Here is a 114,002-nt window from a genome sequence, read left to right as displayed (position 1 = left end):
GGCAATTGTCGGCTTAAAAACCGCCAGTGATCGTCATGACCAACGCTGCCACGTCGCATCTGCTCCCCGTCTTCGCCAGGGTCGATCTCGGTTTCGAGCGCGGTGAGGGCGCCTGGCTGATCGCAACCAACGGCGACCGCTATCTCGATTTCACCTCGGGCGTCGCGGTCAACGCGCTCGGGCACGCGCATCCGCATCTCGTCAAGGCGCTGCAGGAACAGGCGACCAAGCTCTGGCACATGTCGAACCTGTTCAAGAGCCCGGACGGCGAGGTGCTTGCCGCGCGGCTGTGCGAGCAGAGCTTTGCCGACTTCGTGTTCTTCTGCAATTCCGGCGCGGAAGCGATGGAGGGCGTGATCAAGCTGGTCCGCCACTATCACTTCTCCAAGGGCCATGGCGAGCGCTACCGCATCATCACCTTCGAGGGCGCCTTCCACGGCCGCACGCTGGGCACGCTGGCGGCGACCGGCTCGGCGAAATATCTCGAGGGCTTCGGCCCGCCGATGGACGGCTTCGACCAGGTGCCGCATGGCGACATCGACGCGGTGAAGAAGGCGATCGGTCCGCACACCGCCGGCATCCTGATCGAGCCGGTGCAGGGCGAGGGCGGCGTGCGCTCGGCGCCACAGGCGTTCTTCAAGGCACTGCGCGCGCTGTGCGACGAGCACGGCCTGCTGCTCGCCTTCGACGAGGTGCAGACCGGCATGGGCCGAACCGGCGAGCTGTTCGCCTACAAGCGCACCGGCGTCACGCCGGACGTGATGTCGCTGGCCAAGGCGCTCGGGGGCGGTTTCCCGATCGGCGCGGTGCTGGCGACCGCGCAGGCCGCGGCCGGCATGGCGCCCGGCTCGCACGGCTCGACCTTCGGCGGCAATCCGCTCGCGGTCGCCGCCGCCAATGCCGTGCTCGACGTCATGCTGAAACCCGGCTTCTTCGAGTATGTGCAGAAGATGTCGCTGCTGCTCAAGCAGAAGCTCGCCTCCGTCGTCGACCGCTATCCCGGCGTGCTGTCGGAGGTACGCGGCGAGGGGCTGTTGATCGGCGTCAAGGCCGTGGTGCCGTCGGGCGACCTGATCGCAGCGCTGCGCAGCGAGAAGCTGCTCACCGTCGGCGCAGGCGACAATGTGGTGCGGTTCCTGGCGCCGCTGATCGTGACCGAGTCCGAGATCGACCAGTCGATCACCGCGCTCGAGCGCGCCTGCGCGACATTGTCGGTGGCGCAGCCGAAGAAGGCGGCTGGATAATGAGCAAGCCGGTCCGTCACTTCCTCGATATCAACGAGCTGCCGCTCGGCGAACTGCGCAACATGCTGTCCGCCGGAGCCGCCATGAAGGCGAAGCTGAAGGCGCATGAGAAGGGCAGGAAGCCGCTCGAAGGCAAGACGCTGGCGATGATCTTCGAGCGCCCGTCGACCCGCACAAGGGTGTCGTTCGACGTGGGCATGCGCCAGCTCGGCGGTGAATCCATCATGCTGACCGGCGCCGAGATGCAGCTCGGCCGCGGCGAGACCATCGCCGACACCGCGCGCGTGCTGTCGCGCTATGTCGATGCGATCATGATCCGCATCCTCAACCATGACGCGCTGCTCGAGCTCGCGGCTCACGCCACCGTTCCCGTCATCAACGGCCTGACCCGGCGTTCGCATCCCTGCCAGGTGATGGCCGACCTCATGACCTATGAGGAAAACCGCGGCTCGATCGAGGGCAAGACCGTGGCCTGGACCGGCGACGACAACAACGTGCTGGCCTCCTGGGCGCATGCCGCCGAGCGGTTCAAGTTCCAGCTCAATGTTGCGACCCCGCCGGAGCTGTCGCCGAAGAAGCCGATGCGCGACTGGATCAAGGCGACCGGCGCGCCGATCATGCTCGGCACCGATCCGGAAGCCGCCGTGCGCGGCGCCGACTGCGTCGTCACCGACACCTGGGTGTCGATGGGCGACAAGGAGGGCGAGCACCGCCACAACGTGCTGCGGCCCTATCAGGTCAATGCCAAGCTGATGTCGCTCGCCAAGCCGGACGCACTGTTCATGCACTGCCTGCCCGCGCATCGCGGCGAGGAGGTCACCGACGAGGTGATCGACGGGCCGCAATCCGTGGTGTTCGACGAGGCGGAAAACCGCCTGCATGCGCAGAAGGGCATTCTGGCCTGGTGTTTCGACGCGGTCGCGTAGTCGGAGATCAGTAAGCGTTGTCGTCCCGGGCAAGCGAAGCGCGACCCCGGACCCATAACCATCGCTGTCAATTGTTGCGAAGGCTGGGGCACCAGCTTGATGCAAGCAACTCACATCGGTGGTTATGGGTCCCTGCTTTCGCATGTTTTCGCAGGGACGACGGAAACATCCGCGTTAGTGAACCCCTTTATTTCATGGTCCGAGACCCCAGATAGAGCGCCATGGTTTCACAATCCCCCGACATCAAAAACACGCCCGAGGCGCCGGTTCGCGCGCCCTCAGCGGTTCCGGTCGACGATGCCGTGCTGGCATTCGAGGTCGGCGCGCTGGACCTGCGCGGCCGGCTGACCCGGCTCGGCCCCGCGCTCGACGAGATCCTGCACAAGCACGATTATCCGCCCGCGGTCGGCAAGCTGCTCGGCGAGGCGATCGTGCTGACCACGCTGCTCGGCTCGTCGGTCAAGTTCGAGGGCCGCTTCATCCTGCAGACCCGGACCGAAGGTCCGGTCTCGCTCCTGATCGTCGATTTCCAGGCGCCCGACCGGCTGCGCGCCTATGCGCGCTACGACGCATCGCGCCTGAAGAACGGCCAGAGCTCGGGCGAGCTGCTCGGCAAGGGCCACCTTGCGATGACGATCGATCAGGGCTCCAACACCAGCCGCTACCAGGGACTGGTCGCGCTCGACGGCGGCGGCCTGGAAGAGGCGGCCCACGAATATTTCCTGCGCTCGGAGCAGATTCCGACCCGGGTGCGGCTTGCGGTCGGCGAGGAGATGCGCGGCGGCGAGGGCGGCAAGCTGCACTGGCGTGCCGGCGGCATCCTGCTGCAATTCCTGCCCAAGGCGCCCGAGCGCGCCAAGCAGGCCGATCTGCATCCCGGCGATGCGCCGGAAGGCACGGCCACGCATAGCGTGCCGGACGATGACGCCTGGGTCGAGGGCCAGTCGCTGATCTCGACCGTCGAGGACGTCGAGCTGATCGATCCCGACCTGTCCGGCGAGCGGCTGCTCTATCGCCTGTTCCACGAACGTGGCGTGCGTGTCTTCAACCCGCAAACGCTGCGCGCGCAGTGCTCCTGCTCGCGCGACGCGGTGTCGTCGATGCTGAAGAGCTTTGCGCCGAACGACCGCGCCGAGATGGTCAAGGACGGCAAGGTCGTCGTGACCTGCGAGTTCTGCTCGTCGGTGTATGAATTCACGCCGCAGGAAGCCGGCGTGGAGCAGACGCGTTCGTCATCGTAGCCCGGATGAAGCGCAGCGAAATCCGGGGCCGCTCCAACCGCGGATGCACCTGCCCCGGATTGCGCTTCGCTCCATCCGGGCTACGCAGGCGTCAGTTCAGCACCCTTTTGCCGCCCGGGCTCGGGCTGTCCAGCGAAAATGTCGGCACGTCGATGTCGAAGCGCTCGCCGGCTTCGGTGACCATCTGATAGCTGCCGGTCATGAATCCGGAGGCGGTCGGCAGCGGCACGCCGCTGGTGTATTCGAAGCGTTCGCCGGGCGCGAGCACCGGCTGCTCGCCGACCACGCCCTCGCCGCGCACCTCCTGGCGGCGGCCGGTGGCGTCGGTGATGATCCAGTGCCGCGTCCGCAGCTGCACCGTATCCGGGCCCGAATTGACGATCACGATCTTGTACGACCAGAAATATTCGCGCCGGTCGACCGACGAGCGCTCCGGCATGAAGTTCGGCTCGACGGTGACTTCGATCTGGCGGGTAACGGCGCGGTACATGCGGCTCAATCCGATGGTCCTGGCGCATGGTCCGTTTTCGACCGGATCATGCTCAAACAGGGCGCTATCATAGCCAATTGAACCGCCGGAACCAATCGCCTGCCAGGCCGCGAAAGGGCGGGCTTGGAAAGCCGGATTTGGGGCGGCCCCTTCATCGCGGTTTCAACATAGTTCCGCTCTAAAGCGCGGCCGCATGCCGCCGCACTCCGTGCTTTGTCGGCAACTCGCGGACCGATATTATCTTTTCAGCACGGCGTGCGGGGCGTCCGCGGCCGACACGGTGTTTGATGAGCTCGATTGCCGATCCCATAGCCGGTTCGCCGGTGGCTGACGTCAAGGCCGAAGTAAAGGCAGAGGCCGAGGCGAAGGTTGCTGCGCCCGCGATCACGCTGCCGGCGACCGGCGAGCGCGAGCTCCGCCTCGATCTGTTCCGCGGGCTCGCGCTGTGGCTGATCTTCATCGATCATCTGCCGACCAATCTTCTGACCTGGCTGACGATCCGCAATTACGGCTTCTCCGACGCCACCGAGATCTTCATCTTCATCTCCGGCTACACCGCGGCCTTCGTCTACGGCCGCGCGATGCTGGAGGGCGGCTTCGTGATCGCGACCGCGCGCATCCTGCGCCGGGTCTGGCAGATCTACGTCGCGCACGTCTTCCTGTTCACGATCTTCCTCGCCGAGATCTCCTATGTCGCGACCTCGTTCGAGAACCCGCTCTACAGCGAGGAAATGGGGATCATGGACTTCCTCAAGCAGCCCGACGTCACCATCGTCCAGGCGCTGCTGCTGCGCTTCCGTCCGGTCAACATGGACGTGCTGCCGCTCTATATCGTGCTGATGCTGTTCCTGCCGCTGATCCTGTGGCTGATGAAATGGAAGCCCGACGTCACGCTCGGTCTCTCGGTCGTGCTCTACGCGCTGACCTGGCAGTTCGACCTTTATCTCTCGGCCTATCCGAACGGCTTCTGGGCGTTCAATCCGTTCGCCTGGCAATTGCTGTTCGTGTTCGGCGCCTGGTGCGCGCTCGGCGGGGCGCGGCGGATGTCGCGGATCCTGTCGTCGAACATCACGATGTGGATCTGCATCGTCTATCTGGTCGCGGCGTTCTTCGTGACCCTGACCTGGTACGTGCCGCAGCTCGGCCACATCATGCCGAAGGTGATCGAGCAGTGGATGTATCCGATCAACAAGACCGACCTGGACGTGTTGCGATTCGCGCACTTCCTGGCGCTCGCCGCGCTCACCGTGCGCTTCCTGCCCAAGGACTGGCCGGGCCTGAAATCGCCCTGGCTGCGACCTTTGATCCTGTGTGGCCAGCATTCGCTTGAGATATTCTGCCTCGGGGTCTTCCTCGCCTTCGCCGGTCACTTCGTGCTTGCCGAAGTATCTGGCGGTGCCGCACTGCACGCCTTGATCAGCGTCTGCGGCATCCTCATCATGTGCGGCATGGCGTGGATCATTTCGTGGTACAAGCACTCCGCCGACAAAGGCGCCTCGAAAAAAGGCGCCGCCGGCAACGCCGATCTGGCGGGAGGGGGAGCATGAAGTCCGCGCGGACGATGCTGGGCCTGACGCTGCTCGCAGCCTGCCTGACGGCCGGTTTGGCGGCGGCGCCTGCGTGCGCCGGCGACACCGCGGAGCCGCCCCCGCCGCCGCCCTGCGACGTGCCCGCCTATCTGCTTACGAGCGAGAGCTCGCTGCCCAAGGTCACCGACGCCATCAAGTCCAACCGGCCGCTCAACGTGCTGGTGGTCGGCAGCCGCTCCTCGACCATCCAGGGCAACGAGGCGAGCGCCTATCCGGCCACGCTGCAGGCGGCGCTGAAGGAAGCGTTGCCGTCGTCGACGATCGATCTATCCGTAGAATTACAGGGAAAGAGCACCGCCGAGGAGACCGCGGGAACTCTTGTTAAGCTTGTTGAAGCAAAAAAGCCTACTTTGGTTATCTGGCAGACCGGAACCGTCGATGCTATGCGAGCAATCGATCCCGACGATTTCCGTACCGCCATCAACGAAGGCGTTGTTGCGTTGCGGGACGCCGGGACCGACGTGGTGCTGGTCAATCTGCAATACAGCCCGCGTACGGAGACGATGATCTCTGCACCGCCCTATCTCGACAACATGAAGGTGGTGGCGCAGCAGCACGACGTTCCGCTGTTCGACCGGTTCGCGATTATGAAGCAGTGGAGCGACGCCGGATATTTTGACCTGTTCAGCACCTCGCATGGTGTCGATCTGGCCAAGAAGGTTCATGCCTGTCTCGGCCGCGCACTGGCGAAATTCGTGATCGATGCGGCCCATCTGGGCCCGGTGCAGCAGAATTAAGGAAGCAGAGTAAATGCGTTTTGCCTTCCCTTTTCGCGCTTCCGCAGGGCGAGGTCTCTGTGCCGTTGCGGTGCTGACGCTGCTCGCGGTCGCACCGTCGCGCGCGCAGACCGACCAGCATGCAGCGCTTTCGTCCGACGGCAAGACCGAGGCCGCAAAGCCTGATGCAACGCAGCCCGCTGCGACGGCTGACGCGACCAATCCGCCGCAACCCGGCGTCGCCGCGAAGGCGCTCGATAAGGTGAAGCAGGCCGCGAAATCCGCCAGCGACATCTTCCACCGCGTGCCCTGTCAGCAGCCCAAGGGCGTGCCGAACAGCACCGGTTCGCTGCCGCATGTCGCGGCCAAGCTCGCCGCCGGCAAGCCGGTCGTGATCATCGCATTCGGCTCGTCCTCGACCCAGGGCTATGGTTCGTCGGCGCCGGAATTCACCTATCCGAACCGGCTCGCCGGACAGTTGCGCCGGCAGTATCCGTCCGCCGACATCACCGTGCTCAATCGCGGCAAGGGCGGCGAGGACGCGCCCGAGATGATGAAGCGGCTGCAGACCGAAGTGATCGACGTCCATCCCGACATGGTGATCTGGCAGGTCGGCACCAACGCGGTGCTGCGCAACCTCGATCCGACCGAGACCGCCAGGCAGGTCGAGGACGGCGTGGCGCGCCTTCAGGCGTCCGGCGCCGACGTCGTGCTGGTCGATCCGCAATATTCGCCGCGCGTCACCGAGCGCCCCGAAAGCGCGCGCGGCATGGTGAAGCTGCTCGGCCGCATCGCCGCCCTGCGTCATGTCGGCATCTTCCCGCGCTTCGAGGTGATGCGCGACTGGCACGAGAAACAGGCGATCCCGATCACCGATTTCGTCATCGCCGACGGCCTGCACATGAACGACTGGGGCTATGCCTGCTTCGCCCAGCTGCTCGGCGACGACATCATCCGCTCGGTCGGCGCGATCAAGATCGGCGTCAACGTCCCCGCCGATGTGCGGACCTACCGGCCGATGTGATCGGGCTGCCCGGCCGCTCCAACCGTCATTGCGAGCGAAGCGAAGCAATCCATTCGTCCGTTTGCGCTGATGGATGGATTGCTTCGTCGCTTCGCTCCTCGCAATGACGGTTGAGGCGGTGCGCTCATTTCCATCACCGTCACCCTGAGGTGGCCGCTTCTTCAGCGGCCCTCGAAGGGTCGACGGCCCGACTTGGGGGGCCGTGCATCCTTCGAGGCTCGCTCCGCTCGCACCTCAGGATGACGGGACTGATACCCTCGCGGACTCTTGCCTCGACCATCTCGGCACTCACCACCAATCTTGACCTCGCCGCGGTAATCCGCTCCCTTGGCGCTTGCACCCAAGCCTTAAGGGAAACGCTCATGTCTTTCGTGCTGGCCATCGATCAGGGCACCACATCGTCGCGCGCCATGGTGTTTCGCGGCGATATCTCCATCGCCGCCGTCGCGCAGCAGGAGTTTCCGCAGCATTTCCCCGCCTCCGGCTGGGTCGAGCACGAGCCGGAGGACATCTGGACCTCGACCGTGATGGTGTGCCGCGAGGCGCTGGAGAAGGCCGGCCTCAAGGCGAAAGATATCGCCGCGATCGGCATCACCAACCAGCGCGAGACCACCGTGGTGTGGGACCGCGCCACCGGACAGGCCGTGCACCGCGCCATCGTCTGGCAGGACCGCCGCACCGCCGACATCTGCGCAAAACTCAAGGCCGAGGGCCATGAGTCGGTGATTTCGGCCAAGACCGGTCTGATCATCGATCCCTATTTCTCCGGCACCAAAGTCGCCTGGATCCTCGATCACGTGCCGGGCGCGCGCGAGCGCGCCGAGCGCGGCGAACTCTTGTTCGGCACCGTCGACTGCTATCTGCTGTGGCGGCTCACCGGCGGGAGAGTCCACGCCACCGACGCCACCAACGCCTCGCGCACGCTGCTGTTCAACATCCATACCGGCGCCTGGGACGATGACCTCATCAGGCTGCTGCGCGTACCGCGCTCGATGCTTCCCGAGGTGAAGGATTCCTCCGCCCGGTTCGGCGAGAGCACGGCGGACTTGTTCGGCGGCCCGATCGCGATCTCCGGGATTGCCGGCGACCAGCAGGCCGCGACCATCGGCCAAGCCTGCTTCGAGCCCGGCATGATGAAGTCGACCTACGGCACCGGCTGCTTCGCGCTGCTCAACACCGGCACCACGCCGGTGGCCTCGAAGAACAAGCTGCTCACCACCATCGCCTACCAGCTCGGCGGCCAGCGCACCTACGCGCTCGAGGGCTCGATCTTCGTCGCCGGCAGCGCGGTGCAGTGGCTGCGCGACGGGCTCGGCATCATCAAGCACGCCGCCGAGACCGGACCGCTTGCCGACAAATCGGACTCCATGCAGAGCGTCTACTTGGTGCCCGCCTTCGTCGGCATGGGCGCGCCGTACTGGAATCCGCGCGTGCGCGGCGCGCTGTTCGGGCTCACCCGCAACACCGGCCCGGCCGAGCTCGCGCATGCGACGCTGGAGAGCGTGTGCTACCAGACCTTCGATCTGTGGGCCGCGATGCGCACCGACTGGCCGGAGGCCAACGCCGCCAACACCGTGCTGCGCGTCGACGGCGGCATGACCGCCTCGGACTGGACCATGCAGCGGCTCGCCGATCTGCTCAACGCGCCGGTCGACCGCCCGATGATCCAGGAGACCACGGCGTTAGGGGCCGCCTATCTCGCCGGCCTCGATGCCGGCGTCTATCCGGAGCCCGCCAAGTTCGCCGACAATTGGCGGCTCGAGCACCGCTTCAGGCCGGCGATGAGCCAGGCGACGCGCGAGCGCAAGCTCGCCGGCTGGGCCCGCGCCGTGAAGGGCGTGCTGGCGAGCGACGAGGGGGAGTAGGGGAGCGGTGTCGCCGCGATGTTTCTCCACCTCTCCCGCTTGCGGGGTCGAGACGAGCGAAGCTCGCTCTTAGGTCGTAGCGCATCGTCAGATGCGCTACGGGTGGGGGCTCTCTCCTCACCAAGAGTCTCGCAAGCGGCGCCGCTGCGGCTGCCGCTCAATCTCGCCAAGTGTGCGCAACAATCAATAACAACCATCGGAGAACAACATGAACACGGATCTTAACCGCGTCACCAAGCTACTGACTGCCGCACTTTGCGCCGCAATACTTGCCGCTCCCGCCACCGCGCGTGAGAAGCCGAGCCCGCTCGTCGCGGCGCGCGAGGTCAAGACCGACGTCGCCGGGCTGAAGGCGCCGGGGCAGATCCTGGTCGATGTCTGGGGCATCCCGCACATCTATGCCGGCAACGAGCACGACCTGTTCTTCCTGCAGGGCTTCAACGCCGCGCGCGATCGGCTCTGGCAGATCGATCTCTGGCGCAAGCGCGGGCTCGGCCTCTTGGCGAAGGATTTCGGCCCTGCCTATGCCGAGCAGGACAAGGCGCTGCGCCTGTTCCTCTATCGCGGCGACATGAATGCGGAATGGGCCGCCTATGGCCCGAAGGCGAAATCCTATGCGGAGGCGTTCGTCGCCGGCGTCAACGCCTATGTCGCCGACGTCCAGGCGGGCAAGCGCGCGCTGCCGATCGAGTTCAGGATCGCAGGCACGATGCCGGATTTGTGGTCGGCAGAGGATGTCGTGCGCGTCCGCAGCCATGGCCTGACCCGCAACGTCGCCTCCGAGGTGAAGCGCTCGCGGGTCGCCTGCGCTGCCGGCCTCGATGCCGATCGTTTCCGCGTCAAGCTGGAGCCCACCTGGACCACCAGGATCCCCGATGGGCTCGATCCCTGCAGCGTGCCGAAGGCGGTGCTCGCCGCCTACGATCTTGCCACGCGGCCGGTGAAGTTCGCCGCGCCGAAGGACCAGAAGGCGGCGCTGGCGCATGATCCCGACACCTACCTCGCCGAGGCCGACCAGCAGCGCGACACCATCGGCTCCAACAACTGGGTGATCGCGGCATCGCGCACCGCGACCGGACGTCCGATCCTCGCCAACGATCCGCATCGCGAGCACTCGGTGCCGTCGCTGCGCTACATCGTCGGCCTCAACGCGCCCGGCATCTCCGTGATCGGCGCCGGCGAGCCGGCGCTGCCGGGCATCTCGATCGGCCACAACGACACCATCGCGTTCGGGCTGACCATCTTCAACGTCGATCAGGAAGACCTCTACGTCTACGAGCTCAACCCCGACAATCCGAACCAGTACCGCTACGGCAGCGGCTGGGAGGACATGCGGATCGTGCATGAGAAGGAAGCGGTGAAGGGCGAGGCCGACCGCGACCTCGAGCTGAGATTCACCCGCCACGGCCCGGTGATCTTCGTCGACGCCGACAAGAAGCATGCGTTCGCCGTGCGCTCGATCTGGTTCGAGCCGGGCACCTCGGCCTATTTCGGCTCGTCCGACTACATGACGGCGAAGAATTGGAACGGCTTCCTCGGCGCGATGCGGCGCTGGGGCGCGCCGTCGGAGAACCAGGTCTATGCCGACACGTCAGGCAATATCGGCTGGGTCGCCGCCGGCAAGACGCCGCGCCGAGCCAGTTTCGACGGCCTGATGCCGGTGCCCGGCGACGGCCGCTACGAGTGGCAGGGCTTTCTGTCGCTCGACGAATTGCCGAAGCTGTACCAGCCGAAGCAGGGTTTCATCGCCACCGCCAACCAGATGAACCTGCCGGCGGATTATCCGGTGGGTGAGCGCAGGGTCGGATTCGAATGGGCCGACAGCGCGCGCTGGCAGCGCATCACCGAGGTGCTGCAGGCCAACAGCAAGGTGACGCTGGCGGACGCGATGGCGCTGCAGAACGACGACACCGGCATGCTCGCGCGGCGCCTCGTCGCGCTGCTGAAGCCGCTCACGTCGGATGATGCGAACGTCAGGAAGGGCCTCGATCTGCTCAAGGCGTGGGATGCGCGTGATGCAGCCGATAGCGCGGCCGCCGCGGTCTATGAGGTGTGGATCGCAAACCATCTCGGCCCGGTGCTGCTCAAGACCACCGCGCCGAAGGCGGCCGAGCTGATCGCGCCGGAGGCCTCCAGCATCTCAGCCATTGTCGGCTATCTCGAAAAGCCGGACGCGGCGCTCGGCAGCGATCCCTCAGGCGAGCGCGACCGCGTGCTGCGCGACAGCCTCGGCGAGGCGGTCACCGATGTTGCCGACAAGCTCGGTCCCGATGCGTCGACCTGGCGCTGGGGCCGGCTGCATGTCGCGCAATTCAATCACGCGCTGATGCCGCTCGCCGACAAGGCGACCGCGGCGCAGATGCAGGTCGGCCCGCTCGCCTTTGGCGGCGCCGCCAACGTGCCGCGCGCCGCCACCTATCGCCGCACCGACTATCATCTGATCTCCGGCGCTTCATTCCGCATGGTGCTCGATGTCGGCAATTGGGATGCGAGCCGCGCCGTCAACACGCCGGGCCAATCCGGCGATCCCTTCAGCGGCCACTACCGCGACCTCGCGCCGCTATGGGCGACGGGCCAGTACGTGCCGCTGCTCTACAGCCGCGGCGCCGTGGAAGCTGCAACCGCTGACGCGATCACGCTGACGCCGAGGTGAGGGGCGAGTAAGTCTCACCGGCTGCGCCACAAACTCCAACGTCGTCCCGGCGAAAGCCAGGCGAAAGCCGGGACCCATAACCACCAATGCCGATTGCTTTGCGGTGCTGGGGCCACAGCGTGCCTTAACAACCCAACTCTGTGGTAATGGGTCCCGGCCTTCGCCGGACGACACCGAGTGTTCGGCACACTGTAGCCGCAACCGCGGACGCGATCAGCTGACGCCGAGATGAGGGAGCGAGTGCGTCTCATCGGCTGCGCCACAAACTCCGCCGTCGTCCCGGCGAAGGCCGGACCCATAACCACGAATGCCAATTGTCCTGCGATGTTGGGGCCGCAGCAGCGTCGTTCAACAACCTAGTCCTGTGGTAATGGGTCCCGGCCTGCGCCGGGACGACGTCAAACGTGTGGCGAGCACCGCGCTCACTTTTCGTGCTTCTCCTGAAAGCGGAAGCGCGACCCTGGATTCATCCATGCGAATGCCGACGCGGACTGCGGCGGCCAGCCACTATTCACTTCGTGCCATCAACGCGGCGGCGCATCTGGATCACTACAAGTTGACGTTTGCGATTTGCGCACGGACTTCCCGCAACACTGTGCGCGGGCGTCCAAGAAGCGTTGGCTTCTGCCTGTTAGTCTGACCGATCGTGATCGCCGCCGGCCTGTGACGGTTTTCACATCCGGCGCGAGCACGCATTTTCTGGAAGCGATTGAAAGCTCAGCTGGTTACTTCACAGGAGCTGACCATGACGAAAACTATTCTTGTTTCGATCGCAGTTGTTTGTCTGTCCACGGCGGCACTCGCCGATGCACGCACGGCACAACACCGGACCCACCAGCGTCTCGTGATGGGTACCGCACTGAGTCCTGCCGTGCTCAATGCCAACGCCAGTCTCAATGGCGATGTCAGCGACCGCGCGATGCGCATGCGGAGTCTTCGCGAGTCCGGCTACAACCCGAAGAACGATTTCGACGCGAACGGCAACGTGTGGGTCGGCAACTAACCGGGTACGGGAGGGCCTGGGGAGCCCTCCCTCAAAGCGCGTTCAAACTGGTTTATCCCGCTCGTTGGACCTGGCCGCTCGAATGAGCAGCGGCGGATGCGGCGGGTTACCTCTTCTCCTGACCAGGCATTGCGTGCAGCGTTGCATTGCATCTGCGGCGACGTGCGGTTATGTCCCGCCGACAGCCTGCAAACAGAGGTCGCGCGATGCTGCTGCCCGATGGTTACTCCGACATCCCCCACGGCAAGATCGCTGCCGTCGTCACCCATCTGGAAATGACCGCGCGTCCGCCGCTGCGCGTCGACCCGCCCGGCGCGTGGCGCCTGCGCAAGGTCGATCCGCCCGCGCTCGACTGGTATCGCGATATCTATCGCCGGGTCGGCGAGGAGTGGCTGTGGTTCACCCGCACCGGGCTCGATGATTCCGATCTCGCCTCGAGGATCCACGCCCCCGGCAACGAGCTCTACGGGCTGGCCGTCGACGGCCAGGATGAGGGCCTGCTCGAACTCGATTTCAGCGTGGCCGGCGAATGCCAGCTGCTGTATTTCGGCGTCACCGCAAAATTCATCGGCACCGGCGCCGCGCGCTTCCTGATGAACCGCGCGCTCGAGATCGCCTGGTCACGCGACGTCAGCCGCGTCTGGGTGCACACCTGCACCTTCGATCATCCCTCGGCCGTCGCGTTCTACCAGCGCTCCGGCTTCCGTCCGTTCCTGCGGCAGATCGAGGTGGCGGATGATCCGAGGCTCGACGGCAAATTGCCGCGCGATGCGGCGAGGCACGTGCCGGTGATTGGGTAGCTCGCCTAACGGACCGGATCAGGATCCGGTTGCAATGCGGCGCGGCCCATCTACGATGGTGCAAAGTGCAACCTTTGTCCCCGGCATTCGCACACTTCGAAATCTCTGTTTTCGAGGCGGCTTGCTGCGGCATGACCGACGAGATGACAGATGTTTTTGATCGGCCAGTACGACTCGCCCTTTGTCCGCCGCACCGCGATCGCGCTGCGGCTCTATGGATTGCCGTTCGAGCACAAGCCGTGGTCGACCTTCGGCGATGCGGAGATGGTTGCGGCCTACAATCCGGTGCGGCGGGTGCCGACGCTGGTGCTCGATGACGGCGAGGCGCTGATCGAGAGTAGTGCGATCCTGGATTATCTCGACGAACTGGTCGGGCCGGACAAGGCGATGATCGCGCGTTCGGGGCCGGAGCGGCGCAAGCATCTGCGCATCACGGCGCTGGCGACCGGGCTTGCCGACAAGGCGGTGAGCCTTGTCTATGAGCGCGTGCTGCGCAAGGAGCAGTTGAAGCTCTGGGTCGAGCGCTGCGAGGCGCAGATCGCGGGCGTGCTCGCGGTGCTAGAGCAGGAGCGCGCGGCGGTGCAGACGCCGTACTGGCTGGGCGATCGCATCGGTCATGCCGACGTCGCGGTGGCCTGCGCGCTACGCTTCACCGGCGAGGCGCATCCGCATCTGTTCGACGCGCGCTATCCGGCGCTCGAGGCCCACGCCGCGCGCTGCGAGGCGCTGCTGCCGTTCCAGGAGATCGTGCAGCCGCTGGCGCCGCCGAGCGGTTAGTGGATGGCGCGACCCACGCTGATTGGCGTGTACCCCTCGCGCGCGGATGTCGCGAGAACGCATGATTATGACTCACAAGCGGCACCACACATTTGCTGTCGTCCCTGCTTTCGCGTGCTTTCGCGGGGACGACGGTTGTGTTTGCGGCGCGCCCGCCAATCTCCCTCAGCAACGCCACGCACTCGCCCGCGACCCCGAGGCGCGCGCTTCGGGCTACCCATTGCTGGTCCGATCTTCTATGGTGAACCGTTCGGGTCGCATGGAGCGAACTCGATAATTCCATGATATCAAAGGCTTAAGGCTTCGGATCGAAGCCTTTGGAGGGCGGTTTGACGCGGTATATTTCGACCAGGGGTGAGGCCCCGGTGCTCGGCTTCTGCGATGTGATGCTGACCGGGCTTGCCCGTGACGGCGGGCTCTACGTGCCCGAGACCTGGCCGCAACTGTCGCCCGAGACCATCGCCACCTTCTTCGGCCGTCCCTATTGGGAGGTCGCGGTCGAGATCATCCGTCCGTTTGTCGCCGGCGAGATTTCTGACGCCGAGCTCGGCCGCATGGCCAACGAGGCCTATGCCACCTTCCGCCATCCCGCGGTGGTGCCGGTCGATCAGGCCGGGCCGAACCAGTTCCTGCTCGAACTGTTCCACGGGCCGACGCTGGCGTTCAAGGACGTCGCGATGCAGCTGATCTCGCGGCTGATGGATCACGTGCTGGCCAAGCGCGCGCAGCGCACCACCATCGTGGTCGCGACCTCGGGCGATACCGGTGGCGCCGCGGTCGAGGCTTTTGCCAATCTCGACAATGTCGACCTCGTCGTCCTGTTCCCGAACGGCCGCATCTCCGAGGTGCAGCGCCGCATGATGACGACGACCGGCGCCGCCAACGTCCACGCGCTCGCGATCGAAGGCACCTTCGACGATTGCCAGGCGCTGGTGAAGGCGATGTTCAACAACCATCGCTTCCGCGACCAGGTGGCGCTGTCGGGCGTCAACTCGATCAACTGGGCGCGCATCGTCGCGCAAGTGGTCTATTACTTCACCTCGGCGGTCGCGCTCGGCTCGCCGCATCGCACCGTCGATTTCACGGTGCCGACCGGCAATTTCGGCGACATCTTCGCCGGCTATGTCGCCAAGCGGATGGGGCTGCCGATCCGGAACTTGCGCATCGCCGCCAACGTCAACGACATCCTGGCGCGCACGCTGAAGACCGGCATCTACGAGGTCCGCGAGGTGCACGCCACGACGTCGCCGTCGATGGACATCCAGGTGTCGTCGAACTTCGAGCGGCTGCTGTTCGAGGCGAGCGGCCGCGACGCCGATCAGGTCCGCCGCCTGATGGCCTCGCTGAAGCAGTCCGGCCGTTTCGTGCTGCCGGATGCGACGCTGGCCGCCGTGCGCCGTGATTTCGACGCCGGCCGCGCCGACGAGACCGAGACGGCGGCCGCGATCCGCGCCGCCTGGCGCGAGGCCGGCGATCTGGTCGATCCCCACACCGCGGTGGCGCTCGCGGTCGCCGACCGCGACACCTCGGATTCCAGGATCCCGAACATCGTGCTGTCGACCGCGCACGCGGCCAAATTCCCCGATGCGGTGGAAGCCGCCTGCGGGGTGCGTCCGCAGCTGCCGGTCTGGCTCGGAGGCCTGATGAGCAAATCCGAACACATCACGGTCATGAAGAATGATTCCGCCGAGGTCGAGCGCTTCGTGCTGTCGGTCAGCCGTGCTGCCAAGCAGGGAGTCGCCTGATGGGCGTTGAAATCACCAAGCTGCCGAGCGGACTGACAATCGTCACCGACACCATGCCGCATCTGGAAACCGCGGCGCTCGGGGTCTGGGCCGGCGTCGGCGGGCGCGACGAGAAGCCGAACGAGCACGGCATCTCGCATCTGCTCGAGCACATGGCGTTCAAGGGCACGGCGCGGCGCTCCTCGCGCGAGATCGTCGAGGAGATCGAGGCGGTCGGCGGCGACCTCAATGCCGGGACCTCGACCGAGACCACGGCCTATTATGCGCGGGTGATGAAGGCGGATGTGCCGCTGGCGCTCGACGTGCTCTCCGACATCCTCGCCAACCCGTCCTTCGTGCCGGACGAGCTGGAGCGCGAGAAGAGCGTCATCGTGCAGGAGATCGGCGCGGCGCAGGATACGCCCGACGACGTCGTGTTCGAGCATCTCAACGAGCTCTGCTATCCGGAGCAGCCGATGGGGCGCTCGCTGCTCGGCACCGCCAAGACGCTGAAGGTCTTCGATCGCGACATGCTGCGCGGCTATCTCTCGACGCATTACCGCGCCCCCGACATGGTGGTCGCGGCCGCCGGCGCGGTCGATCACGCGCGGATCGTCGAGGACGTCACGCAGAAGTTTGCGAGCTTCGACGCCACCCCGGCGCCGAAGCCGCAGGTCGCGATGTTCGGCAAAGGCGGCTCGCGGGTGGTGCATCGCGATCTCGAGCAGGCGCATCTGACGCTGGCGCTCGAAGGCGTGCCGCAGACCGACCCGTCGCTGTTCTCGCTGCAGGTCTTCACCAACACGCTCGGCGGCGGGATGTCGTCGCGGCTGTTCCAGGAGGTGCGCGAGAAGCGCGGGCTGTGCTACTCGATCTACACCTTCCACGCGCCCTACACCGACACCGGCTTCTTCGGCCTCTACACCGGGACCGATCCGGCCGATGCGCCGGAAATGATGGAAGTCATCGTCGACGTCATCAACGACGCGGTCGAAACCCTGACCGAGGCCGAGGTCGCCCGCGCCAAGGCGCAGATGAAGGCCGGCCTGTTGATGGCGCTGGAAAGCTGTTCATCGCGGGCCGAACAATTGGCACGTCATGTGCTAGCCTATGGCCGGCCGCAGACGGTGGAAGAACTGGTGGCCCGGATCGACGCGGTCAGCGTCGAATCGAGCCGCAACGCCGCCCGTGCCCTGCTGGCGCGCAGCCGGCCCGCCGTTGTCGCGCTCGGCAGCGGCAGGGGTCTGGACACGGCGGTGGCTTTTGCGGAAGGATTGACGAATTCGAAGGCAAAGACGCTGTTGCATTGAGAATTCTGCTTACCTCGCCCCGCGCTTGCGGGGAGAGCATAGGCCGCCTACCGGCGGCCGTTGACGGACATACGCCGAGGCGGAGCCTCAGCTATGGCCGAAGGCTTCGGGTGAGGGGTAGAGCCGCAAGACCGAATCTGCGGTAAGACCCCTCACCCCGACCCTCTCCCCGCAAGGGCGGGGCGAGGGAGAAGTGGCGGGGAGTGTTGGGCCATGGCCCTGTTTCGTTTGCCGTCCAATGGACCCGCTGCACTGATGCCGCGCGGTCACGGGCTCTTGCTGCGCGCGCCGCAGATGTCGGATTTCCCGCAATGGGCGCAATTGCGCGAATTCAGCCGCGCCTATCTCACGCCATGGGAACCGATCTGGCCCTCCGACGACCTGACCCGCGCCGGCTTCCGCCGCAGGCTGCGCCGCTACACCGAGGATATCGCCGCCGACCGCTCCTATCCGTTCATCATCTTCCGTGAATCGGACGGGGTGATGATCGGCGGCATCACGCTCGCCAATGTCCGGCGCGGCATCGTGCAGGCCGGCACGATCGGCTACTGGGTCGGGCTGCCGCATGCCCATCGCGGCTACATGACGACGGCGCTGCGGGTGCTGCTGCCCTCGCTGTTCGGCGAGCTCAATCTGCACCGCATCGAGGCGGCCTGCATTCCCTCCAATGCCTCGTCGATCCGCGTGCTGGAGAAGTGCGGCTTCACCCGCGAGGGCCTGGCGCGGCGCTATCTCTGCATCAACGGGATCTGGCAGGACCACCTGCTGTTCGGCCTGCTGCACGAGGATTTCCGCGGCTGATCCGTAAGCCTTTTTACGGATGGCGGTGCCGCCTTCGATGCCTTGGGTTCGCCGCCATTGCCTTGCTATAACGGCCGCGAAACAGGGAACCCGGTTGGGAAATTTGAGGACATTGATGGGTGAAAGGGTGATCAGGTTCGCGCTCGCAGCGGCGGTATCGATCGGTCTCGGTGCCACTTTGTTGCCTTCGGCAGCTCCTGCGCAGTCGCTGAGCGACCGCTTCAAGAGCCTGTTCGGCGGCGGCTCGTCCGACCAGGACAAGCCGGCGACGCCCGCAGCGCCGCAGCAGCTCAACGATGCCGACGCCGAACTGACCTGCCCGCCGGTGCAGATCCGCTCCGGAGCCTCGACCTATTCGGTGGCCGCGAACGGCAAGGAAGCGGTCGGCAACGACGTCAAGTTCCTGGCCTCGATCACGCGCACGGCGCGGCAATGCAATCTGAACAGCGGCCAGATCACGGCCAAGATCGGTATTCAGGGGCGGATCATTGTCGGTCCCCAGGGCGCGCCACCGAGCATTCAGGTGCCGCTGCGCGTTGCCGTGGTGCAGGGCGGCGTCGGCGAGAAGACCATCATGACCAAGGCCTACACCACCACGGTGCAGATGGACGAAAGCGGCAGCGTGCCGTTCAGCCTGGTCGCCGAGGACGTCGTCTATCCGGCGCCGTCTCCGGCCGACAACGACAATTACATTTTCTATATCGGCTTCGACCCGCAGGCCCTGAAGCCGGAGCCCAAGGCCCGCGCGCCGCACAAGAAGAAGTAACAGCGCGTTTTCGAGCGAAGTGGACGCCGGTTCGCGTGACGAAAACGCGTCAAACGGACGAATTTGGACAAAACAAAAGGCCGGCGCGATGAGCTCGCGCCGGCCTTTTTTAAGGAGTTCAGATAGCGTCAGTTCAGCTTGGAGCGGACTTCGGCGATGCCCTTGCCGACGAGGTCGTCGGCAACCGAGCCCTTGACCGACTGCGACAGGATGGTCGAGGCGGCCGTCACCGCGGCGTTGGCCGCGGCGGCGCGGACATCGGCCACGGCCTGGGCCTCGGCCTGGGCGATCTTGCTCTCGGCGGTCTTGGTCCGCCGCGCGACAAAATCTTCCATCTTGGTCTTGGCTTCGGCCGCGATCCGTTCGGCTTCGACCTTGGCGTTGGAGATGATCTCCTCGGCCTCGCGCTCCGCGCTGGCGCGGCGCGCCTTGTACTCGCCGAGCAGCTTGTTGGCCTCGTCCTTCAGACGGCGGGCGTCTTCCAGCTCGGCCTTGATGCGCTCGGCGCGGTGGTCGAGCGCCGTCAGCAGGGTGCGATGAACGCCGAGATAGCCGAACACGACCAGCAGAAGGACGAAGGCGATCGCAACCCAGGTTTCCGGTTCGTAAAACATCGTCTATCCCTTCAGCGACGCGTCGACGGCGCTGTTGACCGCATTGGCGTCCGGCGTGACGCCGGCAAGTTGCTGGACGATGGCGCCGGCCGCATCCGCCGCGATGCCGCGGACGTTGCTCATGGCGTTGGTCCTCGTCGTTGCGATCTGCTTCTCGGCGTCGGCGAGCTTTGCCGCCAGCTTCTCTTCCAGCGCCTTGCGCTCGGCTTCCGAGGCCGCGTTCAGCTTTTCGCGGGTCTCGTTGCCGATCGCCTGCGCGTTGGCGCGCGCATTCGCCAGCTCGGTCTCGTAGGCCTTCAGCGCCGCGTCGGACTCGTCCTTCAGCTTCTGCGCCTCGGCCAGATCGCCCTCGATCTTGTTCTGACGTGCATCGATCGTCCCGCCGACGCGCGGCAGGGCGATACGCGACACGATCAGGTAGAGCGCGACAAATGCAATCGCCAGCGAGACCAGCTGCGAGGCGAAGTTGGACGAATCGAACGGCGGAAAGGCTCCGCCGTGATGTCCGCCGTCGGTCTCGGTGTGGGCGCCGGCTTTCTGGCCTTTTGCCTCGCCATGACTCTCAGCCACGGTGTTCTCCTGTTGCTGTCATGCGCGCCGCCCTTGGAACGAACCTTGGGCGGCGCGAAGGGGTTACCGCAAAGCGGAACCGGGTTACCGCAGAGCGGAACCGGCGTGCCGCTCAGAGCGGAACGAACAGCAGGAGCAGCGCGATCAGCAGCGAGAAGATGCCGAGCGCTTCGGTCACGGCGAAGCCGAAGATCAGGTTGCCGAACTGGCCCTGAGCGGCCGACGGGTTACGCACCGCAGCGGCGAGGTAGTTGCCGAAGATGATGCCCACGCCGACGCCCGCGCCGCCCATGCCGATGCACGCGATGCCCGCGCCGATAAGTTTTGCTGCTGCCGGTTCCATATGTAGCTCCTTGAGAAAGATAGACAGATTGGTGGGTGGAGATTCCCCGGACCGCTTAGTGTCCCGGATGAATGGCGTCGTTGAGGTAGATGCAGGTCAGGATCGCGAACACGTAGGCCTGCAGGAACGCGACCAGCAGTTCGAGGGCATACAGCGCAATCGTGAGCGCCAGCGGCAGCACGCCGCCGACCCAGCCGAGCGCGCCCAGCGAGAAGCCGAGCATCGCGACGAAGCCCGCGAACACCTTCAATGCGATGTGGCCGGCCAGCATGTTGGCGAACAGACGAACGCTGTGCGAGACCGGCCGCAGGAAGAACGACAGGATCTCGATGAACATGACCAGCGGCAGGATGTAGATCGGAACGCCGTGGGGGACGAAGATGCTGAAGAATTTCAGGCCGTTCTTGTAGACGCCGTAGATCAGGACGGTGAAGAACACCAAAAGCGCGAGCGCCGCGGTGACGATCAGGTGGCTCGCGATCGTGAAGGTGTAGGGGATGACGCCGACCAGGTTCGAGACGCAGAGGAACATGAAGAGCGAGAAGATCAGCGGGAAGAACTTCATGCCTTCCGCGCCAGCCGTGCTGCGAATCGTGGTGGCGACGAACTCGTAGGAGATCTCGGCGACCGACTGCAGCCGTCCCGGAACCAGTTCCCGGCCGCTCGCCAGCATCAGCAGCGCAATCAGCAGCACCGCGATGAGCATGAAGAGCGAGGAATTGGTGAAGGCGATCGTGTGATTGCCGATGTGGCCGAGCGTGAAGAGGGGCTCGATATTGAACTGGTGGATCGGGTCGATTTTCATCCGCGCGGCTCTTGGTCCACCGGCTATCGTGCCGGTAATCGAATTTCAAATGTCGTGACTTCCCGCCAGCGCTCAGCGCTTGCCCGAGGCCACGCCCGCGGACCTCACCACGTTGACCACCCCGGCGACGAAGCCGAGCAGCGTTAACACGATGAAGCCGAATGGCGACGTCGACAGCAAACGGTCGAACCCCCAGCCAATCGCCGCTCCGACGGCAACGCCCGCGATCAGCTCCGAGGAAAGACGAAAACCGAGCGCCATAGCCGAAGCTCTGGCCGCACTGTCCCCGCTTTCATTACCGGATTGATCAGTCTTGCTCCTGCGGCTGTCGCGAATTTCTGACAACCGATGATCGAGACTTCCGAGCCTTGCGGAAAGCGCAGCTTCGTCAGGAGGCGATTGATCGCGACTTCCATTTGCGCCGTCGTTGGTGTTCTCAGCCATGCTGGAAACACTAACCGATGCCGCGGATGATGGAAATTGCGCCCGTCCCCGTCAAAAGCCGCGCGGACCATACTTACCGCGTCTAATCAAGTCAAGATTGCGTCGTAACCAGTTATTGCTTTGATTCTGCTGGTTTTATTTGGAGATATTCAAGGTCAGAGTGACGCAGTGATCGCAGTGCAACAGCTTGCGTGGCATTGAGCGATATTGCGTGGCTATTCCCGCTCTGCTGGGATCGCCGAAAGTCCCGTCCTCTCACGCAGTCAGGTTCCGCATGTCGCGCCAGATCGATTACTACTTCTCGCTGCAATCCCCCTGGGCCTATATCGGCCACAAGCCCTTCGTTCGACTCGTAAGCACTTACGATCTCAAGGTAAATTACCGGCCTGTGCTGCTGGTCGATCTGTTCTCCGAGACCGGCGGACTGCCGCTCGCCAAGCGCCATCCGGTGCGGCAGCGCTATCGGATGATCGAGTTGCAGCGCTGGCGCGACAAGCGCGGACTGAATTTTCATTTGCAGCCGGCCAACTGGCCGTTCAACGGGCGCCTTGCCGATGGCGTGGTGATCGCGATGCTCGAGGCCGGCCTCGACCCCGAGCCGTTCTTGCAACGGGCCTATCCCGCGGTGTGGGAGCAGCAGCTTAATCTTGCTGATCCTGCGACGCTGGTGAAGCTCGCCGACGATGCCGGTTTGCCCGGCCGGCAGCTGGTCGAGCGCTCGAGCACTGAAGCGATCAGCGCGGCCTATGAGCAGAATCGCCAGAATGCATTGGACGCCGACGTGTTCGGCTCGCCCGGATATGTGCTCGATGGCGAGGTGTTCTGGGGCCAGGACCGGATCGAATTGCTTGAAGACGCGTTGAAGTCAGGCCGTAAGCCCTATAGCTCTGTGGTCTAGGGCAGGAATCAGGTTGAGGCGGAGCAAGCCATGCCCATCGCGATGTCACCGTCGAAATTGTCCATCGCAATTGCTGCCATCCTGATCGCAAGCGGCGCGGCGATCGCGCAAACCGTGCCGGACACCGAGAATGGCCGCTACGCCTTATCACCCGCCGGCGATGGTTTCCTGCGGCTCGACACGCGCACCGGCGCGGTGTCGACCTGCACCAATTCCAGCGCCGGCTGGGCCTGTTACATGGTGCCGGACGAGCGGGCGGCGCTGGATGCCGAGATCGGGCGCCTGCAAGCCGACAATGACAAGCTCAAGGATGAGCTCGCCGCGCGCGCACCGTCGGCCAAGACCGACGAAGCGTTGCCGAAATCCGATCAGCTGAAGAAGCCGGAGCCCAAGACCGAGCCGAAGGTCGCCGAGGGCGAGCGCAAGATCGAGATCCCGCTGCCGAGCGACCGCGACATGGATCGCATGATGTCGTTCGTGGAGCGGGCCTGGCGGCGACTGATCGAAATGGCCAACCGCGTGCAGCGCGACATCAATGGCGGCAAGATTTGATGTTGTGCTGGCGCTGTCTCTCCAGCGTCGTCCCGGCGAAAGCCGGGACCCATACGCCGTAGCCTCTCGATTTCGACGACTCGGAGTTGATATCTCGCGTAACCAATGAACATCGGTGGTTATGGGTCCCGGCCTTCGCCGGGACGACGGTCTAGAGGTAAGATGAGTTCATCGAAGCAAATGTCGCACTCGGCGCCATCCTCCGTCGCGGCAACCAGCATCGTGTCGTCGCGCCTGGCGGTCGAAACGTCGGGCGCCGGCTTTACCGACATCACGCGCGAGGTCGCCAAATTCCTGCGCGAGGCGCGTGCCGGCGAGGGTGTGGTCACGCTGTTCATCCGCCACACCTCGGCCTCGCTGACGATCCAGGAGAATGCCGATCCGACCGTGCTGGTCGATCTGAAGACGGCGCTCGACCGCGCAGCGCCCGAAGACGGCGGCTGGCGTCACGACACCGAAGGCCCTGACGACATGCCGGCGCACATCAAGACCATGCTGACGGCGACCTCGCTGCAGGTCCCCGTGCTCGACGGCGAGATGGCGCTCGGCACCTGGCAGGGCATCTATCTGATCGAGCATCGCGCCCGTCCGCACCGGCGCGAGATCGTGCTGCAATTCATCGGCGCCACGCGCTGACGCGCGCGACCTGTCTTTTAAGACGCGGCCTCCAAATGACTCGGCCGCGGATCGCTCCGCGGCCGATGCAATTCTGATCGCGATGTCGACGGTCAGGTCTTGGTGATGTCGACGTCCTTGGTTTCCGGAATGAACAGCGCGCCGACCACGACGGTGATTGCGGCGAAGATGACCGGATACCAGAGACCGGAGTAGATGTCGCCGGTCGAGGCGGTGATCGCGAACGCGGTCGCCGGGAGCAGGCCGCCGAACCAGCCGTTGCCGATATGATAGGGCAGCGACATCGAGGTGTAGCGGATGCGGGTCGGGAACAGTTCGACCAGCATGGCGGCGATCGGGCCGTAGACCATGGTGACGTAGAGCACCAGGATGAACAGCAGGCCGATGACCGCGGCCACCTGCGGACGGAAGACATCGAACGGGTGCGACATCTTCACGATGCCGGCGTCACCCGGCTTCGGATAGCCCGCCGCCTGCACCGCCGCGAGGATTGCGGGGTTCGACGTCTTGGCGTCCGTATACGGCACTTCCTTGTCGTTGATCAGGATCTTCACCGGCGAGCCGGCCGGGCCCGGCACCGTCGAATATTTCACCGACGATTGGGCCAGGAAGGCGCGGGCGGTGTCGCAAGGCGCGCTGAAGACGCGGGTGCCGACCGGGTTGAACAGATCGCCGCAGCCGGCCGGATCCGCAACCACCTGCACCTTGACAGTCTCATAGGCCTTCTCCAGCGCCGGATTGGCGTTGGTCGTGATCATCTTGAAGATCGGGAACAGCGTGAGTGCGCCGATCAGGCAGCCCGCCAGGATGATCGGCTTGCGGCCGATCTTGTCCGACAGCGCGCCGAACACCAGGAAGAAGCCGGTGCCGAGCAACAGAGACCAGGCGATCAAGAGGTTGGCGGTGTAGCCGTCGACCTTCAGAATCGATTGCAGGAAGAACAGCGCGTAGAACTGGCCCGTGTACCAGATCACCGCCTGGCCCATGGTCAGGCCGAGCAGCGCGAGGATCACGATCTTGGCGTTGCTCCAGGTCGCGAAGGCCTCGGTCAGCGGCGCCTTGGAGGTCTTGCCCTCCTCCTTCATCCGCTGGAACACCGGCGATTCGTTCAGCCGCAGCCGGATCCAGACCGAGATGCCGAGCAGCAGCACCGACACCAGGAATGGAATGCGCCAGCCCCAGTCGGCGAAGTCCTTTTCGCCGGTGAGGGTTCGCGTGAACAGGATCACCAGCAGCGACAGAAACAGTCCAAGCGTTGCCGTGGTCTGGATGAACGAGGTGTAGTAGCCGCGCTTGCCGGGCGGGGCATGCTCAGCGACATAGGTCGCGGCACCGCCATATTCGCCGCCGAGCGCGAGGCCCTGCAGCAGGCGCAGCGAGATCAGGATGATCGGCGCCGCGATGCCGATGGTCTTGGCGTTGGGCAACAGGCCGACGATGAAGGTCGACAGACCCATGATCAGGATGGTGACGAGGAAGGTGTATTTGCGGCCGACGATGTCGCCGACCCGGCCGAACACGATCGCGCCGAACGGGCGCACCAGGAAGCCCGCGGCGAATGCCAGCAACGCGAAGATGTCGCGGGTCGCCGGCGGATAGTCCGAGAAGAACTGCGCGCCGATGATGCCGGCCAGCGAACCGTAGAGATAGAAGTCGTACCACTCGAACACGGTACCGAGCGACGACGCGAGGATGACGAAACGCTCATCCTTTGTCATGCCGGCGGGCCGCGCCGAAGTTGCAGTCATAGTGGACATCTGGATTGCTCCCCCCGAAATATTGCTGCCATGCTCGCCCCCGGCTGGCGGGTGAGGCCCGAATAGGCCCTCGGCTTGAGATGAAGGTAACATCGCAGTGAAACCCGCCCCAATAAGACTTTTGGCCTTTTCAGGATCGAACCTATCTTCTGAAGGAAGAGCAGGATGGAACGCCTCCGCAGGCGTCTATTGCGGCGCACAAGCTGCGCGGGTTAACCGCGTTGGCATCTGGTATTATCAAGCGCTTGCGTGATACTGCCGCGCGGGCGAAAACCGAGCGACGCGGGTTTGCCTAAAGCCCGCTTGTGGGACTGAGATGACTGCTGCTGCCAATACTCATCTTGTCATCGCCGACGACCATCCGCTGTTCCGCGATGCGTTGCGTCAGGCGGTGTCGAGCGTCGTGAGTTCGGCCACGATCAGCGAGGCCGGATCGTTCGAGGATCTGACCGCGCTGCTGGAGCGGGACTCCGAGGTCGACCTGATCCTGCTGGACCTGAGCATGCCGGGGATCAGCGGTTTCTCCGGCCTGATCTATCTGCGGGCGCAGTATCCGGCGATCCCGGTGGTGATCGTATCCGCCAGTGACGATGCCGGGACCATCCGCCGCTCGCTCGACTTTGGCGCTTCCGGTTTCATCCCCAAGCGCTTCGGCGTCGAGACGCTGCGGGATGCCATCATGAAGGTGATGGAGGGCGACGTCTGGGTGCCGCCGGACACCGATCTGTCGGCGGCCGGCGATCCCGACATGACGCGGCTGCGCGACCGGCTGGTGACGCTGACCCCGCAGCAGGTGCGGGTGCTGATGATGCTGTCCGAGGGGCTGCTCAACAAGCAGATCGCCTACGAGCTCGGCGTTTCCGAAGCGACCATCAAGGCCCATGTCTCGGCGATCCTGCAGAAGCTCGGCGTCGAAAGCCGCACCCAAGCCGTGATCGCCGCCGCCAAGATCGCCGGCGGCCAATGGCGCCAGGGCACGCCGCCGACGTAGTCCCGAGCAACTCCAGCTGTGATTTCCGGGCTCGGGCCACGGCATTGCGAGCCGGCGGGTGGCGCGAAAGCGCGCCCGATGGCACGCTTTCGCGAAGCCATCCAGATCCCATTCAAACTGCGCATCGGTCGAAAACCGAGTATCCTGTCCGGCACCGGCCCGTGAGAGGCCGCGTGCTTTTGGGGAGAACGCCATGATTTCCGTCACTCGCGTCGCCGGACTATCTCTGGCTGCGGCAATCCTTCTCGGTACCAGCTCTTTCAATTGCGCTCAGGCCAAGCCCTTCATGATCGTCGGCCTGGACGAGAAGCTGTTGTGGGACGACGACGGCAAGCCGGTGCTGTCCGCGCCCGGCAAGGATCAAGTGCTGATCATCGATCTCGCCGATCCCGAGAACCCGAAGATTGCGGCTTCTCTCCCATTGAAGAACTCGGTAGTCGGCCCCCCGGTCAACGTCGCTATCGATCCGACCGGAACGGTGGCGCTGGTCGCGGATTCGGTCGACGTGGTGAAGGAAGGCGACGCTCTGAAGCAGGTGCCGGATAACAAGATCTATGTGATCGATCTCAAGGCGACCCCGCCCAAGCTGGCAGCGACCATTGCCGGTGGAAAGCAGCCATCAGGGTTGAGCTTCAGTCCCGATGGCAAGATGGCGTTGGTTGCCAACCGCGGGGACAATTCGATCAGCGTACTTTCAGTCAACGGCACTGACGTCAAGATCACGGACACGATATCGATGCCTGACAGTGTCGCACATGTCGCGTTCGCGCCAGACGGCAAGCACGCGCTGGTCGCGCGTTTTCCCGGGCACAAGATATCGGTGCTCGATATCGCCGGCGACAAAGTCACCTACGCCAAGATAGACCTGCCGACCGGCCAATGGCCTTACAATGTGGCAGTGACCCCGAACAGCAAGATCGCGTTGACGTCGGACAATGGCAACTCAGGCGCGTCGGACGGCAGCGTCGACACGGCCAGCGTCATCGATCTCGAAGCGAAGCCGCCGCGCATCATCGATCGCGTGGTGGTCGGCGATGGACCGGAGGGGCTTGGCGTCAGTCCGAAGGGGGATCTCGCAGTCTCGGTGATCCTGCGCGGCTCGAACATGAAGAATGCGTTCTTCCATGAGAAGAACGGCAGCGTCTCGGTCCTGAAGATCGACGGCAAGAAAGTGACCAAGACCGGAGATATCGAAGTCGGCGGACTGCCTGAGGCCGCGGTCTTCACGCCTGACGGAAAATACATCCTGGTCGGGAACTACCTCAGCCAGGATTTCTCGATCCTCAAGGTCGACGGAACCAACGTCACCGACACAGGCAAGCGCTTTCAGGTGCCAGGGCACCCGGCGTCGGCCGGAATGGGGCCGAACTAACCCGACGCTTGGCGATCTTGCTGGAGCATGTGATTTTCGGTTGAGCCGGCCACTGCGCAGGCTCGCTTCACCTCTCGCGCTTGCGGGAGGGAGCGCCGTGTCTTTGCCGTGCCTTCATGATGCGATTCGATCCAGTCGCATCATGATCCAATGCGAGATCCGCGCCTGGATTGCGCCGCCGCGCGCTACTCCGCCGCCACCATCTGCTGGGTGCGCCATTGTCCGAGTAGGGCGCGGAGCGAGGCGGGTTTCACCGGCTTGTTCAGCACCGCGATGTTTTCCTCGCGCGCGGCGGCGCGCACCGCAGGGCTGCGGTCGGCGGTGATCAGGATCGCCGGAATGCCGTCGCCGAAGCGGCGGCGGATCTCGCGGATCGCGGCGACGCCGTTGCCGCGGTCGAGATGGTAGTCGACCAGGACGCCGGTGACGCGGCCACCGGCGGCCTCGATCGCGCTGATCGCGCCGTCGGCGTCGAGCACCGCGATCACCTCGGCGTCCCACGCCGTCAGCAGCGTCTTCATGCCGTCGAGGATGGCAGGATCATTCTCGATGCAGACAATCAGCGAGCCGCTCATCGGCGTCTTCGACAGGGGCGTGGCGGTGGTGACGGCCGCAGTATGGTTGACCGCGGTCGCGACCGGCACGGTGACCGAGAACGCCGAGCCGCCGCTGACATTGGCCGAGATCGCGATGCGGTGGTTGAGCACCCGCGCCAGCCGCTCGACGATCGACAGGCCGAGGCCGAGGCCGCGGGCGATCCGGGCGCCCTGCTCGAGGCGGTGGAACTCCTTGAAGATCTCGCCGCGCTTCTGCACGGGAATGCCGACGCCGGTGTCGAAGATGCTGATCTGGAGCGTGGTGCCGCGGCGGCGGCAGCCGATCAAGACGCGGCCGCGCGGGGTATATTTGATCGCGTTGGAGATGAAGTTCTGCAGCAGCCGGCGCAGCAGCGAGCGGTCGGATTCGACCGGCAGCGAGCACGGCACGAAGCGCAGGTCGAGGCCCTTGTCGCGGGCGATCGGCATGAACTCGATCTCCAGCGAGCGCATCAGGTCGGCCATCCGGAAGCTCGTGATCGCCGGCGTCATGGCGCCGGCATCGAGCCTGGAAATGTCGAGCAGCGCGCCCAGGATGTCCTCGATCGCCTCGAGCGAGTCGTCGATGTTCTCGACCAGGCGCGAATCCTCGCCGCCGTTCTGGCGCTCGACCAGGCTCGTGACGTAGAGGCGCGCCGCATTGAGCGGCTGCAGGATGTCGTGGCTGGCGGCCGCAAGGAAGCGTGTCTTCGAGGCGTTGGCGTCTTCCGCGATGCCCTTGGCGAGCGCGAGCTCCGAATTCAGCCGCGTCAGCTCCTCGGTGCGGTCGCGCACCCGCTTTTCCAGCGTCGCGTTGGCGCGCTCCAGCGCCTCCGCCGCCTCGAAGCTCGGCGTGACGTCGGAGAAGGTGATGACGAGCCCGCCGCCCGGCATGCGGTTGGCACGCACCTCGATCACCAGATGGCGGTCGGTGAAGCGTTCCAGATAAGGCTCGCCCTCGGTGGTGTAGGCGCGCAGGCGGGCCTGCAGCAGGCTGTCGCCGTCGCCGGACGCAGGCGGACTGATCGCGCCCATGAATTCGAGGATTTCGGACAGCGGGATGCCGAGCTGCACCAGATGCTGCGGCAGCCCCAGCAATTCGGAGAACTGGCGGTTGGAACAGATCAGCTGCAGATCGGCGTCGAACACCGCGATGCCCTGGCGCACGTGATTGAGCGCGGTCTGCAGGATCTCGCGGTTGAAGTGCAGGGCGGCGTGGGAGTCGTCGAGCAGTTTCAGCGCGGCCTTGGCCGACACCGTGCGCCGTTGCAGCAGCAGCGACATCACAAGGCGCGAGGACGCGGCCCCGATCGAGGAGGCGATCAACCGCTCGGCATGCTGCAGCAACTCGAAATCGGCCGGAGCCGACGCCAGCAGCACGATGTTGCGGTCGACGGCGAAGGAGGCGAAGGCCTCGCGGGTGCGGTCGGGGCCGAGATATTGCGTCACCGTGCTCTGGATATCCTCCACCGTCACCGTGGTGCGCCAGCGCCGGAAGCTGGGCGCGATCGGGGCCAGCGCGTTGGGCACGAACACGTCGGCCTGCAACAACTCGATCGAGGACGGCGCGCGCGCCAGCGAGAACAGCACATAGGTGAGGATGTTGAGCGCAAGGCTCCACAGCACGCCGTGCAGCAGCGGCGGCAGGTCGGCGCCGAACAGCGCCTGCGGCCGCAACGCCTCGATCCCGAACGGCCCGTGCTGCAGCAGCATCAGGCCGGTGGTCGAGGTTTCCAGGAAGCTCGGGATGAACAGCGTGTAGAGCCACGTCGCGAAGCCGACCAGCATGCCCGCCATGGCGCCGCGTGCGGTGGCTCTGCGCCAGAACAGGCCGCCGAAGAACGCCGGCGCCAGCTGGGTGATCGCGGCAAACGACAGCAGGCCGATCGCGACCAGCTGGGTATTGCCGAGCGCGCGATAGTAGAAATACGCCAGCACCATGATGGCGAAGATCGAGAAGCGGCGCGCCTTCAGCAGGAAATCGCCAAAGTCCTTCTGGCCGGCGCTGGCGTCGTCGCTGCGCGGCAAGACCAGCGGCAGCACGATGTCGTTGGAGACCATGATCGACAGCGCGACGCATTCGACGATCACCATCGCGGTCGCCGCCGACAGCCCGCCGACGAACACGGCGAGGCTGAGCAATTGCGAATTGCCCTCGATCGGCAGCGCCAGCACGAACATGTCGGCATCGACCGCGCCGAACGGGAAGATGACGAGGCCTGCGATCGCGATCGGAATCACGAACAGGTTGATGGCGATGAGGTAGAGCGGGAACAGCCAGCGCGCCCGGGTGACTTCGGCGGGCGTCGAATTCTCCACCACGCTGACATGGAACTGGCGCGGCAGCAGCATGACCGCGCAGAACGACAGCAGCGTCATGATCAGGAAATTGCCGATCGACGGGACATATTCGATCGCGCGCACCGCCTCCGGCGTCTTCAGGGCACGCTCGTAGAGCTCGACCGGCGAGAACATCCAGAAGGTGACGAAAGCGCCGGCGGCGATGAAGGCGACCAGCTTGACGATGGACTCGGCCGCGATCGCGAGGATCAGGCCGTGCTGGTGCTCGGTCGCGTCGGTGTGGCGGGTGCCGAACAGCACCGCGAACACCGCCATCGCCAGCGTGACCATCAGCGCGATGTCGCCGATCACGGGGATTTTCGAGAACGCCTGGTCCTCGCTCAGGATGGTCTCCAGCGACGCCGCCACCGCCTTGAGCTGCAGCGCGATGTAGGGCACCGAGCCGATGATCGCGATCAGTGCCACTGTCGCCGCCACCGCCTGGCTCTTGCCGTAGCGCGCGGCGATGAAGTCGGCGATCGAGGTGATGTTCTGCGACTTGGCGAGCGCGATCACCCGGCGCAGCAGCGGCGTGCACAATCCGACCATCACGATCGGGCCGACATAGATCGCCAGGAAGTCGATGCTGGTGCGGGTGGCGAAGCCGACCGAGCCGAAGAAGGTCCAGGAGGTGCAGTAGATCGCCAGCGACAGCGGATAGATCCACTGGCTGGCGCGGCCGCGCTCGCCCGGCGAGCTGCGGTCGCCGCGGCTGGCAATGAAGAACAACAATCCGATGTAGGCGAACGCCGTGGCGATTACGCCCCAGTCGTGCAGCATCGCTGCTCATCTCCTGTCCCGGCCGCTGGGGAAGGGCCGGTTGTCAGGATTATAACGCAAAGGACCGGCCGCGCGATGCACGGCCGGCCCAAATTCGGGGTCGGAAGCGGATAGGGTTACTCGGCGGCCAGCGACTTCTGGTGCAGGGGCAGGCCGAGCCGGTCCCAGACCTGGAGCAGCGCCTCGGCCAGCGCGTCGATCAGGCCGTCGTCATGGTAGGGCGAGGGCGTGATGCGCAGCCGCTCGGTGCCCTTGGCGACCGTCGGATAGTTGATCGGCTGGATGTAGATGCCGTGGTCCTCGAGCAGCAGGTCGGAGGCCCGCTTGCACTTCTCGGGATCGCCGACGAACAGCGGCACGATATGGGTGTCGCTCGACATGACCGGCAGGCCGGCGGCGGTCAGGATCGCCTTGGTGCGGGCGGCACGGTCCTGGTGGCGCTCGCGCTCCCAGTTCGAGGTCTTCAGGTGCCGGATCGCAGCCGTCGCGGCCGAGCAGATCGCCGGCGGCAGCGCGGTGGTGAAGATGAAGCCCGGCGCATAGGAGCGCACCGCGTCGATGACCTCGGCGCGGCCCGCGATGTAGCCGCCGAGGCAGCCAAAGGCTTTTGCCAGCGTGCCCTCGACGATATCGATCCGGTGCATCACGCCGTCGCGCTCGGCGATGCCGCCGCCACGCGGGCCGTACATGCCGACCGCATGCACTTCGTCGAGATAGGTCATGGCGCCGTATTGCTCGGCGAGATCGCAGATCTTGCCGAGCGGTGCGACGTCGCCGTCCATCGAATAAAGGCTCTCGCAGACGATCAGCTTCGGCCGGTCGGGACCGGCGGCGATCAAGAGCTCCTCGAGATGCGCGACGTCGTTGTGGCGGAATATCTGGCGTTCGCAGCCGGCCTGGCGCACGCCTTCGATCATCGAATTGTGGTTCAGCGCGTCCGACAGGATCAGGCAGTTCGGGATCAGCTTGGCGAGCGTCGAGATGCCGGTCTGGTTCGAGACATAGCCCGAGGTAAACAGCAGCGAGGCTTCCTTGCCGTGGAGGTCGGCGAGTTCCGCCTCGAGCTGCACCAGCGGATGATGGGTGCCCGCGATGTTGCGGGTGCCGCCGGCGCCGGTGCCGACCCGGGTCGCGGTCTCGACCATGGCACCGACCACCTTGGGATGCTGGCCCATGCCGAGATAGTCGTTGGAGCACCAGATCACGACGTTGCGGCTGCCCTTCGGCGAATGCCAGGTGGCGTGCGGGAAGCGGCCCGCGATCCGTTCGAGGTCGGCAAACACCCGGTAGCGCCGCTCGTCGTGCAGGCGGTTGAGGGCGGTATTGAAGAACTGGCTGTAATCCATCGGCAAACCCAGAAAGCGGAACCTGACCGGAATGACTGCTTCTTCTTAGAGCTTTTCCAGCTCTAATGTCCATGCATTGACCCACATCTGGGCATGCGTCGCAGTTGGGCAAATTGCCCTAGCCGGGGCCGTTCGGCTCGATTTCGGTCAAATCGCCGGGCGATGCCTTGCCGCCCGGCCGGGTTCAGGTCGTCTTGAAGCGCAGCATGCCGTCGGCGTGCATTTCGGCCGTCAGGCGGCCCTCGACCAGCATGTAATTGACATGGGCGACCAGCTCACCGGCGGCGAAGCCCATCTGGTGCTCGTCCAGCACGTGCTTGTGGAACACCACGGGCACCAGCTCCTTGGAGGTCTGCGGCACCTCGCGGCAGGCCTCGGCGATCAGCCGGCAGCGCTCCTCATGGTGATCGGCGAGCTGCTTGATCCGGGTCTTCAGCCCGTAGAACGGCACGCCGTGGCCCGGCAGCACCATCACGTCGTAGGGCAGGGTGGTGGTCAGGCTTGCCAGCGAGGCCAGATATTCGCCGAGCGAGTTCTGCTCGGGCTCTACCGCCCAGACGCTGACATTGGGCGAGATCTTGCTCAGCACCTGGTCGGCGGACAGGAACAGCTTGTCGGCCGCGCAATACAGCATCACCTGGTCGAGCGCGTGGCCGCCGCCGGTGATCACCTTGAAGCGCCGCGTGCCGATCACGACCTCGTCGCCATGGGTGAGGCGGTGATAGGACGGCGGCAGCACCGACACGCGCTTCAGGTAATCCTGGCCACGGCCGAGCAGCTTCTCGGTGAGGTCCTCGTCCATGCCATGGCGGCGGAAGAACAGCCGCTGCGCGTTGCGCCGCTCCTCGGTGCCGCGGTTCTGGTGATAGACCGACTGCAGATATTCCACCTGCGACATGAACAGCGGGCAGCCGAAGCGCTCGGTGATCCAGCCGGCGAGACCGACATGGTCGGGATGCGAATGCGTCACGATCAGGCGGGTGACCTTGACGTGCTTCAGCGGCCCCTCGAATAGCGTGGTCCAGGCCGCGATCGATTCCTCATTGCCGAAGCCGGCGTCCACCATGGTCCAGCCGTCGCCGTCGGCGAGCAGATAGATGTTCACATGGTTGAGGCGGAACGGCAGCTTCAGCCGCGCCCACAGCACGCCGGGAGCCACCTCCACGACCTGGTCGTGGCCAGGATGGTTTTCCCAAGGGTATCGCAGTGCCTCCGCCGAGGAGTGCACGGGGTCGGTCTTCGTATGCATGCTACCGGCTTAGCGGCACACGGGCCGCCGCGCCAGCCGAAAAATCAGATAGTCGTCCGGAGAATTCGTTGGGAAGTCGCCGGAATTCCGTAGCCCGGATGAAGCGAACGGTCTTGCGAATACGTGCCCGTCATTCCGGGGCGCCTCGAAGAGGCGAACCCGGAATCTCGAGGTTCCGGGTTCTATGCTTCGCATAGCCCCGGAACGACGCTGTACCTACGCCGCGCGGATGTTCGACAGGAAGCCGTCGATCTCCGAGCGCAGCACGTCGGCCTCGCGGCGCAGCGCGTCGGAGGCGCTCAGCACCTCGCCGGCGGCAGTGCCCGCCTCGGCCGAGGCGGTCGAGACGCCGACGATGTTGCTCGACACCTCGCTGGTGCCGCCCGCCGCATGCTGGATGTTGCGGGCGATCTCGCGGGTCGCCGCGCCCTGCTGCTCGACCGCGGCGGCGATCGCGGTGGTGACGTCGTTGATCTCGCCGATCGTGCTCGAGATGTTGCGGATGGCGGAGACTGCCGTCGTCGTCACCTCCTGCATGCTGACGATCTGCTGGCGGATTTCCTCGGTTGCCTTCGCGGTCTGGCTCGCGAGGTTCTTCACCTCGGAGGCGACCACCGCAAAGCCGCGGCCGGCCTCGCCGGCGCGCGCCGCCTCGATGGTGGCGTTGAGCGCGAGCAGATTGGTTTGCGAGGCGATGGTCTGGATCAGGTCGACCACGACGCTGATGCGTGCGGAATTGTCGGCGAGCCCCTGCATCGTGCTGTCGGTGGCGCTGGCTTCCTCCACCGCCTTGCGGGCGATCTCCGCCGAGGTCACGACCTGGCGGCCGATCTCCTGGATCGAGGACGACAGCTCCTCGGTGCCGGCCGACACCGTCTGCACGTTGACCGAGGTTTCCTCGGCGGCCGACGCGACGGCATTGACCAGCGCGCTCGACTGGTCGGCGGTCGCCGACATGCTCTGCGCAGTCGACTGCATCGAGTTCGCCGCGGTCTGCAGGCTGCCGAGCGCGCTGCGGACGTTGGATTCGAACGTGACGATCTGCGCTTCCATGCGCGAGGCGCGCTCCGCCTTGGCGCTGCGATCCTTGTTCTGGTTTTCCGTGAGCTCGCGGCTCTCGACCATGCTCTCGCGGAACACCTGCAGCGCGTCGGCCATGACGGCGATCTCGTCGCGCTGGCGGCTCTGCGGGATCTCGGTGTCGAGGTCGCCGTCGGACAGCAGCTGCATCGAGCGCTGCAGGCCGCGGATGCGGCGCAGGATGTTGCGTCCGACATAGAGCCAGACGAACAGGAACGAGCCGACCAGCGTCAGCGCGCCGAGGCCGATCATCACCATGGTCGCGAGCGAGATCTGCTGCCGCGCCTGGAAGGTCGAACTGTCGGTCTCCTTCTGCACCGCGTCGACCAGCTGCTGGACGCTGATGCCGAGCCCGACATTGAGCTTGCGCGTCTCTTCCAGGATGGTCTGGCCGTAGTCGATCGCGTCGAGCTCCTTCTGGCGGATCTTGAACACGCCGGTCTTGCCTTCGCCGAGCACGAGCAGCCTCGAGGCGGTGTCGCGCACCGCGACGATCGCGGGATTGTTCGGCAAGTCCTCGAGGTTGGACTTGACGCGTTCGCGCCCGGCCTTGAACTCGGCCTCGATCGCATCGAGGGTTTCGCTGGAATTGGCCGACAGCGCCGCGGTCATGTCGGCGGCCATCAGATTGCCGGCGGCGAGCACGTTGCTGATCTGGCCGACGGTGCGGGCAGCTTCAGTGGCGTCGTCCGCGGAGACTTCGGCCGCGGCGAGGATGGCGTTGAGCCGGGTCTGCGCGTCGAGCATCGCGGGACTTGCGGCGGAGACGAACGCCGCCTGCGCCTTGCGCAGTGCGTTGTACTGCTTGTCGCGCAGCGCGCCGACCTCGAGCCGCTCGCGCGCCGCCGAGATCAGGCTCTTGGTGGCCTCGTCGGTGTTCTTGACGTTCTCCTGCAATGCGCTGACCACGGATTTGTCGGCGCCGAGCTCGATGATCTCGCCGAGCTTGGCGCTGGTGAGCCGCGCGACGTCCTGCACCTTCTTGGTGCGATCGTTCAGCGCGTCCTCGCTCTGCACGGCGAGCAGGCCGGGGCCTTGCGCCGCGAGCGAAGCGCTTTGCGCGGCAAGTTGCAGGCTCGCGGCAAGCCGCGGAATGTCGCGGCCGGAGAGATCGGTCATGGTGCCGCCGAGCTGATGCAGCACGATGCCGGCGCCTGCGCTGATCACCAGCGCCATGCCTGCGATCACAGCGAACGCCGCGAACAGGCTGCCCCTGACGCCCATTTGCGGCAGATGGATACGCTTGAGATTTGGTTTGCCGAGCTTGAACCGAAACGCCATTGCCCCTGTGCCCCCTGGCCCACTACGCTTGGCCACTATCCCTGGCCACTACTCTTGGATGTTTCCCCGGCGCGGGAGTATCGGTGCGGCCGGTTAACAAAATCGGGAAAATTGCGACGATCTGCGGGATTTTTCAGGGCTGCCGCGCAGTGGCGACGTCTCGGTTCGCCGTGCGGAATCGATGCACGCGATCGGATGCAAAAAGGCCGGTATGCGCCGGCCTTTTCCACTGTTGGTTGTGGGCGTGCTCTCAGTAGCGGCCGTAAGCAGGGCCGCCGAGGTTGCCGAGATTGAAGCGGTAGTTGAGGCCCGCCTTCACCGTGTGCTCGTCATTGTGGAAGCTGCCGACCGGCACCAGCGCGCCCGGCGCGGTGAAGCGGCTGTCGCCGAAGTCATAGTACTGGTACTCGACCTTGGCCGACCAGTTCGGCGCGAACATGTATTCGGCGCCGCCGCCGATGGTCCAGCCGTTGCTGTGGTTGTCGCTGAGCCTGAAGCCGACCGGCGCGCCGCCGAGCGTCACCGTTTCGTTGTTGTCGGAATAGGCATAACCGCCCTTCACATAGATCAGGCCCGGACCCCAGGTGTAGCCGACGCGGCCGGTGATCGAGCCGATGCCGCGCTGGTTGTTGTTGTAGACGTAGCCGCCCGGGAAGATCGCGTTGAGCTGATGGCCGCCGACCCAGGAATACTGGCCTTCGAGGCCGATCACCCACATCGGCGACAGCTGCCAGTCGTAACCGGCCTGCACGCCGCCCATGAAGCGGGCGTCGGAGTCGGACAGCGCGAGGCCGTTGAAATTGTTGTTCTGGGAGAAAACGCCGCCGAGATGGCCGCCGAGATAGAAGCCGGTCCAGTTGTAGAGCGGAGCGGCGTAAACAGGCGCGGGCGCCTTCTGATAATAGCCACGGTTGAAATCGGCGGCGTTGGCGGTCTCGCCAAAGGCAGCGACGGCCGCCGCGACGGCGGCGGTTGCGAGCAGGAACTTCTTCATGGGGGTAGTCTCCGGACAAGTCATGAGGCGCAGCGTGAATGGCGCCATCCACGGCGACGGGTTAGACCGCATTTGAATAAAATGCAGTCACCGGAACGCTGCGCGGAGCGTTAAGTCGCAGCCTTTGCGGCGAAACGTTTTGTTGTGCCTAACGAACGCTTAAGGTGGAATGAAGCAAGGCTTAACGCGGTGTGCGCGGCGCGCATTTCCTGTTAACCAAGCCGTCGGTTAGAGCATGATCCGGAAAAGTGCGAAGCGGTTTTCCCTCGCGACAAACGCGGAACGCGTTTGCGCGGAGATCATGCTCAAACAAGGAGCTAAAGCGCGATGATGATTCAACCTAATGTCATCGCGCTTTAGGCCAGGCGCTTGCGCACATCGTCGCGCATCTGCTCGCGGAACGCCTCGCGGCGGGCGGCGCGATCCTTGACCGGGACGTCGTGGCGATCGAACACGTCGAACTTCTCCAGGATCGGATAGTGCTCGCTCGCCATCGCCAGCACGCGCAGCACGGCGGCGACCTTCGGGGTCGGGCCGCTGACTTCCCACCTGCGCAGCTTTTCGGCGCCGCCGGCGGCCGATAGCCCGCACAGCTTTGCCATGTCAGCCGCCGTCAGCTCGCGGCCCAGCGCCTCGCCGAGATGTTCGCGCAGTTTCTTCAGTTCCGGGCCGGTCACGCTTGGTCCGCTCCGCGATGGCAAAATGTGAAGTGAGTCACATGACGTGCTCGAGGCGCGGGCTATACGCCACGCAGGCGAGTTCTAAAGGAAACCATCATGCACGGCATCATCGAAAGCCTCAGCCCCGAACACGATCAGATCGATTGGAAATGGGTCGGCAGTGTGTTCGCCTTCTACGTCGTGCTGACGATCGGCGGGATGGGTGTGCTGCTGGCGCGTTGATTCCAGCGCACGCGGGCGCACCGCGTGCCTGCGACTGCCATCGTTTGCGAAGATCCTGGTGCTGCCAGACAGGATTGAACTGTCGACCTCTCCATTACCAATGGAGTGCTCTACCACTGAGCTACGGCAGCATGCCCGGGAAAAATTGAATCGGCCCCAAGGGCCCGTCCAAGCGGGCGGTTCTTGCCACAGGCCTCCCTTTGGCGCAAGCGAAACAGCGCCCCTGCCGCCCTTGAAATCGGCAGAAATCGACCGCCTCGCCGATGATTCCGGCCAATCTGGCCGATTTCGGCCGGATTAGGTTCCCGATTGCGCCGAAACTATCCCGATCCGCGCTTGCCGCCGAATCATATCGCCGCAACTGGCCGACCGGGCAGGGTGCGCGAGCACCCGCCATTGGCTATGCTCACCTCGCGCAGGGCGGCGGCGGTTCGAGAGTTTTGCAATGACAGGCGACCAGGACAGAGGCGGCGGGCAGGCCGGAGCCCGCGTGAAGGATTCACGACAGGATCGTCTCAAGCTGGCGCTGCGCGAAAACCTGAAGCGGCGGAAATCGCAGGCGCGCGGTCGCGAGGATGTGGCTTCCGAACCAGCCGATGGCTCGCTAGATGACGCCGGCGGAAACGAGCCGCGCCGTTAACCCAGTTCGTGCTGTCATAAGGAAGCGGGTTGCCGAGATGGCTGTAGATGAGACGACGATCGATCGGCTGAGCGCAACCGCCTACGCCTTCCCGCGCCATGAGCAGACCTTTCCGACCCTGACCGCGCACGAGATCGAGCGGATGCGCCGCTTCGGCGAGCCGCGCTCATACCAGGACGGCGAGGCGCTGTTCGAGACCGGCAAGCCCGGGCCCGGCATGTTCGTGGTGCTGTCGGGCAATGTATCGATCACCCAGCGCGACGGCCTCGGCCATGTCGCGCCGATCATCGACCAGGGACCGGGCCAGTTCCTCGCCGAGATCGGCCAGCTCTCCGGCCGCCCGGCGCTGGTCGACGGCCATGCCGATGGGGTGGTCGAGACGCTGCTGCTGCCGCCCGACCGGCTGCGCGCGCTCTTGGTTGCGGAGGCCGATCTCGGCGAGCGCATCATGCGCGCGCTGATCCTGCGCCGCGTCAGCCTGATCCAGGGCGGCGCCGGCGGGCCGGTGCTGATCGGCCCCGCCTCGGTCGGCAACATGGCGTCGCTGCAGAATTTTTTGGCGCGCAACGGCCAGCCGCACCACCTCCTCGACCCCGCGACCGACAAGGATGCCGCCGACCTCGTCGCGCGCTATTCGCCGACGCGCGCCGAGCTGCCGCTGGTGGTCTGTCCCAACGGCACGGTGCTGCGCAATCCGTCCGAGACCGCGCTTGCGATGGCGCTCGGCATGATCGGCAACAGCGCGCATGAAAAACTCTACGATGTCGCCGTGGTCGGCAGCGGCCCGGCCGGGCTTGCCACCGCGGTCTATGCGGCGTCGGAAGGCCTGTCGGTTGCGGTGTTCGATTCCCGCGCCTTCGGCGGCCAGGCCGGCGCCAGCATGCGCATCGAAAACTATCTGGGCTTTCCGACCGGCATCTCCGGCCAGGCGCTGGCCGGGCGCGCCTTCAACCAGGCGCAGAAATTCGGCGCCGAGATGCTGATCCCGGTCTCGATCAAATCGCTCGACTGCACGAAAGCGTCCGGCGCATTCGTGCTCGACACCGCCTGCGGGCATACGCTGCGCGCGAAATCCGTGGTGGTCGCCAGCGGGGCGCGCTATCGCCGGCCCGAGATCGACAATCTCGATGCGTTTGAAGGCCGCGGCGTCTGGTACTGGGCCTCGCCGATCGAGGCGCGGCTCTGCGCCAACCAGGACGTCGTGCTGGTCGGCGGCGGCAACTCCGCGGGGCAGGCGGCGGTGTTCCTGTCGGCGCATGCCCGCAAGGTCAACATGATGATCCGCGGCGGCGGGCTCGGAGCCAGCATGTCGCGCTATTTGATCGAGCGCATCGAGGCGACGCCGAATATCGAATTGATGTTCAACACCGAGGTGATCGGGCTCGACGGCGCGGAGACGCTGCAGCGGGTGCGCTGGCGCAGCCGGCTCGCGCCCGACGAGTTCATCATGGATATCCGCAATCTCTTTTTGTTTGTCGGCGCCGATCCGGCGACCGGCTGGCTCGAGGGCTGCGGGGTGCAGGTCGACCGCGGCGGCTTCGTGATGACCGGCGTGCAGACCGGCGAAGGCGCGCGCGCCGTGCCGCTGCTCGAGACCACGGTGCCCGGCGTGTTCGCGGTCGGCGACGTCCGCTCCGGATCGGTCAAGCGCGTCGGCGGCGCGATCGGCGAGGGCGCTCAGGTGGTGGCCGCGCTGCACGGCTATCTCGCTGACGCGGGCAGTCCGACGCTGTAGCTTTTCCCCCGTCATCCTGAGGAGCCGCGAAGCAGCGTCTCGAAGGATGAATCGGCCACAGTGCGGGCCGTGCATCCTTCGAGGCTCGCTCCGCTCGCACCTCCAGCGACAAAGGCGAAGCTTTGCGCGGGGATGACGGGTTAAAAGAGACGCACAAGTAAGGAAGCCAGAATGACAAAAGGCTGCACCCATATCGCCGGCATCCAGGATGTCACGCCGAGTGCGCTTGGCTGCGAGGAATGCTTGAAGAGCGGCAGCCGCTGGCTGCATTTGCGCATCTGCCGCACTTGCGGCCATGTCGGCTGCTGCGACGATTCGCCGAACCGGCATGCGACGGCGCATTTCCACGCCACCGGCCATCCCGTGATCGAGGGCTACGATCCGCCGGAAGGCTGGGGCTGGTGCTATGTCGACGAGGTGCTGTTCGACCTGTCGAAGCGCAAGACGCCGCATAACGGACCGATCCCGCGCTATTATTGACGAGGCTTCTCGCACGGCGCACGTGCCGCATCGTGTGACATATGTGCGAAAATTTTCAGCAATCGCCCGCGCCGGCAATTTTTGATGGGATGTCGGCCGTCCTGCCATCGAAGCATGTAGCAATTTTCCGTCACGCATCGTAACCTCGCACGCGGGTCTCAACGGGGAGTGCGCCACATGACGACATTGGTGCTCGTGCACGTCATTATCAGCCTGATTGCAATCGTCGCCGGCGTGCTCGTGATGTTCGGGCTGCTCGGCTCGCGCGCGATGCCGGGGCTGACCGCGATCTTCCTCGCGCTCACGATCCTGACCAGCGCCACCGGCTTCGTGATCCCGCCTTTGGTGACCGAGAAGCTGCTGCCGTCGCACATCATCGGCGGGCTTTCGCTGGTGCTGCTCGCGATCGCCTGCATTGCGCTCTATGCGATGCAGCTCAATGGCGCCTGGCGTCCGATCTATATCGTGACCGCGATGGTCTCGCTCTATCTCAACGTCTTCGTGCTGGTCATCCAGAGCTTCCTCAAGGTGCCGGCGTTGCAGGCGCTGGCGCCAGCCGTGCCGCCGAACCCGCCATCCGGGCCGGTCTTTGCCGTGGTGCAGGGCATCGTGCTGGTGTTCTTCGTCCTGGTGACCATCGGTGCCTGGCGCCGGTTCAGGCCGGTCACGTTCGCCTGATCTGACAACACCTCGTCATTCCGGGGCGACGCGCAGCGTCGAACCCGGAATCTCGCAATCTAATCTCTAGATTCCGGGTACGCTTCGCGTGCCCCGGAATGACGCATTGGCAACAAGAGGAGCAATCAAATGCCCTCCATCACCACCAAAGACGGCGTCGAGATTTTCTACAAGGATTGGGGCTCGGGCCAGCCGATCGTGTTCAGCCATGGCTGGCCGCTGTCGTCGGACGACTGGGACGCGCAGATGCTGTTCTTCGTGGGGCACGGCTTTCGCGTCGTCGCCCATGACCGCCGCGGCCACGGCCGCTCCGCCCAGGTCGCCGACGGTCATGACATGGATCACTATGCCGACGACCTCGCTTCCGTCACCGCGCATCTCGACCTGAAGAACGCCGTCCATGTCGGCCATTCCACCGGCGGCGGCGAGGTGGTGCACTACATCGCCCGCCACGGCGAGAGCCGGGTGGCGAAGGCGGCGATCCTGAGCGCGGTGCCGCCGTTGATGGTGCAGACGGCGAATAATCCCGGCGGCTTGCCGAAGTCGGTATTCGACGGCTTGCAGGCCCAACTCGCCGCCAACCGCTCGCAATTCTACCGCGATCTGCCGGCCGGGCCGTTCTACGGCTACAACCGGCCCGGCGCAAAACCGTCGGAGGCCGTGATCCAGAACTGGTGGCGGCAGGGCATGATGGGCGGCGCCAAGGCGCATTACGACGGCATCGTCGCGTTCTCGCAAACCGACTTCACCGAGGATCTGAAGAAGATCAACGTGCCGGTGCTGGTGATGCATGGCGACGACGACCAGATCGTGCCCTACGCCGACTCCGCCCCGCTCTCGGCCAAGCTTCTGAAGAACGGCACGCTGAAGACCTATAAAGGTTTTCCGCACGGCATGCCGACGACGGAGGCCGCGACGATCAACGCCGACCTGCTGGCGTTCATCAAGGGCTGAAGGTGAGAGAGGCTGTGCTCTGCGCCGCGCGTCTCAACATTGCGCAGCCTCAATCCACCTCGCCCGGTGGCTTACTCCTCTCCCCACAAGGGGCAGGGCAATCGCATATGGAATGAACCGATTCCTCCGCGCCGTTCTGTCCGGGCTAAACACTTGTCCCGGCCATCCACGTCTTCTCTTCGCGTGGAAACGAAGACGTGGATGCCCGGGACAAGCCCGGGCATGACGAGTTTGTGGGAACTCCGATCGCCTCAAACGGCCATATGCGATTGCCCTACCAAAAGGGGGAGGAGTCCGAAGCATGTGCTCGCCTTACGGAGACTATGTTTCGGAAGCGCCGTGATCGGCTGGCTCACTCGAAAATCGCGCGGATCGCGGCGAACAGGCGCTTGGCGACCAGGTCCGGCTTCTCGCGGGCGCCATCGTCGGCCCAGAGCTCGCTGCCGACGCGCATCGCGCCGGTCGTGATCATCGCGACCAGCCGGGCTTTCATCCGGTCATTCTTGTGGTTGGCGCGCTTGAGCAACGCGTTGGCGAGTTCGCGCTCAAGCCCTTCATATTTGGCCTGATCGCGCGCCTGCAGCGCTGGATTGTCGCGCTTCAGCCGCGCCAGCGCGACCGCCTCGCGCGGATCGATCTGCTTGACCATGTCGGCGATGGCGTTCTCGGCGGCCTGCAGCATGGATTCAGTGGCCGGGCGCGCCGCAACGGCTGCGATCAGTGCCGCGGTGCCGTCCTCCTGCCAGGCCAGCACCACGTCTTCCTTCGAGGCGAAATAGTGAAAGAAGGTGCGGCGCGAGACGTCGGCGGCGGCGACGATGTCGTCGAGCGTGGTCGCCTCGAAGCCGCGCTCGAGAAACAGCATCATCGCGGCCTTGGTCAGCCGCTCCCGGGTCTCCTGCCGCTTGCGCGCGCGCAGGCCCGCCGCCGGCGACGCCGGATTCGCTTTGGATTGCACCGACTTGACCGGTCTTTTGATCGATTTCCTGGCCGGTTTTCGCGCGGGCGCCGGACGTTGCAATTTTTCACCCCTTGCAAAAATGCACTTAGTGCACATTTCGTCGGATGCGGCTGGACCCGCAGGAACCCGACGAGAAACCCGAATCGTGTCGCAAGGAGATATAAGCATGACCGGCTGGAGCACTGCAGACATTCCGCGGCAGGGCGGCAGGACCGCCGTGATCACGGGCGCTACCGGCGGACTCGGCTACGAGACCGCGCTGGAACTGGCGCGCGCCGGCGCCAATGTCGTGCTCACCGGTCGCAACGGCGCCAAGGGGCAGGACGCGCTGGCGCGGATCCGCGCGCAGCTTCCCGATGCCGCGGTGACCTATGAAACGCTCGACCTCACGAACCTCGCATCGGTCGCCGATTTCGCCGGGCGCTTCGCCGCCACGCATACCACGCTCGATCTCCTGATCAACAATGCCGCGGTGATGTCGCTGCCGACGCGGCAGGTCACCGCTGACGAGTTCGAGATGCAGTTCGGCACCAACTATCTCGGCCACTATGCGTTGACCGCGCTGCTGTTGCCGCAGCTCCGCCGCGGCCACAACACCCGCGTCGTCAATCTTTCCAGCCTTGCGCATCGCTCCGGCGTCATCAATTTCGACGATCTGCAGGCCCGCCGTTCCTACGCGCCGTGGCGCGCCTACTGCCAGTCAAAGCTTGCGATGCTGATGTTCGCGCTCGAATTGCAGCGTCGCAGTGCGATCAACGGCTGGGGATTGATGAGCAATGCCGCGCATCCCGGCTACGCGCGCACCGAGCTGATCCCGAACGGTCCCGGCACCGACAGCCTGTCGTGGCGGCTCGGTCGATATTTGCAGCCGATCATGAGCCACTCCGCGGCGGCGGGCGCGTTGCCGACGCTGTTCGCGGCGACCTCAGCCGCGGCCCAGCCGGGCGGCTATTACGGCCCCAACGGGTTCTACGAGTTGAAGGGCCCACCTGCGCCGGCGCGCATCATGCCGCACGCCAGGGACACCGCGGTAGCGCAGCGGCTATGGGATATCTCGGCGGCGCTGACCGGTGTATCGTTTGATCAGGTCGCAACCGCCGCCTGAACGGATCGGGCGGCAGCAGGGCAATCGAGATGAAGGTCATCCTGTTCGGCGCGACCGGCATGGTCGGGCAGGGCGTGCTGCGCGAATGCCTGCTCGATCCCGGTGTCGAGCGCGTGCTCGCGGTTGGGCGCAGCCCGACCGGGCAGCGCGATGCCAAGCTTGTCGAGTTGATCCACGACAATTTCGTCGATTACAGCGCGATCGAGCCTCAGCTTGCCGGCTACGACGCCTGCTTCTTCTGCCTCGGCGTCTCCTCGATCGGCATGGACGAGGCACGCTACCGCCATCTCACCTACGACATCACGCTGGCCGCGGCGACGGTGCTGGCGCGGCTCAATCCCGGCATGGTGTTCAGCTATGTCACGGGACGCAGCACCGATTCCACCGAGCGCGGCCCGTTGATGTGGGCGCGGGTGAAGGGCAAGACCGAGAACGATTTGCTCAAGCTGCCGTTCAAGGCCGCCTACATGTTCCGGCCCGCCGGGATCCAGCCGCTGCATGGCGTCCGCTCCAAGACCGGCTGGGTGCAGGCGATCTATCTCGCGACCTCGCCGCTGCTTTCCTTTCTGGTGCGGGTCGCCCCGAACTACATGACGACGTCGGAACAGCTCGGCCGCGCCATGCTGAAGGTCGCCCGCGACGGCTACCCCAGGCCGGTGCTGGAGAGCGAGGACATCAATCGCCTCTGAAGCGCGGTGGGCCGGTTCCCTCGAGCGGCGATTTCGCCAGGTCTCTTGGTACCTCCCGGACCGCGAGGCGTTATAACCACCGTCATGTCCCCACCCGCGCCGCTGAAACTGATTGCTCTCGATGCCGATGACCTCGCGGTCATCTCGGCTCATGTGCAGGACGCCCACGTCCAGCCCTCCGACATCGTCTGGCGCCAGGACGAGAAGCGGCTCGTGGTCGGCCTGAACCGGCTGGACTGGGAGCAGACCCTGTCGGGCGGCGCCTGCTCGCGCCGGCTGATCGCCGCGCTCAGGTTCGACCGGGTGCTGGCATGCAAGTCGCGCAATATCGACCTGGAAGTCCCGGAAGCCACCCTGGAACTGCTCGGGATCGAGTTCTATGCCTCCGACCCGCCGGGCGGCAGCGCGCTCCTGATGTTCGGCCATGGTGGGGCGCTGCGGCTGGATGTCGAGTGCCTGGAGTGCGAATTGACTGATCTGGGCATCGACGATCTCGGCGTGGCGCCGGGGTGATTGGGCACGTCATTCCGGGGCGGTCCCAACGGGTCCGCGCAAGGCGCGGCCCGATGACAGGCTCCGGACCGAACCCGGAATTTCGAGATTCCGGGTCTGGTCCTTGGGACCATCCCGGAATGACATCCCCCAAGGGTTGACGGCCATTATCCGTCGCGCCATTGAGCAGGGACCCGAATTCCTCCTAAGAAAGCCGTCATGCCCGTTCGCCTGGACCGACAGAGCGCCGATTTCGAGCAGCGATTCCGCGATTTCCTGGCGGCCAAGCGCGAGGTGTCGGCCGACGTCGAGCGCGCCACCCGCACGATCGTCGGCGACGTGGCGGCCCGCGGCGACGCGGCGCTGCTCGAGGCGACCAAAAAGTTCGACCGCCTCGATATCGAGGCGGCCGGCCTGCGCATTACCGCAGCCGAGATCGACGCCGCGGTTGCGGCCTGCGATCCCAAGACCGTCGACGCCCTGAGGTTCGCGCGCGACCGGATCGAGACCTTCCACCGCCGCCAGTTGCCGAAGGATGAGCGCTTCACCGATGCCGCCGGCGTCGAGCTCGGCTGGCGCTGGAGCGCGGTCGATGCGGTCGGCCTCTACGTGCCCGGCGGCACCGCGGCCTATCCGTCCTCGGTGCTGATGAACGCGGTGCCGGCCAAGGTCGCCGGCGTGCCGCGGGTGGTGATGGTGGTTCCGGCGCCGGACGGCAAGCTCAACCCGCTGGTGCTCGCCGCCGCCCATCTCGGCGGCGTCTCGGAAATCTACCGCGTCGGCGGCGCCCAGGCGGTGGCGGCACTGGCCTACGGCACCGCGACAATCGCGCCGGTCGCCAAGATCGTCGGCCCCGGCAACGCCTATGTCGCCGCGGCAAAACGGCTGGTGTTCGGCAAGGTCGGCATCGACATGATCGCCGGCCCCTCCGAGGTGCTGGTCATCGCCGACGACACCGGTAATGCCGACTGGATCGCGGCCGACCTCTTGGCCCAGGCCGAGCATGACGTCAGCGCGCAGTCGATCCTGATCACCGACAGTGCACGGCTCGCCGCCGACGTCGAGCGCGCGGTCGAGACGCAGCTAGCGACCTTGCCGCGCGGCGAGATCGCCCGCACCTCGTGGAACGACTTCGGTGCCGTGATCAAGGTGGCAAAACTCGACGACGCGGTCGAGCTCGCCAATGCGATCGCGGCCGAGCATCTCGAGATCATGACCGCGGATGCCGAGGGCCTGTCGAACAAGGTCCGCAACGCCGGCGCGATCTTCCTCGGGGCCCATACCCCGGAGGCGATCGGCGACTATGTCGGCGGCTCCAACCATGTGCTGCCGACCGCGCGCTCGGCGCGGTTCTCCTCGGGCCTCGGGGTGCTTGACTTCATGAAGCGAACCTCGATCCTGCGGTGCGGGCCGGATCAACTCCGTGCGCTCGGGCCCGCCGCGATGACGCTCGGCCAGGCCGAGGGTCTCGATGCCCATTCACGTTCCGTCGGATTGCGCCTCAACCTCTCATGAACAAGCCACCAGACGACGAGGATTCCAACAATCGCATCGTCGCGGTGACGCTCGACGAGGAATCGATCGGCCGTTCCGGGCCCGATATCGAGCATGAACGGGCGATCGCGATCTACGATTTGATCGAGCAGAACCTGTTCGCGCCCGAGGGCGCCGCCGGGCCGGGGCCTTACACCCTGCATATCGCGATCACCGGCAACCGGCTGATGTTCGATATCCGCAAGGAGGACGGCGCGCCGGTGGTCGCGCATCTGTTGTCGCTGACCCCGTTCCGCCGCGTCGTGAAGGACTACTTCATGATCTGCGACAGCTATTATCAGGCGATCCGGACCGCGACGCCGGACAAGATCGAGGCGATCGACATGGGCCGCCGCGGCATCCATGACGAGGGCTCGCGCACGCTGCAGGAGCGGCTCAAGGGCAAGGTGCGCGTCGATTTCGAGACCGCGCGGCGGCTGTTCACGCTGATCACTGTGCTGCACTGGAAGGGTGAAGGCGCATGATCGGTGAAGCGGTGATTGACGGGGGCGTACCCCGATCGAAAAAAGCCTGATCGCATGGAAGCGCCGCGCGCGCGCAACCCCCAGGCCGTGCTGTTCGCATGCGGCCTGAACAGCGTGCGGTCGCCGATGGCCGAAAGCCTGCTGCAGCAGATGTTTCCGCAAGGCCTCTATGTTCGCTCGGCCGGCGTCAAGAAGGGCGAACTCGACCCGTTCGCCGTCTCGGTGATGGCCGAACTCGGCCAGGACATTTCCAGCCACAAGCCGCAAACCTTCGAGGAGCTCGAGGACTGGGAGGGGCTGAACTTCGATCTCATCATCACGCTGTCGCCGGAGGCGCACCACAGGGCGCTGGATCTCACCCGCACGCTCGCCGCCGATGTCGAATACTGGCCGACGCAGGATCCGACCGGCACCAGCGGCAACCGCGAGCAGAAGCTCGCCGCCTACCGCGAGGTCTGCGACGGCCTGTTGCTGCGCATCCGCCGCCGCTTTGCCAGGGCCGGCGCGGCAAACCTGTGAGGCGCGGCCAGGCGAGGGGACCAGCGTGTTCCGATTCGCAGAACCGCCGCTTGTCGCCAGACTGACAAACAGCTGTGCTTATGGGGTCTGGTCTCAGGCGGGGGCGCGATTCGCGGCCGGTTCCAAGGTTGTGCATCCATGCCCCATCCGATAGGTTCCGCCCGCGTCTGTCCCCCCCGATTCAGCCCAAAAGCCCGCATGCTAGGCCGTCCCAAATTCGTTCTTGCTTCCGGTTCGCCGCGGCGGCTGGCCCTGCTCAACCAGGCCGGCATCGAGCCCGATGCGCTGCGCCCGGCCGATGTCGACGAGACTCCGCGGCGGGGCGAGTTGCCGCGCGCCTGCGCCAACCGCCTGGCGCGTGCCAAGGCCGACGCGGCGCTGAAATCGGTGCATCTCGACGACGACCTGCGCGGCTCCTTCATCATTGCCGCCGACACCGTGGTCGCGGTCGGCCGCCGCATCCTGCCCAAGGCCAATCTGGTCGACGAGGCCGCGCAGTGTCTGCGGCTGCTGTCGGGCCGCAATCACCGCGTCTACACCGCGATCTGCGTGGTGACGCCGCGCGAGGCATTCCGTCAGCGCCTGGTCGAAACGCGCGTGCGCTTCAAGCGGCTCAGCGAGGACGACATCCAGGCCTATATCGGCTCCGGCGAATGGCGCGGCAAAGCCGGCGGCTACGCGGTGCAGGGCATTGCCGGGTCGTTCGTGGTCAAGATGGTCGGCTCCTACACCAATGTGGTCGGCCTGCCGCTCTACGAGACCGTGACCTTGCTCGGCGGCGAGGGCTTTCCGATCCGCCACGGCTGGCTCAACTCCGTCGCGGTGTGAGGTATCCACTGAGGTCGTATCGCATCGCAGATGCGATACGGATGGGACTCTTTCCTCGTGAACGACTCGCGATGAGACCCCACCCCAACTGCTCCACATCGTCATGGCCGGGCTATGCAACGAGGCCGATAGCCGGACGCGATAGCCTGCCGCAGGGGCGCGCTGCCAAAATATCGAAAACAACCCCATGCAAAGTAGCCGGCGGCTGCGGGCGTTCGACACGACAACTTGACTCGTCGGGCAAATCAGCGGCATTCTTCCATTATCCAGAAATCGCGGAGACGCCCTTCGCTCCGAGGCTATCGCCCTGCGCTTGCGGGCGAGGCCGCCGTCTCGAGCCACGAGGCCAAGCACCTGCGCGGCCGGCGAAGACGCATATGCGATTGCCCTACCCGTAAGCAGGGAGGGAACGCAGCGGAACATGCGGCAGATGATGTAAACTCCGGCTCAGCCATGACCGACCAAGCCCGAACGCCCAAGGCCATACCCTCTGCCACCCCGCGCGCCTGCCCGATCTGCGGCAAGCCCGTCGAGCAGGCCTTCCGCCCGTTCTGCTCGGCGCGCTGCCGCGACGTCGATCTCAACCGCTGGCTGACCGGCCGCTATGTCGTGCCCGGCCGCGAGGACGACGCGGAGGACCCGGAATAGCCAAGATTTCCCAACAAGTTGGGGAAAGAGTGCCGGGCGGGCCGCGGCCGGCGAAGCCTTTGGCGAAGGCGGGTGGACACGACGCTCCGACCTCTCTATAAACCGCCCGCTCGCTCCGGCCTTTTCGGCCCCGCGGGTATGCCCAGGTAGCTCAGTTGGTAGAGCATGCGACTGAAAATCGCAGTGTCGGTGGTTCGATCCCGCCCCTGGGCACCACTCCTGAACAGATTTATGAAACCAAGGTTTGGGTTGACCCTTTCGGCCGAAAACGGACCGGATGCTGTCATTTGAGCCGACGGTCCTCCGACGCGATGATCGCGTCGACCACGCTTGCGAGATAGGCCTTCCGAGCAGCGACGTCGCCCGACACGAGTTGCTGACGCATCAGGCGGGTGAACCGATCGATAGCGATCGGGTCAATCTGGATGGGGGGTGCACTCGACTTCTTCGCATAATGGAGAGCCACAACGGCCCTACCCCGGCTTGCCATCAACGCGGCGATCCGGTTCTTGAGGGATCCGGATCCATCGGTACCGTCGATAGCGCCGGTCTCAATGGCCGCATAAAGGCGCTCCAGCCGTTCCTCGGTCTCGGAAGTTTGGCGTGCTAGCTAGAGCCTATCGCGCGAAAGGATCTTCATAAAGAGTCCGTCCAGCTGTCTCCGGCATGAAGCGCAGCGCGATCAGCCCAACAACGCATGTAGCCATCATGTAATAGGCCGGCATCAGCTCGTTCCCGGTAACAGAGATAAGGCCGCTGTTGATTGCCGGCGCCGTGCCGCCAAAAATGGATGTCGAAATGTTGTAAGCGCCGGCGAAGCCGGCGAAACGCACGTGGGTGGGAAACATGGCCGGGAAAGTCGCCGAAATGGTCGCGAGTTGCGGTACGTAGAGCAGCCCGAGCAGAATGAAGCCGACACAGGCGCCGACGAGGCCCGTGCCCATGAGCATGTAGAGAGGGGCCACCAGCAGAAACAACCCGATCAGGGAGAAGCTCCACATCGGACGGCGCCCGATTCGGTCCGAGAGCCGGCCAGCAAATGGCAGGAACAGCATCATGAACAGCATGCCGAGGAGCGGCACCGCAAGCGCCTCATCCGGCGACAGGCCGATGCGGCTCTGAAGATAGGTTGGCATGTAGCTGAGCAGCGTATAATTGACGACATTGAGCGCAACCACCAGGCCGCCGACGACGAGCATAGGACGCCGGTGACGTGCCAGAAGGGCGATCAGGCCTGGTGAGGATCGTGCCTGGCTTGCGGTTTCGTGGGCACGGAAGACCGGCGTATCTTCCATTCTCGCGCGCAGATACGCGCCGACGAGGCCCATTGGCGCGGCGACCAGAAACGGAACGCGCCATCCCCAGTCGTGCATCGCCTGATCACCCAGAAAGAGCGAGAAGGATAACATCAGGAATGCGCCCAGCGAGAAGCCGGCCAGCGTTCCGAACTCCAGGAAACTCCCATAAAAGCCGCGTCGGTCATCGGGAGCGTACTCGGCCATGAACGTCGCGGCGCCGCCGTATTCGCCACCGGTCGAAAAGCCCTGTACGATGCGGAGAAGAACGAGCGACAGTGGCGCCCAGAAGCCGACGCTGTTGTAGGAGGGAATAAGCCCGACGCACAGCGTCGCGCCCGACATCAGCAGTATCGTTAGCGCCAACACGGATTTTCGGCCCACCCGGTCTCCCAGCGATCCCCAGAATATCCCGCCTAGCGGCCGTATGAGGAAGGAGATCGCGAACGTAGCCAACGCAAAAAGCACCGCTTCCCCGACGTCTCCGGGAAACAGTGCCGCGGAAATGTACGTCACGCCATACGCATAAATGCCGTAGTCGAACCATTCCGTCGCATTGCCGACGGCAGAGGCGGCAATCGCACGGCGCAACGTGGCGCGATCAGCAGTTGGATCAGGTGCGGAAACAGAGGCATTCACGATTGCTGTTCTCCGATCACCGCTGCGTCGGGCGTATTGGGGTCAAGCAGCGATGCAATCGGCGTCGTGCGTGGAAGAATCTGAAAGTCCTGCTGCTCGGGTGCAGGAACAGGTGGGGTTGCCGTCTGCCGCCACATGCCGAACGCGGCCGCGCCGCCGGCGCAAAGGGCGATGAAAAGGAAAAGCCCGCCTCTGCTCCAGCCTGTCATGAATATCGCTCCACCGATCGGCCCGAGCGCGGCGCCGACGGAATACAACAGCACCAGCCGTCCGCTTGCGGCGATACGTTGTGCGGCGTGCAGACGGTCGTTGCAATGGGCCACGCAGAGTGGATAGAGCGCAAAGCTGAGACCACCAAACATTGTTCCGAGAATCAGCAGCCACGGGCCGACCGACGAGAGAAAGGAGATGACCAAGCTGATACACAGGGTTGCCGCGAAACTGAGCACGATGACCTGGCGACGATCATAGCGGTCGGAAATGCGTCCGAGCGGCCATTGCAGGATCACGCCGCCAAGAATCACGATCATCATGAAGTGGGCTGTCTGCGATAAATCGAACCCTAGGCGTCGAACCTGCACTGCGGCCAATCCGTAAAATGCCCCTAACATCAAGCCGGTCGTCATTACTCCGACAGCACCGAGGGGAGATGCGGCAAAGAGTGTTCGGGTTCCGAACGCCGCGGCTTCGGCAGGCGGCGGCGCCGAGTTGCGTGTGAGACAAAGTGGAATGATCGCGAGCGAGATTAGCATTGACGCTAGTTGAAACGGAACAGCAGGCAAATCACCGCTGGCTCCAAGCAGCAACTGTCCCACCGCCTGTCCGCAATATAGTGCAACCATGTAGGCCGCTAGAATGCTGCCGCGCGAGGCCGCGTCAGCGCGTTCGTTTAGCCAGCTCTCGAGACAGACGAACACGCCGGCGACGCAGAAGCCGTCGATCAGCCGCAGTCCCGACCAGAGCAGAGGATGGATGATTTGCGCGTAGCCGAGCGTGCTCGCGGAGAGAAGCGCAACGAACGCCGCAAAGGCGCGGATATGTCCCACGCGCCGGACGATACGTCCCGAGCGCAGGGCTCCGACGACCAGCCCGGCAAAATAGGCGGTCGCCACCGCGCCGATCACGATCGTGCCCTGTCCCGCCCGCTCGAGCCGCAAACTCAGGAGCGTCGCCATAAACCCGCTTCCCGCCATGAGCATAAAGATGGCGAGCAGCAGGCTACGAACCGGGGAGATTGCCGCAAGCATGACGATTGCGACGCGCGCCGTCAGGCCGCGCGCCGGCCTTCCGCTTCCCCGTCGGCCTCCACCGGGACACGATGCAGAACCCTAGCGCTAGCATCGAAGTGGCAAACGGTCACGACGAACTGAACGTCAGCGTTGCGAATCTGATGCCGCGTCGCAATCACGTCGATTCGTGCGTTATCGAGGGCTCGCAGCGCATCGAACACCAAGCCTGGCCAAGTGATGTCGCTGTCGGCCATCGCTTGACGCCATCCGTCCGCGCCGTCATCGGCAACAAAGCGTGCATAGATACCAGGCTCGTAGGTCTTCTTGTGCTCCAGCAGCAGGTCAGTCGTCCCGGCACAGGCGGAGACGACAAAGGCGCGATTGTAAAGGTCCTCGCCCTTGCGCTCCGCGATCGGAACGTCGTCGAATAGCGTGCCAGTCGCGGCCATCGATGTGCCGCCGATCTTCTCGACACTATGAAAACCGCTCATGCGAGAGCATCCTCCATCAACGGGCCGTGCTGAGGCACGAGAGCTTTCGGGTCGCTGCGCGCGGCAACGAAGCTCGGCCGCGGTTTTTTGACGCCGAATGGCGCCTGCAGCCGGTTGCTCACGGCGTTATAGACGAAGAACGCGTTAGCGCGTGGAAATGGCGTGATGTTGCCGTTCGATCCGTGCATCGTGTTGCAATCGAAGATCACCACCGTGCCCGCCTTACCGGTCGGCGCCACGATGCCGTGGCGGTGCGCCAACTCGGTCAGACTTTGCCGGTCGGGCACGCCATACTCCTGCTTCTTCAGTGACGTGCGATAGTGGTCTTCCGGCGTCGCCCCAATACAGGTCAGGAAGACGCGGTGCGATCCGGGCATCAGCATCAGGGGGCCATTGTCCGGCGTATTTTCCGCCAGCAGGACTGACATGGAGAGTGCTCGCATGCGCGGCATGCCGTCTTCCACGTGCCAAGTCTCGAAGTCGGAGTGCCAGTAGAACTCCTTGCCTTCGAAGCCGGGCTTGTAGTTCAGGCGTGACTGATGGATGTAGACCTTGTCGTTCAACAGGAACTGAGCGATGCCTGACAAGCGTGCGTCGGCGGCGAGGCGCCCGATCACTCTACTCTGAGAGTGGATCTCGAAGACCGAACGGATTTCTTGGCTGTCCGGCTCGGCGATGATCGTTTCCGGATTGAGGCCGTTAGGGCTCGATAGCAGTTTCTTTGCCTGCGTCTGCAGGTGGTCGACTTCCTCGGGAGAGAGGACATCCTTGAGCACGAGGAAGCCATCGCGATCGAACTGCTCGGCCTGCTGCCGCGTTAGCGGTGCGCTCTCGCTCCAGTCGCTATGAATAACGGGATCGAGACGCGGAAGCATCTGGGCCTCCGAGGTGAGACGGGATGGGTAAATGTCTGTCAATGCCTTTCCCTCTTTCAGTTGTTTCAGGAGTTAACGGCCGCCTCGCGCGGCGCTTCGACATCAGTCGGATAGGCACCAGTCTCATCGTGCACTTCCTGGCCGGTGACCGGCGGGTTGAACACGCAGGCCGTCAGGAGGTCAGTGTCCGGGCGAACGATATGCTGGTCGTTCTTGTTGAGTGCGTACATGATGCCCGGTGCGAGCTTGTGCGTTTCGCCGGTCCCGAGGTCTTCGATGGTCCCGGTTCCCTTCAGTATGAAAACCGCCTCGAGATGGTTCTGGTAGTGCATCTTGAGTTCTTCGCCCGCGTACATCGTCGTAATGTGGAAAGAGAAGCCCATGCCGTCGCTCTTGAGCAGAAGGCGGGCACTGTCCCAGCCCTTCGATTTGACGAGACGATCGGTCTTTTGAATGTCGCGGAGTTGACGAACGATCATTGTTCTTTCCTTTCGTTATTCGGCTGCAATGCCGTAGCTGCCGGTCCGCACCGCGCGGACCGACTCCTCGATGATGTCGAGGCCGGCCGAGAGAGCGGCGTCGTCGATAATGAGAGGTGCAAGCACCTTGACGATTTCGTCGTGTGCGCCGCTCGTTTCGATGATGAGTCCGGCGGCAAAACAGGCGCTGGTGATGGCATCGGCAGTTTCACCGGACCCGACGTCGATGCCGCGCATCATGCCGCGGCCGCGTGTCGAAAGGCCGAATCCAGAAGCGATGGCATCCAGGCGTCGTGCGAGCAATCGTCCCTTGCGCTGGACGTCCTGCTCGAACTCGTCATCCTTCCAGAAGTTCCGCAGAGACGCGGTGGCCGTGATGAAGGCGTGATTGTTGCCCCGGAACGTGCCGTTGTGTTCGCCGGGCAACCATTGATCCAACTCGGGTCGGAACAGTGTCAGCGCGAAGGGAAGCCCCATGCCGGACAGCGATTTTGCCATGGTGACGATGTCGGGCGTAAAACCCATGCCTTCAAAGCTGAAAAACGGACCGGTGCGTCCGCATCCGGCTTGAATATCGTCGACGATAAGGAGTGCGCCGTGGCGTTTTGCGATATCGGCGATTGCACGCAGCCAATCCGGCGATGCGGTGTTGAGACCGCCTTCGCCCTGAACCGTCTCGACTAGAATCGCGGCCGGCGCATCGAGCCCGCTGGAAGGGTCGGACAGCCGCCGTTCCAGCAGCGCGGCGGTGTCGAGATCCGGGCCGTGATAGCCATCGTAAGGCTCGTGGCTGACATGGCTGAGTGGTACGCCCGCGCCGGTGCGCTTGGCGGCATTGCCGGTGCAGGCCAGCGCACCGAGGGTCATGCCGTGGAAACCGTTCGTGAAAGCGATCACCAGTCCACGGCCGGTCACCTTGCGGGCCAGTTTGATGGCGGCCTCGACCGCGTTAGTGCCGGTCGGTCCGGTGAACATCACGCGGTAGTCCAGCCCGCGTGACTTCAGAATCAGCGACTCGAATGTTTCGAGGAACTCCGCCTTGGCGTCGGTATGCAGGTCAAGCCCGTGCGTGATGCCGTCAGTCGAGATGTAGTCGATCAGCGCTTGCTTCAGCGCGGGATGATTGTGTCCGTAATTAAGCGTCGAGCATCCCGACAGGAAGTCTAGATAGCGTCCGCCCTGATTATCATACATCCAGACATTGTCAGCTCGGCTGAACTGGCGCGGCATGGTGCGCGCATAGCTCCGCACGACCGACTCCCGGCGTTCGTAAATGGATCGGTCCGGGATATGGCTGGTCGGCTTGGGTCGTGTATGGCGAGCAAGTGTGGTTGTTGTGGTCATGTCGTCAGTTCTCCTGATCTCTGGCTCCGGGCTGTCGGTTTGGCAGGGGGCCAATGCGGGCCAACCACTCTGTGGCGTGCTTACCGGCGAAATGCGCGTCGCACTCGAACATCACACTGCGGATCAGCGGAGCGCCCCACGCGCGGGCCAGTCCGTTGAACAATGCCCAGGATGGAGCGTTGTCGTCGGTCACTGTGGTGAGGAGATACTTGGCACTTTCGGCGGAAGGGCGATCCAGCAGCGCGTTGATCATGCGCTGAGCAAGGCCTTTGCCGCGCGCCGCCTTCGCGACCGCGACCTGCCAGACGAAGAAGCTGTTCGGTTCCGAAGGCGGGCGATAACCTGAAACCCATCCTAGAATTTGCGCGTGACGTTCCGCAACGAGGCAGGAGTCCGTGAAGTGCGTGCACTGGAGCAGGTTGCAATAGGCGGAATTGGAGTCCAGTGGCGCGCAGGCTGCGACCAGGCGGGTAACCGCGGGGCCGTCAGCGGGCGACGGCTTTCTCAACTGGAACGCTTCGTTGACATCCGGAGCAGCGTCGAAAACCACTGGCGAGGATCCACCGAAAGCGTCGACCCGAGGGCCGGCTATTGCTTCAGATTTCGAATTAATCGCTTCATTCTCCGAAATATATAGCGCTTTACCTTATAGGAAAATAAGTGGCGAAATCTTGAAAATTGGCTTGAGATCTCACATCAAAATCTTCGTAGATATTTCGTTATCCGAATAAAATTTGAAGGGCTCACTTGGAACCGGTTACGATTCGCCTCGGCGCGGCCGTAGCTATAAGAAAAGCCACATGAAATCAGAGATCGCCTCACTGACGCTGCGCGCCCTGCGAAGAGTGCTGCGGGCAACTGAGATCGGCAGTCGCCAGCTGGCCATTGCGACCGGCCTTACGACATCGCAATGGCTCGTGTTGCGAGAGATCGACGCGCGCGAGAAAACCACACCGGGTGTCATTGCGCAGGCGCTTCAGTTCGGTCAGGCAACGATCACGACGATCGTCGATCGGCTTGTGGCGCTCGATCTAGTGCAGCGCCAGCGTAACGCAAACGACAAGCGCCAGTTCCTTCTGACGGCGACGCCGGCAGGCAGGGACATCGTGGCCAACGCACCCGACTTGCTTCACCTGACGTTTACAGATCGCTTCGTCCAGTTGCCGCAATGGGAGCAGGCCATGATCCTTGCTGCAGTAGAGCGGCTGGCCATGCTGATGGACGCGCACAACATCGATGCCGCGCCATTGCTGGACAGCGGGGCCATCGATCGATCCCAACCCAGATAGGTCGATTGCCTCGACTGCGTGGACGGCTCGACAGAGCCGGATCTTCCCGCGCAGGTTAGTGGCCGACATATCATCAGAAGCCGACGTCGGATCGGATGATTGCGGAGTCGGACGAGCCGCTCGGGCCGCATCGAAACCTGCACTGAATGTCGGTATCGGTGGGCTGCGCATCCAGCAATCGCTCCGCGCAGGCGCTCGTTCCGGCGCAGCGCGGAGGACGAAGCCGGATATTGTCGTCGATCCGACTAGGCAGCTCGGGCGCATACGATCCTTCAGCCGCGCAGGCGCTGTCGACGCGACCGGCAGGACTGGAGCAGGCGGCCATGCAGGCCGCCTGTAGATTAGTCTGAGAGCAGAAGAGCCCTATTGGCAGGGGTGCTGGAGTCCGTCGGATCCCTTGAAAAAGGTGCCGGGCCTGCAGACGATGCCGTTGTGCGACGCGTAACTGTTCCAGTCGCCGTTCCACGCATAGTAGTCGCCATACGCGGCGGGCCGATCGTAGGTGCCATATGCGGCGTAGGAATTGCGCCAGCCGCCGAAGGGAGCGGTCGCGATCGCCGCGGCGGTTCCGACGGACTCATCATGGCTTGCTCCCTGGATTTGGTTTGCTTGCGACACTTACGAAGCTTGGCATGACTGAATGCCAGGTCCGCAAGTTCCCGTTTTCTCGCACCTAACCAAATGCAACCTCCGGAAGTGGTTCCTGTGCGTCTCGTGCGCGGCATCAAATCGACGTGACTTGCCGATCGATCTGGAATGCGACTTCAGCAGAAGCGGCATGGATGCGGCAGGGAGTCGCGGCGTAGCAAGGATGCTGCGATCAATGCCCAAACGATGGGACGGCAATTCCATTCGTCCGACGAATCCGGACAGAGGCGAGAATGCAAATTGATGAAAGGTTGCGTGATCGCGGAACGGCCCGATCACCGCGTCAAGTTGCGTCGGACGTGCGCGAGAGAGCACGACGGTTGGCACGAACTGCACAAGTTGTGTGATGCGAAAGCATCAACTGCCAACAAACGGCAGCACGCGTTTCGGATCGCCACATTCGAGTTGATCTTCGTCCTGATAGTCGGATGATGATTTGCGATCTTGAATTGTAGCCGCTCCTGCATTTTGCACCGCGACCAAGCAACCCGTTCTTTTCAATTTGACGTTGTTGAGAACGACAGGTTTGGAAGGCGGCGCAAATGAAGTGCTTTACCGGCTCGACTCTCCTTGGATCTTGCGCGCGCAATCGCATGGAACAGGCGTCGACGCGCGCTGCCCTGCAATCATTGGTCCAATTCTTCGGGAATAAGCCGGGACCATGTGTCGCGACCTGTCTGAGCCGGTTCCGGCTCGCCGCGCTTGCCTTGATGGCGTCGGGCGCGCTGATTGATGCGGCCTCGGCTCAGTCCTGCACGGTCGCACCGGATTCGACTGTCTCCGCAACGAGTGGAAGCTGCTCGATCGACGCGAATACGACGTTGACCGGAACGCCTGCCGTTCACGCAAGTACGAGCGCTCAGATCACGACCAACAACGTCAACATCAACCCATTCAATGGCGGCAGTATCGGCGGTTTGGCGGACGCTGCAGGTACGATCATCTTCAGTTCCGGGGCGAGCATCAACGGCAACTGGAGCACTGCCGCGTCGGCACAAAGCGGCGGCCAGATCATCTTTCAGTCGGGTTCGATCATCAATCCGGCCTTCGGCGGCGGAGGAACTGCGCTGAGCGCTGATGGAACGGGCAGTCAGATCAGCGCGACAGGACTCACCATCGGTCTCAACGGCGCCGGCAACAACGTCGCTGCGAAGGCGACCAACGCGGCGACGGTCAGTCTGCTCAACAGCTCAATCGCCTATGCGGTCGGCGGTGGCGGCAACACCGGCCTGTGGGCAACGGGCGCCGGCAGCCAGATTAGCTCGACGGGTACAACCATTTCGATGCCCGGCGGCGGCGGCAACGACGTTGGCGCGCGCGCGGACTCCGGTGGGTCGGTCACGCTGACCGGCGGCACTGTCAGCGTTGAGGGGAACGGCGGCGGCGAAACCGGCCTGTTGGCGCAATCGTCCGGAAGCAATGTCACTGCAAACGGCGTTGCGGTCACGGTTTCCGGCGGCGGTGGCGATGTCGGTGCCAAGGCACTCGACGGCGGCGCGATCATCTTGAGGGGAGGCAGCGTCGCCGCGACGGGCAGCGGCGGGGGCGAGATCGGCCTGCAGGCCAGCGGCACCGGCAGCACGCTCACGGCGAGCGGCGTGACGGTAACGGTTCCGAACAGCAGCGGAGGCCGCGGAGTGCAGGCCGACAATTCGGGCAGCGTCACGCTCGACGGCAGCTCGACGGTCACCACATCAGGCGCAGGCACCCATGCGGCCGGCGTGACAAGCAGCGGTACGCTGAGCATGACCGGTGGCTCACTCACGGCCAATGGAGCCGATGCCAACGCGCTCAACATAAGTGGCGGTGCAGCGACGCTCTCCGGAGTCACCATGACCAGTCCGAACGGCGCGTCGATCGCCGCCCCAGGCGGCACCAGCAGCGTAAACCTGACCGGCGTGACTGCAGTCGCGAACAACAATCAGTGGCTGAACGTCAGCGGCGGCTCCACGCTCAACCTCGTCGCGGACAGTTCGACCCTGCAGGGCGTTGCGCTCACCGACTCCGGCAGCACCTCCAGCGTCGCGCTGAGAAACAATTCGCTCTGGACCATGACCGGCAACTCGAACGTCACCAATTTGATCAACGCTTCGAGCATGATCCAGTTCACGTCTCCTGTCGGCGATCCGACGCAGCTGTCGAGCTACAAGACGCTGACGGCAGTGAACTATGTCGGCCAGGGCGGCACCATCGGGCTCAATACATATCTTGGCACGGACGGTTCGCCGTCGGACAAGCTTGTCATCAATGGCGGCACGGCAGGCGGCAACACGTTCCTGAAGATCAGCAACACCACGGGCGGCGGCGCGCTCACCACCGGCAACGGCATCCTCGTCGTCGACGCGATCAATGGCGCGACGACGACGGCTGGTGCCTTCAGCCTGTCTCACCCGGTCTTGGCCGGCCCTTACCAATATTCGCTGTTCCGTTCGAGCGTCGACTCCAGCAACCCGCAAGCCTGGTATTTGCGCGACACCCTCGACTGTGTCGCTCATCCCAATCTGCGCGCCTGCGGCGGTGGCGGTCTCATCAACTGCTCCAATCTGCCCAACGTGCCTAGGTGCGGCGGCGGAGGTGGAGGCGGCGGAGGTGGAGGAGGCGGCGGCGGAGGAGGCGGCGGTGGCGGTGGCGGCGGTGGCGGTGGAGGTGGAGGCGGAGCCGACGGTGGCGGCGGCGATATTCCCGACTACCGCGAGGAGACTTCGCTCTACGCGGCAATTCCATCGATGACGCTGTTGTACGGACGCAGCCTGCTCGACACGCTGCATGAACGCGTGGGCGAGGAGGAGGACGAACGCTTCCGCGCCAATCCCGAGAACGCCAGGGTCGGATGGGGTCGCGTGCTTGGGGTCAACGGCGTGCATCAGGGCGACAGCTTTGGCGTGTTGGGTGGCGAAGCCGGACCGCACTTCAGCTATGATTTCCTGGCGCTGCAGGCGGGCATGGATGTCTATCGACACGACGGTCCCGACGGTTCGCGCGACCAGGCGGGGGCGTATTTCGCGATCGGCGGCGCGCGCGGGCGGGTCACCCATTTCGATGGCAGCCAGGGTGACAACACCTTCTCCGCCTACACGCTCGGTGGCTACTGGACGCATTTCGGGCCGACCGGCTGGTACATCGACTCGATCCTGCAAGGCACGTTCTACGACATCACGAGCAGCGCAAATCGCGGCATTCCGGCGCTCAAGACCGGTGCTCAGGGTGGGGCTGCGTCGGTGGAGGGCGGATATCCCTTCAAGTTCGCCGGCGGCTTCTTCATCGAGCCGCAGGCGCAACTGGTGTATCAGAACATCCACATCAACGACGCCAGCGACATCGCGGCGCAAATCCGCTTTGCGGATGTGGATTCGCTCGCAACCCGGATCGGTGCCCGATTTGGCCGAACATGGGCGGTCGATGACAGTCCGCGTACGCTGACGGCCTGGATCCGTCCGAGCCTGTGGAACGAATTCCTCGGCAACCCGAAAACGCTGTTCTCGTCGGACACCGGCTTCGTTCCATTCCAGGCGAGCCTCGGCGGCCTGTGGGGCGAGATCAATGCCGGCATCAGCGGACAGGTCACGTCGACCACGTCGCTTTATGCCAACGCTTCCTATCAGAGCCGGTTCGACGGTGGCGGCTTCTCCTACGGCGGGAAAGCCGGACTGCGCGTTGACTGGTAGCGCGCGAGGGCGTGATGCCGGCCCAGACAGGGTCGGCGAAACGCACTCGCGCAGGCATAGCGGACGAGGAAGTGCCTAACAGACCCTCACGCTTTGCTGAACATACGCGTAACCGTTCCACACGTTTCGCGTCTGATAGCAGGAGTTGTAGGCCGTCGCGGCTCCGATGGCTGCGCCAGTCGCCAAACCGGCTGCGGCAGCTCCGGCGCCCCAACCGCCTCGATAGTAACCGCCACCGCGGTAATAGCCGCCGCCGGCCCAACGTGCGCGGCCGCCGTGCCAGCCGCCGGCATGCCATCGCGTGCCGCCGCCGTGCCAACCAGGCCGCATTCCTCCGCCGTGGAAGTGAGCCGATCGAGCGCCGGCTCCTCTGGGCCGGGCCTGGGCGTCATAAGGGAGTATCATTGCTGCAGATGCGATGAAGCTAAGAACCAGCAAAGCCTTGGTTGGTCGCATATCCGGACTCCTTGCAAGGGTGTCCCAACCAATCCCGCTGAACGTGCTTCGTTCCGTTGGTTCAACTGCGTGCCACGCTGGCACAAGATGCATGCTCAATACAGCGCGTCGTGGCTTCGGGGCGCAAGCGACCCCCGCGGGCATGGTGAAGCTCGATCCTTCGGACCCCGGCGGCGCGAGGCAGGTACGAACGTGTTCGTACCTTGAAGACCTCCCTGTGTGAAACAATGCTGACGCTTACTGCCGACGCAGCAAATTGGCGAACTGGTACGGCAGCTGGTCCACTACAGGGAACAGGGAAACGACTATGTGGAAGATATGTGTGCTTAGTACGTTGGTCTTGCTGGTTGCGGTTCCGGCAAATGCGGCTCCGAAGAATAGTGGCAAGAATGTCGATGCAATTCGTGCTGAATGCTTCAGGCAGGCGAATGAAGCCGCTGCCGCCGGCGGTGCGAACATGACAAGCGGGGCGACTGCCGCCCGAAACTCGGCGGGCTATTCCGCCTATCGGGATTGCGCGCGAAAGAACGGCATTCGCCCGTAAGCCGCTTTGGTTTCCGCTAACCCATGGAAGGCCGCCTTCGGGCGGTCTATTCCATGCGCAGTGAAAAACGGCGACGGCGACATGGCCGTCGAAAGCCGAAGATGCCGGCTGAGCGGCGCCAAAACTGCAGGGAAGGTCAGCTCGCGACGAGAGCCTGGGCCTTGCGCAATCCGGCCACGAGTGTGTCGACAACCTGATCCGCCGCTCCGTTGCGGCGCAAGAAGCCGGCCGGATCATCGGCCAACGCTTTGTACCGCGACATTCCTTTCAAGGCCGTTTGGGTCGCATCGCGGCGTCCGAGCTCTGTATTCGCCATCGCGATCAATAGTTGGCTGAATCCGGAATCGCGCAACGATGCCGTCTCGGCCACGTCGAGCATCTGCTTGTATTCACCCTTCAAGTAAAGGTCGACCGCGATGAAATGAAGATACCAGGCTGGCGGATGCAACGTGCGCTCGATCGCGCGTTTGAGCATCGGCACGCCTTCCGAGAAGTTCCCGCGGATGGCAAGACGCCAACCGAATTGGGCAAGAATGTCGGGATCGTTGGGGTTGAGGTCGATCGCCAGATGGCTGATGCGATCACTATCGGCGTAACGTCCCGTGAAATGGTAGGCCGCAGCCAAGGCCTTCAGCGCCAGGGGACTGTTCGGCTGCAGGGCGATGGCGCGCGACGTTGCGTCAAGGGCCTTGTCATACTCCGTTTGCGGATTGCCGTCGGCTGAATAGCCCAACCGTCCGGCGTCGAGATGCAGCCATCCAAGCATGGCCCATGAATCGCTATACTGCGGATCCCGCTGAACGGTTTGCTGAAGACACTGCATGGCCGGATCGAAGTCGACGCGCCGGAAAGTGCTGCGATAGGCCTGAGCGCGCAGGACGCAGAGATAGCTTTCCATATTCCTCGGTGGATCCGCGCGAATGTCGTTTCTAACCACGCCGTAGGATTGGCCGACGACGGTTGCGATCTCGCTTGCGAGCTCGCGCTGGACATTCATGAGCGACTGAGGATCGAACGGTCGAGCATATGTCCGCATCCATACGATCTCGTCGTTCTCGGCGTTGAAGACAGTCGTTGTGACTTGCACCTCTTCGGCGCTCGTTTGAACGCTTCCACGGACGACATAGGAAGCACCGAGAGGACGACCAGGTTGGGGCGCCTCGTCGCCTTTTGCGGAGAGCGCATTCGACGGCGACGTGTAGAGCCGGAATCCTCCGAAGCGAAACAGGTTGCTGGTCAGTTCCTGTCCCATGCCGATGGCGAAGAGCCGCGTGTTCTCCCCGGGAGTCAGTGGCGTGAATGACATCACGAGGACCGCGGGTTCGCGTGGCGTCATTGGGGACGGAGGCGGTCTTGCTGCAAGCCATATCCAAGCCACCACGCCGGCTGCCAGCGCGGCAGCGACGGGCCCATAGCGCCTGATGCCAGGCTTGGTCGTCCAATTCGCACGTGTAGCAGCAGCAGTTGTCGAATCATCGTGCAGTTCAAGAGCAGGCTCGCGAGATGGAGCGTCGGCAGTATGCATTTTGTGCCACTCAAAATGGGGCACATAGGAGCCTTTTGGAATTGTGATGCGTACCGGATCATCGCGGCCCGAATCCACGTAGTAGCTATCGAGGTCGCGGCGCAATCGTCGAGCTTCAAGACGGACGACAGGGTCAGCCTGGGGATCGAAAGAGTCGTCGCGCCGAAACACGGCCAAGGCAATTGTGTAGCCCTTCAGGCTATCAGCGCGGCCTGCAAGCGTCTCGTCGACAATGAAACGAAGGAAAGCTTGCCGCCGTTCGCTCGCCTGGAAATGCGGACTCGAGAGGATGCGGTCCAGCTCTTTCGCTACATGCGCCGGCGGCACCGCGGAATCATCACAACGCGGGATATCGGATGAGCCGCCGACGGCATCGTGAGCGAAGGGTACATCAGGCATCAACCGGCAACCCCAATCGTCGGTCGACGGTAGGCTTTCTCAGTACATGTTGCAACTCGTAAGCGAAGCAAGCAGCCGGCGCTGACGCGACAGCTTTCAATCATCGGAACAACGAGTTCCCGACTGCAGCGACAGCTGGTCGCATCGGCCTTGAAGCCGTCGCGCCTGAGACGGCGCGCTCAACGAGCGTCGCGCCGTGTACGAACATGTTCGTACCTTGAAGCCTCGATGAACCAGCAGCAAAGGTCACGTTGGCCACAAGCGAGTTCATCATGGAGGAGTTCCGCGCGATTGTGACCCGCTTTCCGCTGCGCGAACTTGACATTCGGCGCTGCTTCAATCGCGACGCGCAGTTTAGAGCGATTTGCGCAGATTATGACGAAGCTGTGAAAGCGCTTCGTCGTTGGCAACAAGCGGCAAAGCAAGGAGACCGCGAAGGAAGTCGGAAGGCCGCGGATTACGAACGGCTCGTTGCCGAACTGGAAGCCGAGGCTCTGGTTCATCTGAACCGGCCGTGATCGAGGGGGCGTTCGCATAACTGGAGCAGTGCGTGAAAAATACGATTCTCGTCAACCTTTCGATATCAAGCGTGCTTGCCGCGGGCATGCTGCGTGCTGCGATCGGTCAGTCACACAGAACCTGCGCAGCGAGGCCGCCGAACCGACCAAGCACGCAATCGGCCGCAACGAGTAACTGGAGGCAACCTTCTTGAATATTGCCGAGAGACCGATCGCGAACGTGGACGAAACCGGCGCGTCAGACAGCGTCTTCATTCCCGGCGGCACGTTTCGCATGGGATCGGATCGGCATTATCCGGAAGAAGCGCCGTCCCACATGGTGAGCGTCGACGGGTTCTGGGTGGACCGCACTCCAGTGACGAACCGGCAATTCAAGCAGTTCGTGCGTGCCACCGGCCACGTCACCTTCGCCGAGGTCGCTCCGGACCCCAAGGACTATCCGGATGCGCTGCCGCATTTGATCTTCGCCGGCTCGCTCGTCTTCACGCCCCCGGATTATCCGGTCGATCTGCGCGACTACAGCCAATGGTGGACGCTGCTCAAGGGCGCGAATTGGCGCCATCCCTATGGCCCGAAAAGCAACATCAAGTCGCTGGACGACCATCCCGTGGTGCATGTCACCCATGCTGACGCACTCGCCTATGCGCGATGGGCCGGCAAGGATTTGCCGACGGAAGCGGAATGGGAGTTTGCTGCGCGCGGCGGCCTCGATGGCGCCGAGTATGCCTGGGGCGATGAATTCGTGCCGGGCGGCGTGCATCAAGCCAATACGTGGCAAGGTCACTTTCCGTTCGAGAACCGGTGCGAGGACGGCCATGCGCGCACCTCGCCGGTGATGACCTATCCGCCGAACGGCTATGGCGTGTTCGACATGATCGGCAATGTCTGGGAGTGGACCAGCGACTGGTGGGCTCCGAAACACCGCGCCGATGCAAAGAAGGCCTGCTGCATTCCCCAGAACCCGCGGGGCGGCTGCGAGCATGACAGCCACGATCCGTCGCTGCCGCTTAGCAGGATACCGCGCAAGGTGATCAAGGGCGGCTCGCATCTCTGCGCGCCGAACTATTGCCGGCGCTATCGACCGGCGGCGCGCCATGCCGAGCCGATCGATACGTCGACCAGCCATCTCGGATTTCGCTGCATTACACGTTCAGGGAGAAAGTGATGACTGAGAAGACAACGACAGACACCTTCAGCCGCCGCAACCTGCTCGCGGCCTCGAGTTCGCTCGCCACCATCGCCGCCTTCTCGGCGATGGCGCCCATCGAGACCGCCCAGGCGCAAGGGACCACGCAACCCTCGAGCGCGGCCGGCGGCGCAAAGCCGAACATCATCCTGATCCTGTCGGATGATTTCGGTTATGGTGACTCCGGGCCCTATGGCGGCGGCGAAAATCGCGGCATGCCAACCCCGAACATCGATCGTCTCGCGAATGAAGGACTGCAATTCATGTCCTTCTATGCGCAGCCGAGCTGCACGCCTGGACGTGCCGCGGTGCAAACCGGCCGAATTCCAAATCGCAGCGGCATGACGACCGTCGCGTTCCAGGGCCAGGGCGGCGGCATGCCGGCGGCGGAATGGACGCTTGCCTCGGTTTTGAAGACCGGCGGTTACAAAACGTTCTTCACGGGCAAATGGCACCTTGGCGAGGCCGACTATGCGTTGCCGAGCGCGCAAGGCTACGACGAGATGAAGTATGCCGGCCTTTATCATCTCAATGCGTACACCTACGCCGATCCGACCTGGTTTCCCGACATGGACCCCGAATTGAGGGCGATGTTCGAGAAGGTCACCAAAGGCGCACTTTCCGGAAATGCCGGGCAGCCGGCGAAGGAAGATTTCAAGATCAACGGCCAGTACGTCAACACGCCGGACAAGGGCGTGGTCGGCATTCCCTTCTTCGACGACTACGTCGAGAAGGCCTCGCTCGAGTATCTGGACCGCAACAAGTCATCGGGCCCGTTCTTCATGAGCATCAACTTCATGAAGGTGCACCAGCCCAACATGCCGGCGCCCGAATTCCAGGGCAAGTCGATGTCCAAGAGCAAGTATGCCGACTCCGTGGTCGAGAACGACACGCGTATCGGCCGTATCATGGACAAGGTGCGGTCCCTCGGCCTCGACAAGAACACCTATGTGTTCTGGACGACGGACAACGGCGCCTGGCAGGACGTCTATCCGGACGCCGGCTACACACCGTTCCGCGGCACCAAGGGCACGGTTCGCGAGGGCGGCAACCGCGTCCCGTCCCTTGCATGGGGCCCAGGCATCAAGGCCGGCACGAAGAATTCCGACATCGTCGGCGGCCTCGATTACATGGCAACCTTCGCAAAGCTCGCCGGCGTGAAGCTGCCGGAGAACGATCGCGAGGGTAAGCCTATCATCTTCGACAGCATCGATATGTCGCCGATCCTGTTCGGAACCGGCAAGTCCGAGCGCAAGAACTGGTTCTATTTCACGGAATCCGAACTCTCGCCTGGCGCCGCCCGTGTCGGCAACTACAAGGCGGTGTTCAATCTGCGCGGCGACAACGGCGCAAAGACCGGCGGCCTGGCGGTCGACAGCAACCTCGGCTGGAAGGGGCCGGAGTCCTATGTGGCGACCGTTCCGCAGGTCTTCGATCTCTGGCAGGACCCCCAGGAGCGGTACGACATCTTCATGAACAACTACACCGAGCACACCTGGTCCTTGGTTTCGATCAATGCCGCGATCAAGGATCTGATGCAGACCTATGTGAAGTATCCGCCACGGAAGATTCAGAGCGAGACCTACGCGGGACCGATCACGATCCAACAGTATGAGCGGTTCGCGTTCTTCAGGGATCAACTTGCCAAGGACGGCTTCCAGATCGGCTTGCCTACCGGCAACTGATCGATGCAAATGGAGCGGCCCCCACTCTCGGGGGTCGTTCCTCTCTGAATGGCTGAACCGGAGGATGGAGATTCGTGAACGGAAGCTTGGTTGATCGCCGTACGATCCTGGCCGGTCTGCTGGTGTCGGCGGCCACGCTGTCGGTCTCCGGTCGTATCGCACGCGCGCAGAGTGATCCTCTTCCCTCCTGGAATGACGGCCGGCCGAAGCAGTCGATCCTGGACTTCGTCGCCGCGGTGACGCGGGAGGGCACGCCGGATTTCGTGCCGGCGCCGGAACGCATCGCGACATTCGACAATGACGGCACGCTGTGGTGCGAGCAGCCGATGTATGTGCAGCTTGCGTTTGCGCTCGACCGGGTGAAGGCCCTCGCCCCCAAACATCCGGAGTGGAAGCAGAAGCAGCCGTTCAGGGCGGTTCTCGACAACGACATCGCAGCGCTGGCCAAGGCCGGCGAGAAGGGCCTGGTCGAACTGGTCATGGCGACCCATGCCGGCATGACAACGGCCGAGTTCGCGCAGATCGCCGGCGACTGGATCAAGTCGGCGCGTCACCCGAAGTTCAACCGGCCTTATACCGATCTCGTCTACCAGCCGATGCTGGAACTGCTCGCCTGTCTGCGGGCCAATGGCTTCAAGACCTTCATTGTCTCGGGCGGCGGCATCGAGTTCATGCGGCCATGGAGCGGGCGGGTCTATGGCATCCCGCCGGAGCAGGTCGTCGGATCGAGCATCAAGACGAAGTTCGAGATCGACAAGGGGAAACCGACACTGATCCGGCTGCCGGCGATCGATCTCGTCGACGACGGACCCGGCAAGCCGGTCGGCATCAACTCGCATATCGGCCGCCGGCCGATCGCGGCCTTCGGCAATTCGGACGGCGACTTCCAGATGCTGCAATGGGCGACGCAATCATCGGGGAAACGCTTTGGCCTGATCGTGCATCACACCGATGCCGAACGAGAATATGCATACGATCGGAAGTCCTCATTCGGCAAACTCGACAAGGCGCTCGACGCGGCGAACTCCAATGGCTGGATCGTTGTCAGCATGAAGGACGACTGGAAACGCATGTTCCGCTTTGAATAGAGGCCGAACGATTGCGTAGGGATCGCTGACGCCCGGCGCCGCCGGTGATGCAAGCGAGACGAAGAACGAGGAGGCATCATGACACGACTTCTTCCAGGATTGCGCCGGCTCACCATTGCGAACGCGGCGCTGGCGGTTGGCCTGATGCTCGGAGGCTCGGCATACGCGCAGACACCCGCGGACCAGAAGCCGGCCCAGGACCAGGCTGCCGCGCCGGCGCCGGCCCCGACAGCCAGCAAGCTTCCGAACGGACAGATCGAGCAACTGGTCGCGCCGATCGCGCTCTACCCGGACGCGCTGCTGTCGCAGATCCTGATGGCATCGACCTATCCGTTGGAAGTCGTCGAGGCGGCGCGCTGGTCGCAAGACAACAAGACCGTCACCGGCAAGGCGCTCGAAGACGCCATGCAGAAGCAGTCGTGGGATCCGAGCGTCAAGGCCCTCGCGGCGGTGCCGCAGGTTCTTCAGATGATGAACGACAAGCTCGACTGGACCCAGCAGCTTGGCGATGCCTTCCTCGCGCAGGAGCTGGACGTGATGAGCGCCGTGCAGACCTTGCGCCAGCGCGCGGAGGCCGCGGGCAATCTCAAGTCGACGCCGCAGCAAAAGGTGATAAAGAGCGCGCCTCCTGCCGGTGTGACCGCGCCCTCCGGCATGCAGCAGGCGATCTCGATCGAGCCGGTCGATCCCGACCAGTATTACGTCCCGGTCTACGATCCCGGTGTCGTCTACGGGGCCTGGGATTATCCCGACTACCAGCCGTTCTATTGGTCTCCGCCAGGCTATGTCGCCGCGGGCGTGATCGGCTTCACCGCCAGCGTGGCCGTCGGCGCTGCGATCTGGGGCGGCTGCAACTGGTGGGGCCGCAACGTCTACGTCAACGTCAACCGATATAACCAGTTCAACCGCACCAACATCAGAAACAACAATTGGGCCCACAATCCGGCGCATCGCGGCGGTGTCGCCTATCGCGATGCCGGCGTGGCGAGGCGGTTCGGCAGTGGCAATACCCCCGCCGCGCGCGAGGCGCTGCGCAATCGCACCGGTGGTCCCGGCGGCAGGATCTCGAATGCGGGTGCCGGCCGGGCCAGGACCGCGGTCTCGCAACGCGCCGGCAATCGCGGTGCCTCGGTATCGCGCCGCACCAGCAGCAGGAGTGTCACGCATGCGCGTACGGGTGCGGGCAATCGCGCGGCGGTCTCGCACAGGAGCGTCACGCGCTCGCGCGTCAGCGGACGTGTTCACGCAGGCGGCCGGCCGGCCGCGATTCGCGGCGGCATGCGGGCCGGCGGCTTCCACGGAGGCGGCCGCGTGGGCGGTTTCCGCGGAGGTGGCGGCTTCCGGGGAGGGGGCGGTTTCCATGGCGGTGGCCGGCGGCGCTGATCAGAGTGCCTGGGCTCGCGCGTCGACATCTACAAGCCAAGGTTGCCGAAAAACTACAATACAGCTTCCACGAAGAAAGGTAACGTCCAGGCAGATTTCAGCGGCACGTTTCAAATGATTGGGTTGGATCATGAATTTTTCATCGACCTGCGCAAGTTCCAGGATGTTCGCCATGGCCTTCGCAACCGCCGCCGCCGTCGTCGTGGCAGAAAAATCAGCCAGGGCCGATCCACAGGTCCTGGCGCTGCCGTCCCTGAAGGTCTGGGAGGGCGACTTCGATGGCATGCTGAAGCGCAAACTCGTGCGCATTCTCGTGCCGACCGACAGGACATCGTTCTTCATCGACAAGGGCGAGACACTCGGCTTCGAAGCCGAACTCGGCGCCGAGTTCGAGGGCTGGCTGAACAAGCGGTACGGCAGGAAGAAGCAGAGGATCTATGTCGGCTTCGTCCCCACCAGGCGCGACAGACTGCTGGGTGACTTGATCGCCGGAAAGGGCGATATCGCCGCCGGCCTGCTCACGGTCACGCCGGATCGGAGCAAGTTGGTTGACTTCGCTGATCCTTGGGCATCCGGCGTTCGCGAAGTGCTCGTGACGGGATCTGCGGCGCCGAGCATCGGCTCGCTGAACGAGCTCGGTGGAAAGACGATTTTCGTCCGGGAAGCCAGCAGCTATTTCGAGCACTTGAACGCGCTCAATGCGGACCGGGCAGCCAAGGGGCTGGAACGCATCGTCGTCAGGCCGGCCGACAAGAACCTCGAGGACGAGGACTTGCTGGAGATGGTGAGCACCGGCCTGTTGCCCTGGGCCGTCGTCGACCGCTTCAAGGCGCAGGCGTGGGCGGGCCTCCTGAATGGGCTGACGGTGCGCGACGATATTGCGATCAACGAAGGCGGCGACATCGCCTGGGCGATCCGCAAGGACAGTCCGGCGCTCAGGAAGGAGCTCGCTGAATTCGTCAGTACTCACAAAATCGGAACTGAATTCGGCAACGACCTGCGTGCACGCTATTTCAAGACGGCGAAACCGCTGAAGAACGCCCTCGCGCACACCGAGGCGGAGAAGTTCAAGGCGCTGCGCGGATCTTTCGAGAAGTACGGGGTGCAATACTCCATCGACCCCGTCCTGCTCGCTGCACAGGGCTATCAGGAGTCAGAGCTCGACCAGGCCTGCCACAATGCCTCCGGCGCCACCGGCATCATGCAGATCAAGCCCAGTACCGCGAAGGAGAAGCCGATCGAGATCACCGGCGTCGCGGCCAGTGCCGACACCAATATCCACGCCGGCTCCAAATACCTGCGCTACCTGGCGGATACCTATGTCGACGCTTCGGTCACCGATCCGCGCGAGCGCGTGTTCATGGCCCTGGCGGCGTATAATGCAGGCCCGGGAAACCTGAAGCGTTTCCGGGACTATGCGAGCAAGCACGGCTTCGACTCGACCGTCTGGTTCGACAATGTCGAGAACGGCGCGGCTGCGATCGTCGGGCAGGAGACGGTTCAGTACGTCGGCAAGATCTACAAGTACTACATCTCCTACGAGTCGCTTCGCTCGCCCGCTCCGGCGAGCGCAACGGCCGACCCATCGCAGAAATGATCGGTTTGTTCAAAGTGTTCGCCGGCTTGGGTGGTGGACCAAATTCAAGAGGAGCTAATCATGAAACGCAAATCCTTCATGAACCAGATTGGGCTCAGCCTTGGGGCTCTCGTCATCTCGATTGCTTCTGTTCATGCCCAGGTCCCGCTCTCGACCTACATGGACTCGAAAGGGTTCATTGATGTGCAGGCTTTGACCTGCGCGCAACTCGCCAACACTTATCAGGAGGACGCCGACTTTCTCGCGATTTGGTACAGCGGCTGGTACAACGGCCTCGCGAAGAAGCATTTTGCCCATATTACGCGGACCAAATCTGGCGAGCACGAAGTCATTGTGTATTGCAAGGCCCACCCGGAACTCAAGGTGATCCAGGCCATCGACGTTCTCTTCAAGAACGAGAAATGATCGGCGGCTCCCCGAGGCAACCGGTGCGGCGAGACCGGGATGTCTCGCTGCACTGCCCGTTCACTCGCCAAGCATCGCAATGATCCGCATCGGGACGCGATGGTTGTGGCGACGTGGGCGGTCTGTTGACGCCCGGTGGCCACGGCCGTTCTTGTAGATCCGGGCGAGTTCTTTCGGCTGTTGGCGAAAGGCGCGGTTTCAAACGGCGTGTGCAAATGGAGAGGCCGTGGCAATGAAGGAGTTTTTGAAAACGACTTTAATCGGAGGCGCACTGTTTCTCCTGCCCGTCGCTCTTGTACTGGCGATTCTCAGCCATGCGATGCGTCTGGCGGTGAAGGCCGCGCTTCCGGTGTCTCATGCCCTTCATTTCGACCAGATCGGAAAGGTCGCAGGCATTGGAATTGTTACAGTCGTGGCAGCGGCTTTATTGATCCTGGTGTCGTTCCTCGCCGGCATCGTCGCGCGAACCAAAACCGGCTCTCGGATTAGCGCGTGGGTCGAAAAATCATTTCTTGGCAGCCTTCCGCAGTACCAGATGGTGAAGAGTATGGCTCAAGGCCTTGCTCAGGCCGAAGGCGCGAGCGATGAGTTCAAGCCAGTGCTGGTGAACGTCGAGGGTGGCTGGCAGCTCGGATATCTCCTCGAGACACTCGAGAACGACTGGGTGGCTGTCTTCGTCCCGCAGGCGCCGACGCCGTTGGTCGGCATTGTCAGATATTGCTCGGTCGATCGCATTCGTCCTCTGAGCATGTCGATGTTGCAGGCGAGGGCAATCGTGACCAATGTCGGCATTGGATCTGCGGCGGCCCTCAAAGGAGAAGATCTGAGCAGGGCAGCAACTTGATTCCGCGGATCCACGTAAGTGACGAGGGAATCTGACCGAGCTTTCTGTCAGGCTTGCGCGTTGAGCCATATAGCTTGTAACTTGCTGCGTCCGTTGCCGGTGTCGCTTCGTCGATCAATCCCGCTATCGAATTCCGGATGGCGGCGGCAAGCTTCCGGGATGCCGCAACCAGACCATCAATTTGCGCTTGAACCCCCAACGCGAGGCAGGAACTTGGCCGGCTGTGAGCTCGTTTGCTCCGGCGGGCTTTTTTAGTCCCGTGCCGTCGATTGGCGGCGTATCGTACGATCAATTTCGCGTCTGAAGGAGCCTGCAACGATGGCCAGGAAATTCAAGGTCGGCGATCACGTCAGCTGGAATTCCGAGGCCGGCCGCGTCTCGGGCACCATCATCGCGGTCCACATCAGCGATTTCGACTACAAGGGGCACACCCACCGCGCCTCGGAGGCCGATCCGCAGTACGAGATCAAGAGCGACAAGACCGATCACGTTGCGGCCCACAAGGGCAGCGCGCTGCATCATGCCTAGCAAAGACGTGGCGCTTCCGTTCTTCACGATCGGTCATTCCACCCGCAGCCTCGAGGATTTCATCGCTCTCCTCGGCGCGGCCACGATCGAGCGTATCGTTGACATCCGAACGGTGCCGCGGTCGCGAACCAATCCGCAGTTCAACAAGGATACGCTGCCCAAGCCGCTTAAGGCCGCGGGCATCTCGTATGAGCATCTGGCCGATCTCGGCGGGCTCCGCGGCAAGGCGCGAAGCGTGGCGCCGTCCGTCAACGGGTTCTGGAGCAACGAGAGTTTTCACAACTACGCCGACTATGCGCTGTCGCCGCAGTTTCATGCGGCGCTCCAGCATCTGCGCGACGAGGGGCGCCGGCAACGCTGTGCGATGATGTGCTCGGAAGCCGTGTGGTGGCGCTGCCACCGCCGCATCGTCGCCGACTACCTCATCGCGTCCGGCGAGACGGTCGTCCACATCATGGGGGAGGGGCGCCTCGAGCCCGCCCATCTTACCGAAGGCGCCGTCGTCCAGGGCGACGGCACGGTGGTCTATCCGGCTACGGGTGAACTGGATTTATGAAAGGAGTGAGGCTTGCGGCTGCACCGTCGCGCCGCGCCCGCTCACTCCACACTGCGCTTCCAATAGCCGGTGCCGAGCTTGCCGGTGATCACGGCAATGGTGTCGCGGACCTCGTAGGAGCCGCCGTCGCTGTAGTTCCTCAGTCCTCTCAGCGCATGCAGCGTCCAGCGGCCGTTGGCAAAGCTGACGGTGCCTTCGTGCGGGCGCGCGGCGCGGGAGGGCTCGGCGTGGAATTGGTAGGTGCCGTCGGCCATGATCCGCCAGATCCAGCGCGACTGGCCGCGACCACCCGGCACCATGATCTCCCAGGTGCCGACCAGCGCGGGATCGATCGCGCCGGCTGCCGTCGCCGATGGCGCCGACAATGCGGCGGCTGCCGGCGCAGCGTTCGTCTGTTTCGCGGCGGCGGCGTCGGCTGGCGGCGCGGCCACGAGATAGATCGCCTTGCGCGACAGCGAGCCGTACACAAACGGCTGCTGCGCGTTGCGCGTCGCCTCCATCACATCGTCCCGGACGTTGCGGAACATGAAGGTGACCTCGACGCCCGGCGTCTCGATGTTGTGGAGCAGCGCCGCGGCGAACGGGCTGTTGCGGCCGTCGCCGTCGAGCGCAATGGTGCCGTCGCGTGCGGCATAGGCGACCAGCACATTGCCGACCGGCTCGATGCGGCCGAGTCCGCTGCCGGCGGCGGCGCGGGTGGCGAGCGAGCGGCTCATCTTCGCCGCGAACGGATTGTTGCGGCAGGCATCGAGGATGACGAGGCCGAGGCTTGCGGTGTTGGCGACCTGCAGCATCACGCTTTGCAGGCTGATCGCTTCATTGGCGGCGTCGGTATCGCGCTTCAGCTCGGCATCGACCGGGATCAGCCAGTTGTCGCCGTTGATCTCCATGCCATGGCCGGCGAAGTACACCGCAGCCATGTCGGCGCCGGCGGCATTGCGACCGAATGCGATCAGGCCGCGCCGCATCTCGTCGAAGCCGGCATTGGTGATCAGCGTTACGGCAAAGCCGAGGCGTTGCAGCGCGGCTGCGATATCGCCGGCATCATTCGGCGGATTGGACAGCGCCGGCACGCTCTTGTAGGCGCCGTTGCCGATCACCAGCGCCACCCGCTTGCCGTCGGCCGCAGCCGGCGCGGCGAAGCCCGCCAGCGCCGCGGCAACGGCCAGTCCCGAGACAAACGCGCGGCGGTTCATGCTGGCCCCGATCGGAGTGACGGGTGCATGGTAGCGTAGCGGGCGCGACGCGGCCACGGAAATGGCGCGCGATCAGGCCGCCTGCTTCGGCGTCCAGACGCCGGCCGGCACCGGCTCGGCCGGCAACAAGCTGGCGCCGGCGGCGCCCGCGATCGACATCGTGATTTCGTGGATGTCCTGCACCGACCGCTGCATCGAGAAGCGCGGATAAAGCTCGCGCAAGGTGGTCGCGGCCGCCGCCTGCGCTGCTGAGGGATCGGCCAGCACGGCCTCGACGGCGGCGGCGATGCTGGTCGTGTCCTGGCCGAAGCTGAAGCGGGCGAGATGCGGCATCTCGGCGGCCGAGAAGCCGTTGGCGTCGAACACCGGTACGGTGCCCGCGCCGAGCGCGAAGAACACCCGGTCATGCACCGACAGATCGATATTGGGATTGAGCGAGACCGCGGCGAGGTAACTCCCGAGGCCTTCGCGCATCGCATCGAAGGTCATCGCGCCGAGCACGCGGGCCGGACGCCCGCTGACGTCGAGATCGCTCCAGCCGCCGCCGATGAAGTCGACCGGATAGTCGGCGAGCACCGCACCCACCTCGCGGGTGCGCACGCCTCGTGTGTAGTTGTCGAGCCGGGTCAGGATCACGTTGAACAGGTCGCCGCCGGGCTTCAGATAAACCAGGTGCTGCTCGGCGACGTCGACGATGATCTTCGGAAATGCGCCGCAGGTCTTGCCGCGCGCCTCGGCGATCGCGTCGAACAGCAGCGCGAACAGCTTTGGCGGCATCATCTTGCGCCAGCCGCGCTCGAGCGCCAGCGGATTCCAGCCGGACTTGGCGAAGATCAGCCGGCCGTTGCGCTGCTCGGGCGGCAGGCCGCCGAAGAAGCCGGGATCGGGAATGCCCATATGGGTTGCGAACACGGCGTCGTTGGCCCCCAGATGATCGCGGTTGAATGCGGCATGGTCCGGAAACACGTAGCCATGCGCGGTGTAGCGGCTCTCGAGCCCGTGACGCCTGGCGAAATAGCAGGGGTGATCGCAGAACCAGGTGAAGACGGGAATCTCGGCGACGTCCCAGAACAGCCTGCCGTCCTTGGTGTGGATATCGAGTCCGATGCCGGAGAAGCCGAGCGCCATGGTCTCGGCGCGCCGCGGCAGCAGGGCGTTGAGCCGGGCCGAGAAATCCGGCGCCAGCAGATCGAGCATCCTGACCTCGTGCCCGAGCCGGTCGAGCTCGGCGGCAGCCATCGCCAGGATGCCGTGCAGCGAATCATAGGTGGTGTTGCTGGAATACAGGACGCAGATCACGGACATGGGACCTCCGCGCTTGACGGTGTGGCTGCTCGCGCGGGCATTTCCGTCGCCTTGCATGCTGTCAGTTGAACGGCCGAGCCGGCCGTTCCGGGCTCGGAATTATCCTGATGGGCGGATTTATTTCGCCGGAAACGGCCGTGTCGTCACGTTGAAGCTGCGTCGGGCGCCGTCGCGATCCGACATGAGGGCGAGAGCGCATGCAGCTTGATGGCTTCGACGTCGTCGTGGTGGGGGCGGGCTTCTTCGGCGCTGTGATCGCCGAGCAGGTGGCGAGCAGGCTCGGCCGCTCCGTCTGCGTGCTCGACCGCCGTCCGCATATCGGTGGCAACGCCTATTCGGAGCTCGACCCCGACAGCGGCGTCGAGGTGCATCGCTACGGCACGCATATCTTCCACACCAATTCCGAGACCGTCTGGCGTTATCTGCACCGCTTCACCGAGTTCACCGGCTACCGTCACCGCGTCTTCACGGTGGCGAAGGGCCGCGTCTATTCGATGCCGATCAACCTTGCGACCGTGTGCGCGGCGTTCGGGCGCGCCATGACGCCGGACGAGGCCCGTGCCGTGATCGCGGCGGAGGCGGCCGCGCACGGCGCCGCGGGGATCGGCAATCTCGAGGACAAGGCAATCGCCTCGGTCGGCCGAACGCTCTACGATCTCTTGATCCGCGGCTATACGCAGAAACAGTGGCAGACCGATCCGCGTGAGCTTTCGGCCGACATCATCGGCCGCCTGCCGGTCCGCTTCACGTTCGACGATCGCTACTTCGCCGATCGCTATGAGGGCATGCCGGCAGGCGGCTACACCGCGATCTTTCGCCGGATGCTCGATCATCCCAGGATCGCGGTCCACCTCGGCGTCGACTATTTCGACGTCGCCGACCGCATCAATCCGCGGCAGCTCGTGGTCTATACCGGTCCGATCGACCGCTTCTTCGGCTATGCCTGCGGCCATCTCGGCTGGCGCACCGTCGACTTCGCGCGCGAGGTGCACGACGTCGCCGACTACCAGGGCGCCGCGGTCATCAACTATGCCGACGCCGAGGTGCCGTACACCCGGGTCCACGAGTTCAGGCATCTGCATCCGGAGCGCGCGCATGCGCAAGGCCGGACGACGATCTACCGCGAATATTCCCGCTTCGCGGGCCGCAGCGACGAGCCGTATTATCCGATCAACACCGCCGCCGACCGCGCCATGCTCGCCTCCTATCACGCCATGACGGCGTCGCATCCCAACGTCATTTTCGGCGGCCGGCTCGGCTCCTACAAATATCTCGACATGCACCAGGCGATCGGCGCTGCGCTGAAGACGTTCGAGCACGAGGTCGAGCCGTTCTTCGTTCGCGAAGGCATGCACCGGCGTGACGCGGCCGCGCGCCGCGAAGTCTTGTCGCCCTTGCCGGCGTGATCTAATCCTGCGAGCTGCGGGCAACGAACGCCATAACAAATCGCCCGCGGTCCCCGGTGAGGAAACAATGAGAAAAACCGTTATTGCCGCGGCTGCCGCCGCCACTAGCCTTGCTGTCAGCATCGCCCACGCCGCGCCGCTTCCGGAAACGTCGGCGCACCAGGCCGGTTTCTCGGAGCGGGGGCTGGTGCGGCTCGACGACTTCTTCGCGCGCGAGATCGCGGCCAAGCGCGTGCCCGGCGCCGTGGTGGCGATCGCGCGCGACGGCAAGCTCGTGCATTACAAGGCGTATGGCCAGCTCGATCCGGTGAAGGGCACGCCGATGCCGATCGACGCGGTGTTCGCGCTGGCGTCGATGACCAAGCCGATGGCGGCGGTTGCAGGACTGACGCTGATGGAGCAAGGCAAGCTGCCGCTGCAGGCCAGGGTCGCCGAGTTCTATCCGGCGTTCGCCGACATGAAGGTCGGCGTGCAGCAGGCCGACGGCTCGCTGAAGATGGAGCCGCAGGCGCAGCCGATCTTCATCCACGATCTCTATCGCCACACCTCCGGCCTGATGTATGGCGGCCGGCCCGACAGCTCGAGCGCACTGGCGCGACTCTATCCCGACGGCACCGCGCCGGCGGTCGAGGGCGATACCCAGGCCTTCATCGACCGCATCACCCAGCTGCCTCTGGTGCATCAGCCCGGCACTGAGTTCGAATACGGCTTCTCGATCGACGTGCTCGGCGCCGTCGTCGAGAAGGTCTCCGGCCAGCGGCTTGGCGATTATCTCGCGGCCAATGTCTGGAAGCCGCTCGGCATGAAGGATGCGACGTTCCACCCGGCCGAGGCGCAGCGCGCGCGGCTGGCGCGTCCGTTCCCCAACGATCCGCTCACGGGCAAGCCGCAAGCCATCAAGCTGCTCGATACACCGTCCAGGTTCGATTGCGGCGGCGCCTGCTCGTTCGCCACCGTCGGCGACTATCTGCGCTTCGGGCAGATGCTGCTCAACGGCGGCGAGCTCGACGGCAAGCGCATCCTCAGCCCCAAGACGGTGCATCACATGACGTCGAACCATCTCGGGCCCGAGATCAGGAACAACGTCGCGGCGGTCGAACCGCATCGCGGCGGATTCGGCTTCGGGCTGTCGGTCGCGGTGCGGACCAGCGAGGGGCTGTCGTCAGTGCCGGGCAATCCCGGCGAGTTTACCTGGAACGGCGCTTATGGCACCCAGTTCTTCTGCGATCCGAAGGAGCGTCTTGTCGTTGTGGTGGGAACCGCGGCGCCGGGCGAGCTGCGTAAATATTATCGCGAGAATGTGCAGGACATCGTCTATGGCGCGTTGGTGAAGTAACGCCTCAGCAGAAAAGTCGAACCTCACGTTCCCACGTTTTGCATACGTGGAACGTTGAACAGCAAAAAGGTCCGTCGCTCAAGCTGAGCGACGGACCTTAAATCTTGCGTGGCTACCAGCGCCTGTAGACGCCGGTCAGCGTACCGTTGTTGTTCCCTTCAGGACCCACGTCACCCTGGGTCGAGCTCGGCGTCGGGTGGTTGGTGCCGTTGAACGAACCGTACCAGCCCGGCTCCGCTGGAGAGTACATCACGTCAGGCTGCACGGCCTGATAGCGGGGGCCGCCGTAATATCTCGGACCAGGGTTCCCATAAGGATAGTAGCCTTGTGCGAACGCGCCTGCCGTTGTTGCGATCAGGGACGCCGCGGCGAGGGACAATATCTTGGTCTTTCGTTGCATTCACACTCTCCTTACTGGTGTCCCGACCAACGACCGCCATGGAGCGGCGTTCCTGATCTGCCATGCATCTCGCAAGGGCAAATCTGCGCGAGCGTGGGATCAGGTTCTTGTGAGGGGGCTTGTGTTCCGGGAGGGCACTGCCGGGCTCTGCCCGGCAGGATGCATCCGTCGCCGGCCCGTTATGCTTCCATGGCTATAACGGCGGATGCGCGAGCGGCGCCTCGAAAAACCGGGGCGGTTCGTAAAAGGAAGCCCGCCACTGCGGCGGGCAAGGTCTCAGGGAGGAAAGCGCCCTGACAAGGGAGCGTGCAGCCAGTCTCCCCGATTCGTGCGCGGCTGCGAAGATCGTATAACTACTGTCATCAGGGGCGGCATTATGCGAATGCTCTAGAGGCCGCGGCCGGCCGGCAAGGGAATGACACGGCGCGCTAACACTGCGCAATTACAGGGGAAGTTTCATGAGCACGTCTGGAGTTTTTGCCCGCGTCGTCGCGGCGATCGGGGCCGGCGCCCTGGCGTGGCGGCGGATGCAGGGCGCGCAGCCCGCGCCCGCCTGGGGTAGCGCGCCAGAGATCCCGCAGGCCAAACCGCAGGGCGCGATCCCGACGCTCAAGATGCCGACGGCGCTGGGCTGGGACAACGACCAGAAGCCGGTCGCCGCGCCCGGGCTCAAGGTCAACGCCTTTGCCGCCGGGCTCGATCATCCGCGCTGGATCAACGTGCTGCCCAATGGCGATGTGCTGATCGCGGAGGCGACGCAGATCGCAGGAAAGCCGCGCAGCGTCTTCCACTACGCGATGCAGGCGACGATGCGGCGCGCCGCGGCGCTCGGCGTCAGCGCCAATCGCATCACGCTGCTGCGCGACCGTGACGGCGACGGCGTCGCCGAAAGTCGCGGCGCCTTCATGGAAGGATTGAGCCAGCCGTTCGGCATGGCGCTGGTCGGCGACACCTTCTATGTCGGCAACACCGACGGCGTCGTGGCTTTTCCCTACACTGCGGGCGCCGATCGCATCACCGCGCCGGGACGCAAGCTCGTCAGCTTCAAGCCCGACGGGCACTGGACGCGCAGCCTGCTGCCGAGCGCCGACGGCAAGAAACTCTATGCCGGCGTCGGCTCGCTCAGCAACATCGCCGAGAGCGGTTTTGCGGTCGAGGAAGGCCGTGCCGCGATCTACGAGCTCGATCTCGCAGGTGGCACCAGCCGCATCTTCGCCGGAGGCCTGCGCAATCCGGTGGGCATCGCGTGGGAGCCGAGCACCAATGTGCTTTGGACCGTCGTCAATGAGCGCGACGGCCTCGGCGACGAGACGCCGCCGGACTATCTGACCTCGGTACGCGACGGCGGCTTCTACGGCTGGCCCTATTGCTACTGGGGCAAGACGGTCGACGATCGCGTGCCGCAGGATACGGCGATGGTCGCCAAGGCGATCCAGCCGGACTACGCGCTCGGCGGCCACACCGCCTCGCTCGGCCTGTGCTGGATGCCGCAGGGCACGCTGCCGGGTTTTCCCGACGGCATGGTGATCGGCCAGCACGGCTCGTGGAATCGCTCGACGCTGTCAGGCTACAAGGTGGTGTTCGTGCCGTTCGCGGACGGCCATCCCGCGGGGCCGCCGCGCGACATCCTTTCGGGCTTCCTCGCGCCCGACGAGAAGGTGTCGTACGGCCGCCCGGTGGGCGTCGCGCTCGGCCCCGACGGCTCGCTGCTGGTGGCCGACGACGTCGGCAACGTGATCTGGCGCGTGACGGCGGCGTAAGCGCCTGCACTTGCGGCAAGACGATTTGAACGGCGCGGCTTCGATCGGAGCCGCGCCGTTTCATTTGGAACAGAGCGTTAGCCTTGACTTACCGTAAGTGTAGACTTACGTTAAATCCAACAACGGACGACACGATTATGATCAGCGCCGAACGCGCGCTCGACGCGCTGGGAGACCCGACCCGCCGCCTGGTGTTCAAGCGGCTGCGTGAGGGCAATCGATCGGTGCAGGAGATCGCCGACGGCCTCAAGGTGAGCCGTCCGGCAGTGTCGCAGCATCTTCGGGTGCTGAAGGACGCCGGCCTTGCCGTGGTGCGGATCGAAGGCACGCGGCGGCTCTATGCCATCGACACCCGCGGGTTGGAGAGCCTGCGCGGCTGGCTCGACGGATTCTGGGACAAGACACTGACCGCCTTCAAGCAAGCGGCCGAACGCGAAGCCGCCAAAGAGAGGAGATCCCGATGACGATGCAAGCGACCTCCGACAATTACGATCCCTACAGCGTCCGCAAGGTGATGAATGTCGAGGCGCCGCCGGCGGTGGCCTGGCGGGTCTTCACCGAGCAGATGGGCACGTGGTGGCCGCTCGCGCATTACAAAATCGGCAAGACCAATGCGGTCGATGCAATCATGGAGCCGCGCGTCGGCGGCCGCTGGTACGAACGCGGCGACGACGGCAGTACCTGCGACTGGGGCAGCGTGCTGCTCTGGGAGCCCCCGTCGCGCCTCGTGCTGTCGTGGGATATCACCGCGGACTGGCAATACGATCCGAACCTGAAGACCGAGATCGAGGTGCGCTTCATTGCCGACGGCAAGGACGCCACCCGCGTCGAGCTCGAGCACCGCAAGCTCGACCGTTACGGCGCCCGCGCCGCCGAGATGCGCCGCATCTTTGATACCGAAGGCGATTGGGGCCGGCTGCTCGCGATGTTCGCGGCACGCGCCGCGCAGGGGCCGAAAGCATGACCGCGCGCGGATCGGCAATAGCGCGGCGATGTCAGACAGTCCTGATCTCGCCGCCATCGATGCGCAGCACGGTGCCGGTCATCCAGCGCGCCGGCGGCGACACGGCATAGGCGACGAGGTCGGCGATCTCCTCCGGCGTGCCGAACCGCCTGATGCCGGCCTGCCTGAGGAAGCCGGCCTTGGCCGCGTCGACATCGAGCTGCCTTGCCGCTGCGATCTTCTCCAGCATCGCGAGGCGTCGGCCGGTCATCACGGCGCCCGGGGACACGCAGTTCACCTGCACGCCGTCGTCGATGCCGCGCTCGGCGAAGGCTTTTGCAAGTGCCTCGATCGCGGCGTTGATCGTGCCCACCGCGGCGGCGCCGGCGCGGGGTAGCACGGCGGCATTGCCTGACGTGAAGATGACAGCGCCTTGCGACGCTTTCAGCGCGTCCCAGGCGCGGATCGTCAGCCGCCTCGCGCCGTGAAACTTGAGCGCGAGGCCGGCGTCCCATTGCTGGTCGGTCAGCTCGAACAGATCGAGCCCGGGCACTGAGCCTGCGACATTGACCAGCGCGTCGATGCGGCCGAAGCGATCCAGCGTGGCCTTGACGATTTCATCAGCGGCATCAGGCGCGGCGAGATCGAGCTCGAGCGCCAGCGGCGTGCTGCCGCGTCTTTCGATCTCCTGAGCGGCCTCGCGCAGCCTCTCGCCGCTGCGCGCGACGAGGACGATGGCGGAAAAATCCCGCGCGAGCCGCAGCGCGGCGGCACGTCCGATGCCGGAGCTGGCGCCGGTCACGATGGCGACGGATGTAGTCATGTGTACTTCCTTGCAGTGGTCGGCGCGACTGAGTGGATGTGAGCCCGTCATTGCGAGGAGCGACAGCGACGAAGCAATCCATCCTTCCGTTGTGCGGAGCTATGGATTGCTTCGCTTCGCTCGCAAAGACGCGGATAGAGTTGTGGGTGCCGACATCCTTGAGTCAGCGGTTCAGGAACTCGCGGATAGCCTGCGCGATCTCGGCGGCGTGCGTTTCCAGCGCAAAGTGGCCGGTGTCGAAAAATTTGACGACCGCCTTCGGATTGTCGCGCTTGAACGCCTCGGCGCCCGGCGGCAGGAAGAACGGATCGTTCTTGCCCCACACCGCGAGGAACGGCGGCTGGTGGGTGCGGAAGTAAGTCTGGAAGGTGGGGTAGAGCGCGACGTTGCTCTTGTAGTCGCCGAACAGATCGAGCTGCACGTCGTGCGCGCCGGGCCGCGCCATGTAGTAGTTGTCGAGGTTCTGGCCGTCCGGCGACACCGTTTGCGGATCTGATGTGCCGTGGGTGTACTGCCAGCGCGTGGTCTCCGGCGTCAGGAACGCACGCAAGGCGTCGCGGTTCGCCGGCGAGGGATCCTGCCAATAGGCCTTGATCGGCATCCAGCCGTCGCTGAGGCCTTCCTGATAGGCGTTGCCGTTCTGGGAGATGATCGCCGTGATCCGCTCCGGATGCTTGACCGCCAGGCGGAAGCCGGTCGGCGCGCCATAATCGAACACATAGACCGCGAAGCGATCGAAGCCGATCACCTCGGTAAAGCGATCGATGACGCCGGCGATGCTGTCGAAAGTGTAGTTGAACTTGTCGCGCGGCGGCATGTCCGACTGGCCGAAGCCGGGCAAATCCGGCGCCACGATGTGGAATTTGTCCGCGAGCTGCGGGATCAGATCGCGGAACATGTGGCCGGCGCTCGGGAAGCCGTGCAGCAGCAGCAGCTTTGGCGCGCCGGGCGAACCGGCTTCGCGATAGAAGATGTTAAAGCCGTCGACATCGGCAATGCGGTATTTGACCTGGGACATCTGTCACTCCTTGTGATCGTGCGTTGGTGAGTTCCGGGACTTAGGATTTGATTTGCTTCGCGAGCCCGCTGATCGCTTCGGGACGCAGATAGAGCAGCAGGGCGCAGCACACGGTGGCAAAGCCCAGCAGCGGCATGAACGGGGCGATGGCGGCGCCGGCCGCGAACACCAGCACGGCGAGCAAGGTGCGGCGCTGCGTCCATGTCCGCACGCGCTCGGAGATCAGGCTCTGGTCTGCCTGCGTCAGCACCGCGCGCTCGAAGGCGAGATAGGCGAGATCGATCAGCAGGAAGATGACCGCATAGACCACCACCGGCGCGGCGGCCATGTGCGATCGCGCGACCCATGCGGTGGCAAACGGCAGCAGCGAGACCGCGAACAGATGCACGAAGTTCAGCCAGATCAGCCGTGGCGTCGGCTGCTGCACGAGATGCAGCAGATGGTGATGATTGACCCAGATCACCGCGATGAACAGATAGCTCGCCGCGCAGCTGATCGCGGTCGGCCATAGCGGCAGCAGGTCGGCGAACCGCGAGCCCTCCGGCGCCTTCAACTCGAGCACCATCACCGTGATGATGACGGCGATCACCGCATCGGAAAACGCGCCGCGCCGGTCGGCCGAGAGACGTTTCTCCTGCATGGCAGCTCTCCTGTCCGGAATCGTGGGAAGAGGTCAGTGCTCTGTAACGTTCTCGACCGCTTCCCGGATGATGTCGGTGACGAGCTTCGGCGCGGTGACGATCGGGGTATGATCGACGGGATGTGAACGCACGGTCGCCTGCATCCGCGCCGCCATGCTGCGCTGAGTCTCGGGCGCGATCATCCGGTCGTCCTCGGCAACCAGGAACCAGCTCGGGACGTCCTTCCAGAGCGGGCGGCCGACCGGCACGGTGATGCAGGCCGGCGAGATCGGCCGCTGCACCGCGGCGAGTACCGCAAGGTCCTCGGACCGCGCGCCCTGCGCAAAGGCCGCTGCGAAAGCAGACTCCGGCAGCCAGATCAGGCCATTGGCGTCGGGCGCGAGCTTCGGCGCGAACGGATGCGGCGGCAGCCGGTAGAATACGTCGGCGACCGTCTCGCTTTCATCCGGCGCCAGCGCCGCGACATAGACCAGCGCCTTGACGCGCGGCGAGCGGGTCTCGGCAATCACGGCGCCGGCATAGGCATGGCCAACCAGCACCACCGGGCCCGCGACGCGGTCCAGAGTGCGGTTCAGCGCGGCGACGTCGTCGGCGAGCGAGGTGAGGGGCAGCGGCGCCGCCACCGCTGTAATGCCCTCGGCGTCGAGCGCCGTGATCACCCGCGCCCAGCTCGAGCCGTCGGCCCACGCGCCATGCGCAAGCACCACGCTGACATCCTTGTTCGACATTGTCCGCTCCCTCGTTTCAGGCCCGTTTTGCCGTAACCTCTAAAATGCTGTTTGACAGGTTATCGCATTTTTGGTCCAGGACGCGTAACTTGTCAAATGATTTTTATCAGGTTACTATTTCCGTGACTGAGGAAGCCGTCAGAAAGCCGCCAGGAGGGCGTCACCGTGCAATCCCATCCGCCCGCGATGTTCATCGCAGACAGCCTGGGCATCGATTTCATCAATTCGATCGCGACGCCGGTCGATACGCCGGTCGACTGGATCGGCGATGGCGACGGCCTGCTGCGCTGGCTCGCGCAGGCGCAGCTGGTGCCGCCCGATGTGCTCGACGAGCTCAAGGCGCGCGCGACGCCGGGCGAGCTCGACGACGTCGCCGGTCAGGCCCGCGATTTGCGCGAGTGGTTCCGCGGCTTCGTGCGCAAGCATATGGGCCGGCCGCTGGCGCCGCGTGCGCTCAAGGAGATCGAGCCGCTGAACCGGCTGCTGGAAAGCGATCAGGCGTTCAGCCGGATCGTGGCGCATCGCCACAAGGACGGCGATGGCGGCCATGACGGTTTCGCGCTGGAGCGGACGCGGCGCTGGCGTTCGGCCGAAACATTGCTGCTGCCGATCGGGGAAGCGATGGCCAGGGTCGTCTGCGAGGAAAGCTTCTCCGACATCAAGGCGTGCGAGGGCCCGGCCTGCACGCTGATGTTTGCCGACCACACGCGGGCGCGGGCGCGCCGATGGTGCAGCATGGCGATCTGCGGCAACCGCGCCAAGCAGGCCGCGCACCGCAGCCGGATGAAGGACAGGGGCTGAGACCACCAAAGCATGATCCGGAAAAGTGCGTAGCGGTTTTCCGAAAAGATCATGCTCAAAACAAAGCCCAACAGGAGCCCAACAAAATGGCGGCACTTCCCCTGATCGTGTTCGACGTCAACGAAACCCTGCTCGACCTCGAGACCATGGAGCCGGTGTTCGCGCGCATCTTCAACGACAAGAGCGCGATGCGGCTGTGGTTCGCCAACTTCATCATGTACTCGGCCTCGCTCACCGTCGCGGGGTGTTACGTGCCGTTCACCGATATCGGCGCCGCGGTCATGAAGATGCTGGCCGACACCCGCGGCATCAGGATCGACGATGCCGACAAGCAGGAGCTGACCGAGAAATTCTCCACCATGCCGCCGCACGGCGAAGTGCCCGGCGCGCTGCGCAGGCTGCGCGCGGCGGGTTTCCGCCTGTTCACGCTGACCGACAATCTGCTCGAGGTGCAGACCCGGCAGCTGACCCATGGCGGCATCGTCGATCTGTTCGAGCGGCGCTTCTCCGCCGACGGCGTCAAGCATCACAAGCCGTCGCGGCAGGCCTATGGCTATGTCGAGAAGGAGCTCGGGGCAAAGCCCTCGGAGTTCTGCCTGATCGCCTGCCACACCTGGGACACGCTGGGCGCGGTCGCGGCCGGCTGGGAGGCCGCGCTGATCAAGCGTCCCGGCAACGATGTCCTCGGCGTCGGCCCGCAGCCGCAGGTCGTCGGCAATGATCTCGACGATGTCGTTGGTCAGCTGATCCGCCGCTACGGCGCCAAAGGGTAACGACGCCTGACGGATTCCCGCGCGGAGAAGAGGGCAAAGCGCCCCTCCAGGCCCGATCGCTCGGAAGCGCATAAAACCGGAATGAAATCCATAGCGGTTCTCAACCATGCCCCTTGAGCTTTCCTCAACTTCCGCGGCCGATGCTGCATCCGCCGCAGGGATCGAAGGAGCTCACAGCATGCCGGCCAAGGGACGAGCGACCGCCACCAACGCCACCGCGCAAGGGCGCGAGGACATCCTCAACGCGCGCGCCATCAGCACGCTGGGCGCCGGCGTCGTCAGCGCGATGAGCGCGGTCGGCGCCGCCGTCATCAAGAAGAACAAGCCGGCACTCGGCAAGAACGCGGACTGGTTCTGGCACATGTTCGCGAAATGCGAGGCCAGGGCCGCGCGCATCGCCGAGCAGGCCGCGCGCGATCCGGAGGCCTGCGGCGATGCCACCTTCATCGAGGTCTATGCCGCGCAATTGCCGAAGCTGATGACAGCGGCGCTCGAGAGCCACGAGAAGGCGCTCAAGGCGAAGTGATGCCGCGTCGAGAGAGTCCCGCAACGGTGCTTGCCCCGTTCTCGTTCCTCTTGACCTCTCAAATGCGCCAAGGCGGCAAAGTAGCGGCGGCTGTCGCCGACCGGACGGTCTTGCAGGTTAGGCGAAGCCGTCACCCGCCATCGCGCTGACCAGCCCTACGGCCCGGATCGGGCAGGCCGCCTGATCCGGGCGCCAGCTTTTCTGCGACGGGGGCATGGCGATTTGGCGCTTCTTGGCGTAAAGCAGCCCAAATCGTCATGCGGCTGTGCCGCCTGCCGGGTACGCAGCTCCAGGTCGTCCCGCTCGACGTTCTGCGCCCGGACCAATCAAGGTTTCCCATCTCGTGCCCTTTCCGACCACAAGTTCGCCGCTCGCCCGCGCCTTGGCTGAGCGCAACTACGATCAACCGACCCCGGTCCAACTCGCCGTGCTCGCCGCCGACGCGGTCGACCGTGATCTCCTGGTTTCGGCCCAGACCGGCTCGGGCAAGACCGTTGCCTATGGCCTAGCCATGGCAAAGGACTTGCTCGACGGCGCCGAGCGGTTCGAGCCGGCCGCCGCCCCGCTGGCCCTGATCGTCGCGCCGACGCGCGAGCTCGCCTTGCAGGTCCAGCGCGAGCTTGCTTGGCTTTATGAACACGCCGACGGCCGCGTCGTCTCCTGCGTCGGCGGCATGGACCCGCGCCGCGAGCAGCGCGAGCTTGCCGAGGGCGCCCACATCGTGGTCGGGACGCCCGGCCGGTTGTGCGACCATTTGCGGCGCGGCCGTCTCGACATTTCGGAACTCAAGGTCGTCGTGCTCGACGAGGCCGATGAAATGCTCAATCTCGGTTTCCGCGAGGATATGGAATTCATCCTCGAGACCACGCCGGACACCCGCCGCACCTTGCTGTTCTCGGCGACGTTTCCGCGCGGCATCGTCGCGCTTGCCAAGCAGTATCAGGAGCAGGCGTTCCGGATCGAGGTCGCGGGTGACGAAGGCGGCCATGCCGATATCGAGTACCGCGCCATCCGGGTGGCCGCCGACGATGTCGAGCACGCCGTCGTCAACGTGCTGCGTTTCCATGAGGCGCCGAGCGCGCTGGTGTTTTGCAACACGCGTGAGGCCGTCAGGCATTTGCAGGCGGCGCTGCTCGAGCGCGGGTTCTCCGTCGCCGCGCTGTCGGGCGAAATGACCCAGAACGAGCGGACCCAGGCGCTGCAGGCGTTGCGCGACGGGCGGTCGCGGGTTTGCGTCGCGACCGACGTCGCGGCGCGCGGCATCGACCTGCCGAGCCTCGATCTCGTCATTCACGCAGATCTGCCGAAAGACCCGGAGGTCATGCAGCATCGCTCGGGCCGTACCGGCCGCGCCGGCCGCAAGGGCGTCAGCATCCTGCTGGTGCCGCCGGCACGGCGGCGGCGCGCCGAATTGCTGCTCGATCTCGCCGGCATCGATGTGGTCTGGGGCTCCGCGCCGCAGGCGGAGGAGATCCGCAAGCTCGACCATGATCGCCTGCTGCAGGATGCAGTGTTCTCCGAAGAGGCGACGTCAGATGATCTGGCGCTGGCGCAGGCCTTGCTCGCCGAACGCGCGCCCGAGGCGATTGCCGCAGCGCTCGCCCGGCTTTACCGTGCGCGGCTGCCTGCGCCCGAAGACATTCTCGATCCCGGCGAGGGACGCGGTCGGGACCGCGACGATCGTCGCGGCGAGCGCGCCTCGCGCCGCGATGATCGTGCCGCCGGGCCGCGATCGAAGACCGGCAAGTCCTCCGCGCGTCACGGCATGGAGGAGGCGACCGTCTGGTTCCGCGCCGCGATCGGACGCCGGAAGAGCGCCGAAGCCCGCTGGCTGCTGCCGATGATCTGCCGCCGTGGCGGCATCGACAAGCGCGACATCGGCGCGATCAAGATCATGGATACGAGCACCGAATTCGAGATCGCCGCGCGGGTCGCGGATTCCTTCGCGGTCAAGATCAAGCGTCCGGACAAGGAAGACAGCATCCGCATCGAGCCGCTGGCGGGCGCGCCGCAGGGAGAGGTGCGCGAGAAGCCGGCGCGCAAGCCCTGGCGCGGTGATGACGACGGCGGATACGGCGCGCCGCGCGCCGAGGGTGCAGGAAAGCGGCGCGGCACGCCGGACCGCGAGGCCAGAGCGTTTTCGAGCGAAGGCGCGAGCGGTTCGCGTCAGGAATACGCGTCAAAGAAGGAATCCAGGGACTCGTTCCGATCCGATTGGGACGGAAAAGGCTTCAGGCCGAAATCCGGCGAGGAGCCCCGGTTCGGAAAGAAAAAGAAGCATCCGGGCAAGTCCAGCCACGCCGGACCCACGCAGTGGCCGGACGTGTCGGCGAAGCCGAAGTTCGGCAAGAAGCCGAAGAAGAAGCGGCGGGGCTGAGTTGGCGTGCGGATGTGTGAGTCACAAGCCGTGCCACATCCTCACCGTCGTCCCGGCGAAGGCCGGGACCCATTACCCCGAATGCTCATTGTTGCCTAACGCTGGAGCCGCAGCTCGCTTCGACGACGAACGCCTGTGGTTATGGGTCCCGGCCTTCGCCGGGACGACGATGCGGAGAGGGCTTCGCGTCTAACTGATTGCTTGTGACGCCCGCTTGGCCCCTCACGCCACCAGCGCGATCTTCGGCACGGTTGCGAGCACCGACTGGTTGCGGCCGTTGGCCTTGGCGGCGTAGAGCGCCTTGTCGGCGGCCTCGATCAGATCGGACCATTGCTGGCCCGCGGTCGGCCGCATACTGGCGACGCCGATGCTGACTGTCGTGATCAGTTCGCCCGCGCACCATTGCTGGACCTTGCGGCGGATGGTCTCGGCCAGGTTGAAGGCCTCGAGCGCGGTCATGTTGGGCAGCAGCACGGCGAACTCCTCGCCGCCGAAGCGCGCCGGGCAATCGCCGGCGCGGCGCACCGCGTCCGAAATGCAGATCGCGATCCCGACCAGCACCTGGTCGCCGGCCTGATGCCCATAGGTGTCGTTGTAGGCCTTGAAATGATCGGCATCGATCATCAAGAGCGCGACCGGCTGGCCGTAGCGGCCGGCACGGCGCCATTCGCGCTCGATCTCGCCGTCGAACTTGCGCCGGTTCTTCAGGCCGGTGAGGGCGTCGGTGGTCGCCATCTCCTCGAGCTTGTCCTCGGCGTCGGCGCGGCGGACGATCTCGCGGGCGAGCACCAGCGTTGCGCTGAGCACGAACAGGATCAGAAACGCCATGATCGCGCCGATGCGAATGGCCTCGGTGCGCCAGAGGTTGAAGACGGCTTCGAGCGGCTTGCCGACCACCACGTAAAGCGGCCCGGAGCTGCTGCGCCTGACATAGAGCCGCGGTATGTCGTCGACCGGGCCCTTGCCGGAGAAGGCGCCGCCCACCTTCAGGTTCTCGGCCTTCCAGTCGAGCTGCTCCGCGAGGTTCTTGCCGATCACGTCGAGATCGAACGGCGTCCGCATGATGATGGTGCGGTCGTTGCGCAGCACGGTGATGGTGTCACCCGGCATGAGGTTCAGCCGCCCGAACAGGTCATGGAAATAGCTGAAGCGGATCGAGCCGACCACGACGCCGAGGAAGCGGCCCTCGTCGTCGACGATGCGCCGGCTCAGCACGATGGCGTAGGCGCCGCGATGCAGCATCGGCCGGCTGATGTAAAGGCCGGCATCGGGATTGTCGCGCTGGACCGTGAAGTACTCCTCGTCGCTGCGGGTCTCCGGCCGTGGATCCAGGCTCGCTGCGTCGATGGTCAAATTGCCCTTGGTGTCGAACACCTGGATCGCGCCGAAATGTTTTGCGGTCGCGGCGTGATCGAACAGGATCAGCTGGCGCAGTTCCTTGCTGATATTGCGGATCTCCGGCATCTCGAGATTGCTGGCGACCGCGCGCAGCGACAGGTCGTAGAGCTCGATGTTGCGGCTGATGTCGGCCTCGATCCCCGACGCCAGATTCTCCAGGGTGCGGCGGGCCAGTTCCTCCTCGCCGCGGCGCATGTCGAACATCACGCCGGCGCAGACCGCGGAGAAGCCGAGGACGGTCGCAACCGACGCCGCGATCAGCAGCTTTGCCGATAGCCGCCAGCGCCGCCTTGCGTCGTTTCGCCGTCGAAATGACATGTCCCGCTCCAATGCGCCGTCATGCAACGGGAAATCTTGTTGTCGCCTTAAATGGCGACAGCAGCCGCCGAATGGGTTAACGGGTGGTTGCCGGACTTTTGTCATCGAGGACGTTGTGAACGACTACGACGCATTGCGGGATTATCTGAAGAAGCAGCATCTGCCGGAATTCGTGCTGACCTTCGAGGAGATCGAGGCGATCATCGATGCGGCGCTGCCGCGCGCCGCGCACCGGGCCTCGTGGTGGGAGACGTTGCGCAGCCCGCAGGAGAAGATGCCGCAGCGCGAGGCCTGCCTCGAGGCCGGCTACATCGCCACCCGCCAGGCCGACGGCAAGAGCGTCAGGTTCAAGCGCATGCCCAACCGTCGTCCCGGCGAACGCCGGGACCCATAACCACAGGGCGTTGTTGTTACGAAGGCAACCGGCCCCAGCGCGTCATGGATGGGCCGCGGCGTATGGGTCCCGGCTCCCGTGCGCAATTGCGCACGAGGCCGGGACGACAAGAGTTAGCTCGCGGCTTCCAGCCGTTCCTCGGTGAGCAGCCGGGTCGCCGCATCGGCGTCCATCGGCTCGCCGAAGGCAAAGCCCTGGGCGTATTCGCAGCCGAGCTGGTAGAGCTCGACGGCATCCGAATCCGTCTCGGCGCCTTCCGCCACCACCTCCATCCCGAGATCGTGCGCCAGCGCGATGATCGATTTCAGGATCACCGGGCGGGTGCCGCGGCTGGTGGTGCGGACGAAGGACTGGTCGATCTTGATGGTGTCGAACGGGAAGCGCTGCAGATAGGACAGCGAGGAGTGGCCGGTGCCGAAATCGTCGAGCGACAGCCCGGTGCCGAGCTCGCGGATCCGCGCCAGCATCTGGGCGGCGTGCTCCGGATTCTCCATGACCAGCGATTCCGTCAGCTCAAGCTTCAGCGTGCCGCGCGCCACCGAGGAGCGCGACAGCACGGTGCGGATATCGTGGATCAGATCGTGACGCAGCAGCTGCCGCGACGACACGTTGACCGACGCGAAGATCGGCTCGCGGGCGCGCATCGCGCGCTGCCACACCGCGAGCTGGCGCGCGGTCTGGTCCATCACGAACATGCCGAGATCGACGATCAGGCCGGTCTCCTCGGCGACGTTGATGAACTCCGACGGCGACATCCGGCCGAGCTTGGGATGATCCCAGCGCGCCAGCGCCTCGAAGCCGGCGATCGCGCGATCCTCCAGCCGCACGATCGGCTGGTACAGGATCGTGATCTCCTGCCGCTCGATGGCGCGGCGCAGGTCGCTCTCCAGCGTCAGGCGGTCGGTCTTGCGCGCCCGCATCGCCGGCTTGTAGACGTCGATGCGGTCGCCACCGATCCGCTTGGAATGATACATCGCAAGCTCGGCGTCCTTGATGATCTCGTCGGTCAGCGGCGCCGCCGGGTCGGACAACGCAAGCCCGATCGAGGCGGTCAGGAAGATCTCGCGGTCGTTGAACGCGATCGGCGCGCGGATGGTCTTGCGGATGGTCTCGGCGAAATTGGTGATCCGTGCCGGGTCCTGCTCCGACAGCAGGATCAGGCCGAACTGGTCGCCGGCCATGCGGGCCAGCGTGTCCTGCGGCTTGAGGATGCGGGTCAGCCGCCGCGCCAGCGTCAGCAAAATGGAATCGCCGACCGCGATGCCGACGGAATCGTTGACCTGCTTGAAGCGGTCGAGGTCGATCACCATCAGGGTCGGCCGCAGGTTCGGCATGGTCTTGGCGAGATTCGCCACTGCGCCGAGGCGGTCCATGAACAGCCGGCGGTTCGGCAGGCCGGTCAGGTTGTCATGGACGGAGTCATGAAGCATCCGCTCTTCGGAGTTCTTGAACTCGGTGACGTCGGTGAGCGTGCCGACCACGCGCGAGACCTCGCCGTCGGAGCCGACCACCGGCCGCGCCTTGAGCGCGAACCACATGAAGTGGCCGTCGGGCGTGCGCAGCCGGAAATCCTGCACCAGGCGGCCGCGGCGCTGGTCGAGCACGCTGTCGAGCGCGGCGCGGAAGCGGTCCTGGTCGAGCGGGTGCAGCACCTCGAGCCATTTCGCCGCCGGGCCTTCCAGCGTGCCGCGCTTGAGGCCGAGCAGGGCCTCGGTCTCGGGACTGGTGAACACCTTGTCGGCTGACACGTCCCAATCCCAGATCAAGTCGCCGGAGCCGGTCAGCGCCAGCGCGCGGCGCTCGACATCGGAGACGACGCCGGTGGTGGCGCCGCCGCCGGCGAAGGCGTGCTGCATCACCGTGAATCCGATCAGCATCACGATCAGCACCAGGCCGCCGAGCAGCGCCGGGCCGACGATGTCGTTGGTGACGGAGCCGGCGACCGTCATGCCGGCCGCGACCACCCAGACCACCAGCAGGAACCAGGTCGGGATCAACAGCACCGCGCGGTCGAAGCCGTGGGTCGAGAGATAGACGATCAGCGCGAAGCCGGCGAAGGCGATCATCACCAGCGACATGCGCGCGATGCCGGAAGCGACCGCGGGATCGAACAGCGCCAGCGCGACCAGCGAGCCGAGGAAGACCAGCCAGCCGATCGTGATGTGCGAGTAGCGGACGTGCCATCTGCTCAAATTCAGATAGGCGAACAGGAACACCAGCAGTGTCGCGGCGAGGATCGCCTCGCCCGCCGCGCGCCAGACGCGCTCGGCGTTGTTCGACATGTCGAGCACCTTGCCCCAGAAGCCGAAGTCGACGCCGATATAGACCAGCACCGCCCAGGCCAGCGCCGCGGCGGCCGGGAACATGATGCTGCCCTTGACCACAAACAAGATCGTGAGCACGAGCGCGAGCAGGCCCGAGATGCCGATCACGATGCCCTGGTACAGCGTGAACGAATTGACCTTGTCCTTGTAGGCGTCGGGTTCCCACAGATAGAGCTGCGGCAGCTTGTCGGTGCGCAGTTCCGCGACATAGGTGACGACGGCGCCGGGATCGAGCGTGATGCGGAACACGTCGGCGGTCGGGCTCTCCTGCCGCTCGGGACGATCGCCGACCGACGGCGTGATGGTGGCGATGCGCGACAGGCCGAGGTCGGGCCACAGCAGGCCGGACGACACGATGCGGTAGTGCGGCGCAACGATCAGGCGGTCGAGCTGGTCGTCGGTGTTGTTGGCGAGCGCGAACACCACCCAGTTCTGGCCGCCTTCGCGGGCGCGAACCTCGATGCGGCGCACGATGCCGTCGGTTCCGGGGGCGGTGGAGACCTGGATGCGGTCGGCTTCACTGCGCTGATGGTCGAGAACCGCCGTCAGATCGATCGCGGGCGCATCGCTGCGCACGCTGACCGCGTCGATCGCATACGCGGCAGGCGCGGCGGCAAACATCATGAGGCCCAGCGCGAGCAGCGCAAGGCACCTGATCAGACGCAATGTCAGTACTCCGCGATCGACAAACTGACCGGACCCGGCGACCGGCCCGGCGGTGGCGCGATAAATGACACGAAAGCGAAGGGAATCAAAGGGTTTCCGCCCCTGCTTCCGTCGCGAGGGTTAAACCGCCAACACAATTTTGCCAATATGTTCGCTGGTCTCCATGCGCCGGTGCGCGTCGGCGGCCTTTTCCAGCGGGAATGTGCTGTCCATCAGCGGTTTGACGCGGCCTTCGCGCAGCAAGGGCAGCACCTTCGCCTCGATCGCCGCGACCATCGCCGCCTTGTCCGCATTACTACGGGGGCGCAGGGTCGAGCCGGTGTGGTGCAGCCGCTTGACCATCAGCTTGGCGAAATTGGCCGTGGCCTTCGGTGTTCCCGACAGGAACGCGATCTGGACGATGCGGCCCTCGACCGCGGCGGCGTCATAGTTCCGGTCGATATAATCGCCGCCCACCATGTCGAGGATGACATTGGCGCCGTTGCCGCCGGTGGCCTTCTTCACCGCCTCGACGAAATCCTCGGTCTTGTAATTGACCGCGTGATCGGCGCCGAGCTTGAGGCAGGCATCGGCCTTGTCCTGCGAGCCGACGGTGACGATCACCTTGGCGCCGAACGCCTTGGCAAGCTGGATCGCCATCGTGCCGATGCCCGACGAGCCGCCGTGGATCAGCAGCGTCTCCCCGGCCTGCAGCGCGCCGCGCTCGAACACATTGTGCCACACCGTCATCAGCGTTTCCGGAATCGCGCCGGCTTCCTGCATCGACAGCGAGGGCGGCACGGTCATCGCCTGCGCGTCCTGCGCGATGCAATATTGCGCGTAGCCGCCGCCGGCGACCAGCGACATCACCTTGTCGCCGATCTTGTGCTTTGCGCCTTCGCCGAGCGCGACCACTTCGCCCGCGATTTCGAGGCCGGGCAGGTCGCTGGCGCCGGGCGGCGGCGGATAGGAGCCGGAGCGCTGCGCGACGTCGGGACGATTGACGCCGGCGGCCGCGACCTTGACCAAAATCTCGCCGGCCTTCGGCACCGGCACCGCGCGGGTCTCCGGCACCAGCACCTCAGGGCCACCCGGCTTGCTGATGGCAACGACGGTCATTTGCGCGGGCAGATTTGGCATGGCTGGTCCCTGGTCAGTGGAGAGGATCGGCGGATGGCATACCGCCTTTTCCATCGAAGCGAAACGCCATTAAACCCCGAACCGCGCCGTGAGCTGGCTGGCTCGCTCAGGCGTGATCTTCTCGACCAGCGGGCCGAGCCTTGCGACCGGCGTGCCCGCGCCACGATCGAGCAGCGGAACGAGTGGGCCAGTGGGCCAGCGCGGTACGGCATCGCTCTGACCGAGCGCGCCGAGCACGCGCGCCGCGAGGTGAGGCACGATGCTCCACGCCAGCGTGGCGCTGAGCGCGACAAGATTGAGCCCGGTGCGGGTGATGACTGCCGCGCGTGCCGGATCGGACTTGATCGCCGTCCAGGGTGCCGCGTGTTGCAGATAAGCGTTCGCGGTGTCCCAGATCGCGCGGGTCGTGGCCGCCGCCGCGCGAAATTCCAGCGCCGTGTGATGGCGGTGCAGCGCTGCGATGCGCTGCTCCAGTTCAAGCGCGAGTTGTCGCTCGGCATCGCCGGGAGCGCCACCATCCGGGATGCGGCCGTCGAAGGCGCGATGCGCGAAGCTGATGATGCGGTTGGCGAGATTGCCGAAGATATCGGCGAGATCCTTGTTCACGTCGGCGACGAATCTGGCGACGCCAAAATCGGTGTCGACGCTCTCCGGCGCGTTGGCGATCAGCCACCAGCGCCAGAGGTCGGCAGGCAATTCCGCCAGCGCCGCATCGGTGAAGATGCCGCGCTTCCTGCTGGTTGAGAACTTGCCGCCCTCGTAATTCAGCCAGTGGAATCCCTTGATCACATCGGCGGTCTTCCAAGGTTCGCCGGAGCCGATCAGCGTCGCCGGAAAGCTCACGGTGTGGAACGGGATGTTGTCCTTGCCGAGAAATTGGATGTAGCTGACGTCATCGGCCTGCCACCACCACTGCCGCCAGTCGCGGCCAGGCGCGGCGTCGGCCCATTCCTGCGTCGCCGCGATGTAGCCGATCGGCGCGTCGAACCAGACATAGAACACCTTGCCGTCGAAGCCGTCGCGCGGCACCGCGATGCCCCAGGCGAGATCGCGCGTGATGCAGCGGTCGCGCAGCTCCGCATTGAGCCAGCCCTTCGCGGTCGACACCACGAAGGGCGGCCACCCGGTGCGGCTGTCGATCCATGCGCCGATTTTTTCGACCAGCTGCGACTGGCGCAGATACAGATGACGGCTGTCGCGGATCTCGAGCGCGCGGTCGCCCGACAGCGCCGAGCGGGGATCGATGAGGTCCGGCGGGTCGAGCAGCGTGCCGCAATGGTCGCATTGATCGCCGCGCGCGCCGGCGTCGCCGCAATGCGGACAGGTGCCGAGCACGTAGCGGTCTGGCAGGAAGCGCCGGTCGGCCGGCGAGAACACCTGTCGGGAGGTGCGTGCTTCGATCAGCCCGGCGTCATCGAGCCGGCGATAGAAGTGCTGAGTCAGCGCATGGTTGTGCGGCGAGCTGGTGCGGCCGAAATGATCGAACGACAGACCGAAGCGCCGATAGATGTCGGCCTGGACGGCGTGCTGTGCGTCGCAGAACGCCCGGACATCCTGTCCGGCCTCGATGGCGCCGAGCTCGGCCGGTGTGCCGTGCTCGTCGGTCGCGCAGATGAAGAGCACGTCGCAGCCGGTCTGCCGGCGGAAGCGGGCGTGGACGTCGGCGGGCAGCAGCGAGCCGACGAGATTGCCGAGATGCTTGACGCCGTTGACGTAGGGCAGCGCGCTGGTGATGAGAATCTTGGTCATGGATTAAGGTCTTTCGCGTTCGGTGATGCCGACCCCGCAAGAATCAAAGCGGAAAATCAAAAAGCCCTCCCGCGTGACCGGAAGGGCTTGGGGTCGGCTCATGCCTCGCGCGCAGGCGCGCAACTATCCCGTCCGGTCAGATTCCTTGCGGTCGGGCCGGGGCATTCGCGTCAGATGTTGCGCGCACACGAAAGTCACTGCAAAATTCTCCTCTGGACGGATATCTATCATCGCTGGACGCAGGACGCCAGATCAGCATCGCGGGGAAGACACATGCCGATTGAGGATGAGGACCGGCCGCGGAAGAAAATCAGCCATGAGATCGGCCAGGATCTCTCGCTGCTGTCGGTCGAGGAGTTGACGGAGCGCATCGCGCTGCTCAACGCCGAAGTCGATCGCCTGAAAGAGGCGATGACGAAGAAGCGCGCGTCGAAGGACGCCGCCAACGCGTTCTTCAAGTCGTAGCGCTGCGCCATCATTTCTGTCGTAGCCCGGATGAAGCGAAGCGCAATCCGGGAGCCGCGCTATCCGCGGATGGACCGTTCCCGGATTTCGCTGCGCTCCATCCGGGCTACGCGGCTCCACCTCCCCTTGAAAAGGGGAGGTCGCTTTGCTCGCCAGAGCAAAGCGGGTGGGGATCAGCTCTCTTCACATACGCCGTCGCCTGCGGTTGACCCCCATCCCGACCTTCCCCTCTCAAGGGGAAGGAGAAGAGGCCTGTCCCAAACTAGGTCAATGGCCGACATGGCAAACAAAGTGTCAAGAAATCCGTTCATTTACGATCGGTTAAGCTTTCTCGATTATGACTGCATTGTCCTCGTTTGGACACCGAGTGGCTCCTGTCCACTCTGTTTGACGCCTCCCTGTTATCAACTTCAAAGCCGCCGGAAACGGCGGCTCTTTTTTGTGCGTCCTAGCGGCTGGAAACCATAAATCCGGTTGCGGCTGGACTCTTCGGCGCGCCCGCGCAATGATTTGTTCATCATAAGCTGGCGCGTCAGATGCCAGCGGGCGTTACGGTGGTGTGAGGGCGTTAACCATGGCCGATCGTTCCCAGAGCGAAGCCGGGCTTGTACTGTTCAGTGAACGGTTGACCAATTCTGCGGCATTCGGCGTGCTGTTCCGGGAAGGCATGGACCTGGTCGAGCAGACCGCCGCCTATCTCGACGGCGACGGACGTGCCGAGGCCAAGGCGCTCGAACGGTCCGTGAGCCTGACCTATGCCACCGAAAGCATGCGCCTGACCACGCGGCTGATGCAGCTCGCCTCCTGGCTGCTGCTGCATCGCGCGGTCAAGGAAGGCGAGATGACGCTGACCCAGGCCAATCGCGAAAAGACCAAGGTGAAGCTGTCGGCCGCCGATCCCGGCCCGGCCGACATGGTGACCAAGCTGCCGGAGCAATTGCAGCAGCTGATCGCCCGCTCGATGGATCTGCAGGCGCGCGTCCGCCGCCTCGACACCACGATCCACGCGCCGGCGCCGGATCGCTCGTCGATCGGCAACCCGCTGGTGCCGCAGCTCAACCGCCTCAAGGCGGCGTTCGAGCAGTAATCCGGGCAGCAAATCAGTGTGACGCGTCCGCGCGGCGTGGCTTGGTCCGCCGCGGCGACGTGTGCTGATCGATTGCGCGCCGCAGCCGTAGCGTCGCCGCTTCCAGCTCCTCCGGTTCGAACCCGCCGAAGCCGAGCATCAGGCCGGGGCGTGGTGCGGCTTGGTACATCGGCGAAATCGGCCGCACGACGATGCCGGCGGCAAGCGCTGATTTTGCCAATTGCACATCGTCGAAGCGCTCTGGCAGCCACAACAGCAGATGCATGCCCTGGTCGCTCGGCTGCAGCGTGACCTCACCAGGCATGTGACGCGTCAGCGCCGCGATCAGCGTCGCACGCCGTGCGGCGTAGACGCCGCGAATGCGCCTGATATGCGCCTCGAACAGCCCCTCGCGCATGTAGGCTGCCAGCACATGCTGGTCGGCGGTCGGCGAATGCCGGTCGAGCAGCGCCCGCGCGCCGGCGAAAGCGTCGATCAGCGGCGAAGACGCCACGACATAGCCGAGCCGCAGCGAGGGAAACAGCACCTTGCTCAGCGTGCCCAAATAGATCACCCGCGATGGGGCGAGGCCTTGCATCGACGGGAAGGGATGCCCGGCGTAGCGCAGCTCGCTGTCGTAATCGTCCTCGACGATCCACGCATTGCTTCGTTGCGCCCACGCCACCAGCGCATTGCGGCGGGCCATGCTCATCGGCATGCCCAGCGGATATTGATGCGACGGCGTCACGAACGCCGCGCGTGCGTGCGGGCACGCGGCGGTGGCGGCATCGACGTCGATGCCCTGCGCATCGACGCCAACGCGCGTGGTGACGAGATCGAGATCGTCGAGCACGGCGGTCATGCCGGGATAGGCGGGATCCTCGGCCCAGACAGGATCGCCTGACGACAGCAGCACGCGGCCGGCGAGATAGAGGCCTTGCTGGGTGCCGGCCGTGATCACGACCTGCTCGGGCTCGCAATGCACCGCGCGGGATTTGCGCACATAGTCGGCGATCGCCTGCCGCAGCTCGATCAGGCCGCGCGGATCGCCATAGCTCGCAGGCGCCGCGGCGCGCGATGCGCGCACGCGGTTGCCGAGGCGGCGCCAATGGTCGTCGGGCGCGACCGCGCCGCCGGGGACCGCGATCGCAAACGGGACCTCCGGCATCGGCCTGAAGGCCGCCGCCACTTTGGCAAGCCGCGCCGCGCGCGGCGGCAACTGGATCGGCACTGATTTGTTCGGCTTGCGATTGACCGCGACGGGCCGTGCCTGCTCGGCAAGCGTCGGCGCGACGCGGGTGCCGGCACCGACCTGCGATTCCAGATAGCCCTCGGCCAGCAACTGCTCGAAGGCTTCCGTCACCGTGCCGCGCGCAACGCCGAGCGAGGCCGACAGCGCGCGCGTCGACGGCAGCAATTCCCCGGCCTTCAGTTCGCCGCTCGCAATGGCGGCGCGCAGGGCCTGCGCGATCTGCCGCCCGACCTGTCCGGCGGCGCGGTCGATCGTGCCGAGCGAGGGGATGCTGATCGTGGCGCGCAGGCGGGGCATAGTGGACCAATTAGTTTGATCGAAAGTGGCCCTTATCATAGGCCAATTCAACGCTATGGTGCGAGCAGCAATTGATCAGGCCTGCCAGAGTGTCTGCCAAGAGGTTCGCAATGTACCTGCCGCCGCATTTCAAGATGGATGAGCTCGGTCCGATCCACGCCGCGATGCGGGCCTCAAAGCTTGCGACGCTGGTCACCGCAACCGCCGACGGCCTGATCGGCACGCCGCTGCCGCTGATCCTCAATGAGAACGAGGGCGACTACGGCACGCTGTACGGTCACGTCGCGCGGCCCAATCCGCAGTGGAAGCTGCCCGCGGTCGGCGAGGCGATGGCGATCTTCATGGGGCCCGACGGCTATGTGACGCCGTCCTGGTATGCGACCAAGGCCGAGCACGGCAAGGTGGTGCCGACCTGGAATTACGTCGCCGTCCACGCCTATGGCGCGGCCGAGTTCTTCGAGAATGCCGATCGTCTGCTGGACGTCGTGACCCGGTTGACCGAGCTGCACGAGACTTCGCGCCCGGAAGCCTGGCAGGTCAGTGACGCGCCTGGTGATTTCATCAAGGCGCAGCTGCGCGGGATCGTCGGCTTCCGGATGCCAATCACGCGGATCGATGCCAAGAAGAAGATGAGCCAGAACCGCAAGCTCGAGGATCGCGCCGGCGTGATCGCGGGGCTTGAGGCCAGCGACAATCCGACTGATCGCGAGGTCGCGGCAATGATTCCGGCGAGCTGAGACGCCTTGAACAAATTCCAGACCGTCATTGCGAGGAGCGATAGCGACGAAGCAATCCATCTATCGGCATATGCGGGCAGATGGATTGCTTCGCTTCGCTCGCAATGACGGCGGAGGAAGTTGCGCCCGCTCGACCCCTGCGGAGATTGACGCCCACACATGGAATTGTACCTCGCCTTCGCGATCACGACCGCGACCTTCGCGCTGATCCCGGGTCCCGCCATGCTGTATGCCGCGGCCCGCACGCTGGCAGGCGGCCGGCGCGCGGGGCTGATGGCCTCGCTCGGGCTGCATCTCGGCGGCTATGTCCATGTCGTCGCCGCGGCGGCCGGCCTCGCGCTGCTGTTTCATGCGGTGCCGCCGTTGTTCATGGCGATGAAGCTTGCCGGTGCGGCCTATCTGGTCTGGCTCGGGCTGTCGCTGTTCCGCGACCGCGACAATGCAAAGCGCCCCACACTTGCGCCGCTCTCCGCGGAGCGCGCCTTCGCGCAAAGCATCGTCGTCGAGGTGCTCAATCCGAAGACGGCGATCTTCTTCCTGGCGTTCCTGCCGCAATTCGTCGATGCGTCGGCCAGCCTGCCGGTCTGGGTCCAGCTGTTTCTGCTCGGCACAGCGGTCAATCTGACCTTCTCGGCGGTCGATATCGTCTGCGTGTTCTTCGCCAGCGCCGTGATGTCGAAGCTGCAGCGCTCGAAGAGGTCGCGGCGCATCATGCAGCGGATCGGCGGCAGCATCCTGGTCGCGCTCGGTGCGCGGCTGGCCTTCCAGGATCGCTAGAAGCAGTCATGTCCATCAGCGGCGATGGTGCGGATCAACGCTTCGCCAAGCTGCGCGACGAGCTGCTTCTGCAATGGCGCGACCGGTCAATTTCTGCGCGAGGCTTCAGTCGTGTTCGACGTCATGGGCGCGGCGGATGATCGCGGTGGTCGCGGCGGCGCAAGATCGTGGATAAAATCTCTCAGTGCGTCGGTATCGAACGGCTTGCGGAGTATTTTTAGACTTGGTGGAGCTGCTTTTGCGGCATCGCTGTAGCCGGTTGTAAGGGCGATCGGCAAACCGGGGTATCGCGACCGGACTTCTCTCGCGAGCCCGACGCCATCGATGGTCCCGGGCATGACGATATCGCTGAAGACGAGATCGATCTTTGTACCGGCGTCGAGCAATTTCAGCGCCGCTTCGGCCGAATCTCGATAGATCGTGTCATAACCCAGATGCTCGAACAGCGAGGAAGTCACATCCGCCACTTCGGGGCTGTCGTCGACAACGAGAACCGTCTGCCGCTGCGGCTGCTTTGCTCTTGTTCTGGCAGCGGCCAGCTCTTTACTGGTGGTCTGCTCGTCCGCGCAGGACGGCAAGTAGATTGTAATCGTTGTTCCCTGTCCAACCTTGCTGTCCGCCGTCACCGTTCCGCCGGCCTGGTGCGCGAAACCATAGACTTGGGACAAGCCGAGCCCGGTACCCTTGCCGACCTCTTTGGTCGTGAAGAACGGGTCGAACATCTTGGACAGCAGGTTTGGCGGAATGCCGGTGCCGGTATCGCCAAGCGCGATCGCAAAGAAAGCCTTTGCGCGGCGATCGCCGCCGGTTTCCTGGTTCGCAGTCACCGCATGGACGGATAAGGTGAACGTGCCGCCGCTTGGCATTGCATCGCGCGCATTGACGGCGATGTTGACGATCGCAAGTTCCAGCTCGGCGAGGTCCACCTTGACCGATGCGACGCCCTCGCCGACGTTCTCATTGTACACGATGTTCCCGCGCAGCGAGCTCTCGATCATGGTCCGCATGTTCTTGATGGACGCATTCAGATCGACGACCGTCGGGCTGAGATGCTGATGACGAGAGAATGTCAATAATTGGCGTGTGAGGCTTTCGCCGCGTTTGGCCGCGGTCTGTATGGCTTCAATTGCCTTGGGCAGTTTTGGATCAAGCAGGCGTGTGAAGATCTGGGCGCTGCCTCCGATGATCATCAATAGATTGTTGAAGTCGTGTGCAATCCCGCCGGTCAGCTTGCCGATTGCCTCCATTTTCTGCGACATCGCGAGCTGTTCGCGTGCCTGAACCAGCTTCTCTTCCGCGTCGCGTCGCTCGGTTGCGTCCCGCAGAATACTGATGAAGCCGATCAGATTTCCTGAGTCATCATGGCTCGACGAGACCGAGCCCGTGATGAAGAACGGCGTACCATTCTTTCTGATGCGCCAACCCTCTACGTCGTACTTGCCTCTTTCGATTGCCGTCTCCAGCGCGTGTGTCGGCGAACCCGCGCGGCGTTCATCCGGCCGATAGAATATTCCAAAATGCTTGCCGATGATTTCTTCCGAGGTGTAGCCGATGATCTTTTGAGCGGTGCTATTCCAACTCGTAACGTGTCCTTCTCTATCAAGCGCAAAAATCGCATAATCGACGACGCCTTCGATAAGGGTTTGGAAGTGCCGTCTGATGCTGTCGAGCGCCGAAGCGTTCCGTTCAAGTTGACCGTTCAACTGGTCCTGCACGGAAAGCAGATGGGCTTCCGCGGTGTGACGCGTGGCGATTGCCGCTGCCAGGGCAAGAGAGGGGGCCGATACGGTGATCGAAAGCACGAGCAGTGACAACAATGCTCCGTTCGGATCCGTTTTCGGAAACGGATCATTACCGAACGCGAAACCCCAGACTGCGATTCCGGTGAAAATGAGCGCAGCCGTAGCCGCGGTGCATCGATTGCCGCGCAGACCGGTCCAGATCAACGGGAGCAAAGCCAGAAAACCCAGCAGGCTGCGATGCGGCAACGCCACGTTGAGATCGTCGCTGACGAGGTCACTGCCGATGAGCGGGCTGTAGGCTACGATCCCAATGAGACCAGCGAGGGCGATAACTGCGATCGATTCCAACAGATCCCATCTGGAGGAAATCCGTAAGGGCATCATCGCCCAGAGCACGATGACCGGAGCAATCACCAGGATCGCGGCTGCGTCGGCAAGCCACCAGGTCAGCCCGGCGGCGACGGAATCGGGAAAGCTCGGTTCGTTGACGAAGATGGATCCGGCCAAGGCGGAGAATGAACTGATCATCGCGGTCGGCGCAAAGGAGACGCCTGCAAACTTTGCGACACCGGATGGCGTGGCAAACGTCTGGCAACCGTTCGACCAGCGTCCGATCAGCCATGTCCCGGCCAGTGCAGCAAGGAGGGTGCCGATCCCGGCGGCGACAAATTCCAGGAGCGATCGGTCGGTTATCAGGTAAGGCGCGACGGCGCCCACTAGGATCGCGGGCCAGATCCGGTAGCCACGCAGCAGCATAAGCGCGAGCGCAACCCCGGTTGGCGGCCACAGCGGTGTCGCGGTCGGATTGATAGCGGGAAGGAAATGTGCGGAGGCCGCAAGGCTCCCGTAGATCGCGGTGACGATAAAAAGTTCGATCGAGTAGGTCACAGCGCTCCGAGCATCGCCAAAAGCGAAAATCCCGGCCTTATCGAACCTTGCCCGTTCCATCACAAGCCTTTGCGGTGGGCACCTCAAGAATGCGGTAGGGAACGACCTGGCACCCGGTTCCATGTCACCCGAAGGAGGGCGATCGTATTTTCGCCAAGTCGATGACCCCTGCCAAACACTCAACGCAGTTTTGACCAAAGCATGGCCGCTGGATCGAGAGTAGGGGGCGCCAGCAACTTCTGAACAAGAGACCATGGGGCAGAACCGCTGACCTAACGGCGTGGGCCTGCAAAATCGATCCGATCCCGCCGCGTGTCGGTGTAACCGCTCCGGGTCAAAGGCGAATATCGGCAAGAGCCGTTCGAGCTCAGCTTTGGGCTAGACGCCGGAACGGTGTGAGCGGTCGGCGTTCTCCGCCGCCATGTCGATGTCGATCGTGAGACACCGGAAGATTTATCCTCAACCCTAGGTAGCCAAACTCGGGCTGTATGGTACCGTGCCCTCGTCGGGACGGCATTTCCGTCCCGGATTTGGGAGGGCTATGTCATGAGATCGCCGTCGAGCCTTGTCGCGCCTTCAGCCGTCGCCGTGTTGTCAACTGTCTGGCTGTGCGGCCCGGCAGCGTCGCAAACAGACCCAGCCAAGCCGCTTCCCTCCATCACGGTCGAGGCGCCGAAGCCAGTGGCAAGGCCAAATCGTCCGACACAGGTGGTGACCACGGGGATATCTCACCGGAGATCGAGAACCACCCAGACGTCGTCGTCAACCGCTCGAGCGCCGTCGCCGGCGCCGGATTCAGTGCTGGGCAGGATTGCCGCGCTGGAGAAAGTCGCCAGCAATTGCAACGGTGGCTGCGAATCGAGCCTCCCGCATGGCAAGGACCCTTGGGTCGGGTGCAGCGAGTCGACGGGCGGACAAACCCACGGACCGTTCTCGTCGACGTGCCGAGACAACCTCACCTACAAGTCCTACGTCGATTGCGTCGAGACCAAATGGTTCCTGGGCGAGTACCGAAACAGGGCCTGGTGGCTTTGCAGCAGCCTGCAGGCCGCGGGGAAGTTTAAGGTCGCCGAACTCAAGCGACCGAAACGTCCGCGCTAGGTTCGCCGTCGGAATCCGCGCGACGGCGCGAGCTACCATTTCCTGTTCGTGATTGAGCCGTCGTTGCGGGTCCCGGAAGCAGGCCATCCGCGGCAATTCCCGCAAGGCGACTACGCCTTTGTTTCTTCCGGCCTCGGTAGAGGGGAGACGCGCTTGGCAAACTCGCGTCCCGGATAGTGCTGGCCGCAATAGGCGACGAGTTCGTCGATAAAGGATTTGGCATAAGAAGCCAGAAAGCGCTGCGGATCCCAAGCCACCGCAGTCCATCGCCCGATCGAGGCGCCCCTGTGAATCAGCGGAAAGGCGCGGACGCCTGCGGACGGGATCTGGACATTCGACGGCACGATGGCGACATCGTTGCCGCCTTTTGCCAGCGCGAGCAAGGTGTGAGGCGCTGCGCTTTCGAGGATCACGCGTGGCCTGATGTGTGCGACGTTGCAGGCGGCATCGAACCATCCGCGAGATGCGAAGTCCCGCCGCAGGAGCAGCAATGACTCTTCGGCAAGTTCGGCAATCTCCAGCTTCCGCCTGCTTGCGAAGCCATGCCGCGGCGAAACCGCAGCAAGCATATGGACGGGAGCCAGCAACCGGCGGTGATAGCCGTCGTCGGCGGCCGGAATGATCGCGAGATGAACGTCGCCCCGCTGCAGACGATCCGGAACGCGGGCACCACCATCCTCGATCAAATCGATGGCCACGGAGGGGTGCTTGCGCCGGAACAGGGGGAGGAAATTGGCGAGCACCGTTTCCATATGTTGGGTGCTGCAGCCGACGCGCAGCGCGCCGGCCTTGCCGGTTCTCAGCGCGCGGGCACGCTCGCCGAACGATTCGGCATCCTGCAGGAGACGGCGGCCGCGCCGTAGCAGATCCTCGCCTTCTGAAGTCAGTTTGATCCCGCGGCCGACGCGATCGAACAACGGAATCCCGAGTTCGTCCTCGAGCGCCTGGATCTGGCGAGAGGCCGCCGGCTGGCTCAGACGCAGCTGTTGTTGAGCGGCGGCAAAGCCGCCTGCCTCGGCAACGACGACGAAGGTGCGCAGCTGTCGAAGGTCCATTTTCAATGCACCAAATGCATGAATAGATGGATAATAAATGCATTGGACACATTGAGCAAGCCGCGACATCCTTACGCGGCCCAGCCGAGATTTGTCCAAAAGGGGAATCGCGATGTTTGACACCGAGCGTTTCGTTGCCGACTGCCGCGCAGCGTTCGCGGCGGACCCGTCTCACCGAGCCATTCATGAGGTCGTTGCCCGCGCGATGTCTGAACCGGCTGCGGTATTCAAGGGACTCGGCGAGCCGCAGCGTCCCGAAAGCCGCGCGCTCTTCCATTCCGAGACGCTGACCATCCTCAACGTGGTGTGGCCCCCCGGCTATATCGTGCCACCTCACGACCATCACATGTGGGCCGTGATCGGCGTTTATGGGGGCCGTGAGGACAACGTCTTCTGGCGGCGCATTCCGAGCGAGCCGAACAGGATCGAGGCTGCCGGCGCCAGGGCCTTGTGCGTGCGCGATACCGTGCCGCTCGGCACCGACATCATCCATTCGGTGATCAATCCAATCGACCGGCTGAGCGGCGCAATCCACGTCTATGGCGGCGATTTTTTCGCCACGGAACGGAGCAAATGGGATTCGTTGACGCTTGAAGAGGGCCGCTCCGACCGCGAAGAAGCGCGCCGCAACTTCGAACGGGCGAGCGCGCGTTACGAAGCAAGTCTGCGCGAGGCCGCCGGCTGACTGCAGCGCGCTTAAAGAAGTAGCCCATCCATGCTTGCTTGCAGATGTATGACCCAAAAGTCGAGCCACACATTCAGTGTCGTCCCGGGCTTGACCCGGGACCCATAACCACAAATGACAGTAGTTGCGCGACGCTGGGGCCGCAGCCCTCTTCAACAACACAGCCCTGTGGTTATGGGTCCCTGCTCCCGTGCGCAATTGCGCACTAGGCAGGGGCGACGATTGTGGATGGAGGCCGTGCCACACATTCGCTGTCGTCCTGGCCTTTGCCAGGACGACGCATCGGGAGGATCGCGGGCCCGTTCAGCCCGCCGGTCCGGAGCGGCCCCCAAAAACAAAAACGCCCCCGCGACGGGGGCGTTTTGCGTGTGGTCGCCGGGGCGATCCCGAAGCGGACTTTAGTCCTTCTTGAGGAAGCCCGAAAATTTCTTCTGGAAGCGCGAGACGCGGCCGCCGCGATCCATCAGCTGCTGGGTGCCGCCGGTCCAGGCCGGGTGCGACTTGGGGTCGATGTCGAGGTTCAGCGTGTCGCCTTCCTTGCCCCAGGTCGAGCGGGTCAGGTACTCGGTGCCGTCGGTCATGACGACCTTAATCGTATGATAATTCGGATGAATATCGGCTTTCATGACAGTTCCTTCGGCGCGCCGGCGCCCGTCTCAAGATGTCTGGAATACGGGATTTGCGTGGGTCTATAACCCATGGAGCCCGCCAAAACAAGCCAAGAAAGGGCCTAAGCCCATCACCGGATTGGGACTTTACCGGATTTGCCAGCCGGGGGTCGGCGGGCCTATGTGGGGGGCGATAGAACCGGTCTAGATTGATGAGCGTAGCCGAACAGCTTGAGACCCCGCGCGGCGCCCCGCAGCCTCCGCGCGACGCGTTGCTCGATGAGGAAGCCTTCATCGAGAGCCAGATCACGGAGCCGGCGAAGAGCCGTGCCCGGTTGCGGCCGTTGCTTGCGCTCGCGCCCTATGTGGCGCGCTACAAGGGCCGGGCGATCCTCGCGCTGATCTCGCTGACGATCGCCGCGATCACCACGCTGATCGTGCCGGTCGCGGTGCGGCGGATGATCGACATGGGCTTCACGCCCGAAGGCATCGCGATGATCAACAGCTATTTCAGCGTGATGATCGCGGTCGTCGCGGTGCTCGCCTGTGCCAGCGCCTCGCGCTATTACCTCGTGATGACGATCGGCGAACGCATCGTCGCCGATCTCCGGCGCGACGTGTTCGCGCATCTGATTTCGCTGTCGCCCTCGTTCTTCGATTCCGCGCGATCAGGCGAATTGGTGTCGCGGCTCACCGCCGACACCACTCAGATCAAGTCCGCGGTCGGCGCGTCGGTGTCGATTGCGCTGCGCAATCTGATGCTGTTCTTCGGCGCCGCCGCGATGATGGTGATCACCAGCCCGCGGCTGTCCGGCTTCGTGCTGCTCGCGATCCCGATCATCGTGATTCCGCTGGTGGCGTTCGGCCGCTGGGTGCGGCGGCTGTCGCGCACCGCCCAAGATACGCTGGCCGATGCCAGCGCCTATGCCTCCGAACTGGTCAACGCGATCCGCACCGTGCAGGCCTATACCGGCGAACGGCTCGCCAGGACGCGCTTTGCCGGCGAGGTCGAGCAGGCCTATCAAGCCGCGCGCAGCTCGACCAAAGCACGCGCGGTGCTGACGCTGATCGTCATCTTCATCGTGTTCGCCAGCGTCGTCGTGATCCTCTGGGTCGGCTCGCACGATGTGCTGGTCGGAACCATCAGTCCGGGCCGGCTCGGCCAGTTCATTCTCTATACGGCGTTCGCCGCGAGCGGCCTCGGCCAGCTCAGCGAGGTCTGGGGCGAGGTCTCGGCCGCATCGGGCGCCGCCGAGCGGCTGTTCGAGATCTTGCGCGTCAGGCCGCAGATCGCGGCGCCCGCGTCGCCGCGCGCGCTGCCGCAGCCGGCGCGCGGCGATGTCGGTTTCGACGATGTCAGCTTCGCCTATCCGACCCGGCCCAACGCGCTTGCGGTCGATGAAGTGTCGCTCTCGGTCCGGTCAGGTGAGAAGGTCGCGATCGTCGGCCCGTCCGGCGCCGGCAAGAGCACGCTGTTCCATCTGCTGCTGCGCTTCTACGATCCGAAATCGGGCACTATCTCGCTCGACGGCGTGCCGATCCGGCAGGCCGATCCGGCCGAGGTGCGCGCGCGCATCGCGCTGGTGCCGCAGGATTCCGTGGTGTTCGCCGCAAGCGCCCGCGAGAACATCCGGTTCGGCCGGCCCGATGCCAGCGACGCCGAGGTGGAGCGTGCCGCCGATCTCGCCCATGCCACCGAGTTCCTGCGCCGCCTGCCCGATGGCTTCGACGCCCAACTCGGCGAGCGCGGCGTGACGCTGTCCGGCGGCCAGCGCCAGCGCATCGCGATCGCGCGCGCGATCCTGCGCGACGCGCCGCTGCTGCTGCTCGACGAGGCGACCTCGGCGCTCGACGCCGAGAGCGAGACGCTGGTGCAGACCGCGCTGGAGGAGTTGATGCGCCACCGCACCACGCTGGTGATCGCGCATCGGCTGGCGACCGTCTTGTCCTGCGACCGCATCCTGGTGATGGACCAGGGCAGGATCGTCGAGCAGGGCACCCACGCCGAACTGGTCGCCGCGGGCGGACTCTACGCCCGGCTGGCCCGGCTGCAATTCGAGGGGATCTGAAAGAATTGGGGCTCGGCGCGCTCCGCCTATGCGATTCCTATGCAATCGGGGGCGCGCTCCCCTCGAAAACCTATTCCTGCGCAAGGATAGTCGCGCCGCGCCCGACCTCCATCGACAGCCGAAGGACGTCCGGCGCGCGGGGTGTTCGACTGATGCGCGAGAATGCGACCGAACCGGAGAGCAAGCTGCTCCGTGCCTGGCAGCTTGCCGTGCTGCGCTTCGCAGTGACGCTCGACGACGACGATCGGATGCACGCGCTCGGTGTGGCCGGCGAGGTCGACCGGCTGGGCGGCGCGGCCGATGACGCCTTCCACTTCTTCCGCAGGACGACCGCGGAGCTGTGCGCGGCGATCTCCGGTCAGGGCGCGGATCAGGATGCCGTCATCCGGCGGTTCCTGGCGCAGATCGACAATGTCAGGCTCAAGCGTGCGGTCGAAGCGGCGTTAGCCAGGGACCGCACGCCGCCGAAACTCGTGGCGAGCCGCGTGAAGCCCGGCGCCGATCTCTGGCGCGGGCTGCCGTCGCGGCGTGCAACCGGAACGTAGGAAGGGCCTCACTCTGCAATCGCCATCACGGCGCGGCGGATATTCCGTCACAGCATGTCGCCACAACCCTGGCCGGCTTGCTGCGATCAGTGCGATGCGCTTCTCTGTGCTCGACAGGAGACCGGTCGGTTTCGGAATGCGGGGAGTGGCGAGATGGGTGGCTTGATGATCAGCGGCGGCCGGGTGGTGGATCCGGCCAGCGGGAATGGACGCGATCGGCGATGTCGCCGTGGTCGACGGCAAGATCGCCGCGGTCGGCACCGGCCTCGGCGGTTCCGAACGGCAGATCGACGCGACCGGGCTCGTGGTGGCGCCGGGCTTCATCGACCTGCACGCGCATGGCCAGACCATTCCAGCCGACCGCATGCAGGCGTTCGACGGGGTGACGACCTCGCTCGACCTCGAGGCCGGCGTGTTGCCGGTCGCGTCCTGGTACAAGCGCCAGGCCGAGAAGGGCAGGGTGCTGAACTACGGCGCCGCCGCCAACTGGGCCTTCGCGCGCATCGGTGCGATGACCGGCTCGAATTCGGAGAGCTCGCTGGAATCGTTTGGTGCCGCGATGCGCGATCGCCGCTGGATCGAAAACGTCGCGACCGAAGGCGAGGTCGGCGGCATCCTGGAGCGCCTCGCCAATGCACTGAACGAGGGCGGCATCGGCATCGGCATTCTCAACGCCTATGCGCCGGGCGCCGGCGTGCAGGAATTGACCGCGGTGTGCCAGCTCGCGGCGGATCATGCGGTGCCGACCTTTACCCACGTCGCCTACATGTCGCGGATCGATCCCGAGAGCGCGGCGGAAGCCTATATCCGCCTGATCGGCTATGCCGGCGCCACCGGCGCGCATATGCACATCTGCCACTTCAACTCGTCGAGCAAGACGGATATCGAGCGCTGTGTCGCGCTGATCGCGAAAGCGCAGGCGCAGGGCCTGCCGATCACGGTGGAGGCCTATCCCTACGGCACCGGCTCGACCGTGCTGGCGGCGACCTTCTTCAGCGATCCGAAATTCGAGGAGCGCAACGGCCTCGGCTACGATTCGGTGCAGCGCGTGACCGACGGTCACCGCTTCGGCAGCCGCGAGGAATTGCTGGCGGCACAGGCCGAAGAGCCCTCGACCTTGGTGCTGTGGCATGTGCTCGACATCGAGAACAACGCGCATCATCGCGATCTGCTCGATATGGCGGTGCTGTATCCGGGCGGCGCGATCGCCTCCGACGCGATGCCGTGGACGCTGTCGGACGGCCGCCCCTACAGCGGCGACGCCTGGCCGCTGCCCGACGATGCCACCTCGCATCCGCGCTCGGCCGGCTGCTTCACCCGCTTCATCCGTGAATGGGTGCGCGAGCGCAAGAAAGTGTCGCTGCTCGAGGGCATCCGCAAATGCGCGCTGATCCCGGCCGAGATCCTGTCGGCGAGCACGCCGGCGATGCGGGCCAAGGGCCGGCTGCAGGTCGGCGCCGACGCCGATGTTGTGGTGTTCGACTACGAGACGCTGAGCGATCGCGCGACCTTCTCGGCGATGAATCGTCCGGCGGAGGGCGTGCGGCATCTCGTGGTCAGCGGCCAGCCGCTGATCAGCGATGGTGTGCTCGATGTCGCGGCGCGTCCCGGCCGGCCGGTGCGCCGGCCTATCACGGGGGGCTGAGGTGCCGGTCCCGATCCTGCTGGTCGCGGGCTTCCTCGGGGCGGGCAAGACCACGGTCGTCAACCATCTGCTGGCGCATGCGCAAGGGCGGCGCATCGCCGCCGTGGTCAACGATTTCGGTGCGATCAATATCGACGCCGAGCTGATCGCCGGCGCCAGCGACGGCGTGGTCAGCCTGAGCAATGGCTGCATCTGC

103 protein-coding genes, 2 tRNA genes and 1 pseudogene (1 of these 106 running past the window's edge) are annotated in these 114,002 nt (G+C 64.6%); 66 read left to right on the top strand and 40 right to left on the bottom strand.

The genetic code is table 11. The annotated features are described in order from the left end of the window. Positions 1-35: 35 nt before the first annotated feature. From ACVMIH_RS23935 to ACVMIH_RS23925, 3 genes are all read left to right on the top strand, one after another. A complete protein-coding gene (locus ACVMIH_RS23935; RefSeq protein WP_456863530.1) occupies positions 36-1,244 on the top strand; it encodes an acetylornithine transaminase in 1,209 nt (402 codons plus the stop codon). Further along, positions 1,244-2,170: an ornithine carbamoyltransferase gene (gene argF / locus ACVMIH_RS23930; protein ID WP_028342316.1), complete on the top strand. Its 927-nt coding sequence runs from the start codon at positions 1,244-1,246 to the stop codon at positions 2,168-2,170. The genes ACVMIH_RS23935 and argF overlap by 1 nt, the downstream gene beginning before the upstream one ends. A gap of 221 nt (positions 2,171-2,391) precedes the next feature. Beyond that, positions 2,392-3,411: an Hsp33 family molecular chaperone gene (locus ACVMIH_RS23925; RefSeq protein ID WP_456863528.1), complete on the top strand. Its 1,020-nt coding sequence runs from the start codon at positions 2,392-2,394 to the stop codon at positions 3,409-3,411. Between the two features lie 91 nt (positions 3,412-3,502). Here ACVMIH_RS23925 and apaG read toward each other — a convergent pair whose 3' ends face one another. Beyond that, on the bottom strand, positions 3,503-3,901 hold the full coding sequence (apaG, locus tag ACVMIH_RS23920; protein ID WP_076830971.1) for a Co2+/Mg2+ efflux protein ApaG: 399 nt from the start codon (positions 3,899-3,901) through the stop codon (positions 3,503-3,505). A gap of 287 nt (positions 3,902-4,188) precedes the next feature. On the opposite strand from apaG, the gene ACVMIH_RS23915 reads away from it, so the two are divergent. The 12 genes from ACVMIH_RS23915 (at position 4,189) to ACVMIH_RS23860 (ending at position 18,929) form a co-directional block, all read left to right on the top strand. After that, positions 4,189-5,448: an OpgC domain-containing protein gene (locus ACVMIH_RS23915; RefSeq protein WP_076830969.1), complete on the top strand. Its 1,260-nt coding sequence runs from the start codon at positions 4,189-4,191 to the stop codon at positions 5,446-5,448. After that, entirely contained in the window at positions 5,445-6,227 is a 783-nt protein-coding gene (locus ACVMIH_RS23910) for an SGNH/GDSL hydrolase family protein (RefSeq protein WP_141339786.1), read from the top strand. The genes ACVMIH_RS23915 and ACVMIH_RS23910 overlap by 4 nt, the downstream gene beginning before the upstream one ends. 13 nt (positions 6,228-6,240) lie before the next feature. Beyond that, positions 6,241-7,230 (top strand): SGNH/GDSL hydrolase family protein, encoded by a 990-nt coding sequence (locus ACVMIH_RS23905; protein WP_076830966.1) that lies wholly within the window; start codon positions 6,241-6,243, stop codon positions 7,228-7,230. Positions 7,231-7,592: 362 nt separating this feature from the next. Then, positions 7,593-9,095: a glycerol kinase GlpK gene (glpK, locus tag ACVMIH_RS23900; RefSeq protein ID WP_076830963.1), complete on the top strand. Its 1,503-nt coding sequence runs from the start codon at positions 7,593-7,595 to the stop codon at positions 9,093-9,095. Between the two features lie 208 nt (positions 9,096-9,303). Beyond that, complete coding sequence (locus ACVMIH_RS23895) at positions 9,304-11,748, top strand: penicillin acylase family protein (protein ID WP_456863526.1); 2,445 nt, start codon at positions 9,304-9,306, stop codon at positions 11,746-11,748. Positions 11,749-12,493: 745 nt separating this feature from the next. Further along, positions 12,494-12,751 carry a hypothetical protein gene (locus tag ACVMIH_RS23890; protein WP_168858992.1) on the top strand — a complete coding sequence of 86 codons (258 nt, stop codon included), beginning with the start codon at positions 12,494-12,496 and terminating at the stop codon, positions 12,749-12,751. A gap of 206 nt (positions 12,752-12,957) precedes the next feature. After that, entirely contained in the window at positions 12,958-13,551 is a 594-nt protein-coding gene (locus ACVMIH_RS23885; RefSeq protein WP_057019444.1) for a GNAT family N-acetyltransferase, read from the top strand. A gap of 150 nt (positions 13,552-13,701) precedes the next feature. Continuing rightward, complete coding sequence (locus ACVMIH_RS23880) at positions 13,702-14,328, top strand: glutathione S-transferase family protein (protein ID WP_456855145.1); 627 nt, start codon at positions 13,702-13,704, stop codon at positions 14,326-14,328. 329 nt (positions 14,329-14,657) lie between these two features. Next, positions 14,658-16,073, top strand: coding sequence for a threonine synthase (gene thrC, locus ACVMIH_RS23875; protein ID WP_456855146.1), 1,416 nt, complete (start codon positions 14,658-14,660; stop codon positions 16,071-16,073). Then, on the top strand, positions 16,073-17,362 hold the full coding sequence (locus tag ACVMIH_RS23870) for a M16 family metallopeptidase (RefSeq protein ID WP_076830951.1): 1,290 nt from the start codon (positions 16,073-16,075) through the stop codon (positions 17,360-17,362). The genes thrC and ACVMIH_RS23870 overlap by 1 nt, the downstream gene beginning before the upstream one ends. A 213-nt stretch (positions 17,363-17,575) precedes the next feature. Then, complete coding sequence (locus ACVMIH_RS23865; protein WP_026191927.1) at positions 17,576-18,163, top strand: GNAT family N-acetyltransferase; 588 nt, start codon at positions 17,576-17,578, stop codon at positions 18,161-18,163. A gap of 115 nt (positions 18,164-18,278) precedes the next feature. Next, on the top strand, positions 18,279-18,929 hold the full coding sequence (locus ACVMIH_RS23860; RefSeq protein ID WP_057019442.1) for a hypothetical protein: 651 nt from the start codon (positions 18,279-18,281) through the stop codon (positions 18,927-18,929). 128 nt (positions 18,930-19,057) lie between these two features. On the opposite strand, the gene ACVMIH_RS23855 is transcribed toward ACVMIH_RS23860, so the two are convergent. The 5 genes from ACVMIH_RS23855 to ACVMIH_RS23835 all read right to left on the bottom strand — a co-directional run bounded on the left by ACVMIH_RS23855 (position 19,058) and on the right by ACVMIH_RS23835 (position 21,705). Then, positions 19,058-19,543: a F0F1 ATP synthase subunit B family protein gene (locus ACVMIH_RS23855; RefSeq protein WP_076830947.1), complete on the bottom strand. Its 486-nt coding sequence runs from the start codon at positions 19,541-19,543 to the stop codon at positions 19,058-19,060. 3 nt (positions 19,544-19,546) lie between these two features. Continuing rightward, on the bottom strand, positions 19,547-20,113 hold the full coding sequence (locus tag ACVMIH_RS23850) for a F0F1 ATP synthase subunit B (protein WP_076830944.1): 567 nt from the start codon (positions 20,111-20,113) through the stop codon (positions 19,547-19,549). Positions 20,114-20,225: 112 nt separating this feature from the next. Beyond that, positions 20,226-20,456: a F0F1 ATP synthase subunit C gene (locus ACVMIH_RS23845; RefSeq protein ID WP_016847054.1), complete on the bottom strand. Its 231-nt coding sequence runs from the start codon at positions 20,454-20,456 to the stop codon at positions 20,226-20,228. A 55-nt stretch (positions 20,457-20,511) separates the two neighbouring features. Further along, complete coding sequence (locus tag ACVMIH_RS23840; protein ID WP_016847053.1) at positions 20,512-21,261, bottom strand: F0F1 ATP synthase subunit A; 750 nt, start codon at positions 21,259-21,261, stop codon at positions 20,512-20,514. Positions 21,262-21,333: 72 nt separating this feature from the next. Continuing rightward, the gene (locus ACVMIH_RS23835; protein ID WP_028338953.1) at positions 21,334-21,705 is read right to left on the bottom strand and encodes an AtpZ/AtpI family protein; all 372 of its coding nucleotides are present in this window, start codon (positions 21,703-21,705) and stop codon (positions 21,334-21,336) included. Positions 21,706-21,979: 274 nt separating this feature from the next. Between ACVMIH_RS23835 and ACVMIH_RS23830 the strand changes: the two genes are divergently transcribed. The 3 genes from ACVMIH_RS23830 to ACVMIH_RS23820 all read left to right on the top strand — a co-directional run bounded on the left by ACVMIH_RS23830 (position 21,980) and on the right by ACVMIH_RS23820 (position 23,791). After that, positions 21,980-22,603 carry a 2-hydroxychromene-2-carboxylate isomerase gene (locus tag ACVMIH_RS23830; protein ID WP_057019439.1) on the top strand — a complete coding sequence of 208 codons (624 nt, stop codon included), beginning with the start codon at positions 21,980-21,982 and terminating at the stop codon, positions 22,601-22,603. 30 nt (positions 22,604-22,633) lie between these two features. Beyond that, complete coding sequence (locus ACVMIH_RS23825) at positions 22,634-23,155, top strand: hypothetical protein (RefSeq protein WP_456782784.1); 522 nt, start codon at positions 22,634-22,636, stop codon at positions 23,153-23,155. A gap of 162 nt (positions 23,156-23,317) precedes the next feature. Beyond that, entirely contained in the window at positions 23,318-23,791 is a 474-nt protein-coding gene (locus tag ACVMIH_RS23820; protein WP_456815065.1) for a secondary thiamine-phosphate synthase enzyme YjbQ, read from the top strand. A gap of 92 nt (positions 23,792-23,883) precedes the next feature. On the opposite strand, the gene ACVMIH_RS23815 is transcribed toward ACVMIH_RS23820, so the two are convergent. Next, the gene (locus ACVMIH_RS23815) at positions 23,884-25,548 is read right to left on the bottom strand and encodes an MFS transporter (protein ID WP_035631004.1); all 1,665 of its coding nucleotides are present in this window, start codon (positions 25,546-25,548) and stop codon (positions 23,884-23,886) included. 316 nt (positions 25,549-25,864) lie between these two features. Between ACVMIH_RS23815 and ACVMIH_RS23810 the strand changes: the two genes are divergently transcribed. Both ACVMIH_RS23810 and ACVMIH_RS23805 read left to right on the top strand, forming a co-directional pair. After that, a complete protein-coding gene (locus ACVMIH_RS23810; protein ID WP_057019436.1) occupies positions 25,865-26,539 on the top strand; it encodes a response regulator in 675 nt (224 codons plus the stop codon). A gap of 193 nt (positions 26,540-26,732) precedes the next feature. Further along, positions 26,733-27,911 carry a YncE family protein gene (locus ACVMIH_RS23805; RefSeq protein WP_456815064.1) on the top strand — a complete coding sequence of 393 codons (1,179 nt, stop codon included), beginning with the start codon at positions 26,733-26,735 and terminating at the stop codon, positions 27,909-27,911. A gap of 185 nt (positions 27,912-28,096) precedes the next feature. Here the strand turns inward: ACVMIH_RS23805 and ACVMIH_RS23800 are convergent, their stop codons facing one another. The 6 genes from ACVMIH_RS23800 to ACVMIH_RS23775 all read right to left on the bottom strand — a co-directional run bounded on the left by ACVMIH_RS23800 (position 28,097) and on the right by ACVMIH_RS23775 (position 38,233). Further along, positions 28,097-31,606, bottom strand: a complete 3,510-nt coding sequence (locus ACVMIH_RS23800) for a PAS domain-containing hybrid sensor histidine kinase/response regulator (RefSeq protein ID WP_057019434.1) — start codon at positions 31,604-31,606, stop codon at positions 28,097-28,099. A gap of 116 nt (positions 31,607-31,722) precedes the next feature. Further along, positions 31,723-32,952 carry a 5-aminolevulinate synthase gene (gene hemA, locus ACVMIH_RS23795; RefSeq protein WP_057019433.1) on the bottom strand — a complete coding sequence of 410 codons (1,230 nt, stop codon included), beginning with the start codon at positions 32,950-32,952 and terminating at the stop codon, positions 31,723-31,725. Positions 32,953-33,136: 184 nt separating this feature from the next. Continuing rightward, the gene (locus ACVMIH_RS23790) at positions 33,137-34,201 is read right to left on the bottom strand and encodes an MBL fold metallo-hydrolase (protein WP_026191925.1); all 1,065 of its coding nucleotides are present in this window, start codon (positions 34,199-34,201) and stop codon (positions 33,137-33,139) included. Positions 34,202-34,417: 216 nt separating this feature from the next. Then, positions 34,418-36,562, bottom strand: a complete 2,145-nt coding sequence (locus ACVMIH_RS23785; protein WP_456863523.1) for a methyl-accepting chemotaxis protein — start codon at positions 36,560-36,562, stop codon at positions 34,418-34,420. A 250-nt stretch (positions 36,563-36,812) separates the two neighbouring features. Further along, positions 36,813-37,556: an outer membrane protein gene (locus ACVMIH_RS23780; protein ID WP_456863520.1), complete on the bottom strand. Its 744-nt coding sequence runs from the start codon at positions 37,554-37,556 to the stop codon at positions 36,813-36,815. Between the two features lie 356 nt (positions 37,557-37,912). Then, positions 37,913-38,233 carry a hypothetical protein gene (locus ACVMIH_RS23775; RefSeq protein WP_456863517.1) on the bottom strand — a complete coding sequence of 107 codons (321 nt, stop codon included), beginning with the start codon at positions 38,231-38,233 and terminating at the stop codon, positions 37,913-37,915. 99 nt (positions 38,234-38,332) lie between these two features. On the opposite strand from ACVMIH_RS23775, the gene ACVMIH_RS23770 reads away from it, so the two are divergent. Next, on the top strand, positions 38,333-38,458 hold the full coding sequence (locus tag ACVMIH_RS23770) for a hypothetical protein (protein WP_256527829.1): 126 nt from the start codon (positions 38,333-38,335) through the stop codon (positions 38,456-38,458). Positions 38,459-38,514: 56 nt separating this feature from the next. On the opposite strand, the gene ACVMIH_RS23765 is transcribed toward ACVMIH_RS23770, so the two are convergent. Then, positions 38,515-38,589, bottom strand: a tRNA-Thr gene (locus tag ACVMIH_RS23765). Positions 38,590-38,903: 314 nt separating this feature from the next. On the opposite strand from ACVMIH_RS23765, the gene ACVMIH_RS23760 reads away from it, so the two are divergent. From ACVMIH_RS23760 to ACVMIH_RS23740, 5 genes are all read left to right on the top strand, one after another. Next, a complete protein-coding gene (locus ACVMIH_RS23760) occupies positions 38,904-39,098 on the top strand; it encodes a hypothetical protein (protein ID WP_225160827.1) in 195 nt (64 codons plus the stop codon). 37 nt (positions 39,099-39,135) lie between these two features. After that, positions 39,136-40,833 (top strand): FAD-dependent oxidoreductase, encoded by a 1,698-nt coding sequence (locus tag ACVMIH_RS23755; protein ID WP_456863514.1) that lies wholly within the window; start codon positions 39,136-39,138, stop codon positions 40,831-40,833. A gap of 171 nt (positions 40,834-41,004) precedes the next feature. Beyond that, on the top strand, positions 41,005-41,313 hold the full coding sequence (locus tag ACVMIH_RS23750; protein ID WP_057018148.1) for a UBP-type zinc finger domain-containing protein: 309 nt from the start codon (positions 41,005-41,007) through the stop codon (positions 41,311-41,313). 177 nt (positions 41,314-41,490) lie between these two features. Further along, on the top strand, positions 41,491-41,991 hold the full coding sequence (locus ACVMIH_RS23745; RefSeq protein WP_456863511.1) for a hypothetical protein: 501 nt from the start codon (positions 41,491-41,493) through the stop codon (positions 41,989-41,991). 129 nt (positions 41,992-42,120) lie between these two features. Next, complete coding sequence (locus ACVMIH_RS23740) at positions 42,121-42,945, top strand: alpha/beta fold hydrolase (protein ID WP_456863508.1); 825 nt, start codon at positions 42,121-42,123, stop codon at positions 42,943-42,945. A 352-nt stretch (positions 42,946-43,297) separates the two neighbouring features. Here ACVMIH_RS23740 and ACVMIH_RS23735 read toward each other — a convergent pair whose 3' ends face one another. Continuing rightward, complete coding sequence (locus ACVMIH_RS23735; protein ID WP_229193278.1) at positions 43,298-43,903, bottom strand: TetR family transcriptional regulator; 606 nt, start codon at positions 43,901-43,903, stop codon at positions 43,298-43,300. A gap of 169 nt (positions 43,904-44,072) precedes the next feature. Between ACVMIH_RS23735 and ACVMIH_RS23730 the strand changes: the two genes are divergently transcribed. From ACVMIH_RS23730 to ACVMIH_RS23690, 9 genes are all read left to right on the top strand, one after another. Beyond that, positions 44,073-45,011, top strand: a complete 939-nt coding sequence (locus tag ACVMIH_RS23730) for an SDR family oxidoreductase (protein ID WP_057018150.1) — start codon at positions 44,073-44,075, stop codon at positions 45,009-45,011. A gap of 29 nt (positions 45,012-45,040) precedes the next feature. Beyond that, positions 45,041-45,700, top strand: coding sequence for an epimerase (locus tag ACVMIH_RS23725; protein ID WP_456855149.1), 660 nt, complete (start codon positions 45,041-45,043; stop codon positions 45,698-45,700). 84 nt (positions 45,701-45,784) lie between these two features. Continuing rightward, positions 45,785-46,213 carry a DUF2948 family protein gene (locus ACVMIH_RS23720; RefSeq protein ID WP_057018152.1) on the top strand — a complete coding sequence of 143 codons (429 nt, stop codon included), beginning with the start codon at positions 45,785-45,787 and terminating at the stop codon, positions 46,211-46,213. Between the two features lie 198 nt (positions 46,214-46,411). Continuing rightward, positions 46,412-47,707 (top strand): histidinol dehydrogenase, encoded by a 1,296-nt coding sequence (gene hisD, locus ACVMIH_RS23715; RefSeq protein ID WP_456863505.1) that lies wholly within the window; start codon positions 46,412-46,414, stop codon positions 47,705-47,707. Further along, positions 47,704-48,210, top strand: coding sequence for a UPF0262 family protein (locus ACVMIH_RS23710; RefSeq protein WP_016841326.1), 507 nt, complete (start codon positions 47,704-47,706; stop codon positions 48,208-48,210). The genes hisD and ACVMIH_RS23710 overlap by 4 nt, the downstream gene beginning before the upstream one ends. A 54-nt stretch (positions 48,211-48,264) precedes the next feature. After that, entirely contained in the window at positions 48,265-48,729 is a 465-nt protein-coding gene (locus ACVMIH_RS23705) for an arsenate-mycothiol transferase ArsC (RefSeq protein WP_076828053.1), read from the top strand. A gap of 198 nt (positions 48,730-48,927) precedes the next feature. Continuing rightward, positions 48,928-49,557 carry a Maf-like protein gene (locus ACVMIH_RS23700; protein WP_018269043.1) on the top strand — a complete coding sequence of 210 codons (630 nt, stop codon included), beginning with the start codon at positions 48,928-48,930 and terminating at the stop codon, positions 49,555-49,557. Between the two features lie 453 nt (positions 49,558-50,010). Continuing rightward, complete coding sequence (yacG, locus tag ACVMIH_RS23695; RefSeq protein WP_057018155.1) at positions 50,011-50,205, top strand: DNA gyrase inhibitor YacG; 195 nt, start codon at positions 50,011-50,013, stop codon at positions 50,203-50,205. Between the two features lie 140 nt (positions 50,206-50,345). After that, positions 50,346-50,421, top strand: a tRNA-Phe gene (locus ACVMIH_RS23690). Between the two features lie 401 nt (positions 50,422-50,822). Here the strand turns inward: ACVMIH_RS23690 and ACVMIH_RS23685 are convergent. From ACVMIH_RS23685 to ectA, 7 genes are all read right to left on the bottom strand, one after another. Then, on the bottom strand, positions 50,823-52,139 hold the full coding sequence (locus ACVMIH_RS23685) for an MFS transporter (RefSeq protein ID WP_316398582.1): 1,317 nt from the start codon (positions 52,137-52,139) through the stop codon (positions 50,823-50,825). Continuing rightward, positions 52,136-53,386: an MFS transporter gene (locus ACVMIH_RS23680; protein WP_456855151.1), complete on the bottom strand. Its 1,251-nt coding sequence runs from the start codon at positions 53,384-53,386 to the stop codon at positions 52,136-52,138. The genes ACVMIH_RS23685 and ACVMIH_RS23680 overlap by 4 nt, the downstream gene beginning before the upstream one ends. 20 nt (positions 53,387-53,406) lie before the next feature. Beyond that, complete coding sequence (locus ACVMIH_RS23675; RefSeq protein WP_456855152.1) at positions 53,407-53,859, bottom strand: hypothetical protein; 453 nt, start codon at positions 53,857-53,859, stop codon at positions 53,407-53,409. Further along, positions 53,856-54,734, bottom strand: a complete 879-nt coding sequence (gene thpD, locus ACVMIH_RS23670) for an ectoine hydroxylase (protein ID WP_283812345.1) — start codon at positions 54,732-54,734, stop codon at positions 53,856-53,858. The genes ACVMIH_RS23675 and thpD overlap by 4 nt, the downstream gene beginning before the upstream one ends. A gap of 65 nt (positions 54,735-54,799) precedes the next feature. Further along, positions 54,800-55,213 carry an ectoine synthase gene (locus ACVMIH_RS23665; RefSeq protein WP_076827282.1) on the bottom strand — a complete coding sequence of 138 codons (414 nt, stop codon included), beginning with the start codon at positions 55,211-55,213 and terminating at the stop codon, positions 54,800-54,802. 15 nt (positions 55,214-55,228) lie between these two features. Then, a complete protein-coding gene (gene ectB / locus ACVMIH_RS23660; protein ID WP_057017677.1) occupies positions 55,229-56,557 on the bottom strand; it encodes a diaminobutyrate--2-oxoglutarate transaminase in 1,329 nt (442 codons plus the stop codon). A gap of 4 nt (positions 56,558-56,561) precedes the next feature. Continuing rightward, positions 56,562-57,107, bottom strand: coding sequence for a diaminobutyrate acetyltransferase (gene ectA / locus ACVMIH_RS23655; RefSeq protein ID WP_245311500.1), 546 nt, complete (start codon positions 57,105-57,107; stop codon positions 56,562-56,564). A gap of 250 nt (positions 57,108-57,357) precedes the next feature. Here ectA and ACVMIH_RS23650 point away from each other — a divergent pair, with 250 nt between their 5' ends. After that, a complete protein-coding gene (locus ACVMIH_RS23650; RefSeq protein WP_057017678.1) occupies positions 57,358-57,846 on the top strand; it encodes a MarR family winged helix-turn-helix transcriptional regulator in 489 nt (162 codons plus the stop codon). Between the two features lie 363 nt (positions 57,847-58,209). On the opposite strand, the gene ACVMIH_RS23645 is transcribed toward ACVMIH_RS23650, so the two are convergent. Continuing rightward, positions 58,210-58,464: a hypothetical protein gene (locus ACVMIH_RS23645; RefSeq protein WP_456866712.1), complete on the bottom strand. Its 255-nt coding sequence runs from the start codon at positions 58,462-58,464 to the stop codon at positions 58,210-58,212. An 851-nt stretch (positions 58,465-59,315) separates the two neighbouring features. On the opposite strand from ACVMIH_RS23645, the gene ACVMIH_RS23640 reads away from it, so the two are divergent. Further along, the gene (locus ACVMIH_RS23640; RefSeq protein ID WP_456863502.1) at positions 59,316-62,159 is read left to right on the top strand and encodes an autotransporter family protein; all 2,844 of its coding nucleotides are present in this window, start codon (positions 59,316-59,318) and stop codon (positions 62,157-62,159) included. 1,136 nt (positions 62,160-63,295) lie between these two features. Here ACVMIH_RS23640 and ACVMIH_RS23635 read toward each other — a convergent pair. After that, positions 63,296-65,083, bottom strand: coding sequence for a tetratricopeptide repeat protein (locus ACVMIH_RS23635; protein WP_456855153.1), 1,788 nt, complete (start codon positions 65,081-65,083; stop codon positions 63,296-63,298). A gap of 272 nt (positions 65,084-65,355) precedes the next feature. Here ACVMIH_RS23635 and ACVMIH_RS23630 point away from each other — a divergent pair, with 272 nt between their 5' ends. The 5 genes from ACVMIH_RS23630 (at position 65,356) to ACVMIH_RS23610 (ending at position 70,943) form a co-directional block, all read left to right on the top strand. Then, positions 65,356-65,601 (top strand): hypothetical protein, encoded by a 246-nt coding sequence (locus ACVMIH_RS23630; protein WP_229192917.1) that lies wholly within the window; start codon positions 65,356-65,358, stop codon positions 65,599-65,601. A gap of 190 nt (positions 65,602-65,791) precedes the next feature. After that, positions 65,792-66,766 (top strand): formylglycine-generating enzyme family protein, encoded by a 975-nt coding sequence (locus ACVMIH_RS23625; RefSeq protein WP_456863499.1) that lies wholly within the window; start codon positions 65,792-65,794, stop codon positions 66,764-66,766. Beyond that, positions 66,766-68,472, top strand: coding sequence for an arylsulfatase (locus tag ACVMIH_RS23620; RefSeq protein ID WP_200844473.1), 1,707 nt, complete (start codon positions 66,766-66,768; stop codon positions 68,470-68,472). The genes ACVMIH_RS23625 and ACVMIH_RS23620 overlap by 1 nt, the downstream gene beginning before the upstream one ends. A gap of 74 nt (positions 68,473-68,546) precedes the next feature. After that, entirely contained in the window at positions 68,547-69,560 is a 1,014-nt protein-coding gene (locus tag ACVMIH_RS23615) for an HAD family hydrolase (RefSeq protein WP_456855154.1), read from the top strand. A gap of 78 nt (positions 69,561-69,638) precedes the next feature. Then, entirely contained in the window at positions 69,639-70,943 is a 1,305-nt protein-coding gene (locus ACVMIH_RS23610; protein ID WP_456863496.1) for a DUF3300 domain-containing protein, read from the top strand. Here ACVMIH_RS23610 and ACVMIH_RS23605 read toward each other — a convergent pair whose 3' ends face one another. After that, positions 70,944-71,117 carry a hypothetical protein gene (locus ACVMIH_RS23605; RefSeq protein WP_199805259.1) on the bottom strand — a complete coding sequence of 58 codons (174 nt, stop codon included), beginning with the start codon at positions 71,115-71,117 and terminating at the stop codon, positions 70,944-70,946. On the opposite strand from ACVMIH_RS23605, the gene ACVMIH_RS23600 reads away from it, so the two are divergent. From ACVMIH_RS23600 to ACVMIH_RS23580, 5 genes are all read left to right on the top strand, one after another. Continuing rightward, positions 71,116-72,540: an MltF family protein gene (locus ACVMIH_RS23600; RefSeq protein ID WP_245311505.1), complete on the top strand. Its 1,425-nt coding sequence runs from the start codon at positions 71,116-71,118 to the stop codon at positions 72,538-72,540. The genes ACVMIH_RS23605 and ACVMIH_RS23600 overlap by 2 nt on opposite strands. Positions 72,541-72,600: 60 nt before the next feature. Next, positions 72,601-72,945 carry an HdeA/HdeB family chaperone gene (locus ACVMIH_RS23595; RefSeq protein ID WP_233475664.1) on the top strand — a complete coding sequence of 115 codons (345 nt, stop codon included), beginning with the start codon at positions 72,601-72,603 and terminating at the stop codon, positions 72,943-72,945. A gap of 232 nt (positions 72,946-73,177) precedes the next feature. Next, the gene (locus ACVMIH_RS23590; RefSeq protein ID WP_253588751.1) at positions 73,178-73,789 is read left to right on the top strand and encodes a DUF502 domain-containing protein; all 612 of its coding nucleotides are present in this window, start codon (positions 73,178-73,180) and stop codon (positions 73,787-73,789) included. Between the two features lie 318 nt (positions 73,790-74,107). Continuing rightward, a complete protein-coding gene (locus ACVMIH_RS23585; RefSeq protein WP_057017689.1) occupies positions 74,108-74,317 on the top strand; it encodes a hypervirulence associated TUDOR domain-containing protein in 210 nt (69 codons plus the stop codon). Continuing rightward, positions 74,310-74,873 (top strand): DUF488 domain-containing protein, encoded by a 564-nt coding sequence (locus ACVMIH_RS23580; protein ID WP_057017690.1) that lies wholly within the window; start codon positions 74,310-74,312, stop codon positions 74,871-74,873. Before ACVMIH_RS23585 ends, ACVMIH_RS23580 begins: the two co-directional genes overlap by 8 nt. A gap of 41 nt (positions 74,874-74,914) precedes the next feature. On the opposite strand, the gene ACVMIH_RS23575 is transcribed toward ACVMIH_RS23580, so the two are convergent. Then, positions 74,915-76,069 carry a caspase family protein gene (locus ACVMIH_RS23575; RefSeq protein WP_057017691.1) on the bottom strand — a complete coding sequence of 385 codons (1,155 nt, stop codon included), beginning with the start codon at positions 76,067-76,069 and terminating at the stop codon, positions 74,915-74,917. A 72-nt stretch (positions 76,070-76,141) separates the two neighbouring features. Further along, positions 76,142-77,374: a hypothetical protein gene (locus ACVMIH_RS23570; RefSeq protein ID WP_456855155.1), complete on the bottom strand. Its 1,233-nt coding sequence runs from the start codon at positions 77,372-77,374 to the stop codon at positions 76,142-76,144. 197 nt (positions 77,375-77,571) lie between these two features. On the opposite strand from ACVMIH_RS23570, the gene glf reads away from it, so the two are divergent. After that, positions 77,572-78,780: a UDP-galactopyranose mutase gene (gene glf / locus ACVMIH_RS23565; RefSeq protein WP_456863493.1), complete on the top strand. Its 1,209-nt coding sequence runs from the start codon at positions 77,572-77,574 to the stop codon at positions 78,778-78,780. Positions 78,781-78,847: 67 nt separating this feature from the next. Beyond that, positions 78,848-80,116, top strand: a complete 1,269-nt coding sequence (locus ACVMIH_RS23560; RefSeq protein WP_456855157.1) for a serine hydrolase domain-containing protein — start codon at positions 78,848-78,850, stop codon at positions 80,114-80,116. 112 nt (positions 80,117-80,228) lie between these two features. Here the strand turns inward: ACVMIH_RS23560 and ACVMIH_RS23555 are convergent, their stop codons facing one another. Next, positions 80,229-80,516, bottom strand: a complete 288-nt coding sequence (locus ACVMIH_RS23555; RefSeq protein WP_075969423.1) for a hypothetical protein — start codon at positions 80,514-80,516, stop codon at positions 80,229-80,231. A gap of 458 nt (positions 80,517-80,974) precedes the next feature. Between ACVMIH_RS23555 and ACVMIH_RS23550 the strand changes: the two genes are divergently transcribed. The 3 genes from ACVMIH_RS23550 to ACVMIH_RS23540 all read left to right on the top strand — a co-directional run bounded on the left by ACVMIH_RS23550 (position 80,975) and on the right by ACVMIH_RS23540 (position 83,240). Continuing rightward, entirely contained in the window at positions 80,975-82,276 is a 1,302-nt protein-coding gene (locus tag ACVMIH_RS23550; RefSeq protein ID WP_456782745.1) for a PQQ-dependent sugar dehydrogenase, read from the top strand. A 137-nt stretch (positions 82,277-82,413) separates the two neighbouring features. After that, positions 82,414-82,740 carry an ArsR/SmtB family transcription factor gene (locus tag ACVMIH_RS23545; protein ID WP_141340053.1) on the top strand — a complete coding sequence of 109 codons (327 nt, stop codon included), beginning with the start codon at positions 82,414-82,416 and terminating at the stop codon, positions 82,738-82,740. Beyond that, positions 82,737-83,240, top strand: a complete 504-nt coding sequence (locus ACVMIH_RS23540; protein WP_225646597.1) for an SRPBCC family protein — start codon at positions 82,737-82,739, stop codon at positions 83,238-83,240. The genes ACVMIH_RS23545 and ACVMIH_RS23540 overlap by 4 nt, the downstream gene beginning before the upstream one ends. Positions 83,241-83,271: 31 nt before the next feature. Here ACVMIH_RS23540 and ACVMIH_RS23535 read toward each other — a convergent pair whose 3' ends face one another. The 4 genes from ACVMIH_RS23535 to ACVMIH_RS23520 form a co-directional block, all read right to left on the bottom strand. Then, positions 83,272-84,042, bottom strand: coding sequence for an SDR family oxidoreductase (locus tag ACVMIH_RS23535; RefSeq protein WP_076827323.1), 771 nt, complete (start codon positions 84,040-84,042; stop codon positions 83,272-83,274). A gap of 163 nt (positions 84,043-84,205) precedes the next feature. Continuing rightward, on the bottom strand, positions 84,206-85,060 hold the full coding sequence (locus tag ACVMIH_RS23530) for an alpha/beta fold hydrolase (protein WP_456863491.1): 855 nt from the start codon (positions 85,058-85,060) through the stop codon (positions 84,206-84,208). 40 nt (positions 85,061-85,100) lie between these two features. Next, a complete protein-coding gene (locus ACVMIH_RS23525) occupies positions 85,101-85,700 on the bottom strand; it encodes a TMEM175 family protein (protein ID WP_456863488.1) in 600 nt (199 codons plus the stop codon). 33 nt (positions 85,701-85,733) lie between these two features. Further along, a complete protein-coding gene (locus ACVMIH_RS23520) occupies positions 85,734-86,429 on the bottom strand; it encodes an alpha/beta fold hydrolase (RefSeq protein WP_076827333.1) in 696 nt (231 codons plus the stop codon). Positions 86,430-86,615: 186 nt separating this feature from the next. On the opposite strand from ACVMIH_RS23520, the gene ACVMIH_RS23515 reads away from it, so the two are divergent. The 4 genes from ACVMIH_RS23515 (at position 86,616) to ACVMIH_RS23500 (ending at position 90,906) form a co-directional block, all read left to right on the top strand. Further along, positions 86,616-87,230: a CGNR zinc finger domain-containing protein gene (locus ACVMIH_RS23515; protein ID WP_456781817.1), complete on the top strand. Its 615-nt coding sequence runs from the start codon at positions 86,616-86,618 to the stop codon at positions 87,228-87,230. An 86-nt stretch (positions 87,231-87,316) separates the two neighbouring features. Further along, positions 87,317-88,003, top strand: coding sequence for a haloacid dehalogenase type II (locus ACVMIH_RS23510; RefSeq protein WP_456855161.1), 687 nt, complete (start codon positions 87,317-87,319; stop codon positions 88,001-88,003). 178 nt (positions 88,004-88,181) lie between these two features. Further along, entirely contained in the window at positions 88,182-88,529 is a 348-nt protein-coding gene (locus ACVMIH_RS23505; RefSeq protein WP_076827336.1) for a hypothetical protein, read from the top strand. 343 nt (positions 88,530-88,872) lie between these two features. Continuing rightward, complete coding sequence (locus ACVMIH_RS23500; protein WP_057017702.1) at positions 88,873-90,906, top strand: DEAD/DEAH box helicase; 2,034 nt, start codon at positions 88,873-88,875, stop codon at positions 90,904-90,906. Between the two features lie 222 nt (positions 90,907-91,128). Here ACVMIH_RS23500 and ACVMIH_RS23495 read toward each other — a convergent pair whose 3' ends face one another. Next, a complete protein-coding gene (locus ACVMIH_RS23495; RefSeq protein ID WP_456855163.1) occupies positions 91,129-92,622 on the bottom strand; it encodes a sensor domain-containing diguanylate cyclase in 1,494 nt (497 codons plus the stop codon). A 115-nt stretch (positions 92,623-92,737) separates the two neighbouring features. Here ACVMIH_RS23495 and ACVMIH_RS23490 point away from each other — a divergent pair, with 115 nt between their 5' ends. After that, on the top strand, positions 92,738-93,016 hold the full coding sequence (locus ACVMIH_RS23490; RefSeq protein ID WP_057017704.1) for a DUF7662 domain-containing protein: 279 nt from the start codon (positions 92,738-92,740) through the stop codon (positions 93,014-93,016). A 113-nt stretch (positions 93,017-93,129) separates the two neighbouring features. Here the strand turns inward: ACVMIH_RS23490 and ACVMIH_RS23485 are convergent, their stop codons facing one another. The 3 genes from ACVMIH_RS23485 to metG form a co-directional block, all read right to left on the bottom strand. Next, positions 93,130-96,006 (bottom strand): EAL domain-containing protein, encoded by a 2,877-nt coding sequence (locus ACVMIH_RS23485; protein ID WP_076827342.1) that lies wholly within the window; start codon positions 96,004-96,006, stop codon positions 93,130-93,132. A gap of 120 nt (positions 96,007-96,126) precedes the next feature. Further along, positions 96,127-97,125 carry an NAD(P)H-quinone oxidoreductase gene (locus ACVMIH_RS23480; RefSeq protein WP_057017706.1) on the bottom strand — a complete coding sequence of 333 codons (999 nt, stop codon included), beginning with the start codon at positions 97,123-97,125 and terminating at the stop codon, positions 96,127-96,129. Between the two features lie 69 nt (positions 97,126-97,194). Continuing rightward, positions 97,195-98,874 carry a methionine--tRNA ligase gene (gene metG, locus ACVMIH_RS23475; RefSeq protein WP_057017707.1) on the bottom strand — a complete coding sequence of 560 codons (1,680 nt, stop codon included), beginning with the start codon at positions 98,872-98,874 and terminating at the stop codon, positions 97,195-97,197. Positions 98,875-99,147: 273 nt separating this feature from the next. Here metG and ACVMIH_RS23470 point away from each other — a divergent pair, with 273 nt between their 5' ends. After that, positions 99,148-99,339, top strand: a complete 192-nt coding sequence (locus ACVMIH_RS23470) for a DUF1192 domain-containing protein (RefSeq protein ID WP_016845225.1) — start codon at positions 99,148-99,150, stop codon at positions 99,337-99,339. A gap of 574 nt (positions 99,340-99,913) precedes the next feature. After that, a complete protein-coding gene (rcdA, locus tag ACVMIH_RS23465) occupies positions 99,914-100,426 on the top strand; it encodes a protease adaptor protein RcdA (protein ID WP_028340279.1) in 513 nt (170 codons plus the stop codon). A 13-nt stretch (positions 100,427-100,439) separates the two neighbouring features. Here rcdA and pdxR read toward each other — a convergent pair whose 3' ends face one another. Then, positions 100,440-101,954, bottom strand: a complete 1,515-nt coding sequence (gene pdxR, locus ACVMIH_RS23460) for a MocR-like pyridoxine biosynthesis transcription factor PdxR (protein WP_057017708.1) — start codon at positions 101,952-101,954, stop codon at positions 100,440-100,442. 110 nt (positions 101,955-102,064) lie between these two features. Between pdxR and ACVMIH_RS23455 the strand changes: the two genes are divergently transcribed. Together ACVMIH_RS23455 and ACVMIH_RS23450 are read left to right on the top strand one after the other, a co-directional pair. Beyond that, positions 102,065-102,691, top strand: coding sequence for an FMN-binding negative transcriptional regulator (locus ACVMIH_RS23455; RefSeq protein WP_057017709.1), 627 nt, complete (start codon positions 102,065-102,067; stop codon positions 102,689-102,691). Between the two features lie 159 nt (positions 102,692-102,850). Continuing rightward, entirely contained in the window at positions 102,851-103,468 is a 618-nt protein-coding gene (locus tag ACVMIH_RS23450; RefSeq protein ID WP_057017710.1) for a LysE family translocator, read from the top strand. Positions 103,469-103,554: 86 nt separating this feature from the next. Here ACVMIH_RS23450 and ACVMIH_RS23445 read toward each other — a convergent pair whose 3' ends face one another. Together ACVMIH_RS23445 and ACVMIH_RS23440 are read right to left on the bottom strand one after the other, a co-directional pair. After that, positions 103,555-106,158, bottom strand: coding sequence for an MASE1 domain-containing protein (locus ACVMIH_RS23445; RefSeq protein WP_057017711.1), 2,604 nt, complete (start codon positions 106,156-106,158; stop codon positions 103,555-103,557). 1,151 nt (positions 106,159-107,309) lie between these two features. Next, complete coding sequence (locus tag ACVMIH_RS23440) at positions 107,310-108,377, bottom strand: LysR family transcriptional regulator (RefSeq protein ID WP_156436250.1); 1,068 nt, start codon at positions 108,375-108,377, stop codon at positions 107,310-107,312. Between ACVMIH_RS23440 and ACVMIH_RS23435 the strand changes: the two genes are divergently transcribed. Further along, positions 108,367-108,939 carry a hypothetical protein gene (locus tag ACVMIH_RS23435; protein ID WP_057017714.1) on the top strand — a complete coding sequence of 191 codons (573 nt, stop codon included), beginning with the start codon at positions 108,367-108,369 and terminating at the stop codon, positions 108,937-108,939. The two genes, ACVMIH_RS23440 and ACVMIH_RS23435, sit on opposite strands and share 11 nt — an antisense overlap. 398 nt (positions 108,940-109,337) lie before the next feature. Here ACVMIH_RS23435 and rpmE read toward each other — a convergent pair whose 3' ends face one another. Then, positions 109,338-109,565 carry a 50S ribosomal protein L31 gene (rpmE, locus tag ACVMIH_RS23430; protein ID WP_016845230.1) on the bottom strand — a complete coding sequence of 76 codons (228 nt, stop codon included), beginning with the start codon at positions 109,563-109,565 and terminating at the stop codon, positions 109,338-109,340. 194 nt (positions 109,566-109,759) lie between these two features. Between rpmE and ACVMIH_RS23425 the strand changes: the two genes are divergently transcribed. The 4 genes and pseudogenes from ACVMIH_RS23425 to ACVMIH_RS23410 form a co-directional block, all read left to right on the top strand. Continuing rightward, the gene (locus ACVMIH_RS23425; RefSeq protein ID WP_057017715.1) at positions 109,760-111,616 is read left to right on the top strand and encodes an ABC transporter ATP-binding protein/permease; all 1,857 of its coding nucleotides are present in this window, start codon (positions 109,760-109,762) and stop codon (positions 111,614-111,616) included. A gap of 152 nt (positions 111,617-111,768) precedes the next feature. After that, complete coding sequence (locus tag ACVMIH_RS23420; protein ID WP_245311509.1) at positions 111,769-112,161, top strand: hypothetical protein; 393 nt, start codon at positions 111,769-111,771, stop codon at positions 112,159-112,161. 153 nt (positions 112,162-112,314) lie between these two features. Continuing rightward, positions 112,315-113,806: pseudogene (locus ACVMIH_RS23415) on the top strand (amidohydrolase family protein). A gap of 1 nt (position 113,807) precedes the next feature. Then, positions 113,808-114,002, top strand: the 5' end (the start) of a protein-coding gene (locus tag ACVMIH_RS23410) for a CobW family GTP-binding protein (protein ID WP_156436251.1). Its footprint extends 735 nt past the window's final position; only the first 195 of its 930 coding nucleotides appear in the window; its start codon is at positions 113,808-113,810; its stop codon lies beyond the right edge, outside the window.

Source organism: Bradyrhizobium sp. USDA 4503, assembly GCF_054055815.1.
Note: the sequence above shows the minus strand (reverse complement) of the source record. Positions and strands in the feature narration are given on the sequence as shown.

Excerpts from the sequence above, each read along its gene's own strand:
- ACVMIH_RS23570 (WP_456855155.1), bottom strand. The coding sequence starts at position 77,374 with ATGTCCGTGATCTGCGTCCTGTATTCCAGCAACACCACCTATGATTCG.
- ACVMIH_RS23800 (WP_057019434.1), bottom strand. The coding sequence starts at position 31,606 with ATGCTGCACGACTGGGGCGTAATCGCCACGGCGTTCGCCTACATCGGA.
- ACVMIH_RS23905 (WP_076830966.1), top strand. The coding sequence starts at position 6,241 with ATGCGTTTTGCCTTCCCTTTTCGCGCTTCCGCAGGGCGAGGTCTCTGT.
- argF (WP_028342316.1), top strand. The coding sequence starts at position 1,244 with ATGAGCAAGCCGGTCCGTCACTTCCTCGATATCAACGAGCTGCCGCTC.
- ACVMIH_RS23815 (WP_035631004.1), bottom strand. The coding sequence starts at position 25,548 with ATGTCCACTATGACTGCAACTTCGGCGCGGCCCGCCGGCATGACAAAG.
- ACVMIH_RS23630 (WP_229192917.1), top strand. The coding sequence starts at position 65,356 with ATGGAGGAGTTCCGCGCGATTGTGACCCGCTTTCCGCTGCGCGAACTT.
- ACVMIH_RS23705 (WP_076828053.1), top strand. The coding sequence starts at position 48,265 with ATGGAAGCGCCGCGCGCGCGCAACCCCCAGGCCGTGCTGTTCGCATGC.
- ACVMIH_RS23760 (WP_225160827.1), top strand. The coding sequence starts at position 38,904 with ATGACAGGCGACCAGGACAGAGGCGGCGGGCAGGCCGGAGCCCGCGTG.
- ectB (WP_057017677.1), bottom strand. The coding sequence starts at position 56,557 with ATGACCACAACAACCACACTTGCTCGCCATACACGACCCAAGCCGACC.
- ACVMIH_RS23730 (WP_057018150.1), top strand. The coding sequence starts at position 44,073 with ATGACCGGCTGGAGCACTGCAGACATTCCGCGGCAGGGCGGCAGGACC.
- ACVMIH_RS23880 (WP_456855145.1), top strand. The coding sequence starts at position 13,702 with ATGTTTTTGATCGGCCAGTACGACTCGCCCTTTGTCCGCCGCACCGCG.
- ACVMIH_RS23860 (WP_057019442.1), top strand. The coding sequence starts at position 18,279 with ATGGGTGAAAGGGTGATCAGGTTCGCGCTCGCAGCGGCGGTATCGATC.
- ACVMIH_RS23750 (WP_057018148.1), top strand. The coding sequence starts at position 41,005 with ATGACAAAAGGCTGCACCCATATCGCCGGCATCCAGGATGTCACGCCG.
- ACVMIH_RS23600 (WP_245311505.1), top strand. The coding sequence starts at position 71,116 with ATGGCCTTCGCAACCGCCGCCGCCGTCGTCGTGGCAGAAAAATCAGCC.
- ACVMIH_RS23820 (WP_456815065.1), top strand. The coding sequence starts at position 23,318 with ATGAGTTCATCGAAGCAAATGTCGCACTCGGCGCCATCCTCCGTCGCG.
- ACVMIH_RS23825 (WP_456782784.1), top strand. The coding sequence starts at position 22,634 with ATGCCCATCGCGATGTCACCGTCGAAATTGTCCATCGCAATTGCTGCC.
- ACVMIH_RS23545 (WP_141340053.1), top strand. The coding sequence starts at position 82,414 with ATGATCAGCGCCGAACGCGCGCTCGACGCGCTGGGAGACCCGACCCGC.
- ACVMIH_RS23745 (WP_456863511.1), top strand. The coding sequence starts at position 41,491 with ATGACGACATTGGTGCTCGTGCACGTCATTATCAGCCTGATTGCAATC.
- ACVMIH_RS23590 (WP_253588751.1), top strand. The coding sequence starts at position 73,178 with ATGAAGGAGTTTTTGAAAACGACTTTAATCGGAGGCGCACTGTTTCTC.
- ACVMIH_RS23435 (WP_057017714.1), top strand. The coding sequence starts at position 108,367 with ATGTTTGACACCGAGCGTTTCGTTGCCGACTGCCGCGCAGCGTTCGCG.
- ACVMIH_RS23455 (WP_057017709.1), top strand. The coding sequence starts at position 102,065 with ATGTACCTGCCGCCGCATTTCAAGATGGATGAGCTCGGTCCGATCCAC.
- ACVMIH_RS23425 (WP_057017715.1), top strand. The coding sequence starts at position 109,760 with ATGAGCGTAGCCGAACAGCTTGAGACCCCGCGCGGCGCCCCGCAGCCT.
- ACVMIH_RS23790 (WP_026191925.1), bottom strand. The coding sequence starts at position 34,201 with ATGCATACGAAGACCGACCCCGTGCACTCCTCGGCGGAGGCACTGCGA.
- ACVMIH_RS23510 (WP_456855161.1), top strand. The coding sequence starts at position 87,317 with ATGGCGGCACTTCCCCTGATCGTGTTCGACGTCAACGAAACCCTGCTC.
- hisD (WP_456863505.1), top strand. The coding sequence starts at position 46,412 with ATGCCCGTTCGCCTGGACCGACAGAGCGCCGATTTCGAGCAGCGATTC.
- ACVMIH_RS23675 (WP_456855152.1), bottom strand. The coding sequence starts at position 53,859 with ATGAGCGGTTTTCATAGTGTCGAGAAGATCGGCGGCACATCGATGGCC.
- ACVMIH_RS23755 (WP_456863514.1), top strand. The coding sequence starts at position 39,136 with ATGGCTGTAGATGAGACGACGATCGATCGGCTGAGCGCAACCGCCTAC.
- glpK (WP_076830963.1), top strand. The coding sequence starts at position 7,593 with ATGTCTTTCGTGCTGGCCATCGATCAGGGCACCACATCGTCGCGCGCC.
- ACVMIH_RS23515 (WP_456781817.1), top strand. The coding sequence starts at position 86,616 with ATGTTCATCGCAGACAGCCTGGGCATCGATTTCATCAATTCGATCGCG.
- ACVMIH_RS23635 (WP_456855153.1), bottom strand. The coding sequence starts at position 65,083 with ATGCCTGATGTACCCTTCGCTCACGATGCCGTCGGCGGCTCATCCGAT.
- ACVMIH_RS23520 (WP_076827333.1), bottom strand. The coding sequence starts at position 86,429 with ATGTCGAACAAGGATGTCAGCGTGGTGCTTGCGCATGGCGCGTGGGCC.
- ACVMIH_RS23450 (WP_057017710.1), top strand. The coding sequence starts at position 102,851 with ATGGAATTGTACCTCGCCTTCGCGATCACGACCGCGACCTTCGCGCTG.
- ACVMIH_RS23535 (WP_076827323.1), bottom strand. The coding sequence starts at position 84,042 with ATGACTACATCCGTCGCCATCGTGACCGGCGCCAGCTCCGGCATCGGA.
- ACVMIH_RS23865 (WP_026191927.1), top strand. The coding sequence starts at position 17,576 with ATGGCCCTGTTTCGTTTGCCGTCCAATGGACCCGCTGCACTGATGCCG.
- ACVMIH_RS23890 (WP_168858992.1), top strand. The coding sequence starts at position 12,494 with ATGACGAAAACTATTCTTGTTTCGATCGCAGTTGTTTGTCTGTCCACG.
- ACVMIH_RS23540 (WP_225646597.1), top strand. The coding sequence starts at position 82,737 with ATGACGATGCAAGCGACCTCCGACAATTACGATCCCTACAGCGTCCGC.
- ACVMIH_RS23585 (WP_057017689.1), top strand. The coding sequence starts at position 74,108 with ATGGCCAGGAAATTCAAGGTCGGCGATCACGTCAGCTGGAATTCCGAG.
- ACVMIH_RS23470 (WP_016845225.1), top strand. The coding sequence starts at position 99,148 with ATGCCGATTGAGGATGAGGACCGGCCGCGGAAGAAAATCAGCCATGAG.
- ACVMIH_RS23855 (WP_076830947.1), bottom strand. The coding sequence starts at position 19,543 with ATGTTTTACGAACCGGAAACCTGGGTTGCGATCGCCTTCGTCCTTCTG.
- ACVMIH_RS23805 (WP_456815064.1), top strand. The coding sequence starts at position 26,733 with ATGATTTCCGTCACTCGCGTCGCCGGACTATCTCTGGCTGCGGCAATC.
- ACVMIH_RS23680 (WP_456855151.1), bottom strand. The coding sequence starts at position 53,386 with ATGCTTGCGGCAATCTCCCCGGTTCGTAGCCTGCTGCTCGCCATCTTT.
- hemA (WP_057019433.1), bottom strand. The coding sequence starts at position 32,952 with ATGGATTACAGCCAGTTCTTCAATACCGCCCTCAACCGCCTGCACGAC.
- ACVMIH_RS23720 (WP_057018152.1), top strand. The coding sequence starts at position 45,785 with ATGTCCCCACCCGCGCCGCTGAAACTGATTGCTCTCGATGCCGATGAC.
- ACVMIH_RS23495 (WP_456855163.1), bottom strand. The coding sequence starts at position 92,622 with ATGTCATTTCGACGGCGAAACGACGCAAGGCGGCGCTGGCGGCTATCG.
- ACVMIH_RS23770 (WP_256527829.1), top strand. The coding sequence starts at position 38,333 with ATGCACGGCATCATCGAAAGCCTCAGCCCCGAACACGATCAGATCGAT.
- ACVMIH_RS23700 (WP_018269043.1), top strand. The coding sequence starts at position 48,928 with ATGCTAGGCCGTCCCAAATTCGTTCTTGCTTCCGGTTCGCCGCGGCGG.
- ACVMIH_RS23620 (WP_200844473.1), top strand. The coding sequence starts at position 66,766 with ATGACTGAGAAGACAACGACAGACACCTTCAGCCGCCGCAACCTGCTC.
- ACVMIH_RS23525 (WP_456863488.1), bottom strand. The coding sequence starts at position 85,700 with ATGCAGGAGAAACGTCTCTCGGCCGACCGGCGCGGCGCGTTTTCCGAT.
- ACVMIH_RS23780 (WP_456863520.1), bottom strand. The coding sequence starts at position 37,556 with ATGAAGAAGTTCCTGCTCGCAACCGCCGCCGTCGCGGCGGCCGTCGCT.
- ACVMIH_RS23910 (WP_141339786.1), top strand. The coding sequence starts at position 5,445 with ATGAAGTCCGCGCGGACGATGCTGGGCCTGACGCTGCTCGCAGCCTGC.
- ACVMIH_RS23650 (WP_057017678.1), top strand. The coding sequence starts at position 57,358 with ATGAAATCAGAGATCGCCTCACTGACGCTGCGCGCCCTGCGAAGAGTG.
- ACVMIH_RS23845 (WP_016847054.1), bottom strand. The coding sequence starts at position 20,456 with ATGGAACCGGCAGCAGCAAAACTTATCGGCGCGGGCATCGCGTGCATC.
- metG (WP_057017707.1), bottom strand. The coding sequence starts at position 98,874 with ATGACCAAGATTCTCATCACCAGCGCGCTGCCCTACGTCAACGGCGTC.
- ACVMIH_RS23895 (WP_456863526.1), top strand. The coding sequence starts at position 9,304 with ATGAACACGGATCTTAACCGCGTCACCAAGCTACTGACTGCCGCACTT.
- pdxR (WP_057017708.1), bottom strand. The coding sequence starts at position 101,954 with ATGCCCCGCCTGCGCGCCACGATCAGCATCCCCTCGCTCGGCACGATC.
- yacG (WP_057018155.1), top strand. The coding sequence starts at position 50,011 with ATGACCGACCAAGCCCGAACGCCCAAGGCCATACCCTCTGCCACCCCG.
- ACVMIH_RS23740 (WP_456863508.1), top strand. The coding sequence starts at position 42,121 with ATGCCCTCCATCACCACCAAAGACGGCGTCGAGATTTTCTACAAGGAT.
- ACVMIH_RS23580 (WP_057017690.1), top strand. The coding sequence starts at position 74,310 with ATGCCTAGCAAAGACGTGGCGCTTCCGTTCTTCACGATCGGTCATTCC.
- ACVMIH_RS23925 (WP_456863528.1), top strand. The coding sequence starts at position 2,392 with ATGGTTTCACAATCCCCCGACATCAAAAACACGCCCGAGGCGCCGGTT.
- ACVMIH_RS23710 (WP_016841326.1), top strand. The coding sequence starts at position 47,704 with ATGAACAAGCCACCAGACGACGAGGATTCCAACAATCGCATCGTCGCG.
- ACVMIH_RS23560 (WP_456855157.1), top strand. The coding sequence starts at position 78,848 with ATGAGAAAAACCGTTATTGCCGCGGCTGCCGCCGCCACTAGCCTTGCT.
- ACVMIH_RS23555 (WP_075969423.1), bottom strand. The coding sequence starts at position 80,516 with ATGCAACGAAAGACCAAGATATTGTCCCTCGCCGCGGCGTCCCTGATC.
- ACVMIH_RS23830 (WP_057019439.1), top strand. The coding sequence starts at position 21,980 with ATGTCGCGCCAGATCGATTACTACTTCTCGCTGCAATCCCCCTGGGCC.
- ACVMIH_RS23575 (WP_057017691.1), bottom strand. The coding sequence starts at position 76,069 with ATGAACCGCCGCGCGTTTGTCTCGGGACTGGCCGTTGCCGCGGCGCTG.
- ACVMIH_RS23610 (WP_456863496.1), top strand. The coding sequence starts at position 69,639 with ATGACACGACTTCTTCCAGGATTGCGCCGGCTCACCATTGCGAACGCG.
- ACVMIH_RS23835 (WP_028338953.1), bottom strand. The coding sequence starts at position 21,705 with ATGGCTGAGAACACCAACGACGGCGCAAATGGAAGTCGCGATCAATCG.
- ACVMIH_RS23505 (WP_076827336.1), top strand. The coding sequence starts at position 88,182 with ATGCCGGCCAAGGGACGAGCGACCGCCACCAACGCCACCGCGCAAGGG.
- thpD (WP_283812345.1), bottom strand. The coding sequence starts at position 54,734 with ATGCTTCCGCGTCTCGATCCCGTTATTCATAGCGACTGGAGCGAGAGC.
- ACVMIH_RS23810 (WP_057019436.1), top strand. The coding sequence starts at position 25,865 with ATGACTGCTGCTGCCAATACTCATCTTGTCATCGCCGACGACCATCCG.
- ACVMIH_RS23870 (WP_076830951.1), top strand. The coding sequence starts at position 16,073 with ATGGGCGTTGAAATCACCAAGCTGCCGAGCGGACTGACAATCGTCACC.
- ACVMIH_RS23550 (WP_456782745.1), top strand. The coding sequence starts at position 80,975 with ATGAGCACGTCTGGAGTTTTTGCCCGCGTCGTCGCGGCGATCGGGGCC.
- ACVMIH_RS23420 (WP_245311509.1), top strand. The coding sequence starts at position 111,769 with ATGCGCGAGAATGCGACCGAACCGGAGAGCAAGCTGCTCCGTGCCTGG.
- ACVMIH_RS23595 (WP_233475664.1), top strand. The coding sequence starts at position 72,601 with ATGAAACGCAAATCCTTCATGAACCAGATTGGGCTCAGCCTTGGGGCT.
- rcdA (WP_028340279.1), top strand. The coding sequence starts at position 99,914 with ATGGCCGATCGTTCCCAGAGCGAAGCCGGGCTTGTACTGTTCAGTGAA.
- ACVMIH_RS23480 (WP_057017706.1), bottom strand. The coding sequence starts at position 97,125 with ATGCCAAATCTGCCCGCGCAAATGACCGTCGTTGCCATCAGCAAGCCG.
- ACVMIH_RS23935 (WP_456863530.1), top strand. The coding sequence starts at position 36 with ATGACCAACGCTGCCACGTCGCATCTGCTCCCCGTCTTCGCCAGGGTC.
- ACVMIH_RS23665 (WP_076827282.1), bottom strand. The coding sequence starts at position 55,213 with ATGATCGTTCGTCAACTCCGCGACATTCAAAAGACCGATCGTCTCGTC.
- ACVMIH_RS23785 (WP_456863523.1), bottom strand. The coding sequence starts at position 36,562 with ATGGCGTTTCGGTTCAAGCTCGGCAAACCAAATCTCAAGCGTATCCAT.
- ACVMIH_RS23530 (WP_456863491.1), bottom strand. The coding sequence starts at position 85,060 with ATGTCCCAGGTCAAATACCGCATTGCCGATGTCGACGGCTTTAACATC.
- ACVMIH_RS23725 (WP_456855149.1), top strand. The coding sequence starts at position 45,041 with ATGAAGGTCATCCTGTTCGGCGCGACCGGCATGGTCGGGCAGGGCGTG.
- ACVMIH_RS23445 (WP_057017711.1), bottom strand. The coding sequence starts at position 106,158 with ATGGAACGGGCAAGGTTCGATAAGGCCGGGATTTTCGCTTTTGGCGAT.
- glf (WP_456863493.1), top strand. The coding sequence starts at position 77,572 with ATGCAGCTTGATGGCTTCGACGTCGTCGTGGTGGGGGCGGGCTTCTTC.
- rpmE (WP_016845230.1), bottom strand. The coding sequence starts at position 109,565 with ATGAAAGCCGATATTCATCCGAATTATCATACGATTAAGGTCGTCATG.
- ACVMIH_RS23885 (WP_057019444.1), top strand. The coding sequence starts at position 12,958 with ATGCTGCTGCCCGATGGTTACTCCGACATCCCCCACGGCAAGATCGCT.
- ACVMIH_RS23605 (WP_199805259.1), bottom strand. The coding sequence starts at position 71,117 with ATGGCGAACATCCTGGAACTTGCGCAGGTCGATGAAAAATTCATGATC.
- apaG (WP_076830971.1), bottom strand. The coding sequence starts at position 3,901 with ATGTACCGCGCCGTTACCCGCCAGATCGAAGTCACCGTCGAGCCGAAC.
- ACVMIH_RS23915 (WP_076830969.1), top strand. The coding sequence starts at position 4,189 with ATGAGCTCGATTGCCGATCCCATAGCCGGTTCGCCGGTGGCTGACGTC.
- ACVMIH_RS23840 (WP_016847053.1), bottom strand. The coding sequence starts at position 21,261 with ATGAAAATCGACCCGATCCACCAGTTCAATATCGAGCCCCTCTTCACG.